Source organism: Oscillospiraceae bacterium MB08-C2-2 (assembly GCA_035621215.1).
GTDB lineage: Bacteria > Bacillota > Clostridia > Oscillospirales > Ruminococcaceae > WRAV01.
Genome location: CP141729.1, coordinates 2,421,828 through 2,537,170 on the forward strand (window position 1 = coordinate 2,421,828; position 115,343 = coordinate 2,537,170).

Here is a 115,343-nt window from a genome sequence, read left to right on the forward strand (position 1 = left end):
AAAAGAAAGCTGCTTTTAGGGCTATAGTATAACTGCATTTTCTGTGGAAAATGCACAGGTGGCTTCCGCATGCTACAGCCACGAAGCGCCTCATGGGGGAACGAGTTCCCCCATGAACCCCCTCCAGCCTCCAGCAGGGAAAAGAGGCGGCCTTCTTTTCCCTTGGTTCTGCCATCGTGTGCAAAGAGAATGCTTTTAATCAGCTTAAGCCCGACAAAAGGGACGAAGTCCCCCCCCTTTGCTTTTCTGCAAAGGGTATTTTTTTGTCTGGAAAAGCTATGAAAATTACATTGAGGGGGTTCTTTGCCGGGTGCTTTTTATCTTCAGTGAAAAAGCTATGGTTATCGCAGCAATCTGATGCAGATAATGTTATTTGCAGAGCCTGAAAGCCTTGTTATTTGCAGGAAAGTGTTGTAAAATATAAATTGGTGTCGTTTCGTTGCAAAGGCCCTGATGGGTCATAATATCGGTGAGCTTGGGCGTTAAAGGAGCCAATCACCGATTTAAACCATAAAGAGTTATGAATATTCCTTTGCGGAATTCGTATAAATCGGTTGGAGATTGGAGGAAAACCAATGAGCGGACTTACAAAAGAAAACGCTCTTGCGGCTGCTTTGGCGCAGGCGCAGGAAGCAACACCGGCTCGGCGGCGGCTTGAGCTGCTGTTTGATCCTGATTCCTTTGTGGAAATGGATACACTGGCCGGCGTAAAAGGTCAGCCCTGTGGCGTGGTTACCGGATACGGTACCATTATGGGTGGTCCTGCCTATGCATTTGCTCAGGATAGTACGCAGACAGGCGGTGCTGTTGGCCGGATTCACGGCCGCCGCATTGCCCGGATTTATGAGGTTGCCCTGAAAACCGGCGCCCCTGTAATCGGTATTTTTGATTCCAAGGGTCTTCGTCTGGACGAAGGGGTCGAAGCGCTGGATGCCTACGGTGAGATGCTGCATTTGGCCAGCACCCTTTCCGGCGTTGTTCCACAGCTTTCACTGGTTCTGGGAACCTGCGGAGGAACCTCCGCACTGGTTGCCGCCAACGCAGACTTTGTGGTGATGAGCAAGGATGCTGAGTTTTTCCTCACACCTCCTGCTATCGCTCAATCCGCCGGCATGGGCGCACCGGAGGCAGGCTCTGCTGCTGCCGCTGCAAAAGCCGGCCTTGCCCATCTTGTCTGTGAGGATGAGCAGGCTGCCATTGAAAACGCCCGCCGCCTGGTTTGCACACTGCCCCTGAACAATCTGGCTGCTCCGGCTGTTTTTGAATCCACCGCCGCTGGCGACAGCGCCGGCCTTGCTGACCCTGCCAACGCCGCCGCTCTGGTTGAGAGCCTGACCGATGCGGGCAGTGCCCTTGAGCTGATGGCGGATTTCGGCTCGGGTGCCTATACCGCTATGGCCGCTGTGGGTGGGCTTTCCTGTGGCTTTGTCGCCACCAAGGGAGCAGCTCTCACCTCGGATGACTGTGCTAAAATGGCCAAGCTGGTCAGTGTCTGCGATGCTTTCCAAGTTCCGGTTATCACTCTTGTAAATACCCCCGGCTTTGCACCTTCCTCTGTAGCTGAGCTGGCCGGCTCGGTTCGCGATATGGCCAGATTGGGGCATATCTATGCCGAAGCCACCACCGCCAAGATTGCGGTGATCACCGGTGCCGCTTATGGCGCGGCTTATATTACCCTTGCTTCCCATGCTGCCAATGCCGATTATACCGCTGCATGGCCCGGCGCCAGCATCTCCGCCCTGCCTCCCTCGGCTGCGGTGGCTCTGCTTCACGGTGACCGGATTACCGCTGAGAAGTCCCGCCAGCAGGTGGAGGAAGAATATTTGGCAAACGAAGCTTCTCCTCTGAATGCGGCTGCCCAGTGCTTTATTGATTCTGTGCTGGCTCCCGAAGCCACCCGGGATTATTTGATTTCCACCTTGGAGGTGCTTTCCTCCAAGCGGGTGCATACCCTCCCCAAAAAACACAGCAACCTGCCTCTGTAAAGAGCGGTTTTTCCAAGACCCAAAACGATAGGGCGGAAAACCGCCCCTCACACAAAAAAAGGAGGCTCCCTAAATGAAACGGTTTAATATAACAGTCAACGGAAAAAGCTACTATGTGGAGGCACAGGAACTGGATGCCAACGCCCCCGCTCCTGTAATGGCTGCGCCTGCTCCTGCAGCAGCGGCTCCTGCCCCCGCCGCCGCTCCCGCAGCACCTGCTCCGGCTCCTGCGGCCGCCCCTGCTGCTGCACCGGCCTCTGGCGGTGTCACCGGTTCTGTCAAGATCACTTCGCCCATGCCCGGCGCCATTCTGGATGTGAAGGTTTCGGTTGGCGAGCAAGTCACCAAGGGCCAGGCACTTTGCATACTGGAAGCCATGAAAATGGAAAACGAAATTGTAGCCCCCGACAATGGCACTGTAGCCGGTGTTCATGTGGATAAGGGTGCATCGGTTGAGGTGGGTGCTCTACTCATCTCCCTGAATTAGTTTGGCCAAGGGAAAGGAGCCTGACGTTATGGCACAAAAAGTAAAAATCACCGAGCTTGCCCTGCGTGACGGCCAGCAGTCCCTCATCGCCACCCGTATGACTATGGATGAGATTCGTCCCATGCTGGAAGCGGTGGAAGCTGTAGGCTATTATTCCGCCGAGGTTTGGGGCGGCGCAACCTTTGATTCCTGCATTCGTTTTTTGAATGAGGATCCCTGGGAGCGGCTGCGTATTTTCCGCAAATATTTGCCCACCACCAAGCTCCAAATGCTTTTCCGGGGCCAGAATATGCTGGGCTATCGCCATTATGCCGACGATGCGGTGGAATATTTCATCCAGCGCAGCGTAGCCAACGGCATTGATATTCTGCGTATTTTTGATGCTCTCAACGATATCCGCAACCTTGAAACGGCCATCAAGGCCACCATCAAGGAAGGCGCTCATGTGCAGGGCTGTATCTGCTACACCCTCAGCCCGGTGCACAATCTGGAATATTTCGTAAAATACGCCAAAACGCTGGAAGATACCGGCGCCAATTCCATCTGCATCAAGGATATGGCCGGTCTTGTCACCCCCACCATGGCTTTTGATCTGGTGAAGGCTCTGAAAGAAACGGTGAAAATCCCCATCCAGCTGCATACCCACTATACCTCCGGTCTTGCTTCTATGGCCTGCCTGAAAGCCATTGAGGCGGGCGTGGATGGCATTGATACTGCTATTTCTCCGCTGGCTCTGGGCACCAGCCACAGCGCCACCGAATCCATGGTAGCGGCCTTGCGGGGCACTCCCTATGATACCGGCCTGGATCTGCACAAGCTTAATGATGTGCGGGCCTTTGCCGCCAAGCTGCGGGATAAGTATCTGGCCAGCGGCCTTCTGGACCCCAAGCTGCTGGGCGTGGATGCCAACACGCTGCTTTATCAGGTGCCGGGCGGCATGCTTTCCAATCTGGTTTCCCAGCTGAAGCAGGCTGGCAAGGAGAACCAGCTGGAGGATGTTCTCAACGAGATCCCCAATGTTCGTAAGGACAGCGGTTACCCCCCTCTGGTTACTCCCACTTCTCAGATTGTAGGCACACAGGCTGTGCTGAATGTCATCACCGGCGAGCGGTATAAAATGGTTTCCAACGAGTTTAAGGGGCTTGTCCGCGGCGATTACGGCCGTACCCCTGCTCCAGTAGACCCTGCGTTCCGCAAGAAGATTATCGGGGATGACAAGCCCATTGAGTGCCGTCCTGCCGATTTGCTGGAGCCGGAGCTGAAAAAGCTTCAGGCTGAGTTCCCCATGGAGTTTTACGAGCAGGAGGAGGATGTTCTCACTCTGGCTCAGTTCCCGCAGGTTGCGCCTAAATTCTTTGAGGCTCGCCGCAACGCCAAATATGGTGTGGACAGCGCTCATGCTGACAGCAAAAACGCTGTGCATCCCGTTTAACCCCTGTATCTCCCAAAGGGGTTTGTTGCCCCTTTGAATCAAAAAAGGGACGGTGCTTTCCGGCTTTGGCCGGTGAGCCCGTTCCTTCTTTTTCCCCTAACGGCTTTTTCTGTATTTTAACAAGGATTAAAGGTGTCACTCCCGCACTCATGCCGTGCGGCTGGCACATCCTTTCTCCACGATGAGAAAGGATGCAAAGAATCGCCAAGGGGGAGATCCCCCTTGGTACCCCCAAAGCCGAAATTAAGCAATCTATATTTTGTTCAGTTTCGGTCGCACTTATACCGTGCAGGCAATGACTTTCTTTTTGGCTGAAAAAGAAAGTCATCAAAGAAAAAAGCCGTCTCTGGCGGCAGGCAAAGCTTTCTTCACTGGCTTTTTTAACTTTTCTTTTTTGTAACAGGCAATTGAGCGGGCGTGTTTGAATTGTTTTTTCTTTTGCTTACTTTTCTTTTTTTCTAAAAAAGAAAAGTAAGCGGAGAGGAAACACCCTCTCCGCTCAGCGCTCGCTTTGGGTTTTATCATCCTGCTCATAAAATATGAAGTCATCCAGATCGCCGGAGACCGAAAGCCAATGCTCTAAGTCTCCCGAAGAATCGGGAAGGGGTGATCCGCCGGAGGGAGTATTCCTTTTCATGTAAGCTGCCATTTATCAACATCTCCTGTTACTATATATTTGGTTGGTGGCGCAGCATCCAGTTGCGCCATTATCCATTTCATTGCCTAAGCTGATAGAATGAGAGGACAATAGGCCTGGCGGTTATCTCCAAGGACTTCGCGTCCGTTGAAAAGTCAGTCAGTCATCCTCTCGCTCGCAGCGTTCGATTTGTGCAGGTAGAGCCGCCATCCGGCGCGTTCGTGTCATCAAACAGATAGAATCGGCAGTGAGAAAAGGATGGTACGCCAATTGTAAATCTGTGATGGGAGCGTGGGGTTATGAACGCAGTCGGGATAGATATTTCCAAAGGGAAAAGCATGGTGTCGGTTCTTCGTCCCTTTGGGGAGCTGGTGGCAAAGCCCTATGAGGTACGCCACACCTCCAGTGAACTCAGCGAGCTGACAAAGCGGCTGAAAAGTCTGGAGGGCGAGACGCGGGTGGTTCTGGAACACACGGGGCGGTACTATGAACCGGTGGCCCAGATGCTGCATGACGCCGGAGTTTTTGTCAGTGCGGTCAATCCGCTGCTCATCAAGGAATACGGGAATAACTCGCTCCGTAAGGTCAAGACGGACAAAGCGGATGCGCTCAAGATTGCCCGGTATGGCCTTGACAACTGGGCCGAATTGCGCCAACATACTCCTATGGATACGATTCGCTACCAACTGAAAAGCATGAACCGGCAATATGGTCTGTACACCAAGAACAAGACGGCGCTGAAGAACAATCTCATTGCCCTGCTTGACCAGACCTACCCCGGAGTCAACGCCCTCTTTGAAAGCCCCGTTCGTGCGGATGGCAGCCAGAAGTGGGTGGATTTCGCCGCGTCCTTCTGGCACGTGGACTGCGTAAGGGGTATAGGACAGATCTCCTTCGTGGAGCGTTACCGCAAGTGGTGCAAGCGGCACGGATACAATTTCAGTACCGCCAAAGCTGCCCAGATTCACGCGGAAGCGAAAGAACTGATTGCCATGCTGCCGAAAAATCCGCTGTCCAAAGTGATGGTGCAGGAAGCAATTACACAACTGGGTACCGTTTCCAAAACCGTGGAGGTGTTCCGCGCGGAGATGAACCGGCTCGCACAGGAGCTTCCTGAATACGAAGTGGTTATGGGGTTGTATGGTGCCGGAAAATCTCTCGGGCCGCAGCTTATGGCGGAGATTGGCGATGTTCGCCGCTTTGCACACAAGGGCTCCTTGACGGCCTTTGCAGGGGTTGACCCGGGCGCAAACCAGTCCGGAAGCTACGAGGCGAAAAGCACGCGTTCGTCAAAGCGGGGCTCTCCGGAACTGCGAAAGACGCTCTTTATCCTCATGACAATCCTGCTGCAAAAAGCGCCCCCAGACGACCCTGTGTTTCAGTTTTTGAACAAAAAACGAGCCGAGGGTAAGCCCTATCATGTCTACATGACCGCTGGCTGTAACAAATTCCTGCGTATTTACTACGGCAGGGTAAAGGAATACATGAATACTCTGGACAAGCCTGTGGATATGGATTCCACTGGGCTATCTCGCTAAACTCGTTCCGCATAGCTTTGGTCGGCGCTACTGGCGGCGGCCTATTAGTGTTCCACCTTTTCGCGTTGCTGTTTTTCTTCATTTTCCTATTGACTTCTTATTTGCAGGCTTTACAGTGAAAATCTGCAAAAGCAGGTTTTTATAGTTTTTTGCGCCGGATTTTCCGCGGGCTATGCTGGTTTGACAGCCTAAATGCTGAAAACGCAAGAGCAAGCCCCGGTTCCGGGGCGGTATGTGCTGCCTCTTTAAAGCGATAAGGGTGTATATGAAAATTCGGCACAATTTCTTCTGCTCCACCGCAGAAGCGGACAAGTTTAGACAAGCTTTTTTCAAAAATGCGAAAAGGCGGCAAATACCGGCCAAATACCGGTTAAAATCCCGCCAAAGGGCTGCTTTGGGCTGTGTTTTGGAGCCTTCCTACAGTATATGCTGTCTCATAAAAAATGATGCACAACCTTTTTGGAAAAATATGCTGTCGAAAGATTCTTATTTTTTTAGTGAAAAAAGCCATTGACAAAAGCGGCCGGGCATACTAAAATAAGCATTAGACTAAAAACACAAGATATTGTGTTTTCCCCAAATATTAATACTGTATATGTGCTAAGTGAGGAGAGACGATATGGTGAAGACAGCGATAAAATCCATAGTAAAGCGGGATGGCAGAACCGTTTTTTTTGATCAGGGCAAGATAGCGGATGCTATTTTTAAGGCCGCCAATTCTCTGGGCGGCACCGATAAAGAGACTGCGAAGAACCTTGCCGCAGAGGTGGAGGAATATGTAGCCGAAACTCTGGGCGAAACCACCCCCACTGTGGAGATGATTCAGGATGCGGTGGAAAAGGTTTTGATTGAAAGCGGCCACGCCCGCACGGCAAAAGAGTTTATTCTTTATCGGGCTGAGCGGACCCGTGTGCGGGAAATGAACACCCGCCTCATGAAAGTATATGAGGATTTGACCTTTAAGGATGCATCTGAAAACGACATTAAGCGTGAAAACGCCAACATAGACGGCAACACCGCCATGGGCACTATGCTGAAATACGGCTCTGAGGGCGCCAAGCAGTTCTATGAGATGTTCATTCTGGACCCTCAGCATTCCAAGGCCCACATTGAGGGCGATATTCATATTCATGATATGGATTTTTTGACCCTGACCACCACCTGCTGCCAGATCGACATTGATAAGCTCTTTGAGGGCGGTTTTTCCACCGGCCACGGTTATATCCGTGAGCCCAACGATATTCAGAGCTATGCAGCCCTTGCTTGTATTGCCATTCAGTCCAACCAGAATGACCAGCACGGCGGGCAGAGCATCCCCAACTTTGATTATGCCATGTCCAAGGGGGTCAAGAAGACCTATCGCCGCCTGTACATCAAGAATCTGGAGAAGGCGCTGGAGCTTCTGGCCGATTTTTCCGGGGACTGTGCCGCTAAATCCGTGGAGATTGTCACCTCTGTGGAAAAGACTGCTGGCTGCTCGCCCATTATGGCCGATAACAACGGCTACCGGGAAGCGGAGCTTGAACTTCTTTGCCAGTTGACCAGTCAGGAAATCGCTGAAAAAATCCAAAGCTTTACCTATCGGTATAGCTGCCGGGAAATCCGCCGCAACACCTATCAGGCCATGGAGGCACTGGTGCATAACCTGAACACCATGCATTCCCGTGCTGGTGCGCAGATTCCCTTTAGCTCCATCAACTATGGCACCGATACCTCCCCGGAGGGCCGCCTTGTGATCGAAAGCATTCTGGGCGCTACCGAATCCGGGCTTGGCAACGGCGAGACTGCCATTTTCCCCATTCACATCTTCAAGGTCAAGGAAGGCATCAACTACAACCCTGAGGACCCCAACTACGAGTTGTTTAAAATGGCCTGCAAGGTTTCTGCCAAGCGGCTGTTCCCCAATTTCTCGTTCTTGGATGCCCCCTTTAACCTCCAGTATTACAAGCCCGGCAACCCCGCAACCGAATGTGCCTATATGGGCTGCCGCACCCGGGTTATTGCCAACAGCTACGATCCCTCCCGTCAGATTGTGGATGGCCGGGGAAACCTGAGCTTTACCTCCATCAATCTGCCCCGTATTGCCATCAAGGCCAACGGCAACATTGACTTTTTCTTTGAGGAGCTGGAGCGCAAGCTGGTTTTGGTTTCCCAGCAGCTGATGGATCGTTATAAAATCATCGCCCAGAAAACCGTGCGCAACTTCCCCTTCCTTATGGGGCAGGGTGTGTGGATGGATTCCGACAAGCTTTCTCCCGATGATACAGTGGGTGAGGTTCTTAAGCACGGCACCTTGACCGTGGGCTTTATCGGTCTTGCCGAATGCCTCAAGGCACTCATTGGCAAGCACCACGGCGAATCCCAGGAGGCTCAGAATCTGGGTATCGATATTGTGGGCTTCATGCGCAAGAGCTGCGACCGTTTCACCAAAGAAACCGGCATGAACTATTCCCTGATTGCTACCCCTGCCGAGGGCCTTTCCGGACGTTTTGTGGGCATCGACCGCCGCAAATTCGGTTCTATCCCCGGTGTAACCGAGAGGGAATACTACACCAACTCTTTCCATGTGCCGGTGTATTTTGATATCACTGCCTACGATAAGATTCGTCTGGAGGCGCCTTACCATGCGCTGACCAATGGCGGACACATCACCTATGTGGAGCTGGATGGCGATCCCACCCAGAATTTGGATGCCTTTGAAAGTGTTGTACGGTTTATGAAGGAAACTGGTATCGGGTATGGTTCCATTAACCATCCCATTGACCGTGACCCGGAATGCGGCTACAACGGCATCATCAACGACCAGTGCCCCGGCTGCGGACGCACAGAGAGCGATGGCGGCCAGCCGATCCAGCGTATTCGCCGGATCACCGGCTATCTGGTAGGCACTTTGGAACGCTTCAACAATGCAAAGCGTTCTGAGGAACATGATCGGGTTAAGCATTCTCTCGATGGTGAAGTGGAGCGGATTTAGTTGGAAAGCATACGACTTTATGGTGTGGTTCAGCAGTCTATTGTGGATGGGCCGGGCCTGCGGTTCACGGTCTTTACCCAAGGCTGCCCCCACCGCTGCCCCGGCTGCCACAACCCGGAGAGCCATGACCCGGAAGGCGGCTATGACTGCCCCATTGACCGGATTCTGGAGCACATCGATAAAAACCCACTCTTGGCAGGGGTGACTCTTAGCGGAGGGGAGCCCTTTGCCCAGCCGCGGGAATGCCTGCTTATTGCCCGGGCTGTCAAAGAGCGGGGGCTGGGTCTGATGGCGTATACCGGTTATACCTATGAGCAGCTGTTGGAGATGAGCAAGGCCCAGCCGGAAATCGGCCAACTGTTGGAACTGCTGGATTATCTGGTGGATGGCCCCTTCCTGTTGGAGCAGCGCTCTTTGAGCCTGCCTTTTCGGGGCAGTGGGAACCAGCGCATTCTGGATATGAACCGCATCCGGGAGGCCGGCATTGTGGAGCATACCGAGCTGTAAATTGCAGAAAACGAAAAGCGTCTGCCTGACTGGGCGGGCGCTTTTTCTTTGGGTAAGCAGGCTTGCCCCTTGACATTTCCCCGGCAATGGACTATTATGAAATCACAAACTGAATATCGTGAGCAGGGGAGCCCCTCGGGGGCTGAGATATGGATGTTCCATGACCCTATAACCTGATCTGGGTAATGCCAGCGTAGGAAGCATCAACAGCGCACTGAGAAGCTTTCTTCATGGTGCGTTTATTTTTTATTTTTATAGCAAGAAAGGTGTTGTTTTAAATGGAAAAAAACAGAACAAGGATTCTGGCCGAGTGTGGCATTATGGCGGCCATGGCCACACTGCTCAGCTACATTCCCATATTTGAAATGCCTCAGGGCGGCTCCATTACCCTGTGCAGCATGGTGCCGTTGGTGGTGGTTTCCTTCCGCCGTGGAGTCAAGTGGGGTTTGCTCACCGGCACTGTTAACGGGTTTATCCAAATGGTGCTGGGCTTTAAAAATGTTCTTTACGCCACCACCATTCCCGCCATAATCGGGTGTATCCTGCTGGATTATATACTGGCTTATACCGTGATTGGTGCCAGCTGCGTTTTTGGAAAAGGCATTTCCAACTTTTCTGTTCGGGTGGCTGTGGGTGTGGTGACCACCGGCCTTTTGCGGTATCTTTGCAGCTTCCTTTCCGGCATTCTGATCTGGGGCGGCTATGCGCCGGAGGGGACACCGGTCTGGATTTATTCCATGACCTACAACGCCAGCTATATGGTGCCCGAGATTATTCTGACTGCGGTTGCTTCTGTGCTGCTGCTCAGCATGCTGAAAAAAAGAGATCCTTCTTCCATTACGGGTTAAGGTCTTTGGGCTATCCCCCAACAAAAAAGAGCTCTCTTTCGCCTAAAAACGAAGGAGAGCTCTTTTGCATTAAGGTGATTTGCAGGCCTACCTGAAACGGCCGCCCGCTTTTTTGTGCAGCAGGAGCAGCAGACCCCCAGCCAGCAGGAGCAAGCCACCGCCAATCAGCAGCCCGATTTCCAGCGGACTGCCTGTGCCGGGGTTATCCACGGAAGGAAAGTCGATTTCATCGCCGGGATAGGTGACTTGAGGATAATTCGGATTCCCGCGGCTTATGCTGGAACCGCCGCTGGGCCGGTTGGTGCCGGGCGTGGGATCGGGGCGCTCCGAAGGCTGGGGGGGCCGTGGCGGAATGATAGTTTCAGGCTCTTTGCCCCATTTGGCGTAAAGATCCAGATTGGCACAGGGCATGGTGCGGGTGCTGAAATTCCACTTGGAACTTTCACGGAAATCTGGGTTTTGATACCAGCCAAGCAAGGGCGGATCACCTTCGACAATGGCGGGCTGGGGAACCCGATCCCCGGCGTTGACCTCAATCTCGGTGGGGTTGGGGTCATCCACACCCCGGTAAAAGCGCACCAGATATGGGTAATTGTTGGAAAAAACAATATCCAGATTGTTGTAGCCGTATTGCAGGCCCCTTGTGAAGCGGTTGGTGAGAATGTGGGTTTTGTGCAGGGCCATATCCCGAGCCGAAAGACCCATATAAGGGCCTCTTGCCCGGTTGCCGGAAAAATAACCACTGGGCCGCACCACCAACAGATTCCGGTTAATCCAGATGCCCCCGCCGTGATCGGCGCTGTTGTCGCTGATTCCTGCATCCAAGGTTACGGTGAGAGGGGATTCACTGTAGATGCCGCCGCCAGCGCTTTGAAAGAAAAGGGAGCCCTTGGCTTGATTGCCGTTAAAGGAGGTTCCGGACAGGGAGAGATCAGCGGCGAACCCCTCGGCGAAGGTTCCCAGAAACAGGCCGCCGCCTTGGGCACTGCTGCGCCCTGCCACGCTGTTTTTCTCCACAGTGGAATTGGTCAGGCTCAGAGAACTGGCGGAAATACCGCCGCCTTTTCCGTTGGCCTGAACCGATCCGGCCGTGTTGCCGGAGATTTTGCTGCCTTCAATCACAAGGGAGCCGGTCATATTCATCTTGGGGGCCTGCCAGCGGGCATAGATGCCACCGCCCTCAAGGCCGGCTGTATTGCCTGAAATCTCGCTGCTCTGTATGGTGGCCTGAACCAGCGGGCGCAGGCCTTGTGCAGCATCTGCATCCGAGATACGGCCCAGTGAGAGACCGCCGCCATAAGCGGAGGCACGGTTGCCGGTGATGGTTACACTGTCGTAGGTGTGGCTTTGCGGCGTTTGGGCGGTGCTTCCCGGGCTGTAGCTGCCGGTGGTATCCACATGGATGCCTGCACCCTCATAAGCCGTATTGCCGGAGATCTCACAGCCGGTGAGGCTGAGCTGTGTCTGCCCAAAGCCTTCGGTCAGCTGGCCTGAGGCGAGAATGCCGCCGCCCTTGTTGGTCTCGGCCACACGCCCGGTGCTTTCCACCGCCTGATTACCGGAAATTTTCACATTGGTCATAACCGTCCGGGTGCCCGGCCCCAATCCAAGGGCGCCGCCCCGCCTGCCACGATTTTTTTTTAGCTCACCGCCGGTCATGATAAAATCGCACTGGGAAACAGCAAGAGGGCTGCTGTAGGTGCTGTCGGCGGTGCGATTGCAGTTTTGGAGCACCGCTCCGCCGAGGGTTAGAGCGGTGGGGGAGGTGGTTCGCTCCTGTGGGGCGCCCCGGTAATAAACGCCGCCGGCCGCTCCGGTGCCATCCAGCACCACCTTGTTAAAAATCAGAGTGACTGTCAGGGAATCCATATACAGGTGCCGGTAAAGCGCCTGCTCCTGCCCGTTTTGGCTGATCGGCGGCGCATAGAGCAGCACAGGGTTGCCCGAAGCGGAAGCAAAGGTCAGCTTCCATGATTTCCCCCGGGTGTAGCCCCTTTCCACGCTGATGTGCAGCTCCCGCTCCAAGGCAATGAAATCCTTGGTGAGCACAATTACAGCCTCAATGTAAGTGGCGGCGGAGGCATTGAGCTTATCCAGAATGGCTTGGATTTCTTCGCCGCTGGCCGCATAATGGGTTGCGGCCTGAGCGGGCTGAGGCTCGGCATCCACAAAAAAGAGGGATTCCCCCTTGGGCAGCGGGAGCGGCAGCACGGCCTGTGGGCTGGCGGCCAGAGAAAGATTACCCAGAGAGAAAAAGGCGGCGAGAAGCCCGCAAACAAGCCTGAAAATAGGGGTATACTTTACCATCGGGGATTTCATAAAAGCCGTTTTCCTTTCTATAGCAGAAATGAAGGTGGGATGTATATAAGGTAGCTTTCCCCAATAATGGCAAATTATATAATGTCCACTGAACAAATGCGCTTTGCGAAGCGCATTTGCAAACAGAGCAAAAATTGCTCTGTTTGACGGCAAAACAGGCCTGTTTTGCCGTTTTAGAACCATTGATTGACTGCCTGAAAGGATTTGCGGACACACGCCGCAAATCCTTTGTGCAAGGTTTTTGGCCGAATTCGGCAAAAACCTTGCACCTAAACAATCCAAAAGCGCCGTCAAAGTATTGCTGTTGTTACGTTTTTGAATTGTTTAGCAGGCATTATATAAACGCAATATGCAAAAAAGTAGCAAAAAAAGGAGCACCCATAGGAGGGTGCTCTGAGAATGAGGTTGTGGTTTTAGGGTGCAGGCAAAGGCTCTGGGTTAGGCCCAGCCCCGCAGCTTCACGGCATTGGCCACTCGCTTGATGGCGATGGTATAGGCCGCATCACGCATATAGAGGTTTTGCTCCTGCGCCAGTGCGTAAACCGCTTCAAAAGCACGGATCATGCTGAGTTCCAGCTTTTCCAGCACTTCTTCTTGGCTCCAGAAATAGTTGCTGTTGCACTGAACCTGCTCAAAATAGCTGCAAGTTACCCCGCCTGCATTGGTGAGGAAATCGGGCAGCAGCAGGATGCCCCGCTCCTGAATGAGAGGATCACAGTCAGAGGTGACAGGGCCATTGGCGGCCTCACAGATCAGCTTGACCTTCTCGGAGATATGAGGGAACACAGCGGGGGTAATCTGGTTTTCCAAGGCGGCGGGGATGAGAATATCCACATCCTGTTCAAGCCATGCCTTGCCGGGGAGGCGCTCATAGCCCAAGGCTTCTGCCTTGGCTTTATCGATGCCGCCGAAGGTGTTTTTTATTGCGGCAAGCTGCTCAATGTCACAGCCGCCTTTTTTGCGGTAAGTATAGGCTTTGGAATCCTCCTGATCCCAGCAGGAAACCGCCGCGACCGTTCCGCCTAAGTGGGTATACATCCGGGCTGTATATTCTGCCACATTGCCGAAGCCCTGAAGGCTGGCGGAGGTTTGTTTCAGCTCGATCTTATTCTTGCGCAGCATGGCGGCCAAAACATACACCACGCCATAGCCGGTGGCTTGTGTTCTCCCCAAAGAACCACCCATACCCACAGGCTTTCCGGTAATCATACCGGGGAAGCGCCCCCCGGAAAGAACCTCGTATTCATCCAGCATCCAAAGCATATGCTGCCCGTTGGACATGACATCCGGGGCGGGCACATCAATGTTGGGGCCCATAAGGCTGTAAAGCCCTCGAACATAGCCACGGCAAAGCCTCTCCTGCTCACCGGGAGAAAGCTGTTGAGGGTCACAGACAATGCCGCCCTTGGCCCCGCCCAAAGGGATATCCACAACGGCACATTTCCATGTCATCCACATAGAAAGAGCCCGGACAGTATCGGCTGTTTCGTGGGGGTGAAAGCGAATGCCGCCTTTCCCCGGGCCACGGGCATCGTTGTGGCGGATGCGATAGGCCTTAAACACCCGGGTGGTGCCATCATCCATTTTAACCGGGATGGTGAAATGCATTTCCCGCATGGGCTCCCGCAAAAGAGCCTTTGTGCCTGCATCCAGACCCAGTTTTTCCGCCACATGGTCAAATTGTGCTTGAGCGTTATGAAAGGGATTGTATCCTGCTGCCATAAAGAAACCTCCTGCATACAACTGTGTTATTCCATTAGTATAGATACTAAACTAACCGTTGTCAAATTTTGCTGCCTCCAATAAAATATTGTTTTGTTTCTTGGGCAGAAATTCTCTTTTTGCTTTTCTTGAAGCCTCCTTTTGATGAAAAAACGGGACTATTGGTTGAATTCATGAATAAAACCCTGTACTATTAATTTGATTATTCATCGCGCTGTTTTGCAATACAAGAAGAGGCGTTTCTTTTATGCAATCAAGCTAGATTGAATGGTTATGTTTTGTATGGTTTTCATCCTGTTTTCAGGTCTATAGGATTTGGGAGGAAAAAACAAAACAAAGGATTGCATCAAAGTGATGTTTTGGGCCAGTGCTCTTGCCCGATTGTTTCATGGGCGGCTCTATCCCTTTCATACTCGTTTTGGCATAAAAAAATCGGCCCTGAGGGCCGAACGAAGGAGAGCACAAACATGGCTCCAAGAATTTTAATTGATGCGGATGGCTGCCCGGTGGTGGAAGAGGCCATTGGCGCCGCTGGGCGGGCCGGGGTGGAATGCCTGATTCTCTGTGATACCTCCCATGTGTTTGAGCGCCCGGGAGCCACAACCATTACAGTCTCCAAGGGGGCGGACAGTGTGGATTTTGCACTGGTGAATATGCTCAATCCCGGGGATATTGTGGTTACACAGGATTATGGCCTTGCCGCCATGTGTCTGGCCAGAAGGGCGGTTCCCATCAGTCAGGACGGCATGGTCTACAGTGAGGAAAACATCCAGAGCCTTCTGCTGGCTCGGCACACCGCCCGAAAAATCCGTATGGCGGGCGGCAGGCTGCGGGGAAGTGCCAAGCGCCGCCCCGAGCAGGATGCGGCCTTTTTAAAGGAACTGGAAGCGCTTCTTGGGCGCAGTGCTCAGTAGCGGGGCATCCGGTAGCGCAGGGTGCGCCGGCCGATTCCCTTGCTTTTGCGGTAGATCAGCCCCACAAAATAGCCGATCAGGCAGGTGATAACCTGCAGCCCCAGAACATAGGCTTCGTGGGGGATGCTGTAGCGCAGAAAAAGCTGTATGGCAATATCCATTGGCTGAAAGCTCAGCAGCCCCACAATTAGGCGAACCGTATTGCCCCATTGGCTGTGGTAGCTGGCGGAATACATGGCAATCAACCCCAAAGCAACGATGCCGGTGTAAACCAACAAAAAGGAAAGGGTGGATCGGGGATAGTAGGCGGAAGCCATTCCCGAATTAACCGCCCAGCCGAATAGAAAGAAAAAGGCGAAAAACCACTGGAGAATAACCGAAAACATGGAATCATTCTGAAAGGTGAGCGCTAAAATGGCCCCCGGCAGCCAGAAAATCATATAACGAACGAGATATTTACCCAAAGGGAAGGCCTCCTCATACTAAGAATTGCTGTTTATACCCCCTATGGGGGGCATCCAATGCCCCCCATAGGCCCCCCGGATTGCGCCGCTGCGGCGCAAAAGGCGGGATTCCTGCGTCGAAATCAATTCGACGCAGGAAGAATTACGAATCAAAACCACAACGTCTTCAAGCTGAAGGCTGTTATGTCTACAGTCTGGAACACCCCTCAGAATGAGGGCATTTTAATGCTGTGTTAATTTCCAGCGGGATCAATTGCCTGTCCCACATAGTCAAAAAGCTTTTCGGCCAGATCGGCGAACCCCTGCGCCTGAGCGGGTTCCAGTTCAATGGAGATATCCGCCGGGTAACGGGCTTCAATGTAAAAACGGTTCAAGGTAATGCAGCTGCCCAGCCAATCCCGCAGGCCGGCATCCCATCCGGCGGCTTTTTTGCAAAGCCAGACCAGATTGTGGCCATCCACCAGCGAGCGGCTTTTAAACAGGATATAAGCCTTGAGGGATTTTTCCACCGCCTGCTGCGCATGAAAGGCCGCCCCGTTGAGGCAATCCTCTTTTTGAGCCAGCAGCCGGGCACAGAGCACATCCTCATAGGCACGCTCCATCCAGTCGTCATAATCCCGGCTATCCGATTGCCGCATTCCCCGCCTACTCATAAAGCACCTTACCCGAATCCTGAATCTGGGTGGCGAAGGAGGTTGGCTGCTGGGTCAGCATTTCCCATTCCTCAGAGGTATAAAGCAGAATATCATAGGGAATTTCACAATCCACCTGTGTGTAGATTTCCTCCAGCGTTTTATCAGCATCGGGGGTATCCACCACCACGCATAGCTTGAAGCTGTAGGTATTTTCGTGAGAATCCAGCCTTTGATTATAGAGAATGATCTTCTGGGGATGCTGCATGCGGATAATTTCACCGCATACATAATCAATGCAGTCGGATTGGCGATACAGGCTCATGGAATAAACTCCCTTACCTCGTTGATTCTTGGGCAGGTTAGCAGTATAATGGGGCTTGTGATTTCTTGTTTTCTGTAAATGAAACAAGGCTTGTTTTATTGAATAGTATACCATAAAGCGCAGGTTATAATGACGATTTGCGATTATTATGCCATAAAAGCGAAGCGTTATGGTATAATTGCCCATGGCCGTAGGCCGGGCATTAAAGATGGGACATATAATAAGCGCTTTGCGGTTATTATGCCATAAAAGCGAAGCGTTATGGTATAATTGCCCGTGGCCGTAGGCCGGGCATAAAGATGGGACGTATAATAAGCGCTTTGCGGTTATTATATCATGAACGCAGTGAATGGTATAATTGGCCATCGCCGTAAGGCGGGCCATAAGAATGGGACGTATAATAAGCGCTTTGCGGTTATTATATCATGAACGCAGTGAATGGTATAATTGGCCATCGCCGTAAGGCGGGCCATAAGAATGGGACGTATAATAAGAGCTTTGCGTTTATTATACCATGTTTTTTGGTAAATAATAGGAGCGATTCGTAACTTTTCATAAAACACAAGTAAAAAGGGGCGCTTTTGCTGAAACCAAGCAGGAAAAGCAGCCGGAAAAGACACTCTATAAAGTAAACCATACTTGATAATACGAATCTTCCATGGCAGATTTGTATGGCCAACAAGGAGGCGATTTGTTTTGCACAGCAATCAAGCTCAGCTCTCAGAGCTGGATCGGCAGATAAAGAGGCTTTTAAATCAGCGCATCGCTCTTTCGGCCGCAGGAGGCAGCGGCGCTATTCCCGAGATTTTGCAGGAAGCGGCAGAGGAACAGGATGCCAGCACCCGGCTGATTTTTTCAGGCTTGCAGGAAATTGCCCAATGCCAGCGGATGCTGGCGGATTCCTCACTGGAAATTTTGGAACAGCACCCCATCGTTCCCTTGGAGCGCTTTCCCAAAAGGGAGAGGGTAGCCTGTCAAGGTGTGCCGGGGGCCTATTCCCACGCTGCCTGTGAACAGCTTTTTGAGGAGCCGGACATTGTGTTTTTGCAGCAATTCCGGGATGTATTTGAGGCAGTTTCGAAGGGGGAGGTTCCCTTTGGCCTTGTTCCTCTGGAAAACTCCAGCGCTGGGCAGGTGGAGCAGGTTTTCAATCTGGTTACACAATATAAGCTGTATATATGCAAGGCGTATAATTTGAAGGTGGAGCACTGTCTGGCGGTATCGCCGGGAGTTTCGCCCGAAAGCATTCAAACCGTGTATTCTCACCCGCAAGGGCTGGCCCAGTGCCGCCGGTATCTGGAAAAGCTGGGCGTTCCCGCCGAGAGCGACATCAATACAGCGGCGGCCGCCCAAAGGGTATCGCTCAGCCCACACCCCATTGCTTGTATCTGCTCTAAGCGAGCTGCTCAATTATACGGATTGGATATTGTTGCGGAGAATATACAGGATTCCGAGGAGAATTACACCCGCTTTATCACCATTGCTCGGAAAAACTGGATTCTCCCCGGGGCAGATACCATTTCTATCACCCTTTCTTTCCCCAATAAGGCGGGGGCGCTGGCACAGCTTCTGACCCGGTTTGCCCTGTGTGACTTGGATCTTTCCCGCATACAGTCTATGCCCTTGGGCACCCGGGATTTCAGTGTCATTTTTTACCTTGATTTTAAGGGAAAAATTGGGGATACTAAAGTAGCGGCTCTGCTCAGTGATATGGCAGGGCGGTTTGATCATTTTCAGTATTTGGGGAACTACTCCGGGTAAAAACAATTATATATTATACAATTAGTGGATGACAAAAGGCCATATGGCCAACAATGACGTCGAAAGGAGATTGGGGATGCCACAGCAGACAAAAAGCAGGAAGTGGGAAGCTTTCGGGCTGACCTTGGCAATTGCCTTTGTATTTTTTCTTCCCTTTATCATAATCGGGAAGGGGTATTTTATTTACTACGGGGATTTTAACGTTCAGCAGATTCCCTTTTACCGGCTGGCGCACGAGGCTGTGCGCAGCGGCAGCATTTTTTGGAACTGGAACACCGATTTAGGGGTCAACTTTATCGGCTCCTACAGCTTTTATCTGCTGTTCAGCCCCTTTTTCTGGCTGACACTGCCGTTCCCCACAGCCTTTTTGCCCTATCTCATGGCGCCGCTGCTGATGCTCAAAACCGCTTGTGCCGCACTTACCTCCTATCTTTATCTGGAGCGTTTTGTGCGGGATCGGAAGTTCGCAGTGCTGGGCGCCATGCTCTATGCCCTTTCCGGCTGGATGAGCTTTAATATCTTTTTCAACCATTTCCACGAGGTGGCGGTGTTCTTTCCGCTGATGCTTTTGGGGCTGGAAAAACTGGTTACCGAAAACAAACGGGGGCTGTTTGCCATTTCGGTGGCAATCTGCGCCATGGTGAACTACTGGTTCTTCATCGGCGAGGTTGTTTTTGTGATTTTGTATGTGATTTTCCGCAGCCGCTCTGTGGATTGGAAAATGAACCTGAAAACTTTTTCGTGGATTGCGGCGGAATCGGTTTTGGGGGTGGGGCTGGCGATGATGGTGCTGCTGCCCTCGGTTCTGGCTCTGATGGGCAACCCCCGCACCGGTGCCGATTCCCTGCTCACCGGGTGGAATTTCTGGCTTTATTCCCATGGGCAAAGACTGCCGGCGATTTTATCCAGCCTGCTGTTTCCGGCCGATATGCCGGCACGGCCCAACTTTTTCCCCGATCATGGGGCAAAGTGGTCCTCCCTTTCCGCATGGCTGCCGCTGGTATCTGTAAGCGGTGTGGCCGCCTTTTTTATGCAGAGCAAGAAAAACTGGCTCAAAAGCATTCTGACCTGCTGCCTTATTCTGGCGTTGGTTCCCGGACTGAACAGCCTGTTTATCCTGTTTAACCACTCTTATTATGCCCGCTGGTTTTATATGCCCATTCTGCTTATGTGTGTGGCCACCGCTGTGGCGCTGGAGCGGGCGGAGGAGGATAACCGCCTTTATGAGAAATCGGTGCGGGGGGTCTGGCTGGCCACCTTTGTGGTTACCTTCATTATTGGGCTGACCCCTAAATTTATGGAGATGGATGACCCTGACCATGTGCAGTCTTCCTTTGGGAAGCTGATCGGCCTGCCGGGAAATCAGGATATTTCCTTCGGTCTTATGGGAGACGCAGAGCTTTTCTGGGGCTGGGTTATGGTTGCCATGGCTGGGCTGATTCTTACCCTGATCATTATCCGCCAAGCCAGCAAGCCCCACTTTGCCAAAAAGCTTGGCGCCTGCATCGGAGTAGCGGCCATTGTGGTCAACATCATTACCATTGCCAACGGCTGGATTGGCTCCAGACGCTCGGAAGAGCTGATTGAAACCCAAATTGAGGGGCGGTATGAGCTGGAGCTCCCCTCGGAGCCCTTCGCCCGCACCGATGTTTACAAAGGTTCGGACAATGCGGCTATGTTCTGGAACCTGCCCAACATACAGGCTTTCCATTCCATTGTGCCTTCTTCTTTGATGACCTTTTACCCGGAGGTGGGAGTGAAGCGGGATGTTTCCTCCAAGCCGGAAACACGCTACTATGCCCTGCGCCCTTTGCTTTCGGTTCGCTGGCTGTTTATCAAGGATACAGAAGATGATCAATCCCCTATGCCTGGTTACCAATACTACGATAACCAGCTGGGTTACAATATTTACGAAAACGAATACTGGCTCCCCATGGGCTTTGGCTACAACCAGTACATGCTCCGGGAGGATTTTGATGCGGAAACCCACGAGCATCGGGGCCAGCTTCTGCTCCGGGGGATTTTGCTGGAGGAAGAAGCCATTGACCGCAATCTGGATATCCTCACACCGCTGGATATCCGGGAGCTGACTGATTTTTCCCAGACCCGGTATGCAGAGGATGTGCTGGCCCGCCGGGAGCAAAGCGCCTATGACTTTGCCATTGACAATAAGGGCTTTACCGCCCGCTCCAATCTGAGCAGCGATACCCTCATGTTCTTCAGTGTGCCGTATGAAAAGGGCTGGAGCGCTACCGTCAACGGTGAAGCGGCTGTGGTGGAAAATGTCAGCATCGGCTTTATGGCTGTGCGGGTTCCCGCCGGGGAATCGGTGATTCGCTTTAATTTCACGCCGCCGGGCCTGGTTCTCGGTGCGGGGGTTACGCTGGTTTGCCTGATTCTGCTGGTGGTTTATATGCTGGTTTTCCGCCGTATGCGCAAAAAGGAGCCCCAGGCGGAGCCCTCGGTGGCACAGCGGCTGTTAACTGGCGAGACTGTGCGTATGGAGTGGGATCTTTACAGCGAAACCTTTGGGGATTCCGAAACCCGCCGGGAGGAGCTCCAAAAAACCCTCAACGAAGCGGATCATCACCATATGCCCCACCAATTGGATGAAGAGGAGCAATCCTTTCATTTTGAACTTAACACAGAAGTTTCCGGCGAAGCCGACCAGCAGCCGGAAGAGGGAGACAAGCAATGAACCACACTTTGTATATCGTAGTGCCCTGTTATAACGAGGAGGAGGTTCTCGATGAAACCTCCCGCCGCCTGAAGGAAAAGCTCACCGGCATGATACAGGCCGGCAGTGTTTCACGGGAAAGCCGCATTCTTTTTGTGGATGACGGCAGCCGGGATAAAACCTGGGAGCTGATTGATGCACTGCACAGGCAGGACCCGATTTTTTCCGGGGTTAAGCTGGCGGGGAACAAGGGACACCAGAATGCGCTTCTGGCCGGGCTGATGACAGCCAAGGAAAGGGCGGATGTGGTGATTTCCATGGATGCAGATTTGCAGGACGACATTGACGCTGTAGACCGCTTTGTGGAGAAATACTACGAGGGCTGCGATATTGTTTACGGTGTGCGCAGTGAGCGCACCACCGATACTGCCTTTAAGCGGGGCACTGCACAGGGCTTTTACAAGATGATGGATGCTCTTGGGGTTAAAATTGTATACAACCATGCGGATTACCGCCTCATGAGCCGCCGGGCACTGGAAGGGCTCAGCGAGTTCCGGGAGGTGAACCTTTTTCTGCGGGGTATTGTGCCGCTGATTGGCTATAAAACCGCTACTGTGGAATATGCCCGTGGTGAGCGCTTTGCGGGGGAATCTAAATATCCTCTTAAAAAGATGCTGGCTTTTGCTATGGATGGAGTTACCTCTTTCAGCGTGAAGCCCATTGCATTTATTACCGGTGTGGGGGTTGTTCTGGCCGCTACCGGCGGGCTGTTCGGCCTTTATTCCCTGATTGCCAAGCTGGCGGGGTGGTGGTATCATCCCAGCTGGATACTGATCTTTTTGGTGTGGTTTATTGGCGGCCTTCAGCTTACGGCTTTGGGTGTTGTGGGCGAATACATCGGGAAGATTTATAAAGAGGTCAAGGCCCGCCCCCGGTATATTATTGAAACGGTGCTGGATCAGGAAAAGCAGGCATAAGACAAACGCCTCAGGCTGGATTTTTACAATCCGCCTGAGGCGTTTCTGCTTGTGTTTATGAAAGAACAAAAAGACTTAGACGAATCTTTTATTCATTGGTGTTATCGAACAAACGGCAGACATGACTATTCGTAATTCTTCCTGTGTCGAATTGACACAATCCGTAGGGAATATGGGGGGCATTGGATGCACCTTCATTGGATTTGCTCAATAAAATGGGTAATACCCGCCTCCATGGGGGCGGCTGTTTCCGTAGGGGCTGTGCCCATGGCAATCACAATGGCCTGCTCCTTTGCGGAGGGAATGGCGTAGGCCAGCAGGGAAGTGGTGGCTTCAAGGTTGTTATCTTCAGCCGGCTCCATGGTGACACGGATCTCATACACCGTTTTGCCGCCGACTTCTACAAAAGCTCCGGGAGGTGTTTCCTGCGGGATCATAGAGCCGATATATTGGCGAAGAACGGCATTGATTTCATCGGTGGCTTCGTTGCTTTGGCTGCCGAAGCTTTTGAGCTTTTCTGCCTCAGCCGACAAAACCAGTGCGACTATGCCGGTACGCTGGTTGTCGGGGTAAAAATAGGAGACAAAGCCGGGCATCTCCTGCTTGTTAAAGCCTTCAATTTCAGGATAGGGGAAGGTTTCGGAAATATCAGCCTCGGAAGAACCCTCCTGTGACGGAAGAGAAGTCTCAACGGCTGGTGGAAGGCTTTCTTCCAGCGAGGATTCCGCTTCCGAAGAAGAAGCAGCTTGGTTACTGGTGCTGCACGCTGCCAGAGAAAAGACAAGCAGCAGAGAGAGAACAAGGGTAATCCAGTTTTTCATAGGTTCCTCCACAATAGGTAAAATTAAAATGTGCTTGAGATATTACGCCCTGCGCATAAAGCGGTATAATATCTGCTTTGCAGTTATTATACCATAAAAGCGAAGCGTTATGGTATAATTGTGCATTTAGGGCGGAAGCGAACGAAGTGAGCGAATCGCCCTGCGCATAAGGCGGACACCATTCGAAAAAGGAAGCTGACAAAGAAAAGGCTGTAAAAAAGATAGGCACCACACTTTATGTGCGGCCCTATCTTTTTTAAATCAGGCATAGTGCAGGCCGATTATTAAGCCTTTGTTGTGGGATCCAGATCAAAGTAAAGGAAGAACACGTTGCCTTCTACATCGTCCTCGTAGTATTCCAGATAGCTGACGCTGTATTCGGTTTTTTCAGTGGCAACAGGAACCTCAAAAACGCAGAGGGCTTCCAAGGTCTCGCCCTTTTTCATCACATACTCATCTTCCATCTGGCTTTCATGGAAGTTTGCTATAGGCAAAGAGAAGTCACCTTCATCATTCCACTGAATCTGGAACTCGTTGGCCCACATGGGAATTTCATCCCCAAAGGTGTTTTTGATCTTGACTTTGGCCACCACAAAGGTTGTGCCCTCAGAGGGGGATTGGCCCTCAAAGGTATCGGCATAATAAGCATCGGTGACCTCATAGGAAAAGAAAGCAGTGCTTAGGGTATCGCCCATACGGCCATCCACATAGCCGCCTACTTCACGGCCATCGTCGGTGGTGGAAGCGCCTGTAGCACCGCTGCTGCTGGCAGAGCTGGGGCTTAGGGCTTCATCCAGTGCAGAAGAAAGATTGCTGCAGCCTGACAGCACAAGGCTCAGGCACAAAAGAGTGGTTGCGAGAAAAAGCGATCGTTTCATTGTTTAATCTCCTATTATATGTACTCGTGCAAAATCCCGGCATAAGGGAAATATGCCGGGGCTTACTTTTTCATAATAGCATAAAATGAGAAAAATATCAACACAATATGACAGAGCTTTTCATGCTAATATGATATGACTATTCCCAGCAATTTTGCCAGTTCACAGGCCTGCATGGGAGAAACCTTTAGCCCTCTCAGCTCCTTTTCTGTAAAAAGTGACCCGGCGATATCGCTGTTGGAAACATCAACACCTGCAAGGGGTGTATGTTGAAAACTGACACGGCTCAGATTGCAGGAATCAAAGCCCAGAGCCTTGCCGGAAAGCTCATCCAGCCGAGCATCTGTCAGGGTGCAGGCTTCGAACCACAGTCCCTTGGCTCTTGCCTTGGTAAAGGTGGCATATTCCGCCACGCAATCGGTGAAAATAGTCTGATGAAAGGCGGCTGCAAAAAGCAGGGTTCCGGTCAGCTTGCAGCCCTCAAAAACCACCTTGTTGAACACGCAGTCGGTAAATTTGGCGCCGGAAAGGTCACAATTTTTAAACAGGACTTGGTCAAAGGAGCTTCTTTGAAAGGAAGAGCCGGTGAGACGGCAATTTTCAAGCAGGCATTCCTTCCAATCCAGCCCTGCTAATGCAAGCTGGGGCTGGGAGAGCCGACTTAACTGGGTGTTCCATACATCTCCATCCTCCAAGGCATTTTTAAGAAAGGAATCAAAGCTCTCAGGCTCAACGGAAATGGGCTGGAAAGAAGTGAAATCGGGAAGGGCCGGTTTGAGCATAGCAATACACTCCTTGTTAAGAAAAACAGGCGATGCCCTCCAGATAACCGGAAGGAATCGCCTTTTCCGCACTTAGGCGGTTAAACATACAGAAGAAAAGGGGAAAACTAGACGATCAGGGAGCGGCCGGTCATTTCAGCAGGTTGGGGCAGGCCCAAAAGCTGCAGCATAGTGGGGGCAAGATCGGCAAGACAGCCGCCATCGGTGCGCAGAGTGCAATCACGGCCCACTAAGATCAAGGGGACAGGGTTGGTGGTGTGAGCGGTGAAAGGGGAGCCATCCGGCTCATACATCTGGTCGGCGTTGCCGTGGTCGGCGGTGATGAGAGCTACGCCGCCCATTGCGGTAATCTTGCTGACCACCTGACCCATGCAGTCATCCACGGTTTCCACAGCCTTGACAGCGGCATCAAATACACCGGTATGGCCAACCATATCGCAGTTGGCAAAGTTAAGGATGATCACATCGTAGTTGCCGGTATCCAGTCTCTTGAGAACCTCCTCGGTTACCTCGGGGGCGCTCATTTCCGGCTGGAGGTCATAGGTGGCTACCTTGGGGGAAGGAATCAAAGCCCGATCCTCGCCTTCATAGGGGGCTTCCACGCCGCCGTTGAAGAAGAAGGTCACATGGGCATATTTCTCGGTTTCTGCAATGCGCAGCTGGCGCAGACCCTTTTCGGAGATGTATTTTCCAAAGGTGTTGGCCAAAGACTGGGGATGGAAGGTCACATACACATTGGGCATAGTGGCATCGTATTGGGTCATGCACACATAGTGGAGCTTTAGGTTGTCATCCCGGCGCTTAAAGCCCTCAAAATCAGGATCAACCAAGGTGCGGGTGATTTCACGGGCACGGTCGGGGCGGAAGTTGAAGAAAATAACGCTGTCACCAGCTTGGATATTGCCTTCCCGGTCGCAGACAGTGGGAACGATAAACTCATCGGTAACCGAATCGGCATAGGATTTTTCCATCATAGCCACAGGATCGGTATCAAAGCTGCCTTCGCCGTAAACCATGGCGCTGTAAGCCTTTTCCACACGATCCCAGCGGTTGTCACGGTCCATGGCGTAGTAGCGGCCGATGACCGAAGCAATTTTGCCCACGCCGATTTCCTGCATTTTTTGCTGAAGCTCGGCAATAAAGCCTTTGCCGGAGGTGGGGGGAACATCACGGCCATCCATAAAGCAGTGGACATACACCTTTTCCACACCCTGACGCTTTGCCATTTCCAGCAGAGCATACAGGTGGGAATTGTGGCTGTGAACACCGCCATCCGAAAGAAGGCCAAAGAGGTGCAGGCTCTTTCTGTTCTTGGTGCAGTTTTCCATAGCATCCAGCAGGGCTTTTTGTGTAAAGAAATCGCCATCCTTTATGGATTTGGTGATACGGGTCAGCTCCTGATAGACAATACGGCCTGCACCGATGTTGGTGTGACCCACCTCAGAGTTGCCCATCTGCCCATCGGGAAGGCCCACATCCATGCCGGAAGCACCGATCTGGATATTGGGGGAAGAAGCAAGAAAACGATCCAAGTTGGGCGTTTTAGCCGCCTTGACGGCGTTGCCGTATTCGCTGGGATTAAAGCCGAAGCCATCCATGATAATAAGAGCTAAAGGACTTTTCATGATAGTATGCTCCTTTCGGAAATCAAGATAAAATAACAGTGTGATATGCAGGAAACCACAGGAAAAGAACCTGCAGGACTTCAAACAGATCGGTTTGAAGCCTCCCGCCTAATTCGCTGAAAAAGATAAAAAGCGGAGAAAGGCCGTCAGCCTCCCCCCGCAAAGACGCTTACTTTTCTTTTAGAATAAAGAAAAGGTTGCAAAAGAAAACCAACTCAAGCTTTGCTTTGTGGAATTGGCATCCAACACATTAAAGAGCAATGGGAATTTTATCGGTACTTTTGCCCTAATTGCAAAACAAGCTGACAAAAGGTCCGCCATTGAGCACAAGGGCAAGGATTTTACTGACAAAGCCTCCCCATCGAGTGCGAAGCAAACGGTTTCTTCTCACTTAAGCCTGAGGTAAGAGACGAAGTCTCCCTGCGCTCATGCCGCGCAGACTGGCACAACCTTTCTCTGCAATGAGAAAGGTGGCAAAGAATTGCCAAGGGGGGGTGAATCCTCCCTTGGAACCCGCCCCGGCCCAGATTCAGCAGAGTTGGATGCGTTCAGCTTAGGTCGTGATTGTGACGCACGGGCACCCTTTCTTTTAAGAAAAGAAAGGTAACAAAGAAAAAGGCTTGCCTTAATTGTAAAATAAGCTGACAAAAGGTTCGCCATTGAGCACAAGGGCAAGGATTTTACTGACAAAGCCTCCCCATCGAGTGCGAAGCAAACAGTTCCTTTTCACTTAAGCCCGAAGAAAGAGACGAAGCCTCCCTGCACTCATGCCGCGCAGACTGGCACAACCTTTCTCTGCAATGAGAAAGGTTGCAAAGAATTGCCAAGGGGGGTGAATCCCCCCTTGGAACCCTCCCCTGCCCAGATTCAGCAGAGTTGGATGCGTTCAGCTTAGGTCGTGATTGTGCCGCACGGGCACCCTTTCTTTTAAGAAAAGAAAGGTAACAAAGAAAAAGGCTTGCCTTAATTGTAAAATAAGCTGACAAAAGGTTCGCCATTGAGCACAAGGGCAAGGATTTTACTGACAAAGCCTCCCCATCGAGTGCGAAGCAAACGGTTTCTACTCACTTAAGCCTGAGGTAAGAGACGAAGTCTCCCATCGAGCGCTGAGCAAACAGTTTCTACTCACTTAAGCCTGAGGTAAGAGACGAAGTCTCCTTATTTGCTGGCAGCAGCAACAATAGCGGCAAAATCGGGAGCCTTGAGAGAAGCGCCGCCGATGAGCCCACCGTCTACGTTGACCTTGGAAAGAAGCTCATCCGCATTTCCGGCGTTCATGGAGCCGCCGTACTGAATGGTCAGGCCTTCGGCTGCATCCTGATCGTAGAGCTTGGCAACAACAGAACGGATGTAGGCGCAAACTTCCTCAGCCTGCTCGGAGGTTGCGGTTTTGCCGGTGCCGATAGCCCACACAGGCTCATAGGCAATGATGATGTTTTTCAGCTCATCCTTGGAAACGCCGCCCAAAGCAATCTTGGTCTGGAGACCGCAGATTTCCTCTGTGATGCCCTGCTCTCTTTCGTTGAGCAGCTCGCCAACGCAAAGGATAACCTTGAGGCCTGCATCCAAAGCGGCACGGGTGCGGTCTTTGACAGTCTCGTTGGTTTCGCCAAAGAACTGGCGGCGCTCGGAATGGCCGATTACAACATAGCCGACACCCATTTCCACCAGCATGCCGGCGGAAATCTCGGCAGTAAAAGCACCGGAAGCTGCCCAGTGGCAGTTCTGTGCGCCCACCTGAATGTTGGTGCCCTTGACGGCATCCAGAGCGGTTTCCAGATTGGTGAAGGGAACGCATACGATCACGCCGCAGTCAGCATCCTTAACCAGAGGAGCCAGCTCGTTGATCAGAGCCTTGGCTTCGGGGCGGGTTTTATTCATTTTCCAGTTGCCGGCAATAACTGCCTGTCTTTTCTGCTTGTTCATGGCACTCTCTCCTTTATGTTTACAGGGTTCAAGGTACGGACAGAACAGACGGAGGAGAAACAACGCCCTAAAGAGCAAGGCACGAAAAGCAAACGCTGTCGTGCCTTAACTGCTGGATCAGGCAAGGCCTTCTCCGACTCTGAATTCTAAATTTATGCTTGCTGGAAAGGTCGAAAGAATATTACTTGTTGTTCAGGCAAGCGATACCGGGCAGCTCAAGGCCTTCCAGATATTCCAGAGTGGCGCCGCCGCCGGTGGAAATGTGGGACATTTTATCGGCAAAGCCCAGCTTGGTGACAGCCGCAGTGGAATCGCCGCCGCCGATGATGGAGATGGCGCCGCTTTCGGCTACAGCGCTGGCAATAGCATTGGTGCCTTTAGCAAATTTATCCATTTCAAACACACCCATAGGCCCGTTCCAAATAACGGTGCCGGAGCCTTTAATTGCATCTGCAAACAGCTTTTGGGTTTCAGGGCCGATATCCATGCCCATCCAGCCGACAGGGAAGGCATTGGAGGCAACGGTCTGGGTGTCGGCATTTTCGTCAAAGCGGTCAGCTACAACATCATCCACAGGCAGAAGCAGGTTAACGCCCTTAGTCTTGGCTTTTTCCAGCAGTTCCTTAGCCAGATCCAGCTTGTCATCCTCGCAGATGGAAGTGCCGATTTCAAGACCCTGGGCCTTGAAGAAGGTGTAGCTCATGCCGCCGCCGATGATGAGGGTATCGACTTTTTCAAGCAGGTTGTTGATAACACCGATCTTATCGGAAACCTTAGCGCCGCCCAGAATGGCCACAAAGGGACGCTTGGGGTTTTCCAGAGCGCCGCCGATGAACTGGATTTCTTTCTGGATCAGGTAGCCGCAGACAGCAGGCAGATAATCGGCAACACCGGCAGTGGAAGCATGGGCCCGGTGAGCGGTGCCGAAAGCATCGTTGACAAAGATTTCACCAAAGGAAGCAAGCTCCTTGGCAAAAGCAGGATCGTTTTTGGTTTCTTCCTTATGGAAGCGGACATTTTCAAGCAGGAGAACTTCGCCGTCTTTCAGAGCAGCGGCCTTGGCTCTGGCGTCCTCACCGATTACATCCTTCGCCATAATGACTTCCTGACCCAGCAGTTCAGAAAGGTGGGCCGCACAGGGGGCCAGCGAAAACTCGGCTTTGACCTCACCCTTGGGGCGGCCAAGATGGGAACAGAGAATTACCTTTGCACCCTTCTTTATCAGATACTGGATGGTGGGCAGAGCCGCCACAATCCGCTTATCGTTGGTGATAACGCCGTCCTTTAAAGGGACATTGAAATCGCAGCGCACCAATACCTTTTTGCCGCTGACGTCAATATCCTCGACGGTCTTTTTGCCTAGAGAAGTCATTCAAAATCCACCCTTCATAATAATACAGAATAATATATAGTCAACCAATATTAAAATCCGATCGGATTTTGATCCAGCGGGCTTTTGCCCGCCGGCACGCTATGGCGTGGAATTGACTATGCAGCAAGGTTAACGCCGCCAAAAGGCGGCGTGCGGCATACGCCGCAGCTTGAAAACACTATAGTGTTTTCAAGTTAACCAACTGTGATAGCACAGAAGAAAAAGAAAACACCCGTTTTTTCGCATAAATAGAATTTAAACCACAGATATTGTAAAGCATTGCGGCGCTTTTTTCAAGTCAAATTCTCACAGGATTGATAAAACTTTTGCAAAGAATAAGCCACCACGGATTTCTGTCTGTTTTAAGGCGAAAATGTGCCCATATCCTTTATTTTGTTCTTTTTTTGCCTTTACATACCAAAGCCACAATTTTAGGCCCGGAATTGATGACAATTGAGGCGCCGGCGTTGTAAACCGGGGGAGCCCAGCCGTATTTTTCCATAAAAAGGGCGCTGAGCTGGTCGGCGTATTCATCCACAGAACCCTTTACGATAAAGCAGGGGGCTTTGGAATCGGTGCACTGCTTCTCATAAAGTTCCAGCAGCTTGGGGATAACCTGCTTCTCGCCACGAACCTTTTCGACCACCTTGGTGGTGCCATCAATCATAGAAATAATAGGGCGAAGACCCAGAACATCGCCTACAAAAGCCGCAGCGGCACTAATGCGCCCGGATTTCTTTGCATATTCCAAGGTGTAGGTGGCCAGATAGATTTCCAGTGAATCAAACCATTCCTGCATAAATTCCAAAATTTCTGCGGAGGAACGGCCCTCCTGCGCCATTTTGGCCCCTTCCATCACAGGCCAGCCATAGGCGACGGTGTAGGTTTTGGAATCCAGCACATGCAAAGCGATGGATTCCACGGCCTGGGGGTTTTCCTCAAAAAACATCTGCATACCCATGACTGCCGATTGGTATGTACCCGAGCCGCCTGCATTGATGGTTACACAGATGATGGTTTTATACCCTTCCTGCCACGCCTTATGGAAGGCATCCCGGAAATCAAAAGCAGGAACCCGGCTGGTGGTGGGGATTTCGGTGCTTTGAGAAAGAACGGTATAAAACTCCTGTATCGTAAAGCTTTTTCTTTCAAAATAGCCTTCGCCATCCACTGTGATGGGCACGGCCATCATATCGATGTTATAGCGGGCCAGATCCTCTTCTGGAATATCGCTTGGAGAATCCACAATAAACTTGATTTTTTCCACGTGTGCTATTCCTCCCAGTTAAAATCGCGCAGCTGCCCCGCCGTTTCCAGCTGGGGGAAATCCCACTGGCGCAGAGCTTCAAAGGCGGCGACGGCCACCGTGTTGGAAAGATTCAGGCTCCTTGCATTTCCCAGCATGGGCAGGCGCAGGCACTGCTGGGGATGCTTTGCCAAAAGAGCTTCCGGCAGGCCCGCATCCTCCCGGCCAAAAATCAGGTAACAGTTATCCTCAAAAACCGGGTCGCAATACCGCTGCTTGCCCTTGGTGGTGAAAAAGTAGCAGGGGCCATCTGCCGCCTGCAAAAAAGCATCCAGATTTTCATGGTAATGCAGATCCAGCAGGTGCCAATAATCCAGCCCTGCCCGCTTCAGGTGCTTGTCCGTTACGGTAAAGCCCATGGGTTTGACCAAGTGGAGGCGTGCGCCGGTTACCGCACAGGTGCGGGCAATGTTGCCGGTGTTTTGGGGGATTTGTGGCTCCACCAGCACTAAATTTAGGGTTGGCAACAAAAAGACCTGCCTTTGCAAAAAAATGAGGGCGATCCGGGTTCCAGAGCGCCTTGGAATATAAGCTGTCTTAAAAAAGCTAAGAACGTTCAGCAGACCGGACTTCCCCAGCTTTCTGTGTATAATGTACCACTTTATGCGGCTGTGCGTCAAGTGCCGGGGAAAACCCTATAAAATTCGGGGGAATTTCGGCTTGCTGAAAATGAAGCAAAGACGAATCGAGCCTCTTATAATTAAGGAAAAATCAACTAAATATGAGAAGCTTATCTCACTGAAACTATGGGAAAAAACAAAATGTTCTGAGAACCTCACTTTTCTTGCGCAAAAAGCGGTGGTTTTTAAAATTTACAGCCATAGGTGAAAGGCCTTTTGATTAAGCACGGTGCATAAACAGAAAAAGGAGGCAGACAGTGGAACATACAGTAAAACTGACAGACAAGGAACGGCTGTTTTGTCTTTTTTACCGGCGGCTGGGTAATTCCCGGGAGGCCGCCCTGCAAGCGGGCTATCCCGCTGGGCGAGCGGGGCAAGAAGGTCTGCGGCTGCTGGCAGAGGAGAGAATTGCCTCCTATCTGGAAAGTTTAGGCCGGGAGGAGCAGGCGCTTTTAGGCGAAAAGGCTCTTCGAGGGCTGGAGCGGCTGGCTTTTTCCCCCATCAACGACTCTGTGACTTTGCTGCTGGAGCCAGAACCGGAGGGCATGCGGGTGGATCAGCTGGATTTGTTTATGGTTTCGGAAATCAGGCGGCCCAAAGGAGGCGAGCTTGAGATCAGGTTCTATGACCGGCTCAAGGCGCTGGAGGCCTTGGCGGCTTTAGCGGGTGCCGGGCGAGAAGGTGCGGCGGAAGCCTCCTTCTATACAGCGCTGGAAAAAAGCCTGCCCCAACAGCCTCCCGGAGAGGATGAAGCACATGCATTTTAAACGCTTTTCACCCCGGCAGCTTCAGGTGCTCAACTGGTGGTGCCGGGGGAGCCCCCATCAAAACCGGGAGGGGGTAATCTGCGATGGGGCTGTGCGCAGCGGCAAGACGCTTTGTGAAACGGTTTCTTTCATTGCGTGGGCCTTTTATGCTTTTGAGGGGCAAACCTTTGCGCTGTGCGGCAAAACCATAGCCTCGCTGCGGCGCAACGTAACCGGCCCGGTGCTTCCGGTGCTGGAGCAGCTGGGGTTTCGCTGCCGGGAGCGGGTTTCTCACAATCGGATCGACATTGCCTTTGGCGGGCGGAAAAACCGGTTTTATCTGTTCGGCGGGCGGGACGAAGGCTCGGCGGCACTGATTCAGGGCATTACCTTGGCAGGCGTTTTGCTGGATGAGGTGGCTCTCATGCCCCGCTCCTTTGTGGAGCAGGCTCTGGCCCGGTGCTCGGTGAGCGGTTCCAAGTTCTGGTTCAACTGCAACCCGGAGCACCCCTTCCATTGGTTTTACCGGGAGTGGATTCTGGGCAGTAGAGAGAAAAATATGCTTTACCTCCATTTCACCATGGAGGATAACCCTGCCCTTTCCCCTCAAGTGGCCGCTCGGTACAAAAAGCTGTATACCGGGCCTTTTTACCGCCGGTATGTGCTGGGGGAATGGGTGGCCGCTCAGGGGGCGGTATACCCCATGTTTGATCCGGCCCGTCATGTGGTGAGCTGTGCGCCGCCCTGTGACCGGTACTGCATTTCCTGCGATTATGGGACGGTGAACCCCGCTTCCTTTGGGTTGTGGGGTCATGCCGGGGGAATCTGGTATCGGCTGCGGGAGTATTACCACGACAGCCGGGCAGCTGGGGTGCAGAAAACCGATGAGCAATACTGCGATGCCTTGGAGGAGCTGGCTCGGGGGCTGAAAATCGAACGAGTGGTGGTCGACCCTTCTGCCGCCAGCTTTATACAGGCTCTGCGCCGCCGGGGGAAATTTCGGGTGGTTCCCGCCGAAAATCAGGTGCTGCCCGGTATTGCCCGGGTGGGGGAGGCTTTGCGAGGGGGCAAGCTACTCTTTCATGAAAGCTGCGCCGACTGCATCCGAGAGTTTTCCCTTTACCGCTGGGATACCACATCCGGACAGGATAAGCCGGTTAAGGAGCATGACCATGCCATGGATGACATCCGCTATTTTGTCACCACCTGCATGGAACGTGAGCAAGGCGGCTTTTGCGCCCGGGCGGCACGGCGGAGATCGGATAACCGGGCCTGAGCGGGGCTTTGCCCCGCCCTTAGACTGTAGACGTAACAATCTTGCCTTTTAAAGATAATATGGTTTTGAATCGTAATTTTTCCGAAGTCGAATTGATTTCGACGGAGGAATACCACTTTTTTTGCGCCGGAGCGGCGCAAACCGGGGGGAATATGGGGGGCATTGGATGCCCCCCATAAAGGGTGCAGACTTTTGTCTGCACCCGCAGAGCGGGATTCTCCCGCCCTGCGCTATAGCGCACCCGGTTATTCGGGAAGGGCTATGCTATACCCTAGAATACAACCAGGAGGTGTTAAAAACTTGAAGCTTAAGGAATGGCTCAGGCCGGGAAAGGCGGCTCGTACAGTTCAGACGGTGCGGCGGCAAAGTGGGCCTGTTGAGCTGCTTTCCGGGCAGATTCCCTTTACCGGCCCTGAAACCGCCCTTTACGGAGCCATGCGGGAGGCGGTGCCTATTATCGATGCCGCTATCGAAAAGATCGTGAGGCTGACAGTGGGATTTACAGTGGAATGCGAAAACCCGGCCATGCAGAAAGAGCTGGACTGTTTTTCCCGGGAAATACAGGTGGGGGCGGGCTCCGCTGGGCTGGAGCGGTTTATTGCCGTTTACTTTGACAGCCTGCTTACCTACGGAAACGGCGTGGGGGAAATGCTTCTCCACAAGGATGGCAGTGGAGTGGCGGCTCTTTACAACGCTTCGTTGGAGGCGGTGCGTCTGGAGCGGGGAGAGAATCCGCTGGAGCTGCGTATCTGCACCCAAGGGCAGGATGGCGGCTGGAAGCCTGCCGCTTATCCCCAGCTGATTTTGTATACCCCTCTTAACCCCAAGCCCGGACAGGCCGTGGGATGCTCTCTTCTGCGAAGCCTGCCCTTTGTAACCTCGGTGCTCATGAAGATTTATGGGGCCATCGGCCAGAATTTCAGCCGGGTGGCCAACCTGCGGTATTCGGTGACCTGCAAGCCGGAGGGCTCCCTTGACCGGCTGGGGGCGGCAGAAATTGCCGACAGCCTTGCCCAGCAGTGGAGCGAGGCCATGAGCGCCGGGGAAAACGGGGATATCCGGGATTTCGTGGCTGTGGGGGATGTGGATATTAAGGTTATCGGGGCGGATAACCAGCTGTTGGAATATGAGGTGCCGGTTCGGCAGATGCTGGAACAGATTGTGGCCAAGCTGGGGCTTCCGCCCTTTATGCTGGGTCTGCACTGGTCCACCACTGAGCGCATGAGCACTCAGCAGTCGGATATTCTCACCTCTGAGTTGGAAAGCTACCGGGCTTTGCTGGAGCCGGTGATCCTGAAAATCTGCCGGATGCATCTGCGCCTTGGCGGAAAGGATTGCCCCCTCAGCATCCGATGGAAGGAAATCAATTTGCAGGATGAACTGGAGGCGGCCAATGTACGCTTAGTCAACGCCCAAGCCGCTAAGCTGGAGCGAGAGGAAGGAGCAAAGAATGAAACGGTTTGAAACCCAAAAGGCGCTGGAGCCGATGGAGGTCACCCCGGCGCAGTTGGCAAAGATCAACCGGCTGACCCGACGCCCGCTGACGCAGGAAGAGGTGTTTATCTTCCCGGTGGTGCTGTGCGATAACGAAATTGACCGGGATATGGAGCGGTTTACCCCCCAGTCGCTAAAAAGGTTGGGAGAGTTGTTTGTAGGAAAAACCGGGGTTTTTGACCACGACCCCAAGGCCCACAACCAATCTGCCCGGATTTTTGACACCAGTGTGGAAAAGGGGGAAGGGCTTACCCAAGCAGGAGAGCCTTATGAATACCTGCGGGGGCTGGCCTATATGGTGCGGTGTGAGAAAAACCACGACTTGATTCTGGAAATTGATGCCGGCATCAAGAAGGAGGTCAGTGTGGGCTGTGCGGTGGAAAAGATCACCTGCTCGGTCTGCGGGGCCAACCAAAAAGAAGTCCCCTGCTCCCATCAGAAAGGCAAAACCTACGACGGAGCTTTGTGTGTGCATTTGCTGGAGGAGCCTACCGATGCCTATGAATGGTCCTTTGTGGCGGTGCCGGCTCAGAAAAATGCCGGGGTCACCAAGGGTGCTTATAGCAGTGGGCGGCGGGAGACTCCTCAAGAGCTGGAACAGCTTCTGGAAGAAAGCTTGGCCTGTTTAGAACCGGCAGCTGCCCAGCGGCTGAAAGGGCAGTATGACCGATTGACCCAGCTTGCCCGGGCGGGGGAGGATTCTTTGAGCCGCCTGCGCCGGGAGGTGGTCAAGCTGGCGGGAATCTGCCAGCCTCAGCTGGAGCAGACTGTGCTGGAAACGGTGTGTGCGGGGATGGATTACAGCCAGCTTTGCTCCTTTGAGAAGAGCTTCCGCACCGCCGCCCGGGAGCAGCTGCCGCTGGAGCCTCAGCTGGTGCAAAGAAAGGAGAAGGAGCCCGGCTTAGAAAGCTCTCCTTTTTGTATATAAAGGCGTCGGATTTAGGCCGATAAAAATGGAGGCGCTTGTCCTTGGTGGTAAAAGCCGGACTGCCCGCCTAGGGGGCTAAGTGGTCTCAGAGAAACTGCGACCACGGCCAATGCACGAGCCAGTATTAAGAGTAACCGGCATTGTCTGTCGGCAGTGGGGCTCATTTTTCTTTGGTTTCTTTCTTTTTGTGCCTAAAAAGAAAGAAACTGCCTGTGCGGCAAAAGCACGACCGAAGCCTCTCCGCCCAGACTCTGCCCAATTTTGGCAAGGGAGGGTTCCAAGGGAGGACGCACCTCCCTTGGCAATTCTTTGCATCCTTTCTCATTGAAGAGAAAGGATGTGCCAGTCTGCGCGGCATGAGCGCAGGGAGACTTCGTCTCTTTCTTCGGGCTTAATCAAATGGCAATTTTACTCTTTGCATACGATCATAAGCACTTACACCATTAAACAACGGAGGGTACAAACATGGCAAATTACGAAAATGTAAAAATTGACAAAGGCTTTTACAAAAGTGCAGGCGGCTTTAGCGCTCAGTTGGAGCGGCTCGATCCCACCAGCCAGTATGCCGGAACCCAGCTGGAAGGGCTGGATGCCTTTCAGCGCCAGCTTAAGCGGTTTGATATCAAGGTCAGCGGCCCGGCCAGTGACATTGTAGCCAAGTTTTTCTCCACTGGCGATAGTGCGGCCCTGTTCCCCGAATATGTGGCCCGGGCCGTTGGGCAGGGTGCCAGAGAAAACAGCATTCTTGAGCAGATTATTGCCGCCCGCACCGACATCAACGCTTTGGATTACCGCTCTATCCTGACCAAGTGTGCCGTTTCGGGAACCCAGCCAGTGGCTGAGGGCGCAGAGCTTCCGGAATCGGTGATCTCCCTCAAAGAAGATTTGGTGCGGCTTTCCAAGTATGGTTGCTTGCTTTCCGCCTCCTACGAGGCCATTAAATTCCAGCGCATTGATCTCTTTAGCGTGGCTTTGAGCCAGTCCGGCGATCAGATGGTGCGCAGTCAGCTTGCCAAGGCCATTAAAACCCTGCTGGATGGCGATGGTCATTCCGATGCCGCCGCTGTTACCCAGACAGCCGCAGCGGGAATCCTTACCTATCAGGATTTAATCAGACTTTGGGCGAAATACGAAAACTTTGAGCTGAATACTCTGCTGGCTTCCCCCGATATGGTGGTGAAAATGCTGGGGATTCCCGAGTTCCAGAACCCGCAGACCGGCCTGAACTTCCAAGGCACCGGCACCTTGAGCACACCGCTGGGGGCAAGGCTGATCAAATGCAGTGCAGTGCCCGCCGGTACCGTCATCGGGCTGGATAAGCGCTATGCCTTGGAAATGGTCTGCGCCGGGGGCGTTACGGTGGAACACGATAAGCTGATCAACACCCAGCTGGAGCGGGCGGCCATTACCTCCATTGTGGGCTTCTCCAAGATTTTTCCCGAGGCTGTGCAGGCGCTCAAGCTCAAATCTTAGAATACATTGGGCAGAGCCGGGGGAAGAACCCTTTCCCCGGCTCTTTTGACCCATTCAGGAGGTGAAAAGAATGCTGGATATCCAGCGGATTGAAGAAATTTTTTGCAGCTTTCCGGCATGACCCGGGAGGAAGGTGCCGCGTGGCTTTACCTTTGCGCCGGGGCAAAGGCGGCCATTACCAGACGCATTCGCCCCCAGACAGACACAGCGGCCTGCTTAGAGGGGCTTTTGCTGGCGGCGGGTGCTATGGCCTTTCGGGATTATACTCTGATGAAAGGCTCCGATACCCAAGGGGTGCAGGAGGCCCGGGTGGGGGATGTTACCGTCAAGCTTTCCGGGGAAAGTGCGGCGGAGGAGGCCCGGCGGCTGGCACAGCATTTTCTGGAACAGGTTGCCTATTGTCTGGTTCCCGAAAGCATTGCCTTCCGCCTGACCGGTGGGGCGGAACAGGAGGAAACCCATGCTTGAAAAAATCAAAGCCGCCTTGGGGCTGACCGGCGCCCTTTGCATCCTACAGCGGGGCAGCCAGCGGCAGACCTTTACCGCCAGCGTACAGACAAACACGGGCAGGCAGGAGAAATACACCCTCATTGGCCGCAGAAGTGGGGAATACCGTCTTTATACCGCCGACCCGGTGGGTCTGGGGCTTCTTCCCCGGGATGTGATTTTTTATAAGGAGCGGGAATACGCAGTGACTCATATCAAGCGTATGCAAGCCTTTGGTAAAACCGCCTTTCTGACAGCCGAGCTGGAAAGCTGGGTGGAGGATACGCCATGATAGACGGTGTTGTGGAAATGAAAACCAGCCTCTTTAACTGGCTGGATAGTTCTTCAATGGGGCGCAGTGTGCTTTTTGTTATGGAGTATCCAAGCTATTCCATGGCGGGGCCTCAAAAGGAATCGCAGATTGTGATTTCAGTGGAGCGGCTGGAGGTTCTCCCCGGCGGGCTGGGCGGCTATGCGGCGGCGAATAGCACCGGCCAGCCCATTACCGGTAAGACTGTTCGGGGAACGCTGATTCTGGAGATTTTTGCAGCGCCCCGCCACTCAGGGAACCGGTGCTCCTTTTATTTTGATGAGCTGCGCAGCGTGCTTCTTCTGCCGGAATGCCCGGTTGCGGTCAGAAGCATCACAGCGGGAAAAATCTTTTTTGACCCGGAGGCAGGAGCCAACCGCCTGCCTGTGCGGGTGCAGGTGGAATTTGGATGGGCACAGGGATAATGGGGTGCCAAGAAAAGAAAGGGGGATAGCCTGTGGGCTATCGGGTATCGGGCGAGGAAATTACCCTGCGGGCCGGGGGCCTTGTGATGGCCGCCGTTCAAAGCTACAGCTGCAAAATCAGCCGGGAGCCGATGATTGTCTGGGCATACGGGGAGGAACAGCCTGCTAAAATCGGCTGTGGCCCCAAGACTTACACACTGGAACTGCATCGGCTGCGGCTGAACCCCGGTTTTAGTGATGGTGTGGATTTTAGCGGTCTTTCGGATTTTCAGGTGGAAGTCAGGCGTCCGGGAAAAACCCTCTTGTATGAGGGCTGCTGCTGGAAGGAGCTGACCGAAACGGCTGGGCTGGAGGGAGGCTTGGCCGAAAAGATCGTGGTGCTGGCCGCCTCCTGCCGGGAAATGGCCGTTTAAGAGATTGGAGGGGAACAAGGATGCAGGATCTATTGGAACAGTACTCCTTACAGGAACTGCCTTTTGAAGAGGAGGCGCTGGTGGAGCGGCTGAGCCGCCAGCTGGATTTTCTGGCAAGGCGGCTCCCCACCGACTTTGAAGGGGAGGACTGAGGATGGAAAAAATGAAGCTGGGGGATTTTGAATTCCCCCACAACCCCGAATCCATTCTGTTGCAGGAGGGGGAGCAGCTGGCGGTGCACTTTCTGCCGGGTGTGGGTGAGCAAGTGCAGTGGATGGGGCATAAGGCCCGGAAAATCACCTGTAAGGGCCGAATGTGCGGCACAAGCGCCCAGCAGACCCAAACTCTGCTGGAAAGCCTTCGCCAGCAGTGCCGCAAGGGGCTGTTTACCCTGCGGCTGCCGGGTATGGGAACGGTGAATGCCTATGCCGCCCAACTGGAAATACAGGCGGAGGGGGATGGTAAAATCATCCCCTACACGTTGGTTTTGGTGGAGGGATAAACCATGGCGGACATTCGAGTAACCAGAACCCTGTGGGATTTTCAGGAGACAGCCGAGCTGGAGGGCTTTGTTTCTGCCGAGCTGCTCCGGGGGCTGGATAGCCCCGCCGCCAGCCTGCGCCTTGTTTTATCCTGCAAGGAAATGCCGGAGGAGCTTTCGGAGGTGTGGCTGTATGATGGGCAGGAGGAGCTGTTTGCCGGAAAGGTGGATACCCAGCGCTTTGTTTATGGAAAGAGCGGGGCTTTTCTGGAGCTGGAGGCCCGTTCCCGGGAGGCGGTTCTGCTGGATAATCAGGCAAAGCCCGGGGAGCTTTCTTCCCCCACGCTGCTGACCCTTTCCCAACGGTGCGCCCAGCCCTATGGCTTTACCCTCCTGCGTACAGGGGGCAACGGCAGGCTGAATTTTTACAACATTCCCCGGGGCATCAGCGAGTGGGAGGCCATGGCCGGTTATGCCCAGCTGGCCTTTCAGGAAAGCCTTTATATGCAGGGCGGCACCATTGTGGTGGGCAATCCCCCGGGGCAGGAGACCATCACCCTTTCCAATTCCCGGGCCACTGGGCAGCGTTTTATCAGCCTGACCCGGGAAAACCGCAACAGCAAAATAATTTCGGAGGTTTATCTGCGGGATAACAGCGGTGCCTATTCCACCCGGGTGATCAACTACGATAACCCGGGCGGCCTTGCAGACCGCAAGCGCTATATGGTGCCCCTCACCGATTATTCCATGAGCCCCCGGTGGGAGGGGCAGGAAAAAATCCGCCGGGCCATGCTGGAAAAGGAAACAGTCCGGGCGGTGCTGCCCGGCTATGTGCAGGCGGCTCCGGGGGATGCGGTCCGGGTGCGGGATAGCGTTGTGGTGCTGGAAAATTTGCAGGTCTATCAGGTAACCCACCGCTTTGGCAAGGAGGGCGCCACAACTGTTTTGAACCTGATCAGCAGCCTTTACAGCTAAGTAAGAAGTCGTCAAAGGAGGAACCATACAATGAAGCTTTATGGCAAAACCGCCAAAACCACAGAGGCCCCGCTGGTGGGTCATATGCTGAGCAGTACCACGCCGGTGGGGGTTTCTTCTTATGCCCATGCCCGCATGTTTGCGCCGGCCGGCATTGATTACCTCCCCAAAAGCAGCGATAAAATGCTGATTCTGCCGGTGGATGGGGTGAATCTTTGCTTGGGTGCGCCCTGTGATACCACCGGGCTTGCGGAAGGTGAGCTGCGCCTGAGGGCCAAGAGCGGTGCGTATATCCACCTGAAAAGCAACGGTGAGGTGGTCATCAACGGTCTGCGAATCAGCGCACAGGGCAAGATTCTTTAAGCAATAGGCTTTGAGCCTTGCGAAGAACAGGAAATTTTCCCCAAGTGGGGAAGGTGCCCTGTTCTTTTTTTATGCCGCCGGCATTAGATCTGCCGGGGCCTATCCATTGACAAAACCCAGCCAAAATAGTATGATGTAGAGACATATGGAATGTCAGCAAAGGCCTCTGTCATTCGGCTTCGGAGAGCGCTTTTCCCTGTGCCGGAGGCAGTCGAAAAGGAACGATTTATGAACAGTATGACCGGATACGGAAGAGCCCAGCTTATAAAGAATGGCCGGGAGCTGCTGGTGGAAGTTAAATCGGTGAACCACCGCTTTTTTGAATACAGCCCCCGCATTCCCAGAAGCTACGGCTATTTGGAGGAAAAGCTCAAGGGCCTTGTTCGCCAGAGTGTTTCCAGAGGTAAGGTGGATGTGAGCGTTTCCATCTCGCTGGTGGAAGGCTCGGGAACGGATGTTGAGATTGACCGTGAGCTGGCCGGCTCCTATGTAAGCGCCCTGCGCAAGGTGGGCGAAGAACTGGGGCTTCGGGACGATCTTTCCCTGAGTGCCGTTGCCCGTTTCCACGATATTTTCCTCATCAAAAAAGCCCCCGAAAACGAAGGCGAGATTTGGGCGGCGGTGGAGGAAGCTGGCTTGGCGGCCTTGGCCGCCTACAATGCCATGCGGGCTCTGGAGGGCGAAAAGCTGGGGCAGGATATCACCCAGCGGCTGGATACCATTGAGGAATATGTGGCCCAGGTGGAACAGCGCAGCCCCCAGACCCTTGAGGAATACCGTAGCCGCCTGTATGCCAAAATGGCCGAGGTTCTGGCCGATGCCCGGGTTGAGGAAAGCCGCATTTTGCAGGAGGCCGCTGTTTTTGCCGAGAAAATAGCAGTGGCGGAAGAAACAGTCCGCCTGCGCAGCCATCTTGGCCAAATGCGGGAAATGCTGGATTCCAAAGAGCCTATCGGCCGCAAACTGGATTTTGTGGTTCAAGAAATGAACCGGGAGGCCAACACCATCGGCTCCAAGGCACAGGATATTTCCGTTGCCAAATGGGTGGTGGAAATTAAATCCGAAATCGAGAAAATCCGAGAGCAAATCCAAAATATTGAATAGCGGGTGCTGACAAAGGTCTGCCTCGCTGTGGGAGGGTATCCAATACCCCCACACAAGCCCCCCGGATTGCGCTTCTTAGGCGCAAAAAAAGAGGAATTCATGGGTCGAAATCAATTCGAGTGGGTCAGAATTCCCAACTGAGACCACAAGGCCTTTCATTTAGCAACAAATATGTTACAGTCTGATTGAATAGTCTCACCGGGACATCTTTAAAATACCGTAAGGGCTAGGAGGATTATCCTTGAAACTTATTAACATTGGCTTTGGCAATATGGTATCGGCTAACCGGCTGATTGCCATAGTCAGTCCCGAATCGGCCCCCATTAAAAGAATTATTCAGGAGGCTCGGGATAAGGGTGCACTGATTGACGCAACCTATGGCAGACGCACCCGGGCGGTGATCATCACCGATTCCGATCATGTGATTCTTTCAGCGGTTCAGCCGGAAACGGTGGCCAACCGCATTATTGATGACGATGACGAGGAGGTAGAGGATGATTGATCCCGGCCTGCTTATCGTGCTTTCCGGCCCCTCCGGCGTGGGCAAGGATGCCCTCTTAGGCGAATTTCTGGAGGATAACCCGGATTGTGCCCTTTCGGTTTCCGCCACCACCCGGCCGCCCCGAGCCACTGAGGTGAACGGGCGTGAATACCACTTTGTCTCCCGGGAAGAATTTAAAGGGATGATTGAGGCCGGCCAAATGCTGGAATGGGCCGAATATTCCGGGAATTTTTATGGCACCCCCCGGCATACAGTGGAACAGGAGCTGGCCCGGGGCAAAAGCGTCATCCTGAAAATAGAGGTGCAGGGAGCCTTGCAGATCAAAAAGGATTTCCCCGATGCTCTGTTTGTTTTTCTGGCACCTCCCTCCATGGAGGTGCTGGTTCAGCGCCTGACCAACCGCAAAACCGAGGATGAAGAAATGCTCAAGAAGCGCCTTCAAACCGCCACCTTTGAGCTTGCGCAGCTGGGCTCCTATGACTATGTTATTGTCAATGAAAATCTCTGCGAGGCAGCTGCGGATTTAACCGCTGTGGTGCGGGCGGCAAAATGCACCCTTTCCTACAAAAAGCCAATTATCGATCAATTACTGAAAGAGGTAATCACCCATGCTTAGACCCTCCATGAACCAAATTATCAGTGTAAACGACAGCTATTATGAATTTGTTGTGGCAGTGGCCCAAAGGGCGAGGGATATTGCGGATCAATCCGAAAACGAAGGAATCTACCTTGTTGAAAAGCCGGTAAAGCTGGCTGTGGAGGAATTTGCAGCGGGCAAGATTAAGGTCAGCGATATGATCTAAGCAGTTATGCCGTCTGGGGGGCTTTTCCGGGTGAGTGTTCACAGCGGCAGGCCCCTTTTTGCTCCTAAAAAACAGTCTGTATCATCGGTGGCCGCAACACGGCCGCTGGTCAGCAGCTTTTTCACACCCATTTTTCGGGAGGCAAGCCTTGTATAAAATCGCCGCAGTGGCCATTGAAAACACCGCCTATCACTTTGATAAGGCCTACAGCTACCTGATTCCCGAGCCCCTCCCGGTGCAGCCGGGCTGCCGGGTTCGGGTTCCTTTTGGCCGGGGCAACCGGGTCTGCACCGGGGTGGTTCTGGCGGTGGAGGAAGCCCCCGATCGGGGACGCCTCAAGCCGGTGGCGGAACTGATTGATGAAAAGCCCCTGCTTTCTGCGGAAATGCTGGGGCTGGTGCATTATCTGCGGGAAACCACTTTTTGCACCTATTTTGATGCGGTTCGCCTGTTGATTCCCTCCGGCGTTGCCGTGGCGCTTCACAACCTTTACCGGCTGGGGGAGCCGCCCCCGAGGCAGTGGAGCCCCGCCCAAACCGCCGCACTTGCTTATCTGGCGGCGAAAACCGCCGGAATTACCCAAGAAACCTTTTTGGCGGCTGCCGGGCTGGCGGTGGATTCCCCCGAGCTGATTGAGCTTCTGGAAACCGGCGCAGTGGTCAGGGAGCAGCTTCTCAAGCAGAAAATACAGGATGAAAAGGTCTGTATGGTTCGACTCACCCAAAAAGAGGATGATCCCCCTTCCTTTACCAAAAAGCAGCAGGCTGTGCTGGATTTTCTGGAAGAAAACGAAACCGCCTCCCTCAAGGAGATCTGCTACTACACCGGGGTGACCCGGGTGGTGCCGGATAAGCTCCAAAAGCTGGGGGCCGTGGAATATTACTGGCGGGAAACCTTCCGCAACCCTTATGAGGCGGCCGCCGCCACCGAGCAGGCTGTGCTGCTTTCCCCCTCCCAGCAAGCCGCCTATGAGGAGCTTAGTGCCCTTTGCCAGAAAGGGGATGCGGTTACCGCTCTTCTTTATGGTGTCACCGGCAGCGGCAAGACACAGGTTTTTCTGCATTTGTGTGAGCATGTTCTGGCACAGGGGCGCACCGTGGTGATTATGGTGCCGGAAATTTCGCTGACAGCGCAGGTGATTGATAGCTTCCACCGGCGCTTTGGCGCAAGGGTGGCGGTTCTGCACAGCGGCCTTTCTCTTGGGGAGCGCATGGATGAATGGAAGCGCCTCCAGCAGGGAGAAGCCCAGATTGCCGTGGGAACCCGTTCGGCGGTCTTTGCGCCGCTGGATAAAATCGGCCTCATGGTGATCGATGAAGAGCAGGAGCACACCTATAAATCCGACCGAAGCCCCCGCTTTCACGCAAGAGATGTGGCGCTGGTGCGCTGCCGCCACCACAAAGCCATGCTGCTGCTTTCTTCCGCTACCCCTTCGGTGGAAAGCTATTATAAAGCCCGCAAGGGGGATTATCATTTGGTAACACTGGAGGGCCGCTTCCATCAGGAGCGCCTTCCTGATGTATACATTGTAGATATGGGAGATTCCCAGAATCTCACCGGTTCCCCCTCCATCAGCGGTGTGCTGGCGGAGGAGCTGCAATACAATCTGCAAAGGGGCGAGCAGTCCATTCTGCTGCTCAACCGCCGGGGGTATTCCACGGTGATCAAATGCTCCTCCTGCGGCAAGGCGGCCGAATGCCCCAACTGCTCGGTTTCCCTCACCTACCACACGGCCAACCAAAAGCTGCTGTGCCACTACTGTGGTTATTCTCAACCTCGGGAGGCGGCTTGCTCCCATTGCGGCAGTGAGCTGGTGCGGTTTTCCGGCGTAGGAACCCAACGGCTGGAGGAAGAAGTGGCCGCCCTTTGCCCCAACGCCCGGATTCTGCGCATCGATGTGGATACCACCATGCAGCGGTTTTCCCACGAGAAGCTTTTCGGTGCTTTTGCCGCCGGGGAGTATGATATCATGATCGGCACCCAGATGGTTGCCAAGGGGCTCAACTTCCCCCGGGTGACGCTGGTGGGGGTAGTTTCTGCTGATCAATCCCTTTTTTCCGGGGATTTCCGCAGCTTTGAGCGCTCCTTCAGCCTGCTTACCCAAGTGGTGGGCCGCTGCGGCCGGGGAGAGCTGCCCGGCCGGGCCTTTATCCAGACTTTTACCCCGGATAACCGCATCATCGAGCTGGCCGCCATACAGGATTACCGCAGCTTTTTTGAGGAGGAAATCCTCAGCCGACGAATTCACCTTTACCCGCCATTCTGCCAACTGGCAGGCATCGGCTTTGTGGGCCGGGAGCTGGACCAGGTAATGCATTGGTCCCGCCGCTTTTTGGAGAAGTTCACGCAGGTTGCCGGTGCGGATTACCCGGGCCTTCCGGTGCGGGTGCTGGGCCCCGCCCCCTGTGATACCTTGAAGATAGCGGGCAAATACCGCTATAAGCTGGTGGTGAAATGCGCCGCCAACCGTGCTACAAGACAGCTTTTGAGCGGATTGCAGGAATGGTTCGGAAAAGAGAGCAAAACAGTGAGCATATTCATAGATATGTATTACGATAAAATGTAACGCCGGTTCTTATAGCCGGCCTGTGACCCGAATGGGAGGAATAGAAGATGGCTTTGCGCAACATAGTGAAGGACGGAGACCCCATTCTCCGCAAAAAGAGCCGTGAGGTAACAGTTTTTGATAAACGTCTCCATAGCCTTTTGCAGGATATGGCGGAAACGCTGCACATGGCCGATGGTGTGGGCCTTGCCGCTGTTCAGGTGGGCATGCTCCGCCGGGTGGTGGTAATCGATGTGGGGCAGGGGATTATTGAGCTGGTGAATCCCGTGATTCTGGAGGCCTCGGAGGAAAAGGTTTTGGATCACGAGGGGTGCCTTTCCTTCCCCCAGCAGTATGGCATGGTGGAGCGCCCCAAGAGGGTGAAGGTTCAGGCCCAGAATCGCTCCGGTGATCTTTTCACCATGGAAGGCGAGGACCTGCTGGCCAGAGCCTTCTGCCATGAAATCGACCACTTGGATGGCATTGTTTTTAAGGATCATATCAAAAATAACCAGCCTCAGCGTGTCAGGCCTCACCGGGTGGAGCCCGGCAACGGGGCACAAGGGCGGGGAAGAAGCACCGGAACCAGCCGGTAATTTTTCGGTTGCCCGCAACGCTCTAAATTGGACTTAAAAAGGAGTATATTGCCAATGGGTCTGCGAATTGTTTTTATGGGAACACCGGATTTTGCCGCCACCTGTCTGGCACGTCTGCTGGAGGAGGGCCGGGAGGTTGTTGGGGTTTTTTCCCAGCCGGACCGGCCCAAGGGGCGGGGGCATAAGCTGGCACCTCCCCCGGTCAAGGAGCTGGCCCTTGCGCATGAAATCCCGGTTTACCAGCCCACCGCCCTGCGGGATGGCAAAGCCTTGGAGCTATTAAAGGAGCTCGCCCCCGATGTCATTGCAGTGGTGGCCTATGGGCGGATTCTGCCGGGGGATATATTGGAGCTTCCACCCTTGGGCTGTGTCAATGTTCACGCTTCTCTGCTGCCCCGGTGGCGGGGGGCCGCTCCCATTCAGTGGAGCATACTGGCAGGGGATGAAAAAACCGGTGTGGCCACCATGGCCATGGATGCGGGGATGGATACAGGGGATATCCTCCTGACCGAAGAAACCCCCATTGACCCTGAGGAAACCGCCGGTGAGCTGTTTGAGCGCCTTGCTCCCATAGGAGCCGCTCTGCTTAGCCAAACGCTGGACAAGCTGGAGGCCGGGAACTGCCCTCGCTTTCCACAGCCTCAGGAAGGCATCACCTATGCCTCCATGCTGCAAAAGGAAATGGGGGAGCTGGATTTTTCAAAGCCCGCCCGTGAGCTGCACAATCAGATCAGAGGGCTGAACCCTTCTCCCGGCGCTTTTGTACGCTCCGGCGATAAGGTGCTCAAGGTGCTGCGTTCGGCTGTTTTGCCCCAGCAAAGCGGCAAGCCCGGAACTTTGCTGGATAAGCGCCGCTTGGTAATTGCCTGCGGGGAGGGAGCCTTGGAGCTTCTCACGGTTTGCCCGCCCGGCAAGCCACCCATGGATGGCTCCGCCTTTCTCAATGGCAGCGGCCTTACTTTCTTTTTGGAAAAAAGAAAGTAAGGCGTTGCCTCTCTCGTCGGGTTTCACTTGCTGCAAATTTTTAGCACTGTACCCGATGGCGAAAGCCTTTGGGGAAAAGAAAGTAAGCAAAGAAAAACAAGCAAAGAAAAACAAGCAAAGAAAAACAAGCAAAGAAAAACAAGCTTACAGTGTTTGATAAGAGTACATTTCCAGTGATTTCACAAAATGGAGGATAACCCATTATGGTATATCTTGTGCGTCAAGGCCAAACGGATTGGAACCGGTTAAAAAAGTTTAACGGCACCACAGAAACCCAGTTGAATGAAACGGGAGTGACCCAGGCGCAGCAGCAGGCCAAAGCGTTGGAAGCCGTTTCTTTTGATGTGTGCTTTTGCAGCCCCCAGCAAAGAACCCGCCAGACTTGTGAAATTATTTATAAGGGCAATATCGTTTTTGATCAAAGGCTTTCTGAAATAGATTGCGGTGAATTTGAGGGTACAGAAGAAACGCCCGAATCGATGAAGCTGTTTTGGCAAGCTGTTATGACCGGCGATAAGGGCACAGAAAGCTTTAAGTCTTTTATGGATCGCAACTGTGATGTCTGCGACTTTATTGCGCAGGAATACAGTGGGCAAAACATTTTGATTGTTACCCACGCCGCCAACGCACGGGTAATAAACTATTATTTCAGCGGCAAGCCCAAGGATTATGATTTTAGCAAAGCGGTTGCCCAAGATGGCGAAATTATAACATTTGATCTTCTTGATGAAAGCAAATAAGCAAAGAAAAATGAGTTGGAAGTTCTCGAAAAACATGTTTCCGGTGATTCCACAAAACGGAGGCCAATTGTGAAAAAAGTATTTTCTAAATTTGTGATATTCGGGTGTGTGGCCGGTCTGCTCCTAAGCGGCTGCGGTGCTGCACAGGAGGATGATTGGGAAAGAGAGCACTTTGAGGCCTATGAGCAGCCCCAGACCCTTCAAGTGGATATCAGCCGTTTGCAAAGCGGCAAAAAGCTCCTTGCCCGTCAGGTTCCGGCTGGGCCTTGGAAGCGGGAGCCCTTGGAGGATGTTACGCAGGCTTTTAAATATGGTCAGCTGGATTTTCGGCACCGGGATGTATCTGGCTTTGATCTAACGGGTATTCCCGCTGAGCAGATAGAGAAGATTTCCTTTGATAGTGCCACCGTATGGCCCAAGGAGCTGCCGCCGGGCTTTGACCCGAAAAGCATAATTGAGCGGGGGAAAGACCCCGGCCTTGGCATTCGTACTCTGCATCAGCAGGGCTGGACCGGCAAGGGGATTAACATTGCTATTGTTGATCAGGCACTGTATCAGGAGCACACTGAGTATAAAGATCGGCTTCGGTTCTATGAAGAATATCTATGCTCCGATCCCGTTACCCAGATGCACGGCGCGGCTGTTTCCAGCATAGCGGTAGGAAAAACCACCGGTGTTGCCTCAAAGGCTGATCTTTATTACATTGCTTCCACCGCATGGTCAGATGACTATGATCTCACCCCCATTGCCGGAGCGATTTATCGGTTTATTGAGATCAATAAACAGCTGCCTCAGGATGATAAAATCCGTGTGTTATCCATTTCCAACGGATATATAGAGGATACAAAGGGCGCAAAGGAAATGGAGCAAGCCATTGCAGATGCAAAAAAGGAAGGCATCTTTGTGATCTGCATGAATACAGATATGCACGGCTTTGATATTTTGGGCTGCGGCGGGGAAATGACCTCTGATCCCAATGACCCTCAGTCACGCATGCCCGCTTTTGAATACCGGGACTATTATTGGCAGCATCCCGACGAATTCCAGCGGGTAGACAGGCTGATTGTGCCGCAGGATAACCGAACCTATGCCTCATGGACTCAAAACTCCGAGAAGTCTTATGAGTTTTCCGCCAACGGTGGGGTTAGCTGGACTGCCCCTTGGCTTGCCGGTTTTTATGCCCTCTGCTTAGAGGCAAAACCGGAGATGACCATAGATGAATTTGTTGCAGTGTGCCTTCAAACCGGCGAGACCATATCCATTCCCCACGAGGGGCAGGCGTATACTTTCGGCAAAATCCTCAATCCTCAAAAAGTTGTGGATGCCTTGACTGCGTGAGTGAATGCAGGTTTATAATAAGGGGTGAACCCCAAGAACATTTATATTATCGGAGGTGCTCGTCATTATGGATACTGAACTGAAAATCAAAATGTACTCTTTTACACTGGATTGCAAGGAGCCCCTTGAGTTGGCGAAATTCTATGCCGCTCTGCTTGAGTGGGCAATTGTGTTTCACAATGAGGATTTCGCCATTGCGGGTGCCCCCGGGGCACAGCAGGGAGGGTATCCCGGGATCACGTTTCAGCGCAACGACGAATATGAGCCGCCTGTATGGCCGGCAGAGCCGAAAGCCCAACAGCAGATGGCCCATATGGATTTCGCTGTGAATGATTTGGAAAAAGCGGTTCAGCATGCGGTTGTCTGCGGGGCCACTGTGGCAGAGCAGCAGTTTTCTGAAGGATGGACAGTGCTGTTTGATCCCGCTGGGCATCCCTTTTGCCTGTGCTCCATGGAGCCGCTTTTTGAAAGCCCCGGTTTTGCACTGTTATAAAAGAATGCCAGACGGTATACATCTGATTTATTGAAAGAATAACCCCGGAAAGGAGAGCCACCATTGTTTTATTACGACTACTACTTTTTTGTGCTGATTATCCCCGCCATGGTTTTTGCCATGTGGGCCCAGGGGGCTATGCGCAGTGCCTATGCCCGATACAGCGGTGAACCCAACCGCAACGGCATGACCGGTGCACAGATTGCCCGGCGCATTCTGGATGCAAACGGCCTCCATGATGTGCGGGTCAATGCTGTGCAGGGTCAGCTTTCCGATCACTATAACCCATCCACCCGGGTGGTCAACCTTTCCCAAGGGGTATACGGGGCCACAACGGTGGCAGCCGCCGGGATAGCGGCCCATGAATGCGGGCATGCCATTCAGCACGCTAAGGGATATTTTCCCCTTAAGCTGCGCAGTGCGGCGGTTCCAGTGACCAATATAGGCTCCACTTTGGCAATACCCATTTTGCTGGTCGGGTTCTTTTTTGATTTACCCGGGCTGGTTAACCTTGGCTTGGTGGGGTATTCCCTTGTAGCCATCTTTCAGCTCATTACCCTGCCTGTGGAGTTTAACGCCAGCCGCCGGGCTATGGCTGTTATTGCATCGGAAGGGCTTTTGGAGCCTTCCCAACAGCCGGGAGCCCAAAAGGTTCTCACGGCGGCGGCCCTCACCTATGTTGCGGCGCTGGTTTCCGCTCTGGCGCAGCTTTTGCGGCTGGTGCTCATTGCCCGTGGCCGCAGCGGGCGGAACAATCGGCGATAATGCCTGCTCTGTATCGCCGGAGGCCCTTGGCGTTTCAGCGGAGCTGAAACCGGCAAGTTTTACTTGCCGCCGGGGCGTTGCCCCGGGCCAAGGGCGCAAGCCTTACTTTTTCAAAAACACACCACCCAAGGAGAAACCACGCCTATGAAAATCACCCCCAGACAAGCCGCCGTCAACGCCCTGATGCGAGTGGAGCAAGGCAGCTATTCCAACTTGGTGCTGGAAGCCTACGCCAAGGAAGAAAACCCTTCCCCTCAAGAAAGAGCCTTTGCACAGGCTCTGCTTTATGGCGTTTTGGAGCGCCGACTGACCCTCGATCATATCCTGAGCGGTTACAGCAAGGTGCCTGTGGGCAAGATGGAGCCGGAGATTCGGGCCATTCTGCGCTGTGCCCTTTACCAGCTTGCCTATATGGATACGCCTGATTCGGCGGCGGTCAACGAGGCAGTGGGGCTGGTTAAGGCAACACCACGGCTGGCCTTTAATCCCCGGCTTTCCGGGTTTGTCAATGGGGTTCTGCGGGGTTATCTGCGGGCGGATAAGGCATTCCCGCCTCTGAAAGGGGGTTGGGAGGAGCGCCTCTCGGTGGAAACCGCCTGCCCCCGCCCCATGCTCCGCCTTTATGTAGAAGCGCTGGGCAAAAAAGGAGCCGAGGATTTTCTGCGGCATTCCCTGACCGTTTCCCCCAACTATCTGCGGGTGAACACCAAGCGCACCACCGATGCGGAGCTGATTCAGTGGCTGGCGGAGGATGATATCCCCGCCGCTCCCGATCCGCTGGTGCCGCACTGTCTGGCTGTGGGACGGCATAAGTCCCTTCAAAATACCAACCAGTGGGAACAGGGATTTTTCCATTTACAGGATAAATCCTCCCAGCTTTGCGTGCTGGCCTTGGATGCACAGCCAGATCAGCGGGTGCTGGATGTCTGCGCCGCCCCCGGCGGAAAAGCCTTCACCGCCGCCCAAATGATGGAGGATACCGGACGCATTGTGGCCATGGATGTTCATGAAAACCGGGTCAAGCTGATTCGCCGGGGAGCCTCTGCCCTTGGCCTTGACTGCATTTATGCCATGCAGGGAGACGCCACCCAGCCGGGGCTGAATATGGGGGAGTTTGACCGGATTTTGTGCGATGTTCCCTGTTCCGGGCTGGGGGTTATCCGCCGCAAGCCGGAAATTAAATACAAAAACCCGGAAGAATTTGAAAATTTACCCAGTATACAGTATAAAATATTGGAAACCTCCGCAAACTATCTTAAAGAGGGCGGAAGGCTGGTTTATTCCACCTGCACCCTGAATCCCAAGGAGAATACCGAGGTTGTGGACCGCTTTTTGGCGGAGCACCCGGATTTTGAGTCGGATACCCTGCCCGAGGCTTTGGGTGGAGGCGCCAGCCGCCTGATTGCCCACGAGCTGGATTCGGATGGCTTTTTTATCGCTGTGTTAAAGAAAAGGATGGCATAATGGAGAAACTGGATATCAAATCCTGCACCCTCGAAGAAATCAAAGAGCTTTGCACCGAGATGGGCCAGCCTGCCTTTCGGGGCGGGCAGATCTTTAGCTGGCTTCACCAAAAGCAGGTGAGCAGTTTTGATGAAATGACCAACCTTCCCGCCGCCTTTCGGGAGGCTTTGAAGGAAAAATGCCACCTGAATTACATAAATATCAAAAAAAGGCTTGTTTCCGGCATAGATGGTACGGTAAAATACCTGTATGGGCTTGCCGATGGGGGCAGTGTGGAAAGTGTGCTTATGGAATATAAGCATGGGAACAGCCTGTGTATTTCCACACAGCTGGGCTGCCGCATGGGCTGCCGGTTCTGCGCCTCCACCTTGGGGGGGCTGGTGCGCCACCTGACCCCGGCTGAAATGCTGGATCAGGTTTACACCTCCGGGCGGGAGAGCGGCCGGAGAGTGGATAGCATTGTGCTCATGGGCATCGGGGAGCCGCTGGATAATTTTGATAATGTCATGCGGTTTTTGGAGCTGCTTTCCCACCCCCAGGGGCTAAACATGAGCCTGCGGCACGTTTCCCTTTCCACCTGCGGTCTGGTGGATCAGATCGACCGGCTGGCGGAAAAAAAGCTGCCCCTGACCTTATCCATCTCGCTCCATGCACCCAACGATTACATTCGCCGCAAAACCATGCCGGTTGCCAACAAGTGGGATATGGATACCCTTCTGGCGGCCTGCCGCCGCTACTTTGCGACCACCGGGCGGCGCATCTCCTTTGAATATGCGCTGATTTCCGGGGTCAACGATTCCCCTCTGTTTGCAAAGGAGCTGGCACTGCGGCTTAAGGGTATGGGCAGCCATGTGAACCTGATTCCGGTGAACCCGGTCAAGGAGCGAAGCTATCAGCAAAGCGGACAAAATGCCGTAAGGCGTTTTTTGGAGGTACTTGAACAAGGCGGTATAACCGCTACGGTCCGGCGAACTCTGGGCAAGGATATCAGCGCTGCCTGCGGGCAGCTTCGCAGGGAGGAAGCCGAAAAGGAGGAAGGCTATCTTGATTAACATATGGGGAGGCACTCACACCGGGCGTGTGCGCAAAGCCAATCAGGATAAATACGACTTTAAAATACTGGGGAAGGCCCTTGCCTTTATGGTGGTCTGCGATGGTATGGGCGGCGAGAACGGCGGCAGCGTGGCCAGCTCTATAGCGGTGAGCTGCATCAGCGAAATGCTCACCCGTGACCTGCCGGGCGCCGAGGGGGAGCAGTCTGTCCTTTCCATTATGCGCTCAGCCATTGCCGGGGCCAACGCCTTGGTCTTTGAGGCCGCCTCCAAGGACGAAGGCCTTTCAGGCATGGGCACCACATTGGTGCTGGGCGTTGTCTGGAACAGCAGCCTTTTTATTGGCTATGTGGGCGACAGCCGGGTCTATCGGGTCAGCGGCGAGGCCGAAACCCAGATTACCCGGGACCACACCGTGGTGCAGATGCTGCTGGATATCGGCGAAATCAGCAAAGAGCAGGTGGAAAATCACCCTCAGCGCCATTACATCACCCGTGCGGTGGGCGTTTCGGAATCGGTGGATGCCGATTTTGTGGAATGTCCTCTTGAAGAAGGCGATATGGTTCTTATTTGCAGCGACGGCCTGTATCACTATGTGGAGCAGGGCGGGTTTGTTCCCCTGCTGCGGGAATGTGTACGGCAAAAAAGCGTCGACAGCCTAATCCGGCTGGCCAACGAGCAGGGCGGCGCCGATAATATCACGGCGGTTGTGCTGCAGGTTGCTGCGCAGTAGCGCGGGCCGTGCCGCAGATTGTGGGAGGAATTACACAACATGGATAAATATGTAGGCAAGCGGCTGGATGGCCGCTATGAGATAGAGGAGCTCATCGGAACCGGGGGCATGTCCAATGTCTACCGGGCCCACGATGTGATTGATGACCGGGTGGTGGCTGTTAAAATCCTCCGGGATGAATACATCGATAATTCCGAACTGCTCCGCCGCTTCAAAAACGAGAGCAAGGCCATTGCCGTTTTATCCCATCCCAACATTGTCAAGGTCTATGACGTAAGCTTTAACAACCGGGTGCACTCCATTGTCATGGAGTATATCAACGGCATCACCCTCAAGGATTATATCGACCAGCAGGGCGTTCTCCGCTGGAAAGAGGCGGTGCACTTCACCCTCCAGATTCTCCGGGCGCTCCAGCACGCCCACGATAAGGGTATTGTTCACCGGGATATCAAGCCCCAGAACATTATGATGCTCTCGGATGGTACCATCAAGGTCACCGATTTCGGCATCGCCCGGTTTGCCCGCAGCGAATCCAAAACCATCACCGACCGGGCCATCGGTTCGGTTCACTATATCAGCCCCGAGCAGGCCATGGGAGACAGCACCGATGAAAAATCGGATATTTATTCCGTGGGTGTCATGCTCTTTGAGATGCTCACCGGAAAGCTCCCCTTTGAGGCGGATTCCCCGGTTTCGGTGGCCATCAAGCAGATTCAGACACAAGCGGTGATGCCCCGCTCCATCAACCCGGATATTCCCGAGGGCCTTGAGGAGATCACAGTCCGGGCCATGCGCAAGGAAAGCGCCCGGCGGTATCAATCCGCCGCCGAAATGATACAGGATATTGAACAGTTCAAAAAGGACCCGGGCATTCACTTTTCCTATAAATATATGGAGCCGGAAAGCTCCCCCGCCCAAAGGAAAAAATACCAGCGTGCCGTTGAACACAGCAGAGAAGAGGAAAGCATGTACCAGCAATCCAGGCGCACCCCCTATATTCCCATTCTGACCGGCGTCACCTTTGCCTTTGTTCTGGCCTCCTTGGCCTTCATCGCCCTCATGATCAACATCAACAACCCCTTTGCACAGGTGGAGGAGGTTCGCCTCCCCGATCTGGTTGGGCTCAAATACGATACTGTTCAGTCGGACGACCAGTACCGCCGCTTTAAGGTGGAAACACTGGAGCCTCAGTATAGTGATGAATACGGCCGTGGCGTGATCATTGAGCAGGAGCCTAAAGCCGGGCGCACCATTAAAAGCGGCTCGGTGGTCAAGGTGGTGGTCAGCGCCGGTCAGCGTGTGGTCACCCTGCCCAACTTTGCCGGCAAGGATGCCCAGCAGACCTTTGCCAAGCTCAGGGAGGACGGGCTGGAATACGAGGAAAAGAAAATCTTTTCCGATGATGTTCCGGCAGGCAGCGTGGTTTACACCGACCCCTCCAAGGATTCCTCCGTTCCTTCGGGAACAGCGGTCAGTGTATATGTAAGCATGGGCCCCCAGGAGATTTTGCGCACGGTGCCGGATGTAACCGGCATGACCGTGGAGGCCGCTCAGCGCCTGCTGGATCTGCACAAGCTTAAGGTGGGCAACATCACCTATGAAGCTGGCGATGTCCCCGACAACACGGTTATGGCTCAAGAGCCTGCCCCCGGCAGTCTCCAGCCGGAAAACACCGCTGTGAATATGGTGGTGTGCAAAGGCAGCTCCGGTGCTTCCCGCCAAACCATAACAGTGGATATGCCGCGTAACATTAACATGATGATGGTGGTTAAGGCCAAAGTGGATGGCGAAACCGTGGCGGAAGAAATCCTCAACCCCGATCAGGTTCCCGAGTGGAAGCCCCCCATCCCGGTCAGCGGCAAATCGGCCGTTGTGGAAATTTATCTGGATGGCGAAATCTATCAGGAATATAAAGTGGATTTTGAAAAAGGAACCTTTGTGAAGCAGGAGGATTATTCCTACCGTTTCTAAATACTTGTGGAAAAAACAACACGTTACACCTTGGAGGAACACTCCAGGGAAGTATGGGGGGCATGGGATGCCCCCCATAGCGTTTATAGTAGAATGCGTATCAAACAGCAGCGCTGTTTGGTACCTACGGCATTTCTGCCGTAAGCCGCTGTAAGCGGCGCATTCGTTCTTTACACTCATATGCCGGGGAAGCGGCAAGACAGGCAAAGCCTGTCCAAATGAAACAGTTTTTCCTGTTTCATTTGGGTATGAGTATTTGTGCCGGTTTCGGCGCAGGTGAGGAGGAGTATGGCGGATAACCAGCAAACAGGCCTGATTGTAAAGGCTACCGGTGGTTTTTATTATGTTCTCACCCCGGATGGAACCCGGTACCAGTGCCGGGCCAGAGGGGTCTTTCGCAAGGAAAAGCGCAGCCCCTGCGTGGGGGACAGGGTGGATATTCTGCTCCCACCAGAGGGGGATGGCACCGTGATGGAGATTCATCCCCGCAGAAACACACTCATTCGCCCGCCTTTGGCCAATCTGGATCAGATGGGCGTGGTGATTTCCACCGCTGACCCGGCTCCCAACCTCTATGTGCTCGATCAGTTTTTGGCGGTGCTGGAATACAAGGAAATCGAGCCGCTGATTATCGTGACCAAAGCGGATGTTTCCTGCCCCGATGATTTGGCCCGCCTGTATGAGGCCTGCGGCTTCCGGGTTTTTGTGGTCAGCAGCAAAACCGGCCAAGGGTTGGAAGAGGTCAGGCACGCCCTGACCGGCAAAATATCCGCCTTTTCCGGCAACAGCGGGGTGGGTAAATCCAGCCTGCTCAATGCCATTGACCCCCGGCTGGATATTGAAACGGGAGAAACCAGCAAAAAACTGGGCCGGGGCCGCCATACCACCCGGCATGTGGAGCTTTTCCCCGTAGAGGGTGGCTGGGTAGCGGATACCCCCGGCTTTTCCACCATGGAGCTGACCCGGATGGAGACCATCTACAAGGAGCATCTGGCCGGGTGCTTCCGGGATTTTGCCCCCTATAGGGAAAAATGCCGTTTTCATGACTGCCTCCATGGGGGCGAAAAGGGCTGTGCGGTCAAGGCGGCGGCTGACGAAGGAAAGCTGGCTCCCTCCCGTTATCAAAATTACTTAACCATGCTGGAGGGTGTCCGCAATCTCAAGGAATGGGAGACTGAGCGTTCATGAGCTTGAGTGAAAAAGATAAAAGCCTCTGCGGCGTGATCGGAGCGGGAGCCATTGCCGATCCCCAAAAAGTAGCCCATGAGCTGAGCCGGTGCGGCTTGCTCCTGTGTGCCGATGGAGGCTGGGCCTTTTGCCGCAAAATGGGGCTTGTGCCCGATCTGCTGTTGGGGGATTTTGATTCGGTGGACGAAATGCCAAAGGATATCCCCATCATGACCTTCCCGGTGGATAAAAACTACACCGACTGTATGCTGGCGGTGGAGGAAGGCGCCAAGCGGGGTGCACAGCATTTTTACTTAGCGGGAACACTGGGCGGGCGGCTGGATCATACCTTGGGCAATTTGCAGACCTTGGGCTGGTGCACCGAAAAAGGCTTTGAGGCCCGGCTGGATGACGGCGTCACCAGTGTGTATGGCATTGTAGGGGGCAAGCTTACCCTTGCCCCTCGGGAAAACCACTATTTTTCGGTGGTGCCCTTATCGGGCCTGTGCAGGGGAGTGACCATCCGGGGCGGGCGTTTCCCGCTGGAAAGTTATGATCTTTCCTTCTCTGATCCCCGGGCCATCAGCAACGAATTTGCCGGCTCGGTGGTGACCGTTACCGTGGAAGATGGTATTGGTGCCGTGGTGGTTACACCCCAACTTTCTTTTTAGGAACAAAGAAAGTTGGCAAAGAAAAACTATTTCGGGATTAATCGGGTTAAAGCCCTTGCTCTTGTGTACAAGGGGCAAGGATGAACCGTTCACTTTAAAGGCTAAGTGGTCTCAGAGGAACTGCGACCACGGCCAATAAAAAAGATTCTGTTTTGATAAAGAGCTTTACCTGACGGCAGTGGCGCTCATTTTTCTTTGTATCCTTTCTTTTTCTGCGTAAAAAGAAAGGATATGCCTGCACGGCATAAGTGCGACCGTAGCGTAACGATTTATATATTGCGATATCTTGGCGGTGGGGTACCAAGGGGCGTGCCCCTTGGCGATTCTTTGCACACTTTCTCATCGTGGAGAAAGTGTGTGCCCGGCACGGCATGAGTGCCAAGTTTCAAAGCGTTGCTTGTAATGGATAAAACGAACAAAGTAAAGGTTCTCGCTGCATCGAGAACTTAGGTAATAGAAAAAGCGCCTTCCCCACAGCTGCAAAGCAAGGGGAAGGCGCTTTTAATCATAAGTTTTATTTCAGGCTGTTCCACCAGTCGGCAATCCGCTTGGCGGATTCCTCCGGGGTAAGCTCCTGATCCAGCGAAAAATCACACACACCGCTGTAAAGGCGGTGCCGCTTCTGATACAGCTCCCAGAGGGATTCCCGGGTGTTGCTCTGCACAATGGGGCGAAACGGGTCATCGGCAATGCGGTTGTAGCAGGCATCAAAGCCGGGGTTCAGATAAACCAGCGCACCGTTTTCCCGCAGGGGAGGCAGGTTGCGATCAAAGGTTACGGCGCCGCCTCCGGTGGCCACCACAGCCCCCCGAAGCCCACCGGCCAAGACCACCTGCTGATGCTCCACATCCCGAAAAAAGCCCTCGCCCTTTTGGGCAAAGATTTCGCTGACAGGCATGCCGGCGGCGGTTATAATCCAGTTATCCAAATCATGATAGGGGCGGCCAAGAAGGCCGGCAAGAGCCTGTCCAACCGTGGTTTTGCCGCTGCCCATAAAGCCGCAAAGGAAAATGTTTTTATCCATAAGGTTACCGTAGCAGGCCGGAGGCTTTTTCCAAGGATTTGGCATCCTCAATGTTGAAAGCGGCAGGCTCCTTGGTAATTTTCTTTACAAACTGGCACAGGGTCTTTTTCGGCCCCAGCTCCACAAAGGTATCCACCCCGGCGGCCACCATGGCCTCAATCTGGGAGACAAACCGAACCGGGCTGATCATATGCCGCTCAAAGTAATCGGGGAAGCTTTCAATGGAATCAAGCCTTGCACCCGTCACGTTGGAATAGAAATCAACTTGAGGCTGTGTAAAGGTCACATCCACTAAGGCTGCTTTCAGCTTTTGAGCGGCACCGCTCATCAGGGCGGTGTGGAAGGCCCCGGAAACACCCAGGCGGATTACCTTGGCGCCTTTTTCGGCCAGTGCCTCGGCGGCGGCTTCGGCAGATGCCGTTTCACCGGAGATCACAGTCTGGGAAGGCGTGTTGTAGTTAACCGGTGTAACCAGACCGCCTGCCATACGGCAGGAAGCTTCAATGACCGCTTCATCCGAGCCTAAAATGGCAAACATAGCACCGGGTGCATCGCCAGCACCCTCCTGCATGGCCTTGCCACGGGCGGCCACGATGCGGAAGCCATCCTCCATGGAAAAGGCCCCTGCACAGGTCAGGGCGGCAAATTCGCCGAGAGAGTGCCCGGCTACCGCATCGGGGGCACCGGAACGAATCTGGGAAGCCGCCTCCAAGCAGGCAAGAGAAAGAGTATAGATCAGCGGCTGGGCCACTCGGGTATCAGCCATTTCTTCGGCTGTGCCCCCAAAGGAAAGCCCGGCCACATCAAAGCCGCAGATATCCCCGGCGCACTGGTAAATTTGGCGCACAGCCGGGAAAGCATCATACAGCTCCTTGCCCATGCCCGGGTATTGGGAGCCCTGCCCGCTGAATAAATAAGCTGTTTTACTCACAACAACATCATTCCTTTCACCAAGAACACGCAGTTCGGGCTTATGCAATGCAAATCCCGACAAAATTCGGCGGTAGCTTGGCACTATACTTGATTCTGACCAAATGCGGTCAAAAAACCCCCGGATGGCTTCATTTTTCTGAAAAGTGCCGAAAACAAAGCCCTATAAGGGATATTTCTTATTAAGCCGTTGACAAATGATGGATTAGGGTTTATGCTAGGGAATATAACAAGTGTTACATTTTAGCCTCGGTCTTAATTCTTATCATAGCATAAAAAGACCGGCTTGACTATACAGAAATTCCTGTATTTTGACCGTAAAGAATTCTGAGCCTGCCCTGCGGCGGGAGAATGGAGATGCGCCATGACTGGACTGAAAATTCTGGGAACGGGAAGCTACGTCCCGGATTTTGTTGTTACCAATGAAGATTTCGCCAAGCTGGTGGATACCTCGGATGAATGGATCACCACCCGAACCGGTATGAAAGAGCGGCATATCGCTGTTCATGAGCCGGTCTGGTATATGGGCGCACAGGCGGCCAAATCGGCGTTGGAGACGGCGGGCATCACCGCCGATCAGGTGGATATGGTCATCGTAACCAGCGCCTCTGCGGATTATGATTTCCCCTCTGTTTCCAATATGGTGCAAAACGCTGTTGAGGCCAACAATGCCTTCGGCATCGACATCAATGTGGCATGCTCCGGCATCGCCTACGGCTTGGATATGGCTTGGCGGTATCTGATGACCGGGGATGTGGATACTGTTCTGCTGGTCAGCGCCGAGCGGCTCAGCCAGGTTACCGATTATACCGACCGGGCCACCTGTGTTTTGTTTGGTGACGGTGCGGGAGCCAGCGTAGTCACCCGAGCGGATAACAAGGCCTTTGCATCCTTTTTAGGCTCTGATTCCCGTGGTGCCCAACATATGTACTGTGTTCCGCCCCAAAAGCCGGTTCCTTTTGAGACCGGCTCCTTTGAAAACGCCATGTTTGAAACCAATGAAAACGGCTTTGCCTATATGAATGGCCGTGAGGTCTATAAATTTGCCACCCGGGCTATGCCCATGGCAGTGGAGAAAGCCTGCAAAAAGCTGGGCATTACCCCCCCTGATCTGAAATGGATTATTCCCCATCAGGCCAATCTGCGTATCATTGAAACAGCCGCTAAAAACTTGGGGCTGGCTATGGAAAAAATGATTGTGAATATTGAAAAATACGGCAACACCTCCAGCGCCAGCATGGCAATCTGCCTGGATGAGCTTTTCCGCAGTGGAAAGCTTGCGGCAGGGGATAAGCTTTGTGTGGTGGGCTTCGGGGCGGGGCTTTCTTTTGGAGCCTCGATTCTGGAATGGTAATGGCCTCTTCCCGAAAAGCAAGACAAGCATAAAAAGGAGAATGGTATGCTGGAAACACGACTGACCCGCCTTCTGGGTATTACTTATCCGGTTATACAGGGCGGCATGGCATGGACCTCCAACGGCATGCTGGCGGCGGCTGTTTCGCAGGCTGGCGGTCTTGGCCTCATCGGTGCGGCTTCGGCCCCCCCTGAGGTGGTAGAATCAGAAATTCTCAAGGCAAAAAGGCTGACCGACCGGCCCTTTGGGGTTAACATTATGCTTAAAAGCCCTTTTGCCGATGATATTGCCCAGATTTGCATCAAGCAGAAGGTGGCAGTGGTCACCACAGGGGCAGGCAACCCGGGCAAATACATCGAGCAGTGGAAGGCCGCAGGCATCCGGGTGATGCCGGTTGTGCCCACTCCGGCTTTGGCCCAGCGTATGGAGCGGGCGGGAGCCGATGCTGTTGTGGCAGAGGGCTGTGAGGCCGGCGGCCATATCGGAGAGATGACCACCATGAACTTGGTTCCCCAAGTGGCGGATGCCGTGAGTATCCCTGTGGTAGCCGCAGGGGGAATTGCCGATCACAGAGGCTTTGCTGCCGCTTTGATGCTGGGGGCGGATGGTGTGCAGATGGGGACAGCCTTCCTCTGCGCTCAGGAGTGCCCGGCTGATTTGGCCTATAAGCAAATGGTTATAGAGGCCAAGGGCAGTGATACCGTTGTTACCGGCCGCAGCATCGGGTTGCCGGTGCGCAGCCTGCGCAATAAATTTACCCGCCGCCTTCTCCAAATGGAGGAGGAACGGCTTTCTAAAGAAGAAATTGAAGAAGCGGCGCTGGGTTCCCTGCGCCGGGCGGCGATGGAGGGCGATCTGGAAACAGGCTCCTTCATGGCGGGGCAAAGTGCCGGTCTGGTCTGCGAAATCAGATCAGCCCAAGCCATTATCGAGGAGCTTATGGAGAGCACGGTGCGCTATCTGGGCTCCTATACACAGGGAAGGGGTATGACAATTGAATAAAACAGTTTTGATTACAGGAGCCTCACAGGGCATAGGTGCCGTTTTGGCAAAGGCTTTTGCCGCCAAGGGCTACAATGTGGCCATCAACTGCTACAACGCCTCCACCCTGGAAAACGGCGGCAGGCAGACACAGGCCGCCTGCGAAGAGCTGGGTGCAAAGGCCGCCTGCTTTGTGGCGGATGTTTCGGATTTTGAGCAGTGCGCCACATTGGTCAAGGAGGTCACCGAGGCCTTTGGAGCCGTGGATGTGCTGGTTAACAATGCTGGCATTACCCGGGATGGCCTTCTGGTGCAGATGACCGAGCAGAATTTCGACGATGTCATTGCAGCCAACATGAAAAGTGTGTTCAATATGACCCGCCATGCGGCCAAGGGTATGATCAAGCGCCGTGGCGGCAGCATTATCAATATGGCTTCGGTTGCCGGGGTTTATGGCAATCCCGGCCAGATGAACTATTCCGCCTCCAAGGCGGGCATTATAGGTATGACCAAAACCACAGCCAAGGAGCTGGGCAAGCGGGGGATCACCTGCAACGCCATTGCCCCCGGCTTAATCGAATCCCCCATGACCGATGTGCTTTCTGATGAGCTGAAAGCGAAAATGCTGTTGGCAGTGAGCTTGGGCCGTTTCGGCAAGGCAGAAGATGTGGCGCAGGTGGCACTGTTTTTAGCCGAGGCCAGCTATGTGACCGGCCAGGTTCTTCTGGTGGACGGCGGACTTTCCATGTAAGCCCTCCTGTGTTTTCACCGAATCCATTGATCAAGCAAGAAGGAGAACGAATGCGATGAAACGAGTTGTGATCACAGGCATGGGCGTTGTGACCAGCCTGGGAACCGATGTGGATACCCTTTGGAACAATCTTTTGGCAAAAAAACACGGCTTTTCTGCAATAGAAGGCTTTGATACTTCGGATTTTGATGTAAAATATGCGGCTGAAATCAAAAATTGGGATCCCGAGGTTATGGGCATTCCGAAAAAGGACGCTCGCCGCATGGATCTTTTCACCCAATTTGCCTGTGTGGCGGCCAATCAGGCCATTGCGGATGCCAGCGGCTTTGCCGATGATCTGGACCCCTTCCGCATTGGTGTCATTATGGGCAGCGGCATCGGCGGGTTCCGTTCCATTGAGACAGAGCATACCAAATATCTAGAAAAAGGCCCCAACCGAGTTTCCGTTTTCTTTATTCCCATGATGATTTCCAATATGGCAGGCGGCCGGATCGCTATTGATCACGGCTTTAAGGGCGAAAATTTCTGCCCTGTTTCTGCCTGCGCTTCCTCCAACCACGCAGTGGGTGAGGCCTTCCGTAAAATCAAGCACGGCTATTTGGATGCCTGCGTTGCAGGCGGAGCCGAGGCCGCCATTACCGAATTTTCGCTGGGTGGCTTCAACAATATGGGTGCGCTTTCTAAAAGCACCGATCCTGACCGCCTCTCTATCCCCTTTGATGCAGAGCGGGGTGGGTTTGTTATGGGTGAGGGTTCGGCGGTTTTGATTCTGGAGGAATACGAGCACGCCAAAAAGAGAGGCGCTAAGATTTACGCCGAAATCGTGGGCTATGGCGCCACCGACGATGCCTTCCATATCACCAGCCCCGATGCCAGCGGCATGGGCTCGGCCAAATCCATGGAGTTTGCCTGCAACGAGGCGGGCATTACCCCCGCACAGGTGGATTACCTCAATGCTCACGGCACTTCCACTGAGCTCAACGATCAATGCGAGACCATGGCGGTAAAGATTACCTTTGGAGAGGCGGCCGCCAAGCTGGCCATATCCTCCACAAAATCCATGACCGGCCACCTTTTGGGTGCGGCGGGCGCTCTGGAAAGCATCATTTGTGCCAAAGCCCTTCAAGAGGGAATACTCCCTCCCACCGCAGGCTACCAGAAGCCCGACCCGGAATGCGATTTGGATTATATCACCGAAGGCCCCCGGAAAAAGGATGCGCTGTATGCTCTTTCCAATTCGCTGGGCTTCGGCGGGCACAACGCAACCCTTGCCTTTAAAAAATATACGGGAGAGTGATGGCCATGAAGGAGCAGGATATTACCATTGCAGAGATCAAGGATCTCATGCAGACCATGAGCCAGAACCGGCTCACCTCGTTTAAAATGAAGCTGGGCGCCTTGGAGCTGGAGCTGGAATCGGCTCCTGCGGCAGGAACGGCTCAGATTGCGGCGGTGGAAACCGTCACCTCCCAGCTGGTGGCTTCGGCTGTTCCCGCTCAGGCCCCTGTCTGCAAAGGGGAGCTGGTGACCTCTCCCATTGTGGGAACCTTTTATGAGTCGCCCGCCCCCGATAAGCCTGCCTTTGCCAAGGTAGGCCAGAAGGTGAAAAAGGGCGATGTGCTGTTTATCATCGAATCCATGAAGCTGATGAATGAGGTTGCCAGCGAGCTGGAAGGAACCGTATCCGAGATACTGGTGGAAAATGCCCAAGGTGTGGAATTCGGCCAGCCTATTCTGCGCATCGAATAGGCTGGGCTTTATCTAAGCGCTTCGGTATGGGAAGCTGCTTTTTACTGTTGAATTGTGTAAAACATTAGAGGAGGGCAAAAACCATGGTGCTGCTCAATCAGGAACAAATCAAAGAAATTATTCCCCATCGTGACCCCTTTCTTCTCATTGATGAGGTTATTGCTCTGGAGCCGGGTGTGAAATGCGTTGCCAGGCGCTCCATCCGGGAGGATGACTTTTGGTTTGCGGGGCATTTCCCCCAGATGCCGGTAACCCCCGGTGTGCTGATGGTGGAGATGCTGGCCCAGACCGGTGCTGTCTGCGCCGGCTCACTGGAAGAAAATAAAGGCAAGATCGGTCTTTTTGCCAAAATTGATAAAGCTAAGTTCCGCAAGCCGGTGGTTGCCGGTGATGTGCTGACTCTGGAAGTGGAAATGATCAAGCTCAAAAGCATGGTCGGCGTGGGCAGAGGCACTGCTTACAACCAGCTGGGTGATAAGGTTGTCAGCTGTGAGCTGACCTTTGCCTACACGCAGCCGGAATAAAAGGGCAGGTTAGGATGACAAACCGATAAAGGTTTGTCATCCTGGAGGGAATCTATGCCCCTCGTGTGCCCCCTGGTTTCGCCCCCCGCCCTGGGGGCGAGCTAAGGAAATCGCAGACAAAGTAAATCCGCCTGCGAGCAATAACGTAAAATGGGCTGAATTTAGGTTTCTTCATTTTCCAAATTGCTTCCCATGCTGTCATTATGGGGATGTTAGGAGTCAAGCAATGTTTAGTAAGGTATTAATCGCCAACCGGGGCGAAATAGCGGTGAGGATCATCCGGGCCTGCCGGGAGCTGGGTCTTGGTACTGTGGCGGTCTGCTCTGAGGCCGACCGCAGTGCTTTGCATGCCAAAATTGCAGACCAGACCGTTTGCATTGGCCCTGCCTCCAGCCGGGAAAGCTATCTGAATATTCCGGCAATTTTATCCGCTTGCCAGCTGACTGGGGCACAGGCGGTGCATCCCGGCTTCGGCTTTTTATCAGAAAACGCTGTTTTTGCCCGCAACTGCCAAAAATGCGGCATCAAATTCATCGGCCCCCGGCCGGAGGCCATTGAGCTGATGGGCAACAAGGCCCGGGCCAAAAAAACCATGCAGGAGGCCGGTGTGCCGGTGGTGCCCGGTTCGGATGGCGTTGTGGCCACAGTGGAAGAGGCCGAAAACGTTGCCCGGGAAATCGGCTATCCCATTATGGTTAAGGCCAGCGCAGGCGGCGGCGGCCGGGGCATCCGTTTGGTGGAAAAGCCCGCGGCTATGGAGCACGCCTTTGTGGCCGCCCGGGAGGAAGCACTGAAATTCTTCGGGGATGACAGTGTATACATCGAAAAGTTTATTGTTTCCCCCCGCCATGTGGAGGTGCAGGTTTTAGCCGATGAGCGGGGCAATGTGGTGCATCTGGGTGAGCGGGATTGCTCGCTCCAGCGCCGCAACCAGAAGGTTCTGGAGGAATCCCCCTGCCCGGTGATGACACCGGAGCTGCGGGAAAGAATGGGTGAGGCGGCCAAAGCGGCGGTTCGCCATGTGGGCTACCACAACGCCGGAACCATCGAGTTTTTGCTGGATGCCCGGGGGGATTTCTATTTTATGGAGATGAACACCCGCATTCAGGTGGAGCATCCCATCACCGAAATGGTGACTGGCATCGATCTGGTGAAGAACCAGATTCTCATTGCCCAAGGCCAGCCCCTTCCCTTTTCGCAGGAGGATATTCAGCTGCGGGGTCATGCCATCGAGTGCCGGATCAATGCGGAAAACCCGGATAAGGATTTCCGCCCCAGCCCCGGCACCATTGATGCACTGCTGGTTCCCGGCGGCCCCGGCATCCGTGTGGATAGCGCTGTCTATGCGGGTTATACCATTCCGCCCCATTACGACAGCATGATTGGCAAGGTGATTGCCTATGCCCCCACCCGGGCGGAGGCCATTGCCAAGATGAAATGGGCGCTGGCGGAATTTTTGGTTTCGGGTATTGATACCAACATTGATTTTCAGCTGGATATTTTGCGGGATTGGAACTTTTCGGCCGGCCAGTATGATATTGCCTATCTGGGCAAAAAGCTGGCGGCACAGAAGGCGGCTTCTGGAAAATAGGCCAGAAGCGCTAAAAGTGTGGTGAGGGGGAAGACTTTTACATGCTGGAGGATCTGTTTGATAAAGTAAAAGCCCGGGTTGGCATTCCGCAGACCGAGAACACCGGCTCTATTTCAGTGCCGGCGGATTTGCTTTTTAAGTGCCCCCGGTGCCAAAAGGTTGAGTTCATGGAAAACTTTGAGCTGACCGGCAAGGTTTGCCCCAATTGCGGCTACCATGCCCGGCTCACAGCCAAGGAGCGGCTTGCCGCCACGGTGGATGTGAACTCCTTTTTGGAATACGACGAAAATATGCTATCCAAAAATCCCATTGATTTTGATGGCTACCCAGAAAAAATAGCGGCGCTTCAAGCGTCCACCGGGCTGAAAGAGGCTTGTATTACAGGGGAGGCTACCATTGAGGGCCAGCCCTGTGTGATTGGGATTATGGATTCCCACTTTATGATGGCCTCCATGGGCTCTGTAGTGGGTGAAAAAATCACCCGGGCCTTTGAGCGGGCAACTGAGAAGGGCTTGCCGGTGATTCTGTTTGTGGCCTCCGGCGGGGCTCGTATGCAGGAGGGTATTGTCTCCCTTATGCAGATGGCCAAAACCTCCGGGGCGGTGGCCCGCCACAGCGATGCCGGGCTGCTGTATATTTCAGTGCTCACCGATCCCACCACCGGCGGCGTGGCGGCCAGCTTTGCCTCCCTGGGGGATATTGTTCTGGCGGAGCCAAAGGTGATCATCGGCTTTGCCGGGCGGCGGGTTATTGAGGGTACTATCAAGCAGCGTCTGCCGGATGATTTTCAGTCGGCGGAGTTTTTTCTGGAGCACGGCTTTGTGGATGTGATCGTAAAGCGGCAGGATATGAAACAGCGGTTGGGCAGGCTTCTGCGATTCCATGACTGGGGGAGGGAAGGACATGAGTAAAGCAAATGCCTTAACCCCATGGGAACGCATTGAACTGATCCGCAACAAAGCCCGGCCCACAGCCAAGGATTATATCCCCCAGATTTTTCAGCATTTTATCGAGCTTCACGGTGACCGCTGCTATGGGGATGATGCGGCCATTATCGGCGGCATCGGACGATTGGATCGCCGCCCTGTTACAGTGATTGCTCATGTGAAGGGCAAAAATCTGGATGAAAACAAGGCCTCCAATTTTGGTATGCCCCATCCCGAGGGTTACCGCAAGGCTCTGCGCCTGATGAAGCAGGCCGAGAAATTCGGCCGCCCAGTCATCTGCCTCATTGATACCCCCGGCGCCTATTGTGGCGTTGAGGCGGAGGAGAGAGGCCAGCACGAGGCGGTTGCCAAGAACCTGATGGAAATGATGCGCCTGCGCACCCCGGTGATTTCGGTGGTGCTGGGTGAGGGCGGCAGCGGCGGCGCTTTGGCACTGGGGGTATGCGATCAGCTTGCCATGCTGCAAAACGCCACCTATTCGGTAATTTCCCCCCGGGGTTTTGCCAGCATTCTGTGGAAGGATGCCTCCCGGGAAAAGGAGGCGGCCAACCGGGTTCGCATCACAGCGGAGGACTTGGTGGGCTTTGGCATTGCAGAGCATATTATTGCAGAACCGGTGGGCGGCGCGCATAAAAACCCCCAGATGGCTGCGGCGGCTCTTAAACGCTATTTGCAGGAGGCTGTGGCGGAGTTTTCGGCCCAGCCAATCGAGGAATTGCTGGAAAAACGCTACCAGAAATTCCGCAAAATAGGGGATTTTTTAGAGTAGCCAAAATAATTTTATTGGCAGTCACTTTTCTTATTGAAAAGGCTTGCATATTGTGATACATTAAAACATAGTTTATAGGCAAGGAGGTGCCAGCAGATGATTTTTGAAAAAGTGAGAGCGACTCTGGTAGATCAATTGGATGTTGATGAAGACGCAGTCACCATGGAAAGCTCTATTTTGGATGACCTGGGTGCGGATTCTCTGGATGTTGTGGATTTGATTATGAGCCTGGAAGAAGAGTTCGACACGGAGATCCCCGATGAAGAAATCGAAGGTCTCAAAACGGTCGGAGACATCGTCCGGTATCTTGAGCAAGGCGAAGAGTAATACTTCCTGCAAAATTATCCCAGGCGGGCTTTGTGGCCCCACTGGGATTTATACTTAGCTGGAAATGTGTTAAGCCGGAGAATAGGGAGGAATATTCCTCCTTGTTCTCCGGCCTTTTATGTGCGTTTTAGTTAGGGTTATGCTGTCTGGGATAGGGCCGGGTTTCATCGGTAAGGCCCATAATATAATCCATGCTGGTCCCATAGAAGGCGGCAAGAAGCATCAGGTTATCCACAGTGGGAACCCGTTCCCCCGTTTCGTATTTGGAGAGCAGGGTTTGGTCGATACCGGTTTTCATCTGTACAGCGGTTTGGGTTAGCTTTAGCCCAAGCCGCAGCTCTTTTATACGATTCATGATAATCACCCCTATAATTATGACATTATGACATATTGACTATTATGCCAATTTGTCATAATATAGATTCTTGAGGGGTGATTTTATGCCAGACTATCAAAAGATGTATTTCCAGCTTTTTAACAGCTTAACAGATGCCATATGCATTTTGCAGGAAGCACAGCAAAATGCAGAAAAAATATTCTTGGATGAAGATTATGCAAAGAGTACGATAATAAAACCTTTTCCCAAGACAAGAGAATAGTTGTGGGGAATCTGGCGGCAGGGCATTTTTGCTAAACTATAAGCGGTTTTTCTTTGCTTTCTTTCTTTTTTTCAAAAAGAAAGAAAGAGGGCTTGACAAAGATTTCATTTCCCGGTATAGTTAAGATGTTAATTTAGGCTAACAAGTCTTGTCCCTCAACTCTTCACCGAAAGGAGAATTTTCATGGAGCAAAACAGTTATACATACCATGTGCGCAAAGCACTGTTGTATATCAATGAATACCACAACCGTCCCATCACGCTGACCACAGCGGCGCAGGCTCTTGGGGTAAACAAATGTTACCTCTGCAAGCTTTTTAAGGAGGAAACAGGCCAGAATTTCACTGATTATCTCAACCAGATCAAAATTGACCACAGCAAAAAGCTGCTGATGGGCTATGGCCGCTCCATGCTGGAAATCTCCATGGAGGCAGGCTTTAACAGCCAAAACTATTTTAATATTCTCTTTAAACGCTACACCGGCATGACTCCCGTGCAGTACCGCAATATTCACGGAGCGGCTCTGGCCGGCTGATTTGCAAAGATAAAAAGCAAGCGTCCTTTATTCCTTCATGCAAGGAAAGGGACGCTTTTTTTGCGCTCTAAATCCCCAAGAAAGAGGCTTTCTCTGAGATGAATTCAGCTTTGGTGCGGCTTTTGAGCAAATCCAAAAGAGCCTGACGTTCTTCCTCGGCAGTGAAGGCACCGGCGGGCAGGATAAAAGCGTTTTTATTGCCCACAAAAATATAGACAGAGCCTTCCTGCGTGCCAATGCGGGTCACGCCGCTGTATTTCAGACGGGCTTCGCCCTTTTCGCCCCCTGTGGCTACAAGGCCCTCTTCCTGAAAAGAAATGGAGCGCTCCCCCTCAAAGCCCTTCAGGTGCCCGGCGGCAATAATCTTTTTCAGGCGGCGCACGGTGCTTTTGCGGCGCAGAGTGGGATAAAAAACAATCCACAAAACGGTAACAACCAGATAAAAAATGAGCCACGCAACAGCAGGTATCGTGGTTATGATCATGGAGCTAAGGTAGTAAAAAACCAGAAAGACGATTGCCATCCCAAACTGCACAATGCGGATATAAGCCTGCATGGAATCGGAATGGTCGGAGTTGTAAAGATTAAACTGTATAAAATCCTCGTAGCTGTTGCGGTAATGGAAGGTCATAGGTGTGTGCTCCTTTACTATCTGCTTTTGCCCGTGGCCGTAGGCCGGGCATAAGAATAGGACGTATAATAAGCGCTTTGCGACTATTATACCATAAAAGCGAAGCGTTAGGGTATAAGTGCGCAAGGCTTTGCAAAATTGATTTTTTTGACTTCCGCACTCATGCCGTGCGGCTGGCACATACTTTTAGGCGCTTGCATTTTCTGCGGAAAATGCGCAGGTGTCATTCGCAAGCTCAAGCCACAAAGCGCCTCATGGGGGAACTAGTTCCCCCATGAACCCCCTCCAGCCTCCGGCAGGGAAAAGGGGTAGCTTTTTTTACCCTTGGTTCTGCCATTGTGTGCAAAGGGAATGATTTTAATCAGCCTAAGCTCGAAGAAAGTGACGAAGTCCCTCGGACGAAAGAGGCGAAGCCTCAAAAAGAAAGGTATCGAAGAAAAAAGCCCCCCTTACATCAGGCAGAGATATGCCTTGAAGGAAGGGGGGGAACTAAACCTACATCGATTTTTTTTTGCAACCTTTTTTCTTTTTTAAAAAGAAAGGTTGTTATTCATCTTCAAACAGCTTTTTGGCTTCCTCGATCACATTTTCTTCCAGATTGGCGGGGAGCTGTTCATAGCGCTCAAACTGAAGGGTAAAGAAGCCACGGCCCTGTGTGATGGAACGAAGCACAGTGGTGAAATCGTACATTTCGCTCATAGGAACCTCGCCCTCGATTTCCTGCAAGCCATCGTCGGTGGGATGCATTCCCAGCACCCGCCCACGGCGCTTGTTCAGATCGCCCATAATATCACCGGTAGCGGAATCCGGCACATAAACCTTAAGATTCCCAATGGGTTCCAGTATAACGGGAGAGGCCTGGGGAATACCCGCTCTGTAAGCCAAAGAAGCGGCCATTTTAAAGGCCATTTCGGAGGAATCCACCGGGTGGTAGGAGCCATCCAGCAGAGTGGCCTTGAGGCCCACCACAGGGTAGCCGGCGATCATGCCTTTTTTGATGCAATCCTGCAAGCCTTTTTCCACCGCCGGGAAGAAGTTGCGGGGAACCGAGCCGCCGAATACATTTTCTTCAAAAGTCAGGCCTTCGCCGTCACAGGGCTCAAATTCAATCCAAACATGCCCAAACTGGCCGTGGCCGCCGGTTTGCTTCTTGTGCTTGCCTTCCACCTTAACCTTCTTGCGGATGGTCTCACGATAAGGCACACGAGGCTGTACAAGCTGGAAGTCTACCCCGAATTTGCTGCGCATCTTGGATACAATGGCATCCAAATGCTGTTCACCAAGGCCGGTGATCACCTGCTGGCGTGTTTCCGCATTCTGCTCAAACAGGATAGTGGGGTCTTCTTCCATCAGGCGGGCCATGCCCTGAGCGATTTTGCCTTCATCGCCTTTTTTCAGCACCTTAACCGCCATAGAAAGGGTAGCCCCCGGGAATTTGACCGGTGCAAAGCTGACCACCCGGGTGGTATCGCAGAGGGTATCCCCGGTAATGGTGTCCGAAAGCTTGGTTACAGCGCCCATGTCACCTGCTGTGATAAAGGAGGTCTCCTCCTGCTTTTTGCCCTTGAGATAAATCAGCTTACCCAGACGCTCCGGCTGGCCGGTGCGGGCATTGATGGGTGCGGTGCCGGCGGAAAGCTTGCCGGAAACCACCTTGATATACGACAGCTTGCCCACAAAGGGGTCAGCCACTGTTTTAAACACATAAGCGGAAAGGGGTGCTTCGTCGGTGCACTCAATCTCCACAGGCTTGCCGCCTTCATCTATGGCGGTCTCAGAAGCACTTTCCCATGCGGAGGGGAGATGATCCACAATGGAATCTAATAGCATATCAATACCGGCCAGAGTGGTGCCGGAGCCGCACAGAACCGGGGTGATGGAGCCGTGCTTTACCCCGTTGTGGATACCGGCAATGATTTCATCCCGGGTGAAGGGCTCGCCGGAAAAATACTTTTCAAAGAGAGATTCATCGGTCTCGGCAACTGCCTCGGAAATAGCGGAGGTCAGGCCTTCCAGACGGTGGCCAAAATCCGGCATGGGGATTTCGTGGGGCTCGCCCTTTTCATCGTAGCGGTAGCACTTGTTTTCCACCAGATTGATATAGGCCTCCACTGTGCCGTCCTTTTCGTAGGGAACCACCAGCGGGCAGACCGAAGGCCCGAAAGCGGCCTTGAGGCCCTCCAATGTTTTATAGAAGTTGCTGTGCTCGGCATCCAGCTTGGTTACATAAAACATGCGGGCCTTGCCCATATCCACAGCCAGACGATAAGCCTTTTCGGTGCCCACTGCCACACCGGATTTACCGGAAACCGTGATAATCACGCTTTCCACTGCCCGAACACCTTCATACATGCCGCCGGCAAAATCAAAAAGGCCGGGGGTATCCAGCAGATTTATTTTCACGCTTCCCCATGTGAAAGGATACATCGAGGATGAAATGGAAACCTGACGCTTAATTTCCTCCGGATCAAAATCAAAGGTGGTGTTGCCGTCTGCGATTTTTCCCAGGCGATCCAGCTCGCCCGCCTTGAACAGAAGGGCCTCGGCCAGCGATGTCTTACCGCTTCCTCCGTGGCCCGCCAACGCAACGTTTCGGATTTTACCCGCTAAATACTGTCTCATACCTGGTGATCTCCTTTCAATTTTCCCATGGGGGAGTCGGGGATATTTTAATGAACTTTTATTTCCCTATGCCATGCTTTAAGAACATTTTTCTTTTGAGCCGGAAGGATTTTCCACATCCTGTATATCCATAAGCGCAAAAGGGTAATATTGTTCATATGCCACAAGCATAAAAAAATATATCAATATAAATTATAACATATATCCAAATAGAAACAAGCCAATATTATGTAAATTTGAGAGACTATAAGCCCCTGAGCTGTAGAATTACCATCTGCATGGTTGTGAAATTTAAACAAAAGTGAAGGTTTCTTCACAAAAACATGTCGAAATGGTCAACTTTTGTTTGGTATAATATAAACAGCTTTCAACTCTTGGGAAAAAGCGTGTGGAAATTTATTGAGCAAAGGGGACCGTTTTTTCTCTGGCGAAAGGCAACACCTCTTTTGCAAAAGGCCAAAGAAAATAATAGGCTGGGGCATCTTTCACGGGTGGAAGAATTGACATGCACTGTGTTTTGTTTTACTATTAACAGGGTGGAGCTTTCCCTTTAAAATGGGGAGGAGAACACTCTTTGCAAATGACCTCAGAGAGGAGGGAAGCCCGGGTGTACCCAAAGCTTTTAGGCCTGCTGCTGGTGATGCTTCTGGCAACCTCCTGCAGCGGTGTTCTTCTGGATACCCAAGAGCTGCTTCAAGCCCCCAAGCTGAACCAAAAACAGGCCAGCGTTTATGAAGCGCTGGAGCAGACACTGGATACCAAAAACATTGTTTATAAATACCCGGAATCCGGTGAATACCATTCCTCCTTTGTGTTTTTCGATTTGGATGGAGATGGCTCCCAGGAGGCCATTGTCTTTTATGCGCTGCTCAGCGAACCCTCGGATATCCGGGTCAAGGTGCTCAGCAGCAAAGAGGGCACCTGGGGCTCGGTGTATGATTTTGCCGGAGCCGGTGATACAGTGGATTTTCTTCGGTTTGCCCGGCTTTCTTCTCAGAATTCCTACAACATGGTGATCGGTTGGAAAAACGGCCGCCAGAAAGCCAAGTCTCTGTCGGTCTATACCTTTGAAGAAGAGGGGCTGCAGGAGGAAAAAAACTATCCCTATCAGTTCCATACCATCGGCAGCTTTTTGCCGGGAGGCCTTGAGCAGATTGTGCTGGTGGGCAAGAATTCCGGCCCCGATCCTTATTCTGCTACTCTGCTTCGGTATGTCTCCGGGCGGATCAGTGAGGCGGGCTTGGTGGATTTGAGCAGCGATACCACCGATATTTTGGCCCTTTCCACCGGCCGCCTGCCGGATGGGGCTATGGGGCTGTATATTGATGAATCCTTTACAGGCACAATTTCGGCCACTGAGATTTTTCGCATTTCGGCGCAGGCTCTGGAGCCTATCGCTGCCGACAGTAACGAAACATGGGATCTTTACGCCCAGACCTTCCGGGATCGGGAGGAGATCTGCCGGGATTTCGACCAAAACGGAGTTATGGAAATACCGATGCCTTTCGCCCAAGCTGGGGTATCCTCGTCGGAGGATTACAGCCCAAAAATTCTTCGCTATATGAAGCTGGCTGGTGGGAAATTGGCTCCCGCCTATACCTTGGCACTCAATGAGGATGCAGGCTATGCCCTCTTTCTCCCGGAGGAATGGGTGGAAGCGGTGACAATACAGCGGCAGGCTGTTAACAAGGAGAGCCGTATCTACCAGACCGACCCGGAAACGGGGGATATTCGCCGGGAGCTGCTTCGCATCCGGGTTTATTCCTCCAAGGATGTGCAGGATAAGTTTGTTCAAGAAGAGTATTTTCTGCTTGGAACCAAAGGCTTTTTCAACTACTGGGGCTATATCCCCCCCTATGAGGGGAGCGACCCGGCTGTGAAAACAAAAGAGGAAATTCGGCAAATGTTCCTGCTCCTTTAATCCCCGAGGCGTCCTTTCTAGCCTGAATAAACCGGAACTGATGAAATGAGGTGTCAGCATGAAAAGAATACTGGTGGTGGAGGATGAGGATGTCATCCGTGATTTTGTGGTCATCAATCTCAAGCGTGTAGGCTATGAGGTGGTGGATGTAGCCAACGGAGAGGAGGCCCTTGAGGTTTTCTTCGGCTGCAACGGCGACTTTGATGTGGCTCTGCTGGATATTATGATGCCGGGTATTGATGGCTTTGAGGTTTGCCGTGAGTTGCGGAAGTTTTCCTCCTTTATCGGCATCATCATGCTTTCTGCCAAAACACAGGAAATGGATAAGGTCAGCGGCCTGATGCAAGGCGCCGATGATTATATCACCAAGCCCTTTAGCCCCACCGAGCTGGTGGCTCGAGTGGATGCGGTTTACCGGCGGGTTTCCATGGCTAAAAACGGGGATGAACCGGTGGCGCAGATTGTTTCGGGGGATTTTCGCCTGAATCTTAAAAGCCGCTCTCTCACCAAGCGCAACAAGCCCATCGACCTGACACAGGTGGAGTTCCAGATCATGGAGTATTTCATGGGTCACCCCAACGAGGCGCTGGAGCGCTCCTCCATCCTTAGCCATGTGTGGGGGGAGAACTATTTCGGTGATGTGAAGATCGTGGATGTGAACATCCGCCGCCTGCGTATGAAAATCGAAGATGACCCTTCCAGCCCCCGGCATATCCTGACCATCTGGGGCTTTGGCTACAAATGGGTTGACTAAAGACCCGGCAAACCCAAGAAGTGTTTGTCTTTATGGGGGTATCCAATACCCCCATAAGCCCCCGGTTTCGCCTCTGTTTTCAGGGGTGGGTTAAGGGAATCTTGGGCTAAATGAATTTGCCTGCGAAGAATTACGAAAACAAGGACGTTTGCACAGCGCCGCTTCTTTAAAAAGAATGTGGTGCTGGGCGTTTCAAGAAGGGAGGCCGCAGGCCTTGGCTGTGAAAAGAATAACCAAGCGGTGGCTTCTCAACAATTTTGGTGTAATCATTGTGATTATTCTGGCTGTGGTGGCTGTCTCCGGGTATGTGATTTACACCTACTATTACGACTATGTGCGGCAGGCCATTGTTTCTCGCTCCAATGTGGCCCAGTCTATCTTTATGAGCTATTCGGAGGATTCCTCCACCGGGTTTGTCACCCAGATTCAGAGCTATGTTTCCGGCTTTGCCGATAAGGCGGAAATGGAAATGATGGCGCTGGATTCGGAGGGCAACATCTTTGTTACTTCCAGCGGCTTTGAGCCGGATGAAAAATCCTTTCTGCCCGATTATTACTCCGCTCTTTCCAGCCCCGACCGGGTGGGGCGCTATGTGGGAACCATCAGCGGCCAGCGGGTTATGGCCATGACCTTTTTCTCAGAGGAAAGCGTTCCCCAGCGGTATGCCCTGCGGTTTGTGGTGGCTCTTTCGGCGGTTGACCGCCAGATTGCCATGCTCACAGGCGGGGTTGCGGCGCTGGGTGTATCGGTTATTCTGCTGGTGGTGTTTTCAAGCTCTTATTTTATCAACTCCATCGTGAACCCGGTGGGTGAGATCGGCAACACGGCCCGGCGCATCGCCCAAGGGGATTTCGCCGCAAGGCTGAAAAAGAAAACCAACGATGAGATCGGCGAGCTTTGCGACATTATCAACTATATGGCCGAGGAGCTGGATAATTCCGAAAAAATAAAAAACGAGTTTATTTCTTCAGTCTCCCATGAGCTGCGAACCCCGCTGACTGCTATACAGGGCTGGGCGGAGACCATTCTCAGCGATGGCGGGCAGGATAAAGACACTCTCACCAAAGGGATGGGCATTATTATTGGGGAAACCTCCCGCCTTTCCTCCATGGTGGAGGAGCTGCTGGATTTCTCCCGTATGGCCAGTGGCCGCCTCAAGCTGATTTTGGCCAAGATTGATTTGGCCGCCGAGCTGGAAGAAGCAGTGCTCATGTATACCCAGAGGGCCCAGCGTGAGGGCATCAGCCTGAATTTTCAGGATTTGGAAGAAATCATTCTGGTGTATGGCGATAAAAACCGCCTGCGGCAGGTGTTCATCAATGTTATAGACAATGCCGTAAAATATTCCGATCCCGGCGACAGTGTCAGCATTACGGTGAACCGTACACCCAAAACGGTGACCGTTGTGGTGGCCGATACCGGCCTTGGCATAAAGCCCGAGGATTTGGAAAAAGTGAAAACCAAGTTTTACAAAGGGAACTTTACCCGGCGAGGCTCCGGTATTGGCCTTGCGGTGGCGGATGAGATTGTAACCCGCCACGGTGGCACACTGGATATTGCCTCCCGGTATGGCGAGGGCACAAGGGTGCGAATTACCCTGCCTCTTTACGACCGATCCGATGAAATTGCGCAGATTGACGATACACAACAGCAGGGATAATTCAAATTGACTTTCAAACTGTATCAAACCCGCTTTATGGCGGCAAACCAGCAATCACCCGGCGGCGGGCGAAGCAGAATAGAGGAATGGAATGAAACAACAAAACAGTCCGTTTAAAACCTCCATTGGGGGGCAGGCCCTCATAGAAGGGGTGATGATGCGTGGCCCAGAGGCCTCCGCTATGGCAGTGCGCCTGCCTGACGGCGAAATCGATGTGGAGGTCACACCTAATCAGACCGGCCAGAAATGGTATAAAAAGGCTCCCTTTATCCGGGGCGGCTTTAACATGATCGATTCCTTGATTTTTGGCTACAACTGCCTGATGAAATCCGCTTCCAAATCCGGTATGGAGGAGGAAGAGCCCAGCAAGTTCGAGACTTGGCTTTCCAAGGTGTTTGGCACCAGCATCAACAACATTGTGGCCGTGTTTGCCTTGATTCTGGGCGGTGCTCTTGCCATCGGGCTGTTTATGGTGCTCCCGGCGGTGATCACCGGCCTGTTCAGAGCCTTTTTGCCAACGCCCTTCACCCGCTCCCTTGTAGAGGGTATTATCAAGATCGCGCTTTTCCTTACTTATCTGGCGGTGGTGAGCAAAATGCCGGATATTTACCGTGTGTTTCAGTATCATGGAGCCGAACATAAAACCATTGCCTGCTACGAGGCGGGCCTTGAGCTGACCGTGGAAAACGCCCGTGTGCAGACCCGTTTTCATCCCCGCTGCGGAACCAGCTTTTTGCTGATTGTTATGGTTATTTCCATCCTGCTCTTTTCGGTGGTCACTTGGAGCAGCATCGCTATGCGTATTTTGCTCAAGCTGCTGCTTTTGCCAGTGGTGGTGGGCATTTCCTACGAAATTATCAAATTTGCCGGGCGGCACGATAATCCCTTTACCCGGGCTATTTCCGCTCCCGGCCTGTGGCTCCAGCGCCTGACCACCAACGAGCCGGATGACAGCCAGCTTGAGGTAGCCATTGCCTCTGTTCTCCCTGTTCTTCCCAAAGAGGAGGGCAGTGACCGATGGTAGAGCCTGCCAGCTATCACAGCCTTTACCGTCAGGGGCAGGTGCTTTTGGCCTCCGGGGGCTGCCAATCCTATTTGTTTGAGACAGACCAGCTTTTTTACGCCTGCTTCGGCAAGCGCCGCCACGATTTGCCCCACATCGGCCGGGAGCTTGCTCCGCCTGCACAGACAGAGCGCTTTTTGGAGCTTTGCGGCAAGCGTGCCATGGGGGAGCCTCTCCAATATCTTTTAGGGGAATGGGATTTTTATGGCCTGACCTTTTCGGTAGGCCCGGGGGTGCTGATTCCCCGCCCGGATACCGAGGTTCTGGTGGAAACCGCCGCCTCGCTGGTGGAGGAGCTGCCTACGCCGGAAATTGTGGATCTTTGCAGCGGCAGCGGCTGTGTGGCGGCAGCTCTGGCCAACCTTTTGCCTTCGCCTAAGATCACAGCGGTGGAAAGCTCGGTGGAGGCTATGGTATATTTGCAAAAGAACCTGACCCGCCACGGGCAGGGCTGCTGCACCCCGGTGCTGATGGATCTGCGGGAATACCGGCACCCCGTTCCTTTGGATTTGGTGGTGGCAAACCCGCCCTATATCCCCAGTGAGGATATAGCGGGGCTGCAAAAGGAGGTTCGCAAGGAGCCTCTTATGGCCTTGGATGGCGGCGAGACCGGGCTTGATTTTTACAACTGCATTGCCTGCGGCTATTGGGATCAGCTCCGCCCCGGCGGGGCCCTTTGTGTGGAGATTGGCATCGGGCAGGCCGAGCTGGTGGAAGAAATCTTGCTGGGGCATGATTACTGCAACATTGGGTTCGCCCGTGATCTGGGCGGCATCCAGCGTGTGGTTTGGGGCTTTCGCCCCGCATGAGTTGGGGCGTTGAAAAAGCAGGAGGCTGAAAAAATCGGTATGAACGGTGCTTCATACACAGGTGGGGAAAGCAAGGAATGAAAAAAGCGCTGCGAGCCGTTGGCTCCTATTTTCGAATAACAGACCGGTGGCTTTTGTTCTTTTGGGTAACGGCCTCCGGCTTATCCATGCTGTTTTTAGCGGGGATCTATAATTCCAATATGGTGAGTTCCTCCACACTGGTCACACAGGGTGCCGGGATTCTGCTGGGTCTTACAGCGGCTATAGTGATTTCTAAGTTGGATTATCACCTGCTGCTCAAGCTGTGGAAGCTTTATTTGCCCCTTTGCTTGTTTCTGATTCTGCTGACAGCTCTTGTGGGTACAGTCCGTGGGGATAATCAGGCATGGCTGATGATTCCCATTGGTGGAGGCAGAGAGGTTTCTCTCCAGCCTTCAGAGCTGTTAAAGATCTCGTTCATCACCACCTTTTCCATGCATTTGGCTAAGGTGAAGGATCAGCTCAACAAACCGCTGAATTTGCTGCTTCTTTGTGCCCATGGGGGAATCCACATTCTGCTGATTCATTTGCAAGGGGATGATGGTTCCGCCCTAATCTTCGTGTTTATATTTGTCATTATGTTGTTTGTGGCCGGTATTGGCTATCGATACATTTTGGGCGCAGTGGTGGCACTGGCGGTGATAGCACCTGTTTTCTGGTTTAAAATAATGAAACCGGATCAAAAAATGAGGGTTCTTTCAGTTCTTTACCCGGAGCAGGCCAGCGCCGATTATCTTTATCAGCAGCTGCGGGGGCGGATGTCTCTTGGCTCGGGCGGTGTGCAGGGTACCGGTATTTTCGCAGGCAAGCACTTGCCTGTGCCAGAAATCTATAACGATTTTATCTTTTCTTTCATTGGGGAATCCGCCGGTTTTATCGGGTGCCTTGGGGTAATCGCTCTGCTCACGGCTATTTGCCTGAAAATCCTTTACAACAGCAGCATTGCCAGTGATGATACAGGCCGCTTTATTTGCGTAGGTGTGGCGGCTATGATTTTAGGGCAGATGATCATCAATTTGGGGATGTGCCTGAGCCTGCTGCCGGTGATTGGGGTTACCCTGCCCTTGTTCTCTGCTGGCGGCACCTCGGTGGTTACTCTGTATCTGGGGCTGGGACTGGTGCTCAGCGTTTATTGCGGCCGACGAACCGGCCTGTTCTCGGAGTAATAACCTTTCTTTGATAAAGGAAAGTCTATAAATAAAAAACCACGCTGCTTCAATGAAAAGCAGCGTGGTTTTTTGCTCGATAGGAGATTCCGTTTATAGGCTTGCCAGCCCTGCCTCCAGCATGGACTGTGCCGCCAGCAGCACACCGATTTTACCGGAGGGATAGGTCAGCCCCCCCTGCATCCAAGCGGCGTAAGGCTCCCGCATGGGGCCATCGGCAGAAAGCTCGATAGAAGCCCCCATATGGAAGGCCCCAGCGGCCATAATCACCGGGCTGTCATAGCCGGGCATATCCCAAGCCTCAGGGGTTACAAAGGCATCAATGGGCGCACCCAGCTGGATTCCCCGGCAAAAGGCCGAAAGGCCCTGGGGTGACCCGGTCACAACGGTTTGAATGATATCCGCTCTCGGTTCGCCTGCTTCGGGCAGAACCCGGTAGCCCAGCGCCTGCATCATCCCGGCGGCCAGCACCGCCGTTTTCAAAGCGGAGGCCACCACGGTAGGCGCAAAGAACAGCCCCATGTACATATTCTTGCTTTCCCCCAGCGAGCAGCCCACCTCCCGGCCCACGCCGGGGGAGGTCATGCGGTGGGCGCAAAGCTCCACCAAATCGTGGCGGCCTGCAATATAGCCCCCGGTCTGGGCGATGCCGCCTCCGGGGTTTTTGATGAGAGAGCCCATCATCAGATCGGCCCCCACCATAGTCGGTTCGATGGTCTGGACAAATTCGCCGTAGCAGTTATCCACCACCACTAAGGCCGCCGGGTTGGCCGCCTTGACCGCCTTGGCAATCTTTTCAATTTCCTCCACAAAGAGGGAAGGGCGCAGGGTATAGCCCCGGGAACGCTGGATATAGGCCATCTTTACACCCTTGACAGCTTCAGGAATAGCGGCAAAATCCACCGAACCATCCTCCAGAAGCTCCAGCTGGCGGTAGTGGATGCCAAACTCCTTGAGAGAGCCTACATTTTCCCCGGTGAGCACTGCATCCAGTGTGTCGTAGGGCTTGCCGGTGAGAGAAAGCATCACATCCCCCGGACGCAGAACCCCAAACAGGGCTGTGGCAATGGCGTTGGTGCCGGAGACAAAGTTGTGGCGGATGATGCTGTCTTCCGCCCCCATGAGCTGGGCAAAAACCTTTTCCAGCGTATCCCGGCCCCGGTCGCCGTAGCCGTAGCCGGTGGTTCCCGCAAAATGGCTTTCGCTGACCCGGTGGTCGGAAAAAGCCTTTTGCACCTTCCAGCTGTTATACTGGGCGATGCGATCGATGCGGTCAAAGCTTTCCCGCTGTTCCTGTTCCACCCTTTGGACCAAAGCCTCCAGAGCGGGGTCTATGTTAAAAAAATCCTGTTTCATTTTGAGGTTCCTTCTTTTGTATTTGCCTTTGAGGCGGCCAGTTCTGTGCTTTCCGCAACCAGTGGGCATTACTCACTTCTTTTATCCAGCAAAGCGGGCTGAAAGATTGGCCGTATGTATCCAAGAGCGCCAGCTTATGCCTTTTCAAAATGCTGGTGGCCCCAATTCCCGGTTTCCACAAAGCCCATGCGGCCATAATAGGTGCTGAGGCTTTCCTCCCGGCAGAAAAGGGTAGGGGTCAGGCCCCTTTCCAGCAGGCGATCCACCAGACATTGGGTAATGATTCGCCCATAGCCCTTGCCTTGACTGCCCGGCAGAGTAGCGATGGAAGCAATCACGCCCACCCCTACCCCTGTTGAATAAATACCGCCTGTGGCCACCGGGATATGCCCTTTATTGAGAGTACAGCAAACCGCCTGCCCGGAGCGAACAAGCCGGGTGGTGTAGGATAGCCACAGATCAAAGGGGTTGTGCTCGGCAAAGTGGGGGTTGGCATCCCGGATAATGCGGTAAACATCCCGCAGGGCAGGCGCAAAATCAATGCCCCTTGTATTGGCACCGGTCATGCCGCCCCGATAAGCCATAGCGGGGGAAGTGAAAAGCTCGCCTCCCATACGGGTTTCCAGTGCACAGGCCGTGTGCAGGGAGCCGAATACGAAGCGCAGACCGGACATTTGAGCAAACTCGGCCAGCTCGTCGTAATCCAGTGCCGGGCCGGCAGAAAGGTTGCCTCCCCCCTCAAAGATACCCAAGGCCCCGGTGGGTGTTCCATCAGCCCCTTGGAGCACATAGGCTTTATAAAGAGGGCCGTTTCCACCATATGCCTTTAAAAGTGTGAGAATTTTGGAGCCCACTGCCGGGTCAAAGGAGCAGCCCTTTTCCAGCAGAGCCTCCATGCCCTCTCCGGGGAGGAAGAATCGAATCATGAATCGGCCAGCTCCTTTACCAGTGCACGGAGTAGGGTCAGAGTATGCTCCATATCGCTGACCTGCAACAGATTGGAGGGAGAGTGGAGATACCGGCAGGGCAGGCTGACGCCCAGCACCTTGGCTCCGGCTCCCGCCGTTTGGAGAGAGCGGGATTCGTTGCCGCCGAATACCCCTTCCTTGGATTGGTAGGGAATTCCCAGACCCTCAGCGGTCTTGCAGGAAAGGCGATACATTTCCATATCATAAACCGTGCCTCTGTCCATAAAGGAAAGGACAGGGCCATTGCCCACTCGGCAGACAATCTTTTCAGGGGGAACACCGGGGATATCCGAGGCCGTGGTGGTATCCACCGCAACCGCCCGGTCAGGGGCAATGGTATAGCCTGCGGCTTTGGCACCGGTACAGCCGGTTTCCTCCTGAACAGTGAAGGAGAACCAGCAGTCATAGGCAAGCTCCTGTTCCATCATTTCCAGCAGCAGAGCACAGCCCGCACGGTCATCCAGCGCACGGCCCATGACCTTTCCGCCGCCCAGTGCCACAAAGGGAGCGGCGAAAATGGCCCGGTCTCCGGGGCATACATGGGCGAGAGCCTCCTCCTTGGTGGCGGCTCCAATATCGATATAGAGCTTCTCAGCCTTAGGCGGGTTGGATTTTTCATCTTCCTCCTGCAAATGGACTGCCTTGGCTCCGATCACACCGTAAACCTGCTTTTCACCGATGAGCACCGGCTTGCCGATGATCACCCGGGTGTCGATGCCGCCTACCGTGGCAAAGCGGAGCAGGCCGCTCTCTTCTGCAAAGGTGATGATAAAGCCTACTTCGTCCATATGGGCGCTGAAAAGAAGGGTGTTGGCGGGCTTTTGCTGCCCCTTTTTGTGGGCTAGCAGATTGCCGAGGGCATCCACCTGCCAGTCGCAGGTGCTGTCAATGCGGCGGATGATTTCCTCCCGGACAGGGTGCTCGCTCCCCGATACACCCGGCAGAGCACAGAGGGCTTTCAGCGTTTCCAGCATTGCCATTTAGATGGCCTCCTTTCCCAGTATACCGGCAAAGGCTGCCAGCAAACGGCCTGTATTTTCCACATCCTCCACCGAAACCAGCTCAATGGGGGAATGCATGTATTTCTGTGGGATGGAAAGAAGCCCGGTCACCACGCCGCCCCGGCTGGTGGCAATGGAATCTGCATTGGTTCCGGTGCGCCCGCCCATAACCTCGGTCTGATAAGGGATGCCTTGCTTCTCGCTGAGGCGAATCAGCTTCTTGGAAAGCTTGTGGGATAAAATCGGAGAAAAGCCGATCATCGGCCCGCCCTTGAGCTGGCCGCATTTTTCCTTGGGGCAATCGGGGGTTTGGGCAAACGAAACATCCACTGCGATCGAGTGGGTAGGGCTTACGATATAAGCGGCTGTCTGTGCGCCTTGGCCGCCCACCTCCTCCATGGTGGAGAAAACCACGGTAAGGCCGCATTCCAGCGGGGTATCCTGCAAATATTCCAGCGCCTTGGCCAGTGCCACACAGCTTGCCCGGTTATCCAGCGCCTTGCCGCTGACACAGTTGCCCAGCAGCTCCTTGGATTGGGCGATAAAGGTGAGGCGATCTCCCGGCTGAACCAGAGCCTTGGCCTGCTCTTTATCCATGCCGATATCCACCGAAACTTCTTCCACCTTCTGGAATTTCTTGTCGCTGTCGCCGCTGAGATGGGGCGGCACCGAGCAGACCACACCGGGGATATTGCCGCCTTCCGCGTGCACCGTTACCTGCGAGGCCAGCAAAAGCTGCCGGTTGATACCACCGCAGCCTGCAACCTTTAGAAAGCCCTCCTCCTGTATGGAGGTGACAATAAGACCGATTTCATCCATGTGGGCATCCAGCATCAAATGAGGCTGCCCGGCGGCAGGCTCCCGCACCCGGCAGATCAGGCTCCCCAGCGGGGTAGTCTCCACCTTGCCGAAGGGCTCCAGCAGACGGCGGCCAAAAGCGGCGGCGGCTTCTTCCCGGCCGGAAACGCCGCAGACCGCTGAAAAGGCCAAAAGGGTTTCTTTGGTATTCATTCTATTTGTCCTCCTATTTTGCCAGCGGCTCCAGAGCGGTTACAAGCTCCTTGAAATGGCGGCCTCTGGCCTCAAAGTTGGGGTAAGCATCAAAGCTGGCGCAGGCGGGCGAAAGGGAAACCACATCCCCGGCTTTGGCACGGCTCTGTGCCAGCGTTACCGCCTCCTGCATGTTTTGCGCCCGCACAATCACCAGCCCGCTTTGTTCATAATCGGAGCAGCTGGTGACCGCCTGCTGGATTTTATCGGCGGTGTGGCCAGTGAGAATCAAAAGCTTCACTTTCTCCAAAATCACCGGGGCCAGCGGCTCAAAGGGTATTTTTTTATCATACCCGCCTGCCAGCATAATAATCTTTTGATTAAAGGAATTCAGCCCCGCAATGGTGCGGCTGGGGGAGGAGGCAATGCTGTCGTTATACCAGCGAACCCCTTCCAGTTCCCGAACCAGCTCGATACGGTGCTCCACGCCGCCGAAGGTTTTGGCGACCTCCGTCATGGCCTCGGGGGACACGGTGCCCCATACAGCGCTGATGGCGGCTAAATAGTTTTCCACATTGTGGATGCCGGGGATGCGGATGTCATCCTTGTGAACAACCGGGATCACCTGCCCATGGAACGCCATGGAAAGGGTTCCATTCGATGCTAGGAAGGCACCGTTTTCCGGCTGTTCACCACGTGTGAACCAAAGCTGTTCCCCCCGCACAAGCTGGGCAAAGGAACGGGTATAGTCGTTATCCCGGTTGAGCACAGTCCGGGAGAAAGCATTTTGGTGGAGAAGCAGGTTCTTCTTTGCATCCACATATTCCGCCATATCCTTGTGGACATCCAAATGGTTGGGGGCCACATTGGTGACCACCGCCACGTTAGGGGAGGAACGCATGGAAATCAGCTGAAAGCTGGAAAGCTCCACCACTGCCCGATGCCCCGGCTGGATATCTTCGATAATGGGCAGAAGCGCCCGCCCGATGTTGCCCCCAAGGTGAACGGTGAACCCGGTCTGCTCCAGCATCTTGGCAATAAGGGTGGTGGTGGTGGTTTTGCCGTCGCTGCCGGTTACAGCGTAAATGGGGCAGGGGCAAAGGTCAAAGAACACCTCCATCTCACTGGTTACAACACCGCCCTGCTGGCGGAAGGCCGTCAGCTCAGGCAGAAAAAAATTCATTCCCGGTGTGCGGAAAAGGACATCCGCTTCCAGATTTTCAAAATAATGCTCCCCCAAATGGAGGATGGCTCCCTTAGCTTCCATTTCCTCAGCCAGTTCACCCAGCTGTTCCCGGCTGCGCTTATCGCAGGCCAGCACCCGAATGCCCCGGGCAGCGAAAAGGGAGATTAAATCCCGGTGGGAAACCCCCAGCCCCATAAAGGCTACGGTTTTTCCTTTCAGGCTATCAAAAAAGCTCTCCAGTTTCTGGTTCAATGCTGTCAACACCTCAATTCACCCGATTCCATCCAGCAGGGGATCGGGTCTATATTTTCATGGTGAAACCGTATAATTTAGTCCCAATAAAAATTTGGGCATAACAGAATCATTATATACCGCTTTCCATATTTATTCAATTTTTATCCTAAATATATTCAAGACTAGGGAAAAGGCGGAAAGTCTGGATAGAAGACAGTTTCGGGCCGTGTTCTCCACACAGAAAGAAAGGCTCTGTCAAAAGAATGTTGTCTTCTAGCCATGATTCATAAACTGGGTTTGCGCAGGAGATCTTAAAAAAATACCGCCCCTTCCCTTGAATGGGGAAAGGCGGCATTGCTTTAAAGCTTTGCTGTTTAAGCAGGTATGCGTTCGTTTCTCTTTTAAAAAAGGAGGCCTATAAGATCAGCTTGGGTACACTCACCATGCAGCTTCTGATTTCTTCTTCACCGGGCATAGAGGTAATGGCACCTTTTTTAGAGGTGGTGAGAGCACCGGCGGCGTTGGCAAAATCCACCATATCACTGAGCTGTTCAAAGGTAAGCTCACCCAGCGTGGAACGATTATAGCCTTTCAGGCAGCTGAGGAAGGCACCGAAAAAGGAATCTCCGGCGGCGGTGGTATCCACTGTTTTGGTGTCGTAAGTATAAAAACGCTGGTGCTTTCCGCTCCAAAAAAGCTCACAGCCATATTTGCCCAGTGTGGCCAACACCATTTTAATAGGATATTTGGCCATTAAATGAGCAATACCCTCTTCGATGGTGGCCTTGCCGGATAAAAAGAGGATTTCTTCTTCTGAAAGCTTGAGGATATCGGCGTGCTCCATTCCTTTTAATGCAAAATGGCGGGCATCTTCCCGGCTGCTCCAAAGGTTGAAGCGGAGGTTGGGATCATAAGCACGCAGGCAGCTCTGCTGCTGAAGCAGCTCCAACATATAAAAAACAGCGCTGCGCTCCGGCTCCATAGACATGGAAACACTGCCATAAAGGAAGATGCCGCAGTCGGTAATAAAAGCCGGGTCAATGTCTTCCTTGGAAAGCAGGGTATCCGCACCCGGCTTGCGGTAAAAAGAAAAGCTGCGGTCGCCGCCTTCATCCAGCTTGACAAAGGCCAGCGTGGTGTTGGCCTCGTCGGTGGTGAGCAGATAGCGGGTATCAATGCCCAGACCAGCCACAAAATCCTTTAAAAAGGTGCCAAACATATCCTCGCCCACCTTGCCCAGAAAGGCGCAGTGCCGCCCCAGCTTGGCAGCCTGTGCCAAAGCGTTGCAGGGAGCCCCCCCTGGAGCACCGAGAAAGGCTACTGTATCCTTGGCGCCTGCCGATTGATCCAAAAAGTCAATGAGAATTTCACCGGTGGAAATTAAATCGTACATCTTGTATTGACCCTCGCTTTCCGTTTGCATATTGGCCTGCTCCTCGTGCCGAAGGAGGCCGATTTTTCGAAGAAGCAGAGCGCCTGGCCGAAAGAGGCGCCCATACCTCACTGAGTTCACAGTATTAGAATACCGTTTCGTAATAAGTTTGTAAAGAAGCTTTTATGTTTTTTGCCCCAGAGTCCGCAAATGCTCCTCTGGACGGCAAAATCTGGTTATAGGTTATACGAATTGTAAACAATTGGAAGCTCTATTTGTGTTGAAAACTTAAAGGTTTTCAGGAGTTTTCCCCGTTTTATCCGCTGGTTATTAACACTTTCCACCGAGTTTTCCACTGAGAAAGTCGAATAATTGACCAATTAGGGTCGAAAACCAAATTCTTTTGACAGTTTTTCCAGAAAAAGATATACTTTTGGTATAAATATACAACCGTAAAAATCAGTATTCCAGAAGGCAGGCTGGTTACAATTTTGTTATATACATTGACAGTGCGCCACCTGTTAGAGTAGTATCTAATATGAATCGCTTTTTTGACAAAGGATTTTTTCTGCCGCATACGGCCCCATAAAAACGTTACTCCAAAGCAGCTCTTTACAGCGCTTTTAGGGACTGGCCGAAAGGTTGAAACCATATCCGACTGCCGCGGTTTTTAAGAACAATATGATACATATTGTTTTGGTGTGGGTTAAGAAATAGAGAGTGCCCCGCAGGGCTGAAGACATTAAAAAGGAGTATACCATGAGAAAAACTAAAATTGTATGCACTCTGGGGCTTGCATCCCAAACCCCTGAAATTATGGAACAGCTTATTCTAGCTGGTATGGATGTGGCACGGTTCAATTTCTCCCACGGAACCCACGAGAGCCACAAGGCAATGCTGGATACTCTTAGTGCCGCCCGGGAAAAGCTTGGCCGCCCGGTGGCCGCCCTGCTGGATACAAGAGGCCCTGAGGTGCGCCTTGGGCTGTTTAAAGGCGGAAAAGCGACTTTGGAGGATGGCGGCGAATTCACTCTTACCTCCGAAGAGGTGGAGGGCGATTCTTCTATTTCCACTATAACCTACAAGCGCCTTTCCTATGATGTTCATCAGGGGGATACCATCCTGCTGGATGATGGCCTCATTGAGCTGACTGTTCTTTCGGCCGGGGATGGAGATATTCACTGCCGGGTGGTCAATGGGGGAGAAATTTCCAACCGCAAGGGAGTTAACCTTCCGGGGGTTAACCTTTCCATGCCCTATATCAGCGAGGCCGACCGGGCCGATATTATAGCGGGCCTGAAGATGGGCTTCGATTTTATTGCGGCATCTTTTGTCCGCAGTGCCGAAGACATTGTGGAAATCCGCCACATTCTGCAGGAGCAGAACTGCAGCGATGTTAAAATCATTGCAAAAATTGAAAATGCCGAGGGTGTTCGGAATATTGACGACATCCTGCGTATTTCGGATGGCATTATGGTGGCCCGTGGCGACATGGGTGTTGAAATTCCTTTTGAAGAAGTGCCGTCTATTCAAAAAATATTAATAAAGAAATGTTATAATGCAGGCAAGATGGTTATCACTGCTACTCAAATGCTGGATAGCATGATTAAAAACCCCCGCCCCACCCGGGCGGAGGCCACCGACGTTGCCAACGCTATTTACGATGGAACCAGCGCCATTATGCTTTCGGGTGAAACCGCCGCCGGGCTGTATCCGGTTCAGGCTGTTAAAACCATGGCCCGGATTGCGGAGCGTACCGAGCGGGATATTGATTATGAGCGCCGTTTCTATAACAGAGAGGGCAGCCGTTTGGAAAATGCCAACGTAACCAATGCCATTGGCCATGCCACCTGCACCACGGCCTATGATTTGGGTGCAACCGCCATCATTACCGTTACCATTTCCGGTCAGGCCGCCCGTATGATCAGCAAATACCGCCCCGATATTCCGATTTTAGGCTGCACTCTCAGTGAAAAAACCTGGCGGCAGCTCAACCTTTCTTGGGGTGTGCTCCCCCTCTTGGTAGAGGAAAAGGACGATGTAAACCAGCTCTTTTCTCATACTGTGGATGCCGCACGCAAAGCGGGTGTGGTTCAGGATGGGGATGTGGTGGTTATCACCACCGGTGTGCCTCTGGGCATTTCCGGCACAACCAACCTGCTTAAGGTGCATGTTGTGGGTGATGTTCTTGTGGGCGGCACCGGCATCAATCATCTTTCAACATCCGGTACTCTTTGTGTGGCCCAATCTGAAGAGGAAGCTTTCAGGACTTTTCGCCCGGGGGATATTCTGGTGATTGGCAGCAGCTCCAATGAAATGCTCCCCCTGCTCAAGAATGCTTCCGCCATTGTAACCGAGGCAGAAGGCATCAATTCTCATGCCGCGATTGTGGGAATGGCCCTGGATATTCCAGTAATTGTGGGAGCACACGGTGCAACAAAAATTCTAAAAAGCGGCACTAATGTTACAGTGGATGCCGAAAGAGGCGTTGTGGCCAATCTTTCTTTGCCAATGTAGTCTCGGGCGTTCCACGTTATTCCTTGCGCATTGGCATTCTTGCCGGTTTTTCGGGCCGGATATTTCCAAGGGCAGTTACCGGAAAATTTTTGCTGCAACTGCCAAAGCACATAAACGGAGGTAAGCTTTATAAATGAGAACACATGGATACAAAGTGCTGGCTGTTTTGCTGGCAGTGGTTTTGACCCTTTCGCTGGCTGGTTGCGGCAACCGGGGAACCCCGGCTTCAGAAAGCTCTTCATCGCAGGATGAAAGCAGCCCATACAGCTCGGTTCTGTATCTCAACCCCATTAAAGCCCCGGATGAGTTTTTGGGCGGCGTGCTCCGGCCCAAGCTCACTGAGCAGGTCAAGGGCGCCAAAGAGGATAATAAAGATACAGTGGGCTGGCTTCAGGTTCCCGGCACCATCATTGATGATGTAGTGGTTCAGTCCAAGGATAACGACTATTATCTGCGCAAGAACTTTGATTTGCGCTATTCCGACAATGGCATTTATTATGCCGATTTCCGGGTTAAGTATGGTGCTAAGGCCAACGAGAATTCCCGCAATATGGTGCTCTATGGCCACAGCATGAACGATAACCCAGATGATACCGGCGAGCCCCTGTTCACACAGCTCAAGCGGTATCTCAAAGAGGATTTCGCCAAGGAGAATCCCTATATTTTCTTCTCCACCGAAAACGGGGATTATGCTTATGAGGTTTTCGCTGTATACTTTACTGATATTGATGTCAACTACAACGACCCCAACCTCAGTGATGCCGATTTCATGAACATTATTTCCGAGGCAAACAAATCCTCGTGGCAGATTTATGAGGGTATCGATGTTTCGGCCAGCGATCATATCATCACGCTTTCCACCTGCTGCTATAACATTGTCAGCTCTTACCCCAATAAATACCGCTATGTGGTTATGGGCCGGCTGGTTCCCGATGGCGAAGCCCTCAAGGAAACCGCCAATGTTAAGCAGAATCCCAACCCTAAAATGCCTAAATAACTTTAATAGCACAGGCTTGTTTTTGGTGCCGGCCATTTAAACAAGTCACTTAAATTGGTCTGCACTTGCTGCAGGCCAATTTTGTAAATGCCCGGTTTGCCCGGAACTTTCAGAGAGAAGGAGGTGTGTGAAGAATGCGTGTAAACCGGAAGCCTTTTCGGTATGGGCCCGGCCTGATTGCTATTTTGGCTTCGGTGGCTGTGGTGGTGGGCGTTGCCTTTGGGCTGGCTGCTTTCTGGCAAAGCCGGGAGATTCAGGCACAGCAGGTTGATTTGGAGCTGCCTTTGGTTCCGGATCGGGCTTCTTCCTCTTCGGAAGAGGAATCGGCCGTGTGGCCGGATAAAGCCACCCACACGGATTCTCCCCAGCAGGAGGCCGATGCGGCGGCAGAGCTTTCCGCACTCTTCACCGGCCGGCTGACCTGGCATGATCCAGTGGAGGCCTCTTGGTTTGAGGATGCTGTTTTCATCGGCGATACCTCCTCTCTGAGCATTGGGCGCTATCAGGTTGCAAAGGGAGCGGCGGTTCTGGCACTGCCCGGACTCACTCCGGAAGCGGCTCTGACCGATGCGGCTTTCTCCACAGGGGAGCAGATGATCTCCTTTATGGGTGTGCTCCATGAGATTCAGCCCCGGGGCAAAGCCTATATTATGCTGGGAGCCGACGCACTGGCTCAAGGTGCCTCTCAGGAAGAGCTGCTGGCGGGTTACCGCCTTTTGCTGACAGAGCTAAAAAAGAACTTCCCCGGAATGGCCGTGTATGTTCAGTCTGTGCTGCCGGTAACCGCCGCCTGCCAGACCGAGAACCCCAGCCTGACCACCGAGAACATTCAGCAGTATAATCTGGCCCTGATGAATTTGGCCGGTGAGGTGGGAGCCTATTACATTCACCCGGCCGGTGCGGTTCAAAACAGCGCTGGTGCACTGCCAGAGCTGGCAAGCCCGGTGGATGGCATGCACCTGACAGCGGAATATCACGTGAAGTGGTTTGATTATCTGCGCAGCCATACCGCTGCGAAAGCGCAAGTCTGAGCGGGATGCTGTTCTTTGTCTGTAAGCCCCAATTGACCGTTCTGTGAGGAGGAATTTGACATGGTTGCTGAATGCGGAGCCATTGTTGCCATTATTGGGATTATGCTGTATATGTTTATCCGCTCCGGCAGGCGGGTGTTTACCGTTTTACTTTGGCCCCTGCTTTTGGTGCCGGCCTTTCACCTGCTGGGAATGGTGCTGTATTATTTCTGGGGCAGGAACATCCCCATGGGCTTTGCTACCTTCGCTGTGAGCATGGATGTTTTTGGGCTGGTTTTATCGGCTCTGCTTTTTGGGGGGCTTTCCCGGGCGATCATCCCCACGGCAGGCCGCCGGTTTTATCTTGGGCTGTGTATGGGCTTTTCCACTGTGCTGACCGGAGTTTTGGTCAACTACCTTTTAAAAATTATTTAAATCTGTGTTTTTTGTGCCACACAGACCCTTTCAGGAGGGTTTATGCGGCTTTTTATGTTTAATCCGACATTACTACTTGGCCAGATAACAATTCAAGAGAGTAGATCATATCGATAAAGGCTAAATATTTATCGAAAAACAATAAAATAACATTGACTTGCAATAATGGGTGTGTTATGATAGCATCATTGAAAATGTTGCGGGAGATGTGATGTTATGAAAAAATCAGTAGCCTCCAAGGCGCTGGCCGCCGCTATCTGCACTGTATTTGCTATCGGCCTTTTTCTGGTGGTGACACTGCCTTTTTTGCTGGATACCTATCTGCTTATTTTGTACGATGCCTATTCGGTACAGCCGGGCTACCGCACCTTTATCCTAAGCTTTCTTATGGTGGTTGGGGTGTTGGCGCTATGGATGCTGGCCGAAATGCTGGGCATGCTTCGCACCATACCGGCTGATCCCTTTATTGCCAAAAATGTAAGAACGCTTCGGCGAATCGGCATTGTTGCCATCCTGACAGCGGCTTTGTTTTTTGGTAAGTGCCTTTATTATTTCACCATCCTGACCCTTGGCTGTGGTGTTATTTTGCTTGTGGGCGGGCTTTTTGCCTTTACACTGTCTGATCTTTTCAATCAGGCTGTGATTTTCAAGCAGGAAAATGACCTGACAATTTAACCGAAGGGGGAAGTGAAATCCGTGATAGTCGTGAATTTGGATATTATGATGGCCAAGCGCAAGATCGGCCTCACTGAGCTGGCCGCAAGAATTGACCTGACACAAGCAAATCTTTCCATTCTGAAAAACGGAAAGGGCAAGGCCATACGGCTTTCTACCCTCAACAGGCTGTGCAGAGAATTGGATTGCCAGCCGGGGGATTTGCTGGAATATGTTGAAGAGGAGGATGAAATGGATGAACAATAGCCCTTCTTCACTGCCGGAGAAAGCATCCGCCAAACAGCCCACAGGGGTGGAAAGCGCCCAGGCACTGACCGCCGATATGGCCCTTGCTGGGCAGGAAAGAGACGCATTGCCAAAGGAAAATCCGGCAGACCTACCGCCTGAAAAAAGGGTGTATACCAAGGCACAGAGGCTGCTGGTGCCGATTGCTTTGCTGATCGGCCTTTTATACGACCGGCTGATTCTGGCGGTGCCGGGGGGAAGCTGGCTGGATATACCCTTTTTCAGCGGGATATTCTGGCTTTGCTATCTGGTGGTTTTTTATGCCCTCAACTGGGAGCGGCTTAAGAAGGATCGGGCCATGTGGTTTGTGGCCGGAGCGGCTGGGGCGCTGTGTGTCTGGAACTTTGTTTTCGATTACCGTTCCAGCTTTGGGGGCCTCAGCCTGCTGGTAATTCCCGCTGTTCTCATGGCCCACGCCCGTTATACAGCCGGGAACTTTACCCTCAAGCAGACCGGGGCCTTGGCGATAGAATGGCTGGCAGGTTGGTTTGTAAAGCCCTTTTCTGCTATTCCGCTGTTTTTTGAGGCCCTTGCAGGCAATAAAGGGGAAGAGGAGAAAAAGAGCAAAAACTCCACTCTCAAAAGGGTGCTGCTGGGTTTGCTGCTTGCTCTGCCGATTCTGGTGGTGGTTTTGCCTCTTTTGGCGGGGGCGGATCAAATGTTTGCCCGGATTCTAGAGAATATTCGGTTTCATTTCAATTTTACCAGCGTAGTCAGTCATCTGATCACAACGGCGCTTGCCACCCTGCTGTTTTTTTCCTTCCTTTGGAATGTGCGGTTTAACCGGGTGCCCCCGGTGGCGGCCAAGAAGGAAAGGCGGCTGGATGCTGTGGCCTGCGGGGTGGCGCTGGGTATCGTAACGGCGCTGTATGCCTTGTTTTGTGTGATACAGTTCACCTATCTCTTTGCCGGCGCAGGCCTCCCTGATGGGGTGAGCTATTCGGCATATGCCCGGCAGGGCTTTTGGCAGCTGATTGTGGTGGCGGGAATTAACGTATCCCTTTTTGGGCTGTTTCTCCGCTATACAGAAAAGCATTCTGTGATCCGAGGGCTTTTGGCGGCACTGCTGGTGCTGACCGGCTTTATGCTGGTTTCTGCGGTTCTGCGGCTCCGGCTGTATATTCAGAGCTACGGTATGACTTGGCTAAGGCTGCTTTCGGCATGGTTTATTGTGTATCTGGCGGTGGTGCTGGTGCTGTGCGCGGTTCGGATGCTAAAAGAGAAGCTGCCGCTGATGGCCCTTTGTGCCTTTATCCTCCTTGGGTGGTTTGTCGTTTTGGGCTACAGCAACCCGGAGGCGCTGATTATCCGCAGCAATCTGGCCCACTGGGAGGTCAACCAATGGATGGAGGAAAACGAATATTTCGTTGATGGTTTTTCAGATGATTCTATTTTAGCGCTGATGGAAGGTGGCATAGCAGAGGAGAAGCTTTCAAGAGTTATGCTTTTTTATCCCAGAGGGGAAGGCTACAGCTTTTCCAGCTTGAAAATGCGCAAAGCTCTTGAGCCAAAAGAATAAGCCGTTTAAACAATACCCGGTGGGTGTGGGAGCTTCCTGCATCCGCCGGGTTTTATAGTCAATAAACTTGAAAACGAAACCAACGTTTTCAAAAGCAAGCAAAGCTTGCTTTCAGACTGTAGACATAAGTGCCTTTAGCTTGAAGGCCTTATGGTTTTGATGCGTAATTCTTCCTGCGCCGAATTTGTTTCGGCGCAGGAATTCCACTTTTTGAGCCGGAGCGGCGCAATCCGGGGGGGATATGGGGGGCATTGGATGCCCCCCATAAAGGGTGTAGACTTTTGTCTACGCCCGTAAAGCAAATGTTGCATATGGTGAAAATGTGTGTTAAAATAAATAAGTTATATAAGGTTAACCTCATAGGGCAATGCGAACCATTGGGGGCAGGGGAGGGAGCTTTTGTGGAGCTCAAGCAATTGAACTTTTTTGTTACCACCGTGAAATGCGGCGGGGTCAACAAGGCGGCGGAGCAGCTTTATACCTCACAGCCCAATGTGAGCAAAACCATCGCTTCCTTGGAAAGAGAGCTGGGCTGTCCCCTTTTTACCAGAACCAGCAAAGGGATGGAGCTGACCCCCGAGGGCCGCAAGCTTTGGAGCTACGCCCGCAGTGTTCTGAAAAATGTGGATATTATGACTTCTATAGCCCAAAACAGCGCCAAACAGGTTTTCAGTATATCCTCCTATCCCAGCAAAATGATCGCCAAGGTATACACCGATTACTATAACCTTTATAAGGAGCCTTCCTCCAATTTTGAGTTTCTAGAGGGCACCACCGAAAACATCATCGAGAACGTGGAAAAAAGGCAGTCTGAGATTGGGATCGCCTATATTTCCGGTGAGCAGATGGGGTGCTTCGGCCATCTTCTGTGGCATAAAAGGCTGGAGTTTCAGCCCATTTGTTACAGAGAGGCCTGTATTTATGCGGGTAAGAAGCACCCTCTCTATCACCGGGAATCCGTTGAGGTTGGGGAGCTTAAAGACTTGCGGTTTATCCAGCCGGTGAGCGATTCTTTTTCCATGGAACAGCATCTGGAGCCGCTGGACCCGGCCATGAGCTGTTTTGGTATGCTCAATCAGGTGGCCACAACCAACAGCGACAATGCCCTGCTTTCCTTTCTATCCAACACCGATTTGTGCTGTTTTGGCGTTTATCTGCCAAACCATGCCTATGAGGAGACGGCTATCCGGGCGATCCGGGTAAAGGGCAGCGAGAAAAACTTGCAGCTGGGTTATATCAAGCGGCAAAGCGATTCCCTTACAGAAGGTGCGCAGAACTTTATCACCATGCTCAAAGCCGCCATTGAGAGCAGCGACCTGCTTTAAAAACAAGCTGTACCATACATAAATTCGGCCGAAAAAAGAAGCTTCTCCCGTTTGGGTAGAGAAGCCTCTTTTTTTCATTTGGCTATCTTTTGCGCCAGATTTTTTGGGCGGCTGTTTCCGGCCATCGCCTCTCTAAAATCCGCATCCGGTAGCAGTTCATGGTGTTGACCTTGAGCCGGTTCATCAGATTGTGGTTGGCGGTGCCTCCGGCCAGACTGCCCACCACCGGCAAAAGCTGCAAAAGCTTAGCCAGATCGATATAATCCCGGTATTCGGTTTGGAATTTTTCCCAGTCCAGCTCTGGGCGAGGGTTACTTTCCCACCCTTCCAGTATGTGGAAGGTATCCAGCCGATGCTCCCGGCTGGAAAAAGCAAGCTGAAACACATAAAGCATAAACAGCCGCTCTTCCCGGAGGGAAGGGTCGTAGCCATAAAGCTTGGCGCTGTCAAATAAAAACTTAATCTTTATCGCCATCAGGGTGGGCAGATCGGCCAGCCCCAGAATTACCCCGCCTGCACCCAGCCCCACGCCTTGGACAACAGCCGCCTTTTTATAGCTCTGGAACTGCTCCTGCACCAAAAAATCCCGCTCAGCCAGCAAAAGATTGCTGGTATCCTCCTGAATGCTGAGAAACCCCGAGCCATACAGAATGGACTGGACCAGTGTTTCCACCGCTGCTGTAATGGCCTTCTGCACTTTGGCGGGAATCAGCTTTTGGGTGCTGTTTTGAATGCCCTTAGAGGCCCGCTCCAAAAGACCGGCACTGCCCAGTATTTCGCTGTGCCATCTATCCAGCTGTGCGTCTACATGCTTCTGGTATAAATTCATTTTTATGAGTACCTCCCAAGGACTGTGGCAACCCGAAGCCGCTCCAGCCGGTGCCGATGGATAGTATCAGTATATCCGATAATGGGTGGGAATGCATCTTTTCTTTTTGGATTTTCTGTAGAGCCGAGCATATAGGGCATGGTTCAGAGAGCAAAAAGACAGAAGGATTATTTGTTTTTAAATGGAGAATTCGCTATATAAATAAAAATTAGAATTATGAGTGTTTTGGCGTGGCAGGGGCCGCCTCACTACAAAGCGGGTGGAGCTTGTATAAAGAACTTCCGGAAATACCGGGGGCAAATATGAACATCCCCTTTTTGATTGGGTAGACAAATCCCCGAAGGGCTGTTATGCTGTCATAGTAGAATATATAAAGCCAACATCGCTTTTATAGGGAGGAAAAAACAATGCTGTTTATCTGTTATCCCAAATGCACCACCTGCCAGAAGGCGGGCAAATGGCTGGAGCAGCAAGCCACCCCGTATGAACTGCGCAACATCAAGGAGCAAAACCCCACGCTGGAGGAGCTTCGCCTGTGGTATAAGAAAAGCGGCCTTCCCTTAAAGCGCTTTTTCAATACCAGTGGGTTGCAGTATAAGGCGCTGGGGCTCAAGGATAAATTGCCCACCATGACAGAGGAAGAACAGCTTGCCCTTTTGGCCACCGACGGTATGCTGGTTAAACGGCCGCTTGTGGTGGGAGAAGACTTTGTCTTGGTAGGCTTTAAGCAGGCGGAATGGGAAACACGCCTGCAATAGCCTCTCACAGTGGCCGCCCGTTGCAAGAAAAGCCTCTTTCAGCAGATCGGGGCTATACAACCAAAAAGGCAGAAGCTTTGCGATTACACATCGCCTGCTTCTGCCTTTTATATATGTGTGGAAAATCGCAAGAACAAAGTCTTCCGCTTATACAGACACGAGAGGGCAATTGCCCATGCAGCTAAATCTGATTTTCAGGCCAAGGCCACCAGATATTTTTGTTCAAATTCTTCTGGAACCAGAGGCTTGTTGTAATAGTAACCCTGCGCATAATCACAACCTGATTCCCGCAGGGCTTCTGGCTGCTCCGGCATTTCGGCCCCCTCGGCAAGGCACATCGCCCCGGTGATTCTACCCGTTTTAACCATTCCCTTTACAATCGACCGGCTGACCGGATCGGTTACACAATTGTTGATAATGCCTTTATCCAGCTTCAATGTCCGATCCGGCGGCTTGTTTTTTCGCATGGATCATTTCTTCCCGCATGCATCAGCCAAAGCTTTGTGCAGCAAGACAGCGGTGTTTAAGGCGGTCTTGCATAGAGCCTATATTTCCCCAAAGAGCAAGTTTAGAGGATTTTCGCAAAATATATACATATTTCGGGGAAATTCGACGCTGTGGGCAATGCCTTTATAGTATTATAGTAGAATATCTACCAAATAGATCGGTTGTCTAAAAGAGTATATCAGCTTAGAAATCAGCGGGTCGGTGCATCAATAAAGCCAGCAGGAGAATGCCGCAATTTCTTTGCAGCACCTCGCAGCTGGCAACCGATAAAACTTTGGATTTTATATCTGTGAAATTTGCGCAAGCGCCTGAACTTCATCTGCGCAGAGAATGGTGGCAGGGTGAATGAGCAAGGCTACCCTTTCCATGGAGCTGTTTCCCGAGTTTAGCCGGGCAACCCCCTCCAAAAAGGAAGATTCCTTCTCGGATTTGATTCTGGGTGGCGGAGAAACTAGGCTCGGCGCAATATCAATTACCTCATCCACCTCATCCACAATCAGCCCAAAATCACTTTCTTCGATGTGGGTGATGATGATACAGGTGCGATCGGTGTAAATGGCTTCGGGCTTGCCCAAACGCAGGCGTATATCAATTACCGGGATAATCTGCCCCCGCAGGTTGATGATGCCTTTTATGTAATCCGGATGCTCCGGCAGTTGGGTGGTCTTTTGAATTCCCACAATTTGCACCACATCCCCTACAGGGATGCCGAAAAGCTGTTTATCAATAAAAAAGGTCAAGTATCTTCCGGTGACATGGTCCTCCTGTTGATCCGCGCTGAATTTGTCTTGGGATTGCATGGGGGTACCTCCTTTAGGTTTTAAAGCACAGTATAAGGGCAGTGCTTCAAGGGAAACATCGCCGCCCCGTTTAAATGCATTAGTATTTGCTGACTCCCGAAAGAAGAGCAAAGCTGGATTCGCTCTCGTATGCGGGCGTGGTGGGGTGGCTGGGTATTTCCAGAGAAAAGTGCTTGGAGACCTCTGCCAGCTTGAAGCGGGATACTTCGTCTTGCAGGGTCTGGGCTTGCCCCGCCAGCTCCTCGCTGGAGGCAGAGCTTTCTTCCGCAGTGGCCGCATTGGTCTGCACAACGGCAGAAACCTGCGTGAGGCCCTGATTGATTTGTTCGATGGCACCGGCCTGCTCTGTGGAGGCGCTTTCAATTTGACGAATTGCGTGATCCACCAGCTGGGCCTTATCCGATACATTTTCCAGAAGCTTCAAGGTCTCGGCCGCCAGACGGCCGCCTTCGGCGATGGAAGAAACGGATTTCTGAATCAAGTCGGCGGTCTGCTTGGCGGCCTCGGCTGATTTAGCCGCAAGGTTGCGCACTTCATCAGCGACTACGGCAAAGCCCTTGCCGGCATTTCCTGCCCGGGCGGCTTCTACGGCTGCATTGAGGGCAAGAATATTTGTCTGAAAGGCGATATCCTCCACCAGCTTGGTGATCTTGGATATCTGCTGGGAGGATTCCCCGATTTCACCCATTGCTTTATCCAGCCGCTGCATATACTGGTTGCTTTCGGAGGCTGCATGGCCTACTTGGTTTACATGTTCGGTGGCCTTGCGAACATTCCCTACATTCTGCTCGGCCTGCTGGGTAACGCTGGCAATGGAGGCGTTGAGCTCTTCCACAGTGGCGGCCTGCTCTGCCGCACCGGAAGCTAAGGCCTGTGATGCACTGGAAACCTGATTGGCGCCGGTGTTAACTTGATCGGCCGCTGTGCTGATAATTTGCAAAGTGTGACTGAGATCCCGCTCGATTTTCTGGAGCGCCAAACCCAGCACATCCTCATCGGAGCGCAGAGGAACAACCTGTGTAAAATCGCCGTTGCTGATCAGTTCGGCAACCGCTACCTGCTCCCGAATACCAGCCAGCATTTTCATAAAGGAGCCGGCAAGCTCTCCGGTTTCGTCCTTGGAGTTTATATCACTTAGGTCAACATCCACACGGCCTAAAGCAATCTGATTGGCAGCATTGACCACCTGGCCGATGGGTTTGCTGATAATATTGGAAATGCGAAGACCCATAACAGTGGCAACCACGGCGCTTACGACAATCACCCCAACCAAAACAATCATCAAAATTATAGAGGTTTGTCCATTCGAATCGCTGGTCTTTTGGGCGGAGGTCATTCGATTAGCCACGATTTGGTTCATATTGTCAAAGATTAGGGTAACTTGATCGTTGGCTTTGTTTAAGGCCGCGTTCGCATCTGCCTGTTTATTTGCTTTTGATAATGCCATAACCTGATTTGCAAGAGGCACATAGGTGTTTTCAAAAAACTGGTTGGTTTCTTCAAGCAACGCTATTGTTACGTCTGCAGTGATGGTGGGGCGGTATTCCTCTAAATTTCTTCGGAAGCTCTCAACATTTTCCGCCGTTTTTTTCTCATACTCCGCAACTTGTTCCGTATTACCGGCACTGATAATGGCATTGCGCAGGTCAAGGCGAATTTGATACAGTGCATCCAAGGCGTTAATCAAATTGCCAATTGGTTTGGTCTGCATTTCATACAGATAGGTATCCATCTGGTTGATGTTCGCCATACCAAAAGCACCCACACCGCCAACAAGCAGAGTGAGCAGTACCAAAACCAAAAATCCGGTTAATATTTTGCGTGCAATGTTAAAATCTTTAAAATTCTTCACAGCTTTCAAAACCTCCAATTTTTTATCCGCGTTTAAATAGGGGGAAATGCCGGGCACAATCGAAACCTGGGTTGTTTCGTGCGTATACGGAGCGCAACAGGGGTAATCCCTTTTGATTGCCTGGGAATACGCTTATACTGTGCCAATGACGCCATAAGAATGAAGCTGGATTTAAGGGGTATCCTCCTTTCAAATCACAAATCCAGCATAAGGCCTTCAAATAAGGAAGGCGTATATACATACTATGGCGGTATGTATAGCGGGTTGCAACGACAGGTATAATACTATTGGTTGGCAGTCCTGCATAGTCGCAGTCTATTTAAAACAGCGGTAAACGGGAGTGTTTTGGCATTCTATACAGAAACAGTGGATTTGATGACGGCGGGATTGACGGTGAATGGGGGCGCAGCCATTTGCACGGTATGCAGATCGTTTAGCTTTTTAATGGCCAAAACCTTTTGCTCCATCAGAGAGTGAGCATAAACATTCAGCGTAATGCTGACATTGGCATGGCCCAAAAGCTCGCTTAGAGTTTTTATATCCACGCCCAGCTCCAAAGCCCGTGTTGCGAAGGTGTGCCGGGTGGCATGGAACTTCCGCTCCCGGATTCCGGTCTTTTTCAGCAAACTCTTATACAGCCTTTGATAGATACGGGGATCGAAAGGATGCGCTGTTCCTGAAAGCATATAGCAGCTTTCCTCCCTGGCGGTAAGGGAACGCTCTGACAGCTGCCTGAGCAGAAAGGCCGGCAAGGGAATTTTGCGCAGAGAAGACCGGCTTTTAGGAGCACCCACAAGGAGCTGCGTTTTTGGGCCGTCGGGTTGCTGGCTGCGGATTCTTGATACGGTTCGGCAAATGGACATATTCCCGGCTTCAAAATCAAAATCACACCATTTGAGGGCACACAGCTCCCCCAGCCGTATGCCGGTATAGAAGCACAGCAGAATTCCCAGAAGGCGGCTGTCGTCTGCATCGATTATGGTTTGCTCAAGGAGCCGCTGTTCCTTCATAGAAAACACGGGAATTTCTTTTTGTTGAGTAATTTTGGGCATAACAATCATACCCGCCAGATACAGTTGCTCCGGTGAGTTTTTGCATATATCTCGCAGAGCAGTTTTGAAGATAGACAAAATTTTTTTCTGATATGCTTCTGAGATGGTGGAATTATGGGTAATAGATTTCACAAAGCATAGAACAGACTCCTCCGAAAGGCTTTGATTCTCGCTTAAACGAAAATGGGGGAGCACATAGCCCTGCAAACAGTGGTAGTAACTGTCATAGGTGGAGCGCTTGAGTCGGGCTGCTGTTCCGTTTAACCAGCTTTCCATCAGGTCCGCCGCCAGGGCGGGCTTATCGGCCTGCTCTTTTGGGACACTTTTTTCCGGCCTGTCATTCTCCTTCATTTTAGCCCGAACATCCCGATAGGTCTTGGCATAGAAATATTGGTATTTGCCATCCGGCCCGATTAACCGCCCTTCCCATCTTCCATCCTTGCGTTTATAAATATTTTCTCCCTTACGAGGCATTTCTTTATGACTCCTTTCATAATGACGGTTATGCTGACGGCGAATTTTTTCGTATTAGCGAAAAAAACTGCATTTTCCATAACAGATTGATCTGCGTGCTATCCTGAAGGTTGAATTTTTGGTTGAGATTGACAAATAAAATCAGACTATCTATAATGAAAATTGTCGTAGTGTGTCAAACTGAGGGGTCTCGGTTTTAAATAGACTGCGACTGTTTCTTTCAAGATAAGCGGGTATAAATTACAGCTCATGTGCCAACCTCCCACAGTCTGTGGGGGGAGGTTCATGGGCTGTTTTTAATACCACGCAGGGTGATAGTCACAATATTCGTTTGCAGGAGCAAAAGAATATTTGAAGATTAGCAATCTTACATAGAGACAGTATACTGACTGTAAGTACCAGACGCAATGGATTGTTTATCGAAAACTATTCTTTCATCAAACAGGCCCAATGGGTTTGCCTGATAGGGGCACTTTTTTGGAGCGGCGAGTTGTAAGCAAAGGGTAAAAATAAGTGAGTGAGTTCTTTCTGCCAAAATGCGTTTCTGCCAAAGTCTTCCAGTGTTATTTATCTTTAGAATCAGCTTTTCGGAAATGAGTGGCTGATTTACAGATCAAGAGAACCGAACGATTTTGAGAAGCCATGAATATATATGCAATAGATCTGGGCAGAGGCTCAACTGAGCCGCGTGCTATAAATTTGGATAAAATTTCCAGATAAACACAGCAGAGCAAGGCGTTTTCCTAATTGGTTGATAGTTTCTTTCACTGTCAGCCAGATAAGGCTCGCCAGACTGCCAATTTTCTAAGAAGCATTCTTTATTGGAGTGAATGGTTACAATACAGGTGGGATAATTTGTTTGATTTGTCTAAATATGTCTTTTCTTGTCGGAATTTGCGTTTCTCCACTATCTTTTTTGGGTAATGTTTTATATAATGTGGATTAGAATATAATACAAAAGTATATTGCCCCTGTTTTGTTCAGGCTATATGCGGTCACAAATTATGGCTTGCGGTGCAAATTTTTTGAGATTTGGCACCGCAATTTGTTTGGCGTGCGAACTCGGTCAAGAATTGCTGTCGGTAGTTCGATTTTTGGGGAGGTCCTTATTAAATGAAAAAATCCAAAATATCCTTATCTGCCTGGTTTGGATTTCTGCTTGGTATAGGCTTTATTTTCAGTGCTGTCTTGGAATCCCACGACCCTATGCTTTTTTGGAACCTGCCATCCTTCTTTATTATTATCGGCGGCACAACAGCTACGGTTCTAACGGTGTTCCCTCCCTCTAAATTGAAGCTGTTTTTTCCTACCCTCAGGCGTGCATTTATAAAGACCCACATCGATATTCCACAAGATATTGAAACCTTGGTGGAGCTTGCAAAGGAAGCCCGAAGCAAGGGCCTTATGGCCTTGGAGGATCAAGCCCCCCAATATGAGGATGACAAATTCCTTCAAGAGGGAATGCTTCTGATTGCCGACGGCATCAGCGAAGAAGATTTAAGAAAACACATGGAAGGTGTTATGTACTTCACCAAAAAAAGACACAGCAAAGGTGCTTCCATGATCGAGCTGGTTGCCGCTACAGCACCATCTCTTGGGTTGGTGGGTACCTACATCGGCCTTATCCCCATGCTGACCAGTTTGGATGATCCCACCTCGTTGGGGCCTATGATGGCCATTGAGCTGGTTTCTTCCTTCTATGGCGGTGTTATCGCCAATGTTCTGTTTTCGCCACTGGCAAAACGGCTCAAGGTTATGGCTGACGAAGAATTCAGCCGAAACGAGCTGGTTCTGGAAGGCCTTCTGAGCATTCACCAGGGCAGAAACCCGAGAATGATTGAAGCAGAGCTGACTGCCTATATGAATATCAAAAACGATAAAAAGGGCAACAGCATTGATTTTGAAGATACAAAGAAGAAAAAGAAAAAGACCAAGGCTGCCTAAGCCTGACATATCCCCATTTTTGAAGCGGTGATAAAGGAGGGAAAAAGATGGCATTCGACTTATCGGAAGAGGAAGAAGAGGAAGAAGGCGAAAGTTATCTAGCCAGTTATAGTGACTTGGTAACCGACCTGATGGCCGTCTTTGTTTTGTTGTTTTCCTTTGCCATGATGGCCACAGCTCAGCAGAACTACGCCATGAAGCAGGAGATGGAGGACGCCCAAAACCAATCTCAGGCCATTGTAACAGAAGGTGCACAGCAGGCCCAATACGATGCACAAGGCGGTGGCGGTTATACCACTGCGGATCAGGCGGCTCAGAATGATCTGGATATGATTTACGAAGCTATCAAGAATAAAATTCAGCAAAGTGAATTCAGCGATGGCATTGCGCTGGAGCGGGGCGAGGGCTTTATTACCTTTAACTTCAAGGATAATATATTGTTTTATCCCGATAGCCCGGTCATGCGTACCGATAACACGGAAATTCTGGAATATATGGGCGAGCTTTTGCTCAGTGTCCAAAGCAACATCCAAACGGTTGCAGTCAGCGGGCATACAGCCAAAGTATCGGAAGATGCCGAGGCCAATACGGTTGCGTGGCGCCTTTCTTCTGACCGTGCCATTGCGATTCTTCAATTTTTTGTGGATGAATGCGATTTCCCCGAATCCAAAATGACAGTGGCCGGTTATGCCCATTACCGCCCTGTTGGCGATAACAACACCGAAGAAGGCCGTGCCCAGAATCGAAGGGTAGAAATCAAGATCAGCCGGGAAGATTTCTAAAGGCAAGAAGCTGTAAATTTACAAATCTGAAATAAAAAGAGGCTGTTGCTTTTGGGCGACAGGCTCTTTTTTAGGTAAGATGCCGCAAACACTGGATAAAGTTTCGAAAAAAATTTGAAATTGGCAAAAATTTTTCTTGCATTTTTAGAAATGAGAGGATATAATAGCTAACAAATACAAAAGCATAATAGCTATCGGCTGTGATAAAGAGCGTAGCGGAAGAAAATCAACAGGGATTTGGCGACACAGACTGAAATCGCCATTTGATAACACTTCGGTGAAAGAACACTTTTGAGCTGATGAGATGAAAGGTTGTCTCTCGGGGCAGAACTTAGTAGTTGAATCCGGTTTGCACACGTTACCGTGCAGCGCAATCATTGACAGAAGGTTTGTCTTTCGTTGCAGCAATTGAGGTGGCACATGAAGATGTGCCAAATTGGGTGGTACCGCGATTTATTCGCCCCATGAGCGTAAGGCTCATGGGGCGTTTATTTTTTTATACGGCTCTTTTGAATTGGAGCAAAACCAGTAAACCGAAAGGGATGATTTTATGGAACGCATTTTGGGAACACCGCCGCAGGCAATGGATCTTGCTCAGCTTAAAGGGTTGGGTGGTGAAAATGCTAATAATATCTGCATAAGCGGAATCATCTACAGCATCAAGGATATGGGCGGCTTTTATTTTATACAGCTTCGCACCGGGGGCTTCTTTATCCAGTGCACGCTGGATAAAGAACAGGGCATAGAGCCCCTGCGGCCCGAAAGTGCTGTGAAGCTTGTTGGGGATAAACGAGAGGATGCAAGAGCCCCACACGGCTTTGAAATCGCCATCAAAAGTGTGGGGGTGCTTTCCTGCCCCAAAGAAGAGCTCCCCTTTGTGATCACCAAGCGCAAGTTGGATATCAGCTTGGAAAAGCAGCTCAAATACAGGCTTGCTGCTTTGCGCCACCGGCACAGCCTTGCAGTGTTTAAGCTGCAAGAAGGTCTGGTTCGAGGGTTCCGTGATTTCTTGACCAGCGGTGGCTTTACTGAAATTTTTTCGCCCAAAATTGTGGCTGGCAGTGCCGAGGGCGGCGCCAATGTGTTCAAGATGAACTATTTTGGCCGCACAGCCTTTCTTGCTCAAAGCCCGCAGTTTTACAAGCAGATGATGGTGCCCGTTTACGGCAGAGTGTTTGAGATCGGCCCTGTGTTCCGGGCAGAAAAGCACGATACAGTCCGCCATCTTAACGAATATGTCAGTGTGGATTTGGAAATAGGTTTTATTGAGAGCTTTTATGATATACTCCAAATGGAGACCGCTATGCTCCGCCACTGCTTTGCTTATCTGAAAGAGCATTGTGCCGGTACTCTGGAGACCTTGGGGCTGGAGCTTCCCACTGTGGATGAAATCCCTATGCTGGGCTTCCGGGAGGCCAAGGAGCTGGTATCCGCCCGCTACAACCGCCGCATAAAAGACCCCTTTGATCTGGAGCCGGAGGAAGAAAAGCTCATTGGCCAGATGGTTCTGGAAGATACCGGCAGTGACTTTGTTTTTGTCACCCATTACCCCGAGAAAAAGCGTCCCTTTTATGCCAAGGATGACCCGGCTGATCCCCGCTACACCCTCAGCTTTGATCTGCTTTACAAGGGCATGGAGATCACCACCGGCGGCCAGCGTATCCACGACTACGACGAGCAGGTGGAAAAAATGCAGCGCAAGGGTCTTGACCCGGCCGAGTTTGAGAGCTTCCTGATGCTCCACAAATATGGTGCACCGCCCCATGGCGGCATGGGCATGGGCTTGGAGCGGCTTTGCATGAAGCTGCTGGGGCAGGATAACATCCGGCATTCCTCTCTGTTCCCCCGGGATACCAGCAGGCTGGAACCCTAATTTTTACCAAACGCTTTATGCGTTTGGTATCATGGGGGGCATCCAATGCCCCCCATGAGCCCCCCCGGTTTCGCCCCGATCGCCGGGGCGAGTTAAGGAAATCTACGGCGAAATAAATTCGCCTGCGAAGTATTACTGAAAAATACGGTTAAAACCCCTTTTTAGAATTTTTTGTAGCCTCGAAAGGAGGATTTAGATCATGGTTATTGATAAAGAACTGATGAACTATTTGCAGGAGCTTTCCCGCCTTGAGCTTTCGGCCGAAGAGCTGGAGGAGGCAGGGGAGGAGCTTTCCAAGATACTGGGGTATATGTCCAAGCTGGAAGAGCTGGATACCGGGGATGCGCCCGAGCTTTCCCACCCCTTCGGCAACACCAACTGCCTCCGGGAGGATGTGGTAACCCCCTCCTTTGACCGGGAAAAAATTCTGGCCAACGCCCCCGGCAGCAGCGGCGAATATTTCAGAGCACCCAAAACGGTGGAATAAAGGAGGAGAGCACAGTGAAGGAAATTCTTTCGATGACAGCACTGGAAATGGCGCAGGCGATCCATGCCAAAGAGCTTTCCAGCCCCGAGGCCACACAGGCGGTGCTGGATGCTATAAAGGCAAAAGACAGCTCCATCGGTGCCTATAGGGCAGTGATGGAGGAACAGGCTATACAGCGTGCCCGGCAGGTGCAGGAACAGATTGAAAAAGGCGAGAGCCTTTCCCCGCTGGCCGGTGTGCCGGTGGCGGTGAAGGATAACATATCCACCCAAGGGGTTGCCACCACCTGTTCCTCCCGTATGCTGGAAAACTATAAGCCTATCTACAACGCGGGCGTGGTGGAAAAATTAGAGCAGGCGGGGGCTGTTATTGTCGGCAAGCTGAACATGGATGAGTTTGCCATGGGCGGCTCCTGTGAGACCTCCTTCTTCGGGCCCACCCGCAACCCATGGAACACCGACTGTGTTCCCGGCGGCTCCTCCGGCGGTGCGGCAGCGGCTGTGGCGGCCAGAGAGGCGGTTTATACCCTTGGCAGCGATACCGGCGGTTCCATCCGCCAGCCCTGCTCCTTCTGCGGTACCACCGGCATCAAGCCTACCTACGGCAGTGTTTCCCGGTATGGCCTCATTGCCTATGCTTCCTCGCTGGATCAGATCGGCCCCATCGGCCGTGATGTAAAGGACTGCGCCGCCGCCCTTTCAGTGATCTCCGGCCACGATAAACGGGATAGCACCTCCATTATCCAAAAGCCCTTTGATTTTTCACAGGCCTGCGGCAGCATAAAGGGCATGTGCATCGCCCTGCCTCGTGAATATTTTGCCGACGGCGTTGACCCCGATGTGGCAAAATCCGTGCTGGATGCGGCCAAAACCTTTGAGCGTCTGGGCGCTGTGGTGGAGGAGTGCAGTATCCGCCTTTCGGAATACGCAGTCCCCGCCTATTACATTATTGCCTGTGCCGAGGCCAGTTCCAACCTTTCCCGGTATGACGGCATCAAATACGGCTTCCGGGCAGAGGGTGAGCTGAATCTGGCGGAGCTTTACACCAAATCCCGCACACAGGGCTTTGGCCCCGAGGTTCGGCGGCGCATTATGCTGGGCTCCTTTGTGCTTTCCTCCGGTTACTTTGATGCTTACTACAAAAAAGCACTCAAGGTGCGGGGGCTGATCAAGCAGGAGCTGGATGGCCTGCTGGAAAAATACGACATGATTTTGGCTCCGGTTGCTCCTACAACCGCTTACCCCATCGGCCAGAATATTGATGATCCCCTGAAAATGTACATGGGCGATATATTCACCGTTTCGGTAAACTTGGCGGGCATCCCCTCTGTGGCACTGCCCTGCGGCTTTGATGGGGCAGGGATGCCGGTGGGCATGCAGTTGATCGGCAAAGCCTTTTCGGAGCCCACACTGGTCAAGGCAGGTATCGCTTGGCAGGAGGCTACGGATTTTCACACCAAAGCCCCTGAAAGGAGTGACGGATAATGACAGCATATGAAATTGTAGTGGGTCTGGAAGTGCACGTTGAGCTTGCCACGGCCTCCAAAATATTCTGCGGATGCACCACCGAGTTTGGCGGCGACCCGAACACCCATGTGTGCCCGGTCTGTACCGGTATGCCCGGTGTATTGCCGGTGCTCAACAAAAAGGTGCTGGAATTTGCCATACGGGTCGGCCTTGCGCTGGATTGCGCCATCACCCGGTACGGCAAGTTTGACCGTAAAAACTATTTTTACCCCGATCTTCCCAAGGCTTACCAGACCTCCCAGCTGTTTTTGCCCATCTGCACCGAGGGCTTTCTGGATATTGCAACCGAGAGCGGTTCCAAGCGCATTGGCATCCATGAAATCCACATGGAGGAGGATGCAGGCAAGCTGATTCACGACCCGTGGGAAGACTGCACTCACATCGATTACAACCGCTGCGGCGTGCCGCTGATTGAGATTGTTTCCGAGCCGGATTTCCGCAGTGGGGAAGAAGTTGTGGCTTATCTGGAGCGGCTGCGGGAGCTTCTGCTTTACATCGGTGTTTCCGACTGCAAAATGCAGGAGGGCTCCATGCGGGCGGATATCAACCTTTCGGTGCGCCCTGTGGGTTCCCAGCAGCTGGGCACCCGCACCGAGATGAAAAACATGAACTCCCTTAAAATGATTCAGCGGGCGGTAGAATGCGAAGCCCAGCGCCAGATTGAGCTGATTGAAGCAGGCGGCAAGGTGGTGCAGGAAACCCGCCGCTGGGATGATAACAAGGACAGCAGCTTTGCCATGCGCTCCAAGGAAAATGCGCAGGATTACCGCTATTTCCCTGAGCCCGATCTTCTGCCTATGAGCATATCCGAGGAATGGATTGCCGAAATTGCCCGGGAAATGCCGGAGTTCGCCCACCAGAAGCGGGAGCGTTTTATTTCTCAGTTTGAGATCAGCGATTACGATGCCCAAATGATCACCTCCGAAAAGCCTCTGTGTGATCTTTTTGAGCGTCTGGTGCAGGAAACCAGCCAGCCCAAGGAATCCGCCAACTTGATTATCGGCGAGATCATGCGCCTGCTCAACAAAACAGGCCAAACCGCCGAGGAGCTGCGCATTGATCCTCTCAAGCTGGCCAAGGCCATGGAGGCGGTGCTGGGCGGTTTCATCAACCGCAACGGTTATAAAGAAGTGATTGAGGCTGTTTTCACCACCGATGCTGACCCGCTGGTCTATATCCAGCAAAAAGGTCTGGCCATGATCGGCGATGAAGAACAGATTAAAACCGCTGTTATGCAGGCTTTGGAGCTAAACCCCAAATCGGTGGAGGATTATGCCGCAGGCAAAGAAAAAGCCTTTGGCTTTTTGGTGGGCCAGATTATGCGTGTTTTAAAAGGAAAGGCAGACCCCCAAATTGTCAACCGAATCCTCAAAGAAATGCTTCCCTGATTCGCTTATTAAACGGACTGCGGTATAAAATAAAAACGAATCCAATAAACAGGAACAGGATGCCCTCAGTTTTGAGAGTATCCTGTTCCTGTTTTAGGTATATATTAGAAAAAGTAGAGGGGGGCTAGATTTATTCGGCCGACATTGCGGCACTGAGAGCAATGGCAAGGTATTTTTCTTCGGCTGTAGCACCACGGGAAGTGAGTATAATGGGGCAGCTGGCACCCATAACAACTCCGGCCATTTTGGCGCCAAAGGTGCATGTCAGCATTTTACCCATAATGTTGCCGGCATGAATGTTGGGTGCAACCAGAATATCAACATCGCCTGCGGTTTCTCCTTTATAGCCCTTGGCTTTGGCTATTTCTGCACTAACAGCACAGTCATAAGAGATGGGGCCATCCACTATGCAGTTTTCAATTTCGCCGCGGCGGTTCATTTGGGCAAGTGCATCCGCTTCAACCGTCTCGGGCATTTTGGGGTTAATTGTTTCTACACAAGCAAGAACACCCACCTTAGGGCATGTATAGCCCAGGCGCAAAAAGGCTTCAACTGTGTTATCGATGATCAGCTTTTTTTGCTCAAGGGTAGGATAAGGAACCATTCCTCCATCCACAGCTGCAAGCAGCTTGTGATAGCCTTTTGTTTCAAATACGGAAAAAAGGGAAAGCAGGGGGGATTTTGCCAGCCCATTTTCCTTATTTACAACCGCTTTCAGGAAAGCACCAGTATCAATAAAGCCTTTCATGAGAAAATCGGCTTTGCCTTGCTTGATCAGGCTCACCGCTATAACCGCTGCGGATGCGGTATCGGAATCATAAATATCCGATTCATCGATGGTCTCGCCCATATGCGAAAGTATTTCAAGAATTTTTTTCTTATCCCCAACAAGCAGCGGAAGCGCAATTTGTTCTCTGCGAGCACGCAGAACAGCTTCAAGGGTATGCTCGTCAGCAGCGGCGGCAACGGCCATCCGCTTAGGGCTGGTGGAGCCTTTTGTTTTTTCCACAATCTGATCAAAACTTGTGTAAACCATTTGTCTCATACCTTTCTAAGCGATCGTAAAGATATGCGCTTTCTCTTTACCCTCAAGGACACGCAATCCCCCAAGGGCCAATGCCTCCATTTCGTTCTCGCCCGGATAGGCGAGCACCGGCGCAATAAAGGAGACCCGCTTGGTTATGGCATCAAAGATATATTCGGAATTGGCAATTCCGCCGGTCAGGATAATGGCCTCCACATCGCCATTGGCGGTGGGTGCAAGCTTAGCAATGTTCTTGGCAATGTTCAGCACAAGAGCATCGTATACCAGCTTCACTTTCTCATCGCCTTCTTCAATGCGGTGTTCCACTTCTCTGGTATCGGTTGTGCCAAAGTATGCCTTTATGCCTGCCTGGCTCTTGACCAGCTTCATCATGGATTCCTGTGTATGCTCGCCAGAAAAGGCGAGGCGTATCACATCAAACATGGGCAGGCCGCCGGCACGTTCCGGTGAAAAGGGGCCTTCTTCATCGCTGATCATGTCGATGATTCTGCCCTTGTGGTGCAGGCTGAGGGTGATTCCGCCGCCAAGGTGGGCAACAATCAGGGAACAATCGTTATAATGCTTGCCGTGCTTTTCGGCATAACGCATAGCCATAGCACGCATGTTCAGATTGTGCCCAAGGCCCTTACGGCTCATTTCGGGCATACCGGTAATTTTAGCAACGGGTAAAAGCTCATCCACAGTCACGCCGTCATAAATATAAGCAGGTATGTTCCTTTCCACACTGATGGCCCGTGCAATGACCGCCCCCAGATTGGATGCATGCACATTGTAGGTGGTGCGCATATATTCAACCATTGCTTCGTTGACCTCATATGCTCCGGCTTTGATGGGCGGGAGCATGCCGCCGCGTGAAATAACGGCGGTAAGGGTGTTGATGTCGACCGCATATTTTTCAAGGGTCTGATAAATCAGACCACGCCTGAATTCATACTGATCGGTTACCTTAGCAAAGCAGGAGAGATCATCGGTTCTATGCTCAATATTTTCAACAAATATAAGCTTGGTATCTTCATAGACAGCAATCTTAGTGGAAGTTGAACCCGGATTGAGGATAAGCATTTTTTGCATTGTTTGTCCTCCTATTCCACAGCCGCCATACCAGCCGCGAATGCTTTTTTATTGAGCTCAACAAACTTGGGCTTCATGCAGGCGGCAATGGCGTTATCCCAATAGAGGGCTTCCAGACCCATTAGTTTGACTAGAGCGCCCAGCATAACAATGTTCATGCTTTTTTCATTGCCCAGTTCCAACGCGATTGCGCTGGCATCGACCACCTTGGTTTTGACCGCAGCGTCCACCCGATCCAATATATCCATAGGGTATTCCTGCTTACCTGATAAGGTGGTGGCAGTGGGGATCATGCAGCTGTTGACTACGGCGACACCCTGAGGGCGCAGCTGATAAAGGTAGCGCATGGTTTCCATTGCTTCGAAAGAAACAAGAATATCTGCACTGCCTTTGCCAATGATGGGGGAGTAAACCTTTTTACCGAAACGCACTTGCGTGACAACGCTTCCCCCACGCTGGGACATACCGTGTATTTCACTCATTTTAACATCGTAGCCGCTCTCAACAAGCGCATAGGATAGAATCTTGCTGGCCAGTATGGTTCCTTGGCCGCCAACACCGCAAAGCAGGATATTTTTGTTTTCGCACATATTAGTTTTCCTCCCTTGCAATGGCGTTTTTCGGACAAACCTGGGTGCAAATATCACAGCCAAGGCATTGTGCCGGGTTTATGCGGACCTTCTTTTCATCTTTGTAATACTCCAGTGCGGGGCAGCCGGTTTTTATGCACAGGCGGCAGCCGATGCACTTATCCTGATCCACACAGTTTTTCTTATCCCGGGGGCCAAATTCCTCAATATCAGGTGCTGTGAGCCGTTTAAGGGCACAGGGCCAGCGGGTAACAATAAGAGCCGGTTCATCAAAGCCCATGCCCCATTTAAGCGCATCTGCGCATTCTTTAAGGTTCAGGGGATTGATCACCTTTATATGCTTCATGCCAAGAGCTTTGGCAACCTCTGCAACGCTGGTGACATTGCTTTCCTCGCCGGCAAGGGTCAGGCCGCTGCCTGGGTTTTCCTGGTGACCGGTCATACCCGTGATACGGTTATCCACAATGGTCAAAAGCACGTTGCTGTTGTTGTAGATGGCTTCCAGCATACTGGTCATGCCAGAGTGGAAGAAGGTGGAGTCTCCCATAATACCCAAGCAGCGCTTGCCTGTATCACCCATGTTAAATACCTTCTGGGCGCCATGAGCAACAGAAAAACCACCGCCCATGCATATAGCAATGTCTTTGGGTGCCAAGCCGTAGCAGCCGATGTCACTGGTTACCACAACATTTTTAAGCTTTTCAACCTCATGGAAGAACCCACGGTGGGGGCATCCTGCACAGAGCAGGGGAGGACGGGCTGCCACAACCGAATCGTCGTGTTCGATAACAGGGTTGGATTGGCCCAAAAGCGAAAGCCGAAGAATATCTGGATCCAGCTCGCCGACAATGGGGATTTTATCTTTACCGGTGCAGGGGATGCCCATGGCCTTAATGGCATCTTCCATAAAGGGATCCAACTCTTCTATAACCAGAAGGGTCTCAACCTCAGCGGCAAATTCACGAATTTTTTTACCCGGCAGGGGGAAGGTGAAGCCAAGCTTCAGATAAGAAGCAGAATCGCCGTAGACTTCCTGTGCATACTGATAAGCTGCGCCTGCGCAGACAATACCAAGCTTTCTGTCGCTGCCCCACTGAATAAAGTTAATGGGGGTATTGTTGGAGAATTCCTCTAAATCTTTAAGCCTCTGCTCAACCTTGACATGAAGATGTTTCGAGATGGCAGGCACAGGGTTGAATTTATCTTTTTTTACATAGGGAACAAGCGGAACTTCGACACGCTCGCCAGGCTCCACAAGACTCTTGGAATGGCACACACGGGTTGTCATGCGCACCATCATAGGTGTATCGTATTTTTCGCTCAGCTCGTAAGCCAGCTTGATCATATCCAGCGATTCCTGAGAATCGGAAGGCTCAAGCATGCCCAGCTTTGCTGCACGTGCATAGTGGCGGTTATCCTGTTCATCCTGAGATGAATGCAGGCCCGGGTCATCGGCGGAGATCAGCACGAGGCCTCCGTTAATGCCGGTATAGCTCAATGTAAAGAGCGGATCGGCGGCAACGTTTACACCAACATGCTTCATGGATGCAAGTGCACGTCCACCTGCAAAGGATGCTCCGATAGCCGCTTCCAAGGCTACTTTTTCATTGGGAGCCCATTCGGAATAAACCTCTTTATAGGCGGTCATGTTCTCAAGTATCTCTGTGCTTGGCGTCCCCGGATAAGCAGATGCAAAACGAACCCCTGCCTCCCAAGCTCCTCGGGTGATCGCTTCGTTTCCCGTTAATAGCTGCTTCAAAAAAACACCTCCGTAAGTTTAGTGGCACATCCTGCATCCATCGCATTCCGGCTTCCCATAGGGGCACGAAAAATCACATTTGGGCTGCTCCTGATGGGATTCACCCTCCGGTGTTTGGAATTGTTCTGTTTGATTGGTTTGGGTAGCAAAATAGTTATCCATTC

The 115,343-nt window shown here is 52.4% G+C and carries 110 protein-coding genes, 1 pseudogene and 1 riboswitch; of the genes and pseudogenes, 75 read left to right on the top strand and 36 right to left on the bottom strand.

Annotated elements, in window-relative coordinates; all coding sequences use genetic code 11:
- Window positions 1–575: 575 nt before the first annotated feature.
- From U6B65_10855 to U6B65_10865, 3 genes are all read left to right on the top strand, one after another.
- Window positions 576–1,985 (top strand): carboxyl transferase domain-containing protein, encoded by a 1,410-nt coding sequence (locus tag U6B65_10855; protein ID WRS26824.1) that lies wholly within the window; start codon window positions 576–578, stop codon window positions 1,983–1,985.
- 73 nt (window positions 1,986–2,058) lie between these two features.
- Window positions 2,059–2,472, top strand: coding sequence for a biotin/lipoyl-containing protein (locus U6B65_10860; GenBank protein ID WRS26825.1), 414 nt, complete (start codon window positions 2,059–2,061; stop codon window positions 2,470–2,472).
- A gap of 28 nt (window positions 2,473–2,500) precedes the next feature.
- Window positions 2,501–3,904: an oxaloacetate decarboxylase subunit alpha gene (locus U6B65_10865; protein ID WRS26826.1), complete on the top strand. Its 1,404-nt coding sequence runs from the start codon at window positions 2,501–2,503 to the stop codon at window positions 3,902–3,904.
- Window positions 3,905–4,231: 327 nt separating this feature from the next.
- Here U6B65_10865 and U6B65_10870 read toward each other — a convergent pair whose 3' ends face one another.
- Entirely contained in the window at window positions 4,232–4,438 is a 207-nt protein-coding gene (locus tag U6B65_10870; protein WRS26827.1) for a hypothetical protein, read from the bottom strand.
- Window positions 4,404–4,553: a hypothetical protein gene (locus tag U6B65_10875; protein WRS26828.1), complete on the bottom strand. Its 150-nt coding sequence runs from the start codon at window positions 4,551–4,553 to the stop codon at window positions 4,404–4,406. Before U6B65_10875 ends, U6B65_10870 begins: the two co-directional genes overlap by 35 nt.
- Window positions 4,554–4,840: 287 nt before the next feature.
- Between U6B65_10875 and U6B65_10880 the strand changes: the two genes are divergently transcribed.
- The 4 genes from U6B65_10880 (at window position 4,841) to thiT (ending at window position 10,408) form a co-directional block, all read left to right on the top strand.
- Window positions 4,841–6,079, top strand: coding sequence for an IS110 family transposase (locus U6B65_10880; GenBank protein WRS26829.1), 1,239 nt, complete (start codon window positions 4,841–4,843; stop codon window positions 6,077–6,079).
- Window positions 6,080–6,698: 619 nt separating this feature from the next.
- Window positions 6,699–9,053, top strand: a complete 2,355-nt coding sequence (locus tag U6B65_10885) for an anaerobic ribonucleoside triphosphate reductase (GenBank protein ID WRS26830.1) — start codon at window positions 6,699–6,701, stop codon at window positions 9,051–9,053.
- Window positions 9,054–9,560, top strand: a complete 507-nt coding sequence (locus U6B65_10890; GenBank protein ID WRS26831.1) for a 4Fe-4S single cluster domain-containing protein — start codon at window positions 9,054–9,056, stop codon at window positions 9,558–9,560. It begins immediately after the preceding gene.
- Between the two features lie 114 nt (window positions 9,561–9,674).
- Window positions 9,675–9,777: riboswitch (TPP riboswitch) on the top strand.
- A gap of 61 nt (window positions 9,778–9,838) precedes the next feature.
- Entirely contained in the window at window positions 9,839–10,408 is a 570-nt protein-coding gene (gene thiT / locus U6B65_10895; protein WRS26832.1) for an energy-coupled thiamine transporter ThiT, read from the top strand.
- 87 nt (window positions 10,409–10,495) lie between these two features.
- On the opposite strand, the gene U6B65_10900 is transcribed toward thiT, so the two are convergent.
- Both U6B65_10900 and U6B65_10905 read right to left on the bottom strand, forming a co-directional pair.
- Window positions 10,496–12,727, bottom strand: coding sequence for an InlB B-repeat-containing protein (locus U6B65_10900; protein ID WRS26833.1), 2,232 nt, complete (start codon window positions 12,725–12,727; stop codon window positions 10,496–10,498).
- 438 nt (window positions 12,728–13,165) lie between these two features.
- Window positions 13,166–14,449 carry a Glu/Leu/Phe/Val dehydrogenase gene (locus U6B65_10905; protein ID WRS26834.1) on the bottom strand — a complete coding sequence of 428 codons (1,284 nt, stop codon included), beginning with the start codon at window positions 14,447–14,449 and terminating at the stop codon, window positions 13,166–13,168.
- Between the two features lie 467 nt (window positions 14,450–14,916).
- Here U6B65_10905 and U6B65_10910 point away from each other — a divergent pair, with 467 nt between their 5' ends.
- Window positions 14,917–15,363 (top strand): DUF188 domain-containing protein, encoded by a 447-nt coding sequence (locus U6B65_10910; GenBank protein ID WRS26835.1) that lies wholly within the window; start codon window positions 14,917–14,919, stop codon window positions 15,361–15,363.
- Here the strand turns inward: U6B65_10910 and U6B65_10915 are convergent.
- From U6B65_10915 to U6B65_10925, 3 genes are all read right to left on the bottom strand, one after another.
- The gene (locus U6B65_10915) at window positions 15,357–15,827 is read right to left on the bottom strand and encodes a hypothetical protein (GenBank protein WRS26836.1); all 471 of its coding nucleotides are present in this window, start codon (window positions 15,825–15,827) and stop codon (window positions 15,357–15,359) included. The genes U6B65_10910 and U6B65_10915 overlap by 7 nt on opposite strands.
- A gap of 233 nt (window positions 15,828–16,060) precedes the next feature.
- The gene (locus U6B65_10920) at window positions 16,061–16,465 is read right to left on the bottom strand and encodes a HEPN domain-containing protein (protein WRS26837.1); all 405 of its coding nucleotides are present in this window, start codon (window positions 16,463–16,465) and stop codon (window positions 16,061–16,063) included.
- A gap of 7 nt (window positions 16,466–16,472) precedes the next feature.
- The gene (locus U6B65_10925) at window positions 16,473–16,784 is read right to left on the bottom strand and encodes a hypothetical protein (protein WRS26838.1); all 312 of its coding nucleotides are present in this window, start codon (window positions 16,782–16,784) and stop codon (window positions 16,473–16,475) included.
- 696 nt (window positions 16,785–17,480) lie between these two features.
- Here U6B65_10925 and U6B65_10930 point away from each other — a divergent pair.
- From U6B65_10930 to U6B65_10940, 3 genes are all read left to right on the top strand, one after another.
- Complete coding sequence (locus U6B65_10930) at window positions 17,481–18,545, top strand: prephenate dehydratase domain-containing protein (GenBank protein ID WRS26839.1); 1,065 nt, start codon at window positions 17,481–17,483, stop codon at window positions 18,543–18,545.
- Between the two features lie 76 nt (window positions 18,546–18,621).
- A complete protein-coding gene (locus U6B65_10935) occupies window positions 18,622–21,243 on the top strand; it encodes a YfhO family protein (protein WRS26840.1) in 2,622 nt (873 codons plus the stop codon).
- Entirely contained in the window at window positions 21,240–22,199 is a 960-nt protein-coding gene (locus tag U6B65_10940; GenBank protein WRS26841.1) for a glycosyltransferase family 2 protein, read from the top strand. Before U6B65_10935 ends, U6B65_10940 begins: the two co-directional genes overlap by 4 nt.
- A gap of 194 nt (window positions 22,200–22,393) precedes the next feature.
- Here the strand turns inward: U6B65_10940 and U6B65_10945 are convergent, their stop codons facing one another.
- The 8 genes from U6B65_10945 to U6B65_10980 form a co-directional block, all read right to left on the bottom strand.
- Window positions 22,394–23,020 (bottom strand): hypothetical protein, encoded by a 627-nt coding sequence (locus tag U6B65_10945; protein WRS26842.1) that lies wholly within the window; start codon window positions 23,018–23,020, stop codon window positions 22,394–22,396.
- Window positions 23,021–23,304: 284 nt separating this feature from the next.
- Window positions 23,305–23,898, bottom strand: coding sequence for a DUF4352 domain-containing protein (locus tag U6B65_10950; GenBank protein WRS26843.1), 594 nt, complete (start codon window positions 23,896–23,898; stop codon window positions 23,305–23,307).
- Between the two features lie 125 nt (window positions 23,899–24,023).
- Window positions 24,024–24,680 (bottom strand): pentapeptide repeat-containing protein, encoded by a 657-nt coding sequence (locus tag U6B65_10955; GenBank protein WRS26844.1) that lies wholly within the window; start codon window positions 24,678–24,680, stop codon window positions 24,024–24,026.
- 107 nt (window positions 24,681–24,787) lie between these two features.
- Entirely contained in the window at window positions 24,788–26,305 is a 1,518-nt protein-coding gene (gene gpmI, locus U6B65_10960; protein WRS26845.1) for a 2,3-bisphosphoglycerate-independent phosphoglycerate mutase, read from the bottom strand.
- Window positions 26,306–27,463: 1,158 nt separating this feature from the next.
- The gene (tpiA, locus tag U6B65_10965) at window positions 27,464–28,231 is read right to left on the bottom strand and encodes a triose-phosphate isomerase (GenBank protein WRS26846.1); all 768 of its coding nucleotides are present in this window, start codon (window positions 28,229–28,231) and stop codon (window positions 27,464–27,466) included.
- A gap of 181 nt (window positions 28,232–28,412) precedes the next feature.
- A complete protein-coding gene (locus U6B65_10970) occupies window positions 28,413–29,603 on the bottom strand; it encodes a phosphoglycerate kinase (protein WRS26847.1) in 1,191 nt (396 codons plus the stop codon).
- 388 nt (window positions 29,604–29,991) lie between these two features.
- Window positions 29,992–30,870, bottom strand: coding sequence for a DegV family protein (locus tag U6B65_10975; protein WRS26848.1), 879 nt, complete (start codon window positions 30,868–30,870; stop codon window positions 29,992–29,994).
- A gap of 5 nt (window positions 30,871–30,875) precedes the next feature.
- Entirely contained in the window at window positions 30,876–31,376 is a 501-nt protein-coding gene (locus U6B65_10980; protein ID WRS26849.1) for a tRNA (cytidine(34)-2'-O)-methyltransferase, read from the bottom strand.
- A gap of 410 nt (window positions 31,377–31,786) precedes the next feature.
- Between U6B65_10980 and U6B65_10985 the strand changes: the two genes are divergently transcribed.
- The 31 genes and pseudogenes from U6B65_10985 to U6B65_11135 all read left to right on the top strand — a co-directional run bounded on the left by U6B65_10985 (window position 31,787) and on the right by U6B65_11135 (window position 57,827).
- Window positions 31,787–32,296 (top strand): terminase small subunit, encoded by a 510-nt coding sequence (locus U6B65_10985; protein ID WRS26850.1) that lies wholly within the window; start codon window positions 31,787–31,789, stop codon window positions 32,294–32,296.
- The gene (locus U6B65_10990) at window positions 32,286–33,551 is read left to right on the top strand and encodes a PBSX family phage terminase large subunit (GenBank protein ID WRS26851.1); all 1,266 of its coding nucleotides are present in this window, start codon (window positions 32,286–32,288) and stop codon (window positions 33,549–33,551) included. The genes U6B65_10985 and U6B65_10990 overlap by 11 nt, the downstream gene beginning before the upstream one ends.
- A 300-nt stretch (window positions 33,552–33,851) precedes the next feature.
- Window positions 33,852–35,015: a serine/threonine protein phosphatase gene (locus U6B65_10995; protein WRS26852.1), complete on the top strand. Its 1,164-nt coding sequence runs from the start codon at window positions 33,852–33,854 to the stop codon at window positions 35,013–35,015.
- Window positions 35,002–35,973 (top strand): hypothetical protein, encoded by a 972-nt coding sequence (locus U6B65_11000; protein ID WRS26853.1) that lies wholly within the window; start codon window positions 35,002–35,004, stop codon window positions 35,971–35,973. The genes U6B65_10995 and U6B65_11000 overlap by 14 nt, the downstream gene beginning before the upstream one ends.
- A gap of 465 nt (window positions 35,974–36,438) precedes the next feature.
- Complete coding sequence (locus U6B65_11005; GenBank protein WRS26854.1) at window positions 36,439–37,446, top strand: phage major capsid protein; 1,008 nt, start codon at window positions 36,439–36,441, stop codon at window positions 37,444–37,446.
- Window positions 37,447–37,548: 102 nt separating this feature from the next.
- On the top strand, window positions 37,549–37,914 hold the full coding sequence (locus tag U6B65_11010) for a hypothetical protein (GenBank protein ID WRS26855.1): 366 nt from the start codon (window positions 37,549–37,551) through the stop codon (window positions 37,912–37,914).
- Window positions 37,907–38,224, top strand: a complete 318-nt coding sequence (locus tag U6B65_11015; GenBank protein WRS26856.1) for a hypothetical protein — start codon at window positions 37,907–37,909, stop codon at window positions 38,222–38,224. The genes U6B65_11010 and U6B65_11015 overlap by 8 nt, the downstream gene beginning before the upstream one ends.
- Entirely contained in the window at window positions 38,221–38,667 is a 447-nt protein-coding gene (locus tag U6B65_11020) for a hypothetical protein (protein WRS26857.1), read from the top strand. Before U6B65_11015 ends, U6B65_11020 begins: the two co-directional genes overlap by 4 nt.
- Before the next feature lie 32 nt (window positions 38,668–38,699).
- Window positions 38,700–39,080 (top strand): hypothetical protein, encoded by a 381-nt coding sequence (locus tag U6B65_11025; protein WRS26858.1) that lies wholly within the window; start codon window positions 38,700–38,702, stop codon window positions 39,078–39,080.
- Between the two features lie 20 nt (window positions 39,081–39,100).
- Entirely contained in the window at window positions 39,101–39,232 is a 132-nt protein-coding gene (locus U6B65_11030; protein ID WRS26859.1) for a hypothetical protein, read from the top strand.
- Between the two features lie 2 nt (window positions 39,233–39,234).
- Window positions 39,235–39,582 (top strand): hypothetical protein, encoded by a 348-nt coding sequence (locus U6B65_11035; GenBank protein ID WRS26860.1) that lies wholly within the window; start codon window positions 39,235–39,237, stop codon window positions 39,580–39,582.
- A 3-nt stretch (window positions 39,583–39,585) separates the two neighbouring features.
- Complete coding sequence (locus tag U6B65_11040; GenBank protein ID WRS26861.1) at window positions 39,586–40,536, top strand: hypothetical protein; 951 nt, start codon at window positions 39,586–39,588, stop codon at window positions 40,534–40,536.
- 30 nt (window positions 40,537–40,566) lie between these two features.
- Window positions 40,567–40,899: a hypothetical protein gene (locus U6B65_11045; protein WRS26862.1), complete on the top strand. Its 333-nt coding sequence runs from the start codon at window positions 40,567–40,569 to the stop codon at window positions 40,897–40,899.
- A gap of 150 nt (window positions 40,900–41,049) precedes the next feature.
- The gene (locus U6B65_11050; GenBank protein WRS26863.1) at window positions 41,050–42,003 is read left to right on the top strand and encodes a YicC/YloC family endoribonuclease; all 954 of its coding nucleotides are present in this window, start codon (window positions 41,050–41,052) and stop codon (window positions 42,001–42,003) included.
- 271 nt (window positions 42,004–42,274) lie between these two features.
- A complete protein-coding gene (locus tag U6B65_11055) occupies window positions 42,275–42,505 on the top strand; it encodes a DUF370 domain-containing protein (protein WRS28944.1) in 231 nt (76 codons plus the stop codon).
- Window positions 42,498–43,121 (top strand): guanylate kinase, encoded by a 624-nt coding sequence (gmk, locus tag U6B65_11060; protein ID WRS26864.1) that lies wholly within the window; start codon window positions 42,498–42,500, stop codon window positions 43,119–43,121. The genes U6B65_11055 and gmk overlap by 8 nt, the downstream gene beginning before the upstream one ends.
- Window positions 43,114–43,308 (top strand): DNA-directed RNA polymerase subunit omega, encoded by a 195-nt coding sequence (gene rpoZ / locus U6B65_11065; protein WRS26865.1) that lies wholly within the window; start codon window positions 43,114–43,116, stop codon window positions 43,306–43,308. The genes gmk and rpoZ overlap by 8 nt, the downstream gene beginning before the upstream one ends.
- Before the next feature lie 30 nt (window positions 43,309–43,338).
- Window positions 43,339–43,464 (top strand): hypothetical protein, encoded by a 126-nt coding sequence (locus tag U6B65_11070; GenBank protein ID WRS26866.1) that lies wholly within the window; start codon window positions 43,339–43,341, stop codon window positions 43,462–43,464.
- Window positions 43,457–45,874 (top strand): primosomal protein N', encoded by a 2,418-nt coding sequence (gene priA, locus U6B65_11075; GenBank protein ID WRS26867.1) that lies wholly within the window; start codon window positions 43,457–43,459, stop codon window positions 45,872–45,874. Before U6B65_11070 ends, priA begins: the two co-directional genes overlap by 8 nt.
- Before the next feature lie 47 nt (window positions 45,875–45,921).
- Window positions 45,922–46,365 (top strand): annotated as a pseudogene (gene def, locus U6B65_11080) (peptide deformylase).
- A 138-nt stretch (window positions 46,366–46,503) separates the two neighbouring features.
- Window positions 46,504–47,433: a methionyl-tRNA formyltransferase gene (gene fmt / locus U6B65_11085; GenBank protein WRS26868.1), complete on the top strand. Its 930-nt coding sequence runs from the start codon at window positions 46,504–46,506 to the stop codon at window positions 47,431–47,433.
- Window positions 47,434–47,636: 203 nt separating this feature from the next.
- Window positions 47,637–48,173: a histidine phosphatase family protein gene (locus U6B65_11090; protein WRS26869.1), complete on the top strand. Its 537-nt coding sequence runs from the start codon at window positions 47,637–47,639 to the stop codon at window positions 48,171–48,173.
- Between the two features lie 69 nt (window positions 48,174–48,242).
- On the top strand, window positions 48,243–49,511 hold the full coding sequence (locus tag U6B65_11095; protein ID WRS26870.1) for a S8 family serine peptidase: 1,269 nt from the start codon (window positions 48,243–48,245) through the stop codon (window positions 49,509–49,511).
- Window positions 49,512–49,578: 67 nt separating this feature from the next.
- Entirely contained in the window at window positions 49,579–50,004 is a 426-nt protein-coding gene (locus U6B65_11100; protein ID WRS26871.1) for a VOC family protein, read from the top strand.
- 63 nt (window positions 50,005–50,067) lie between these two features.
- On the top strand, window positions 50,068–50,769 hold the full coding sequence (locus tag U6B65_11105; GenBank protein ID WRS26872.1) for a zinc metallopeptidase: 702 nt from the start codon (window positions 50,068–50,070) through the stop codon (window positions 50,767–50,769).
- A gap of 144 nt (window positions 50,770–50,913) precedes the next feature.
- Window positions 50,914–52,233, top strand: a complete 1,320-nt coding sequence (gene rsmB, locus U6B65_11110; protein WRS26873.1) for a 16S rRNA (cytosine(967)-C(5))-methyltransferase RsmB — start codon at window positions 50,914–50,916, stop codon at window positions 52,231–52,233.
- Window positions 52,233–53,285 carry a 23S rRNA (adenine(2503)-C(2))-methyltransferase RlmN gene (gene rlmN / locus U6B65_11115; protein WRS26874.1) on the top strand — a complete coding sequence of 351 codons (1,053 nt, stop codon included), beginning with the start codon at window positions 52,233–52,235 and terminating at the stop codon, window positions 53,283–53,285. The genes rsmB and rlmN overlap by 1 nt, the downstream gene beginning before the upstream one ends.
- The gene (locus tag U6B65_11120; protein ID WRS26875.1) at window positions 53,278–54,018 is read left to right on the top strand and encodes a Stp1/IreP family PP2C-type Ser/Thr phosphatase; all 741 of its coding nucleotides are present in this window, start codon (window positions 53,278–53,280) and stop codon (window positions 54,016–54,018) included. The genes rlmN and U6B65_11120 overlap by 8 nt, the downstream gene beginning before the upstream one ends.
- A gap of 39 nt (window positions 54,019–54,057) precedes the next feature.
- The gene (gene pknB, locus U6B65_11125; GenBank protein ID WRS26876.1) at window positions 54,058–55,989 is read left to right on the top strand and encodes a Stk1 family PASTA domain-containing Ser/Thr kinase; all 1,932 of its coding nucleotides are present in this window, start codon (window positions 54,058–54,060) and stop codon (window positions 55,987–55,989) included.
- 288 nt (window positions 55,990–56,277) lie between these two features.
- Window positions 56,278–57,177, top strand: coding sequence for a ribosome small subunit-dependent GTPase A (gene rsgA / locus U6B65_11130; GenBank protein WRS26877.1), 900 nt, complete (start codon window positions 56,278–56,280; stop codon window positions 57,175–57,177).
- The gene (locus U6B65_11135) at window positions 57,174–57,827 is read left to right on the top strand and encodes a thiamine diphosphokinase (GenBank protein WRS26878.1); all 654 of its coding nucleotides are present in this window, start codon (window positions 57,174–57,176) and stop codon (window positions 57,825–57,827) included. The genes rsgA and U6B65_11135 overlap by 4 nt, the downstream gene beginning before the upstream one ends.
- Before the next feature lie 514 nt (window positions 57,828–58,341).
- Here U6B65_11135 and U6B65_11140 read toward each other — a convergent pair.
- Window positions 58,342–58,851, bottom strand: coding sequence for a shikimate kinase (locus tag U6B65_11140; protein WRS26879.1), 510 nt, complete (start codon window positions 58,849–58,851; stop codon window positions 58,342–58,344).
- A 4-nt stretch (window positions 58,852–58,855) separates the two neighbouring features.
- On the bottom strand, window positions 58,856–59,782 hold the full coding sequence (locus tag U6B65_11145) for an ACP S-malonyltransferase (GenBank protein ID WRS26880.1): 927 nt from the start codon (window positions 59,780–59,782) through the stop codon (window positions 58,856–58,858).
- Window positions 59,783–60,145: 363 nt separating this feature from the next.
- Between U6B65_11145 and U6B65_11150 the strand changes: the two genes are divergently transcribed.
- From U6B65_11150 to acpP, 10 genes are all read left to right on the top strand, one after another.
- Window positions 60,146–61,135 (top strand): beta-ketoacyl-ACP synthase III, encoded by a 990-nt coding sequence (locus U6B65_11150; GenBank protein ID WRS26881.1) that lies wholly within the window; start codon window positions 60,146–60,148, stop codon window positions 61,133–61,135.
- Between the two features lie 48 nt (window positions 61,136–61,183).
- Entirely contained in the window at window positions 61,184–62,137 is a 954-nt protein-coding gene (gene fabK, locus U6B65_11155; protein WRS28945.1) for an enoyl-[acyl-carrier-protein] reductase FabK, read from the top strand.
- Window positions 62,130–62,867, top strand: coding sequence for a 3-oxoacyl-[acyl-carrier-protein] reductase (fabG, locus tag U6B65_11160; protein ID WRS26882.1), 738 nt, complete (start codon window positions 62,130–62,132; stop codon window positions 62,865–62,867). The genes fabK and fabG overlap by 8 nt, the downstream gene beginning before the upstream one ends.
- A gap of 55 nt (window positions 62,868–62,922) precedes the next feature.
- Window positions 62,923–64,164 (top strand): beta-ketoacyl-ACP synthase II, encoded by a 1,242-nt coding sequence (gene fabF, locus U6B65_11165; protein WRS26883.1) that lies wholly within the window; start codon window positions 62,923–62,925, stop codon window positions 64,162–64,164.
- 5 nt (window positions 64,165–64,169) lie between these two features.
- Window positions 64,170–64,616: an acetyl-CoA carboxylase biotin carboxyl carrier protein gene (gene accB, locus U6B65_11170; protein ID WRS26884.1), complete on the top strand. Its 447-nt coding sequence runs from the start codon at window positions 64,170–64,172 to the stop codon at window positions 64,614–64,616.
- 83 nt (window positions 64,617–64,699) lie between these two features.
- The gene (gene fabZ / locus U6B65_11175) at window positions 64,700–65,140 is read left to right on the top strand and encodes a 3-hydroxyacyl-ACP dehydratase FabZ (GenBank protein ID WRS26885.1); all 441 of its coding nucleotides are present in this window, start codon (window positions 64,700–64,702) and stop codon (window positions 65,138–65,140) included.
- A gap of 226 nt (window positions 65,141–65,366) precedes the next feature.
- On the top strand, window positions 65,367–66,731 hold the full coding sequence (locus tag U6B65_11180; GenBank protein WRS26886.1) for an acetyl-CoA carboxylase biotin carboxylase subunit: 1,365 nt from the start codon (window positions 65,367–65,369) through the stop codon (window positions 66,729–66,731).
- Window positions 66,732–66,772: 41 nt separating this feature from the next.
- Entirely contained in the window at window positions 66,773–67,642 is an 870-nt protein-coding gene (gene accD / locus U6B65_11185) for an acetyl-CoA carboxylase, carboxyltransferase subunit beta (GenBank protein ID WRS26887.1), read from the top strand.
- Window positions 67,635–68,447: an acetyl-CoA carboxylase carboxyltransferase subunit alpha gene (locus tag U6B65_11190; protein WRS26888.1), complete on the top strand. Its 813-nt coding sequence runs from the start codon at window positions 67,635–67,637 to the stop codon at window positions 68,445–68,447. The genes accD and U6B65_11190 overlap by 8 nt, the downstream gene beginning before the upstream one ends.
- Before the next feature lie 96 nt (window positions 68,448–68,543).
- On the top strand, window positions 68,544–68,774 hold the full coding sequence (gene acpP / locus U6B65_11195) for an acyl carrier protein (protein WRS26889.1): 231 nt from the start codon (window positions 68,544–68,546) through the stop codon (window positions 68,772–68,774).
- Between the two features lie 127 nt (window positions 68,775–68,901).
- On the opposite strand, the gene U6B65_11200 is transcribed toward acpP, so the two are convergent.
- On the bottom strand, window positions 68,902–69,129 hold the full coding sequence (locus U6B65_11200; protein ID WRS26890.1) for a helix-turn-helix transcriptional regulator: 228 nt from the start codon (window positions 69,127–69,129) through the stop codon (window positions 68,902–68,904).
- 85 nt (window positions 69,130–69,214) lie between these two features.
- On the opposite strand from U6B65_11200, the gene U6B65_11205 reads away from it, so the two are divergent.
- Both U6B65_11205 and U6B65_11210 read left to right on the top strand, forming a co-directional pair.
- Complete coding sequence (locus tag U6B65_11205) at window positions 69,215–69,373, top strand: hypothetical protein (GenBank protein WRS26891.1); 159 nt, start codon at window positions 69,215–69,217, stop codon at window positions 69,371–69,373.
- Between the two features lie 183 nt (window positions 69,374–69,556).
- Window positions 69,557–69,907 carry an AraC family transcriptional regulator gene (locus U6B65_11210; GenBank protein ID WRS26892.1) on the top strand — a complete coding sequence of 117 codons (351 nt, stop codon included), beginning with the start codon at window positions 69,557–69,559 and terminating at the stop codon, window positions 69,905–69,907.
- 67 nt (window positions 69,908–69,974) lie between these two features.
- On the opposite strand, the gene U6B65_11215 is transcribed toward U6B65_11210, so the two are convergent.
- Entirely contained in the window at window positions 69,975–70,538 is a 564-nt protein-coding gene (locus U6B65_11215; GenBank protein WRS26893.1) for a YcxB family protein, read from the bottom strand.
- Between the two features lie 546 nt (window positions 70,539–71,084).
- Entirely contained in the window at window positions 71,085–73,160 is a 2,076-nt protein-coding gene (locus U6B65_11220; GenBank protein WRS26894.1) for an elongation factor G, read from the bottom strand.
- A gap of 607 nt (window positions 73,161–73,767) precedes the next feature.
- Between U6B65_11220 and U6B65_11225 the strand changes: the two genes are divergently transcribed.
- The 6 genes from U6B65_11225 to U6B65_11250 all read left to right on the top strand — a co-directional run bounded on the left by U6B65_11225 (window position 73,768) and on the right by U6B65_11250 (window position 80,572).
- Window positions 73,768–75,081 carry a hypothetical protein gene (locus U6B65_11225; GenBank protein ID WRS26895.1) on the top strand — a complete coding sequence of 438 codons (1,314 nt, stop codon included), beginning with the start codon at window positions 73,768–73,770 and terminating at the stop codon, window positions 75,079–75,081.
- A gap of 58 nt (window positions 75,082–75,139) precedes the next feature.
- On the top strand, window positions 75,140–75,835 hold the full coding sequence (locus U6B65_11230) for a response regulator transcription factor (protein WRS26896.1): 696 nt from the start codon (window positions 75,140–75,142) through the stop codon (window positions 75,833–75,835).
- Window positions 75,836–76,055: 220 nt separating this feature from the next.
- Window positions 76,056–77,495, top strand: a complete 1,440-nt coding sequence (locus U6B65_11235; GenBank protein WRS28946.1) for a HAMP domain-containing sensor histidine kinase — start codon at window positions 76,056–76,058, stop codon at window positions 77,493–77,495.
- 91 nt (window positions 77,496–77,586) lie between these two features.
- On the top strand, window positions 77,587–78,519 hold the full coding sequence (locus tag U6B65_11240; protein ID WRS26897.1) for a DUF1385 domain-containing protein: 933 nt from the start codon (window positions 77,587–77,589) through the stop codon (window positions 78,517–78,519).
- Window positions 78,513–79,367, top strand: coding sequence for a peptide chain release factor N(5)-glutamine methyltransferase (gene prmC, locus U6B65_11245; protein ID WRS26898.1), 855 nt, complete (start codon window positions 78,513–78,515; stop codon window positions 79,365–79,367). The genes U6B65_11240 and prmC overlap by 7 nt, the downstream gene beginning before the upstream one ends.
- 77 nt (window positions 79,368–79,444) lie before the next feature.
- Window positions 79,445–80,572, top strand: a complete 1,128-nt coding sequence (locus U6B65_11250) for an FtsW/RodA/SpoVE family cell cycle protein (GenBank protein ID WRS26899.1) — start codon at window positions 79,445–79,447, stop codon at window positions 80,570–80,572.
- A 93-nt stretch (window positions 80,573–80,665) separates the two neighbouring features.
- Here the strand turns inward: U6B65_11250 and U6B65_11255 are convergent, their stop codons facing one another.
- The 6 genes from U6B65_11255 to U6B65_11280 form a co-directional block, all read right to left on the bottom strand.
- Entirely contained in the window at window positions 80,666–81,928 is a 1,263-nt protein-coding gene (locus U6B65_11255) for a methionine gamma-lyase family protein (GenBank protein ID WRS26900.1), read from the bottom strand.
- A 134-nt stretch (window positions 81,929–82,062) separates the two neighbouring features.
- The gene (locus U6B65_11260) at window positions 82,063–82,854 is read right to left on the bottom strand and encodes a GNAT family N-acetyltransferase (protein WRS26901.1); all 792 of its coding nucleotides are present in this window, start codon (window positions 82,852–82,854) and stop codon (window positions 82,063–82,065) included.
- The gene (locus U6B65_11265) at window positions 82,851–83,876 is read right to left on the bottom strand and encodes a M42 family peptidase (GenBank protein WRS26902.1); all 1,026 of its coding nucleotides are present in this window, start codon (window positions 83,874–83,876) and stop codon (window positions 82,851–82,853) included. Before U6B65_11265 ends, U6B65_11260 begins: the two co-directional genes overlap by 4 nt.
- Window positions 83,877–84,908: a M42 family metallopeptidase gene (locus U6B65_11270; GenBank protein ID WRS26903.1), complete on the bottom strand. Its 1,032-nt coding sequence runs from the start codon at window positions 84,906–84,908 to the stop codon at window positions 83,877–83,879. It abuts the gene before it with no gap.
- Between the two features lie 13 nt (window positions 84,909–84,921).
- Window positions 84,922–86,325, bottom strand: a complete 1,404-nt coding sequence (gene murD / locus U6B65_11275; protein ID WRS26904.1) for a UDP-N-acetylmuramoyl-L-alanine--D-glutamate ligase — start codon at window positions 86,323–86,325, stop codon at window positions 84,922–84,924.
- A 397-nt stretch (window positions 86,326–86,722) separates the two neighbouring features.
- Window positions 86,723–87,730 (bottom strand): carbohydrate kinase, encoded by a 1,008-nt coding sequence (locus tag U6B65_11280; protein ID WRS26905.1) that lies wholly within the window; start codon window positions 87,728–87,730, stop codon window positions 86,723–86,725.
- Window positions 87,731–88,438: 708 nt separating this feature from the next.
- Here U6B65_11280 and pyk point away from each other — a divergent pair.
- From pyk to U6B65_11320, 8 genes are all read left to right on the top strand, one after another.
- Window positions 88,439–90,196 (top strand): pyruvate kinase, encoded by a 1,758-nt coding sequence (gene pyk, locus U6B65_11285; protein ID WRS26906.1) that lies wholly within the window; start codon window positions 88,439–88,441, stop codon window positions 90,194–90,196.
- A 133-nt stretch (window positions 90,197–90,329) separates the two neighbouring features.
- Entirely contained in the window at window positions 90,330–91,193 is an 864-nt protein-coding gene (locus U6B65_11290) for a class B sortase (GenBank protein ID WRS26907.1), read from the top strand.
- A 134-nt stretch (window positions 91,194–91,327) separates the two neighbouring features.
- The gene (locus U6B65_11295) at window positions 91,328–92,224 is read left to right on the top strand and encodes a GDSL-type esterase/lipase family protein (protein WRS26908.1); all 897 of its coding nucleotides are present in this window, start codon (window positions 91,328–91,330) and stop codon (window positions 92,222–92,224) included.
- Window positions 92,225–92,284: 60 nt separating this feature from the next.
- On the top strand, window positions 92,285–92,638 hold the full coding sequence (locus tag U6B65_11300) for a hypothetical protein (GenBank protein WRS26909.1): 354 nt from the start codon (window positions 92,285–92,287) through the stop codon (window positions 92,636–92,638).
- A 216-nt stretch (window positions 92,639–92,854) separates the two neighbouring features.
- On the top strand, window positions 92,855–93,313 hold the full coding sequence (locus tag U6B65_11305; protein ID WRS26910.1) for a DUF2975 domain-containing protein: 459 nt from the start codon (window positions 92,855–92,857) through the stop codon (window positions 93,311–93,313).
- Between the two features lie 45 nt (window positions 93,314–93,358).
- Window positions 93,359–93,559, top strand: a complete 201-nt coding sequence (locus U6B65_11310; GenBank protein WRS28947.1) for a helix-turn-helix transcriptional regulator — start codon at window positions 93,359–93,361, stop codon at window positions 93,557–93,559.
- Window positions 93,549–95,117 (top strand): DUF4173 domain-containing protein, encoded by a 1,569-nt coding sequence (locus tag U6B65_11315; protein WRS26911.1) that lies wholly within the window; start codon window positions 93,549–93,551, stop codon window positions 95,115–95,117. Before U6B65_11310 ends, U6B65_11315 begins: the two co-directional genes overlap by 11 nt.
- 401 nt (window positions 95,118–95,518) lie before the next feature.
- On the top strand, window positions 95,519–96,442 hold the full coding sequence (locus U6B65_11320; protein ID WRS26912.1) for a LysR family transcriptional regulator: 924 nt from the start codon (window positions 95,519–95,521) through the stop codon (window positions 96,440–96,442).
- A gap of 82 nt (window positions 96,443–96,524) precedes the next feature.
- Here U6B65_11320 and U6B65_11325 read toward each other — a convergent pair whose 3' ends face one another.
- Window positions 96,525–97,271 (bottom strand): EcsC family protein, encoded by a 747-nt coding sequence (locus U6B65_11325; protein WRS26913.1) that lies wholly within the window; start codon window positions 97,269–97,271, stop codon window positions 96,525–96,527.
- A 407-nt stretch (window positions 97,272–97,678) separates the two neighbouring features.
- Here U6B65_11325 and U6B65_11330 point away from each other — a divergent pair, with 407 nt between their 5' ends.
- Window positions 97,679–98,029: an arsenate reductase family protein gene (locus U6B65_11330; protein ID WRS26914.1), complete on the top strand. Its 351-nt coding sequence runs from the start codon at window positions 97,679–97,681 to the stop codon at window positions 98,027–98,029.
- A 194-nt stretch (window positions 98,030–98,223) separates the two neighbouring features.
- On the opposite strand, the gene U6B65_11335 is transcribed toward U6B65_11330, so the two are convergent.
- The 4 genes from U6B65_11335 to U6B65_11350 form a co-directional block, all read right to left on the bottom strand.
- The gene (locus U6B65_11335) at window positions 98,224–98,496 is read right to left on the bottom strand and encodes an EAL domain-containing protein (GenBank protein ID WRS26915.1); all 273 of its coding nucleotides are present in this window, start codon (window positions 98,494–98,496) and stop codon (window positions 98,224–98,226) included.
- Between the two features lie 321 nt (window positions 98,497–98,817).
- Window positions 98,818–99,336: a chemotaxis protein CheW gene (locus U6B65_11340; GenBank protein WRS26916.1), complete on the bottom strand. Its 519-nt coding sequence runs from the start codon at window positions 99,334–99,336 to the stop codon at window positions 98,818–98,820.
- Between the two features lie 79 nt (window positions 99,337–99,415).
- The gene (locus tag U6B65_11345) at window positions 99,416–101,188 is read right to left on the bottom strand and encodes a HAMP domain-containing methyl-accepting chemotaxis protein (GenBank protein WRS26917.1); all 1,773 of its coding nucleotides are present in this window, start codon (window positions 101,186–101,188) and stop codon (window positions 99,416–99,418) included.
- Between the two features lie 353 nt (window positions 101,189–101,541).
- Window positions 101,542–102,714, bottom strand: coding sequence for a site-specific integrase (locus U6B65_11350; protein WRS26918.1), 1,173 nt, complete (start codon window positions 102,712–102,714; stop codon window positions 101,542–101,544).
- A 1,113-nt stretch (window positions 102,715–103,827) separates the two neighbouring features.
- On the opposite strand from U6B65_11350, the gene U6B65_11355 reads away from it, so the two are divergent.
- The 6 genes from U6B65_11355 (at window position 103,828) to gatB (ending at window position 110,714) form a co-directional block, all read left to right on the top strand.
- Window positions 103,828–104,658 (top strand): MotA/TolQ/ExbB proton channel family protein, encoded by an 831-nt coding sequence (locus U6B65_11355; GenBank protein ID WRS26919.1) that lies wholly within the window; start codon window positions 103,828–103,830, stop codon window positions 104,656–104,658.
- A 47-nt stretch (window positions 104,659–104,705) separates the two neighbouring features.
- Window positions 104,706–105,440 (top strand): OmpA family protein, encoded by a 735-nt coding sequence (locus tag U6B65_11360; GenBank protein ID WRS26920.1) that lies wholly within the window; start codon window positions 104,706–104,708, stop codon window positions 105,438–105,440.
- Window positions 105,441–105,990: 550 nt separating this feature from the next.
- Window positions 105,991–107,313: an aspartate--tRNA(Asn) ligase gene (aspS, locus tag U6B65_11365; protein ID WRS26921.1), complete on the top strand. Its 1,323-nt coding sequence runs from the start codon at window positions 105,991–105,993 to the stop codon at window positions 107,311–107,313.
- Window positions 107,314–107,512: 199 nt separating this feature from the next.
- Window positions 107,513–107,800, top strand: coding sequence for an Asp-tRNA(Asn)/Glu-tRNA(Gln) amidotransferase subunit GatC (gene gatC / locus U6B65_11370; GenBank protein WRS26922.1), 288 nt, complete (start codon window positions 107,513–107,515; stop codon window positions 107,798–107,800).
- A 14-nt stretch (window positions 107,801–107,814) separates the two neighbouring features.
- Window positions 107,815–109,284 carry an Asp-tRNA(Asn)/Glu-tRNA(Gln) amidotransferase subunit GatA gene (gatA, locus tag U6B65_11375; protein WRS26923.1) on the top strand — a complete coding sequence of 490 codons (1,470 nt, stop codon included), beginning with the start codon at window positions 107,815–107,817 and terminating at the stop codon, window positions 109,282–109,284.
- A complete protein-coding gene (gatB, locus tag U6B65_11380) occupies window positions 109,281–110,714 on the top strand; it encodes an Asp-tRNA(Asn)/Glu-tRNA(Gln) amidotransferase subunit GatB (GenBank protein ID WRS28948.1) in 1,434 nt (477 codons plus the stop codon). Before gatA ends, gatB begins: the two co-directional genes overlap by 4 nt.
- Before the next feature lie 130 nt (window positions 110,715–110,844).
- On the opposite strand, the gene U6B65_11385 is transcribed toward gatB, so the two are convergent.
- Genes U6B65_11385 through U6B65_11405 form a run of 5 tightly spaced genes read right to left on the bottom strand, consistent with a single transcriptional unit; the run spans window position 110,845 to window position 115,341 of the window.
- A complete protein-coding gene (locus tag U6B65_11385) occupies window positions 110,845–111,750 on the bottom strand; it encodes a phosphate acyltransferase (protein ID WRS26924.1) in 906 nt (301 codons plus the stop codon).
- A gap of 15 nt (window positions 111,751–111,765) precedes the next feature.
- Window positions 111,766–112,830 (bottom strand): butyrate kinase, encoded by a 1,065-nt coding sequence (buk, locus tag U6B65_11390; GenBank protein ID WRS26925.1) that lies wholly within the window; start codon window positions 112,828–112,830, stop codon window positions 111,766–111,768.
- 11 nt (window positions 112,831–112,841) lie between these two features.
- Window positions 112,842–113,420, bottom strand: coding sequence for an indolepyruvate oxidoreductase subunit beta (locus tag U6B65_11395; protein WRS26926.1), 579 nt, complete (start codon window positions 113,418–113,420; stop codon window positions 112,842–112,844).
- A 1-nt stretch (window position 113,421) separates the two neighbouring features.
- The gene (iorA, locus tag U6B65_11400) at window positions 113,422–115,179 is read right to left on the bottom strand and encodes an indolepyruvate ferredoxin oxidoreductase subunit alpha (GenBank protein ID WRS26927.1); all 1,758 of its coding nucleotides are present in this window, start codon (window positions 115,177–115,179) and stop codon (window positions 113,422–113,424) included.
- 18 nt (window positions 115,180–115,197) lie between these two features.
- Window positions 115,198–115,341 carry a hypothetical protein gene (locus U6B65_11405; GenBank protein ID WRS26928.1) on the bottom strand — a complete coding sequence of 48 codons (144 nt, stop codon included), beginning with the start codon at window positions 115,339–115,341 and terminating at the stop codon, window positions 115,198–115,200.
- Window positions 115,342–115,343 lie beyond the last annotated feature (2 nt).

Excerpts from the sequence above, each read along its gene's own strand:
- U6B65_10855 (WRS26824.1), top strand. The coding sequence starts at position 576 with ATGAGCGGACTTACAAAAGAAAACGCTCTTGCGGCTGCTTTGGCGCAG.
- U6B65_10860 (WRS26825.1), top strand. The coding sequence starts at position 2,059 with ATGAAACGGTTTAATATAACAGTCAACGGAAAAAGCTACTATGTGGAG.
- U6B65_10865 (WRS26826.1), top strand. The coding sequence starts at position 2,501 with ATGGCACAAAAAGTAAAAATCACCGAGCTTGCCCTGCGTGACGGCCAG.
- U6B65_10870 (WRS26827.1), bottom strand. The coding sequence starts at position 4,438 with ATGAGCAGGATGATAAAACCCAAAGCGAGCGCTGAGCGGAGAGGGTGT.
- U6B65_10875 (WRS26828.1), bottom strand. The coding sequence starts at position 4,553 with ATGGCAGCTTACATGAAAAGGAATACTCCCTCCGGCGGATCACCCCTT.
- U6B65_10880 (WRS26829.1), top strand. The coding sequence starts at position 4,841 with ATGAACGCAGTCGGGATAGATATTTCCAAAGGGAAAAGCATGGTGTCG.
- U6B65_10885 (WRS26830.1), top strand. The coding sequence starts at position 6,699 with ATGGTGAAGACAGCGATAAAATCCATAGTAAAGCGGGATGGCAGAACC.
- thiT (WRS26832.1), top strand. The coding sequence starts at position 9,839 with ATGGAAAAAAACAGAACAAGGATTCTGGCCGAGTGTGGCATTATGGCG.
- U6B65_10900 (WRS26833.1), bottom strand. The coding sequence starts at position 12,727 with ATGAAATCCCCGATGGTAAAGTATACCCCTATTTTCAGGCTTGTTTGC.
- U6B65_10905 (WRS26834.1), bottom strand. The coding sequence starts at position 14,449 with ATGGCAGCAGGATACAATCCCTTTCATAACGCTCAAGCACAATTTGAC.
- U6B65_10910 (WRS26835.1), top strand. The coding sequence starts at position 14,917 with ATGGCTCCAAGAATTTTAATTGATGCGGATGGCTGCCCGGTGGTGGAA.
- U6B65_10920 (WRS26837.1), bottom strand. The coding sequence starts at position 16,465 with ATGCGGCAATCGGATAGCCGGGATTATGACGACTGGATGGAGCGTGCC.
- U6B65_10925 (WRS26838.1), bottom strand. The coding sequence starts at position 16,784 with ATGAGCCTGTATCGCCAATCCGACTGCATTGATTATGTATGCGGTGAA.
- U6B65_10935 (WRS26840.1), top strand. The coding sequence starts at position 18,622 with ATGCCACAGCAGACAAAAAGCAGGAAGTGGGAAGCTTTCGGGCTGACC.
- U6B65_10940 (WRS26841.1), top strand. The coding sequence starts at position 21,240 with ATGAACCACACTTTGTATATCGTAGTGCCCTGTTATAACGAGGAGGAG.
- U6B65_10945 (WRS26842.1), bottom strand. The coding sequence starts at position 23,020 with ATGAAAAACTGGATTACCCTTGTTCTCTCTCTGCTGCTTGTCTTTTCT.
- U6B65_10950 (WRS26843.1), bottom strand. The coding sequence starts at position 23,898 with ATGAAACGATCGCTTTTTCTCGCAACCACTCTTTTGTGCCTGAGCCTT.
- U6B65_10955 (WRS26844.1), bottom strand. The coding sequence starts at position 24,680 with ATGCTCAAACCGGCCCTTCCCGATTTCACTTCTTTCCAGCCCATTTCC.
- gpmI (WRS26845.1), bottom strand. The coding sequence starts at position 26,305 with ATGAAAAGTCCTTTAGCTCTTATTATCATGGATGGCTTCGGCTTTAAT.
- tpiA (WRS26846.1), bottom strand. The coding sequence starts at position 28,231 with ATGAACAAGCAGAAAAGACAGGCAGTTATTGCCGGCAACTGGAAAATG.
- U6B65_10970 (WRS26847.1), bottom strand. The coding sequence starts at position 29,603 with ATGACTTCTCTAGGCAAAAAGACCGTCGAGGATATTGACGTCAGCGGC.
- U6B65_10990 (WRS26851.1), top strand. The coding sequence starts at position 32,286 with ATGCATTTTAAACGCTTTTCACCCCGGCAGCTTCAGGTGCTCAACTGG.
- U6B65_11000 (WRS26853.1), top strand. The coding sequence starts at position 35,002 with ATGAAACGGTTTGAAACCCAAAAGGCGCTGGAGCCGATGGAGGTCACC.
- U6B65_11005 (WRS26854.1), top strand. The coding sequence starts at position 36,439 with ATGGCAAATTACGAAAATGTAAAAATTGACAAAGGCTTTTACAAAAGT.
- U6B65_11015 (WRS26856.1), top strand. The coding sequence starts at position 37,907 with ATGCTTGAAAAAATCAAAGCCGCCTTGGGGCTGACCGGCGCCCTTTGC.
- U6B65_11020 (WRS26857.1), top strand. The coding sequence starts at position 38,221 with ATGATAGACGGTGTTGTGGAAATGAAAACCAGCCTCTTTAACTGGCTG.
- U6B65_11030 (WRS26859.1), top strand. The coding sequence starts at position 39,101 with ATGCAGGATCTATTGGAACAGTACTCCTTACAGGAACTGCCTTTTGAA.
- U6B65_11035 (WRS26860.1), top strand. The coding sequence starts at position 39,235 with ATGGAAAAAATGAAGCTGGGGGATTTTGAATTCCCCCACAACCCCGAA.
- U6B65_11040 (WRS26861.1), top strand. The coding sequence starts at position 39,586 with ATGGCGGACATTCGAGTAACCAGAACCCTGTGGGATTTTCAGGAGACA.
- U6B65_11045 (WRS26862.1), top strand. The coding sequence starts at position 40,567 with ATGAAGCTTTATGGCAAAACCGCCAAAACCACAGAGGCCCCGCTGGTG.
- U6B65_11050 (WRS26863.1), top strand. The coding sequence starts at position 41,050 with ATGTCAGCAAAGGCCTCTGTCATTCGGCTTCGGAGAGCGCTTTTCCCT.
- U6B65_11055 (WRS28944.1), top strand. The coding sequence starts at position 42,275 with ATGGTATCGGCTAACCGGCTGATTGCCATAGTCAGTCCCGAATCGGCC.
- gmk (WRS26864.1), top strand. The coding sequence starts at position 42,498 with ATGATTGATCCCGGCCTGCTTATCGTGCTTTCCGGCCCCTCCGGCGTG.
- rpoZ (WRS26865.1), top strand. The coding sequence starts at position 43,114 with ATGCTTAGACCCTCCATGAACCAAATTATCAGTGTAAACGACAGCTAT.
- fmt (WRS26868.1), top strand. The coding sequence starts at position 46,504 with ATGGGTCTGCGAATTGTTTTTATGGGAACACCGGATTTTGCCGCCACC.
- U6B65_11090 (WRS26869.1), top strand. The coding sequence starts at position 47,637 with ATGGTATATCTTGTGCGTCAAGGCCAAACGGATTGGAACCGGTTAAAA.
- U6B65_11100 (WRS26871.1), top strand. The coding sequence starts at position 49,579 with ATGGATACTGAACTGAAAATCAAAATGTACTCTTTTACACTGGATTGC.
- rsmB (WRS26873.1), top strand. The coding sequence starts at position 50,914 with ATGAAAATCACCCCCAGACAAGCCGCCGTCAACGCCCTGATGCGAGTG.
- rlmN (WRS26874.1), top strand. The coding sequence starts at position 52,233 with ATGGAGAAACTGGATATCAAATCCTGCACCCTCGAAGAAATCAAAGAG.
- pknB (WRS26876.1), top strand. The coding sequence starts at position 54,058 with ATGGATAAATATGTAGGCAAGCGGCTGGATGGCCGCTATGAGATAGAG.
- rsgA (WRS26877.1), top strand. The coding sequence starts at position 56,278 with ATGGCGGATAACCAGCAAACAGGCCTGATTGTAAAGGCTACCGGTGGT.
- U6B65_11135 (WRS26878.1), top strand. The coding sequence starts at position 57,174 with ATGAGCTTGAGTGAAAAAGATAAAAGCCTCTGCGGCGTGATCGGAGCG.
- U6B65_11140 (WRS26879.1), bottom strand. The coding sequence starts at position 58,851 with ATGGATAAAAACATTTTCCTTTGCGGCTTTATGGGCAGCGGCAAAACC.
- U6B65_11150 (WRS26881.1), top strand. The coding sequence starts at position 60,146 with ATGACTGGACTGAAAATTCTGGGAACGGGAAGCTACGTCCCGGATTTT.
- fabF (WRS26883.1), top strand. The coding sequence starts at position 62,923 with ATGAAACGAGTTGTGATCACAGGCATGGGCGTTGTGACCAGCCTGGGA.
- accB (WRS26884.1), top strand. The coding sequence starts at position 64,170 with ATGAAGGAGCAGGATATTACCATTGCAGAGATCAAGGATCTCATGCAG.
- fabZ (WRS26885.1), top strand. The coding sequence starts at position 64,700 with ATGGTGCTGCTCAATCAGGAACAAATCAAAGAAATTATTCCCCATCGT.
- U6B65_11180 (WRS26886.1), top strand. The coding sequence starts at position 65,367 with ATGTTTAGTAAGGTATTAATCGCCAACCGGGGCGAAATAGCGGTGAGG.
- accD (WRS26887.1), top strand. The coding sequence starts at position 66,773 with ATGCTGGAGGATCTGTTTGATAAAGTAAAAGCCCGGGTTGGCATTCCG.
- U6B65_11190 (WRS26888.1), top strand. The coding sequence starts at position 67,635 with ATGAGTAAAGCAAATGCCTTAACCCCATGGGAACGCATTGAACTGATC.
- acpP (WRS26889.1), top strand. The coding sequence starts at position 68,544 with ATGATTTTTGAAAAAGTGAGAGCGACTCTGGTAGATCAATTGGATGTT.
- U6B65_11200 (WRS26890.1), bottom strand. The coding sequence starts at position 69,129 with ATGAATCGTATAAAAGAGCTGCGGCTTGGGCTAAAGCTAACCCAAACC.
- U6B65_11205 (WRS26891.1), top strand. The coding sequence starts at position 69,215 with ATGCCAGACTATCAAAAGATGTATTTCCAGCTTTTTAACAGCTTAACA.
- U6B65_11210 (WRS26892.1), top strand. The coding sequence starts at position 69,557 with ATGGAGCAAAACAGTTATACATACCATGTGCGCAAAGCACTGTTGTAT.
- U6B65_11215 (WRS26893.1), bottom strand. The coding sequence starts at position 70,538 with ATGACCTTCCATTACCGCAACAGCTACGAGGATTTTATACAGTTTAAT.
- U6B65_11220 (WRS26894.1), bottom strand. The coding sequence starts at position 73,160 with ATGAGACAGTATTTAGCGGGTAAAATCCGAAACGTTGCGTTGGCGGGC.
- U6B65_11230 (WRS26896.1), top strand. The coding sequence starts at position 75,140 with ATGAAAAGAATACTGGTGGTGGAGGATGAGGATGTCATCCGTGATTTT.
- U6B65_11240 (WRS26897.1), top strand. The coding sequence starts at position 77,587 with ATGAAACAACAAAACAGTCCGTTTAAAACCTCCATTGGGGGGCAGGCC.
- prmC (WRS26898.1), top strand. The coding sequence starts at position 78,513 with ATGGTAGAGCCTGCCAGCTATCACAGCCTTTACCGTCAGGGGCAGGTG.
- U6B65_11250 (WRS26899.1), top strand. The coding sequence starts at position 79,445 with ATGAAAAAAGCGCTGCGAGCCGTTGGCTCCTATTTTCGAATAACAGAC.
- U6B65_11255 (WRS26900.1), bottom strand. The coding sequence starts at position 81,928 with ATGAAACAGGATTTTTTTAACATAGACCCCGCTCTGGAGGCTTTGGTC.
- U6B65_11260 (WRS26901.1), bottom strand. The coding sequence starts at position 82,854 with ATGATTCGATTCTTCCTCCCCGGAGAGGGCATGGAGGCTCTGCTGGAA.
- U6B65_11265 (WRS26902.1), bottom strand. The coding sequence starts at position 83,876 with ATGGCAATGCTGGAAACGCTGAAAGCCCTCTGTGCTCTGCCGGGTGTA.
- U6B65_11270 (WRS26903.1), bottom strand. The coding sequence starts at position 84,908 with ATGAATACCAAAGAAACCCTTTTGGCCTTTTCAGCGGTCTGCGGCGTT.
- U6B65_11280 (WRS26905.1), bottom strand. The coding sequence starts at position 87,730 with ATGCAAACGGAAAGCGAGGGTCAATACAAGATGTACGATTTAATTTCC.
- pyk (WRS26906.1), top strand. The coding sequence starts at position 88,439 with ATGAGAAAAACTAAAATTGTATGCACTCTGGGGCTTGCATCCCAAACC.
- U6B65_11290 (WRS26907.1), top strand. The coding sequence starts at position 90,330 with ATGAGAACACATGGATACAAAGTGCTGGCTGTTTTGCTGGCAGTGGTT.
- U6B65_11295 (WRS26908.1), top strand. The coding sequence starts at position 91,328 with ATGCGTGTAAACCGGAAGCCTTTTCGGTATGGGCCCGGCCTGATTGCT.
- U6B65_11300 (WRS26909.1), top strand. The coding sequence starts at position 92,285 with ATGGTTGCTGAATGCGGAGCCATTGTTGCCATTATTGGGATTATGCTG.
- U6B65_11305 (WRS26910.1), top strand. The coding sequence starts at position 92,855 with ATGAAAAAATCAGTAGCCTCCAAGGCGCTGGCCGCCGCTATCTGCACT.
- U6B65_11310 (WRS28947.1), top strand. The coding sequence starts at position 93,359 with ATGATGGCCAAGCGCAAGATCGGCCTCACTGAGCTGGCCGCAAGAATT.
- U6B65_11315 (WRS26911.1), top strand. The coding sequence starts at position 93,549 with ATGAACAATAGCCCTTCTTCACTGCCGGAGAAAGCATCCGCCAAACAG.
- U6B65_11325 (WRS26913.1), bottom strand. The coding sequence starts at position 97,271 with ATGAATTTATACCAGAAGCATGTAGACGCACAGCTGGATAGATGGCAC.
- U6B65_11330 (WRS26914.1), top strand. The coding sequence starts at position 97,679 with ATGCTGTTTATCTGTTATCCCAAATGCACCACCTGCCAGAAGGCGGGC.
- U6B65_11335 (WRS26915.1), bottom strand. The coding sequence starts at position 98,496 with ATGCGAAAAAACAAGCCGCCGGATCGGACATTGAAGCTGGATAAAGGC.
- U6B65_11340 (WRS26916.1), bottom strand. The coding sequence starts at position 99,336 with ATGCAATCCCAAGACAAATTCAGCGCGGATCAACAGGAGGACCATGTC.
- U6B65_11350 (WRS26918.1), bottom strand. The coding sequence starts at position 102,714 with ATGCCTCGTAAGGGAGAAAATATTTATAAACGCAAGGATGGAAGATGG.
- U6B65_11355 (WRS26919.1), top strand. The coding sequence starts at position 103,828 with ATGAAAAAATCCAAAATATCCTTATCTGCCTGGTTTGGATTTCTGCTT.
- U6B65_11360 (WRS26920.1), top strand. The coding sequence starts at position 104,706 with ATGGCATTCGACTTATCGGAAGAGGAAGAAGAGGAAGAAGGCGAAAGT.
- aspS (WRS26921.1), top strand. The coding sequence starts at position 105,991 with ATGGAACGCATTTTGGGAACACCGCCGCAGGCAATGGATCTTGCTCAG.
- gatC (WRS26922.1), top strand. The coding sequence starts at position 107,513 with ATGGTTATTGATAAAGAACTGATGAACTATTTGCAGGAGCTTTCCCGC.
- U6B65_11385 (WRS26924.1), bottom strand. The coding sequence starts at position 111,750 with ATGGTTTACACAAGTTTTGATCAGATTGTGGAAAAAACAAAAGGCTCC.
- buk (WRS26925.1), bottom strand. The coding sequence starts at position 112,830 with ATGCAAAAAATGCTTATCCTCAATCCGGGTTCAACTTCCACTAAGATT.
- U6B65_11395 (WRS26926.1), bottom strand. The coding sequence starts at position 113,420 with ATGTGCGAAAACAAAAATATCCTGCTTTGCGGTGTTGGCGGCCAAGGA.
- U6B65_11405 (WRS26928.1), bottom strand. The coding sequence starts at position 115,341 with ATGGATAACTATTTTGCTACCCAAACCAATCAAACAGAACAATTCCAA.